At 34.7% G+C, this 103,342-nt stretch carries 103 protein-coding genes, 2 tRNA genes, 1 other RNA gene, 1 pseudogene and 2 riboswitches; of the genes and pseudogenes, 41 read left to right on the top strand and 66 right to left on the bottom strand.

Going from position 1 to position 103,342, the window contains the following annotated elements:
• The 7 genes and pseudogenes from AC0NBN_RS13340 to AC0NBN_RS13310 all read right to left on the bottom strand — a co-directional run.
• Nucleotides 1-1,436, bottom strand: a pseudogene (locus AC0NBN_RS13340) (hypothetical protein); the annotation flags it as partial.
• A gap of 15 nt (nucleotides 1,437-1,451) precedes the next feature.
• The gene (locus AC0NBN_RS13335) at nucleotides 1,452-2,390 is read right to left on the bottom strand and encodes a formyltransferase family protein (RefSeq protein WP_160814031.1); all 939 of its coding nucleotides are present in this window, start codon (nucleotides 2,388-2,390) and stop codon (nucleotides 1,452-1,454) included.
• Nucleotides 2,387-3,508, bottom strand: a complete 1,122-nt coding sequence (locus tag AC0NBN_RS13330; protein ID WP_160814030.1) for a type 1 periplasmic-binding domain-containing protein — start codon at nucleotides 3,506-3,508, stop codon at nucleotides 2,387-2,389. The genes AC0NBN_RS13335 and AC0NBN_RS13330 overlap by 4 nt, the downstream gene beginning before the upstream one ends.
• Before the next feature lie 55 nt (nucleotides 3,509-3,563).
• Nucleotides 3,564-4,106, bottom strand: a complete 543-nt coding sequence (locus AC0NBN_RS13325; RefSeq protein WP_160814029.1) for a phage tail protein — start codon at nucleotides 4,104-4,106, stop codon at nucleotides 3,564-3,566.
• Between the two features lie 34 nt (nucleotides 4,107-4,140).
• Nucleotides 4,141-4,680 carry a phage tail protein gene (locus tag AC0NBN_RS13320; protein ID WP_143885502.1) on the bottom strand — a complete coding sequence of 180 codons (540 nt, stop codon included), beginning with the start codon at nucleotides 4,678-4,680 and terminating at the stop codon, nucleotides 4,141-4,143.
• A 58-nt stretch (nucleotides 4,681-4,738) separates the two neighbouring features.
• Complete coding sequence (locus AC0NBN_RS13315; RefSeq protein WP_143885501.1) at nucleotides 4,739-5,278, bottom strand: phage tail protein; 540 nt, start codon at nucleotides 5,276-5,278, stop codon at nucleotides 4,739-4,741.
• A gap of 598 nt (nucleotides 5,279-5,876) precedes the next feature.
• Complete coding sequence (locus AC0NBN_RS13310) at nucleotides 5,877-7,745, bottom strand: endonuclease (RefSeq protein ID WP_160814028.1); 1,869 nt, start codon at nucleotides 7,743-7,745, stop codon at nucleotides 5,877-5,879.
• A 194-nt stretch (nucleotides 7,746-7,939) separates the two neighbouring features.
• Between AC0NBN_RS13310 and AC0NBN_RS13305 the strand changes: the two genes are divergently transcribed.
• From AC0NBN_RS13305 to AC0NBN_RS13290, 4 genes are all read left to right on the top strand, one after another.
• Nucleotides 7,940-9,079 (top strand): acyl-CoA dehydrogenase family protein, encoded by a 1,140-nt coding sequence (locus AC0NBN_RS13305; RefSeq protein ID WP_089744755.1) that lies wholly within the window; start codon nucleotides 7,940-7,942, stop codon nucleotides 9,077-9,079.
• Nucleotides 9,080-9,231: 152 nt separating this feature from the next.
• A complete protein-coding gene (locus AC0NBN_RS13300; protein ID WP_089744756.1) occupies nucleotides 9,232-9,864 on the top strand; it encodes a peroxiredoxin in 633 nt (210 codons plus the stop codon).
• 102 nt (nucleotides 9,865-9,966) lie between these two features.
• Complete coding sequence (locus AC0NBN_RS13295) at nucleotides 9,967-10,275, top strand: thioredoxin family protein (RefSeq protein WP_160814027.1); 309 nt, start codon at nucleotides 9,967-9,969, stop codon at nucleotides 10,273-10,275.
• Complete coding sequence (locus tag AC0NBN_RS13290) at nucleotides 10,275-10,523, top strand: DUF6952 family protein (protein WP_089744758.1); 249 nt, start codon at nucleotides 10,275-10,277, stop codon at nucleotides 10,521-10,523. Before AC0NBN_RS13295 ends, AC0NBN_RS13290 begins: the two co-directional genes overlap by 1 nt.
• A gap of 31 nt (nucleotides 10,524-10,554) precedes the next feature.
• Here AC0NBN_RS13290 and AC0NBN_RS13285 read toward each other — a convergent pair whose 3' ends face one another.
• Nucleotides 10,555-11,607, bottom strand: coding sequence for a threonine aldolase family protein (locus AC0NBN_RS13285; RefSeq protein WP_143885497.1), 1,053 nt, complete (start codon nucleotides 11,605-11,607; stop codon nucleotides 10,555-10,557).
• Between the two features lie 83 nt (nucleotides 11,608-11,690).
• Here AC0NBN_RS13285 and AC0NBN_RS13280 point away from each other — a divergent pair, with 83 nt between their 5' ends.
• Nucleotides 11,691-12,344: a metal-dependent transcriptional regulator gene (locus tag AC0NBN_RS13280; RefSeq protein WP_143885496.1), complete on the top strand. Its 654-nt coding sequence runs from the start codon at nucleotides 11,691-11,693 to the stop codon at nucleotides 12,342-12,344.
• A gap of 43 nt (nucleotides 12,345-12,387) precedes the next feature.
• On the opposite strand, the gene AC0NBN_RS13275 is transcribed toward AC0NBN_RS13280, so the two are convergent.
• The 8 genes from AC0NBN_RS13275 to AC0NBN_RS13240 form a co-directional block, all read right to left on the bottom strand.
• Nucleotides 12,388-12,966 carry a glutathione peroxidase gene (locus AC0NBN_RS13275; RefSeq protein ID WP_143885495.1) on the bottom strand — a complete coding sequence of 193 codons (579 nt, stop codon included), beginning with the start codon at nucleotides 12,964-12,966 and terminating at the stop codon, nucleotides 12,388-12,390.
• Between the two features lie 20 nt (nucleotides 12,967-12,986).
• Entirely contained in the window at nucleotides 12,987-13,649 is a 663-nt protein-coding gene (locus AC0NBN_RS13270; protein WP_160814026.1) for an outer membrane lipoprotein-sorting protein, read from the bottom strand.
• Between the two features lie 114 nt (nucleotides 13,650-13,763).
• Nucleotides 13,764-14,486, bottom strand: a complete 723-nt coding sequence (gene kdsB / locus AC0NBN_RS13265) for a 3-deoxy-manno-octulosonate cytidylyltransferase (RefSeq protein WP_160814025.1) — start codon at nucleotides 14,484-14,486, stop codon at nucleotides 13,764-13,766.
• Nucleotides 14,487-14,733: 247 nt separating this feature from the next.
• A complete protein-coding gene (locus AC0NBN_RS13260; RefSeq protein WP_160814024.1) occupies nucleotides 14,734-15,987 on the bottom strand; it encodes an aminotransferase class I/II-fold pyridoxal phosphate-dependent enzyme in 1,254 nt (417 codons plus the stop codon).
• A gap of 267 nt (nucleotides 15,988-16,254) precedes the next feature.
• Nucleotides 16,255-17,970: a phospho-sugar mutase gene (locus AC0NBN_RS13255; protein ID WP_160814023.1), complete on the bottom strand. Its 1,716-nt coding sequence runs from the start codon at nucleotides 17,968-17,970 to the stop codon at nucleotides 16,255-16,257.
• 72 nt (nucleotides 17,971-18,042) lie between these two features.
• Nucleotides 18,043-18,744 (bottom strand): GIN domain-containing protein, encoded by a 702-nt coding sequence (locus tag AC0NBN_RS13250; protein WP_160814022.1) that lies wholly within the window; start codon nucleotides 18,742-18,744, stop codon nucleotides 18,043-18,045.
• A 1-nt stretch (nucleotide 18,745) separates the two neighbouring features.
• Nucleotides 18,746-19,696, bottom strand: a complete 951-nt coding sequence (locus AC0NBN_RS13245; RefSeq protein WP_160814021.1) for a glycosyltransferase family 2 protein — start codon at nucleotides 19,694-19,696, stop codon at nucleotides 18,746-18,748.
• A 17-nt stretch (nucleotides 19,697-19,713) separates the two neighbouring features.
• Nucleotides 19,714-20,310, bottom strand: coding sequence for a DUF4199 domain-containing protein (locus AC0NBN_RS13240; protein ID WP_160814020.1), 597 nt, complete (start codon nucleotides 20,308-20,310; stop codon nucleotides 19,714-19,716).
• Between the two features lie 132 nt (nucleotides 20,311-20,442).
• Between AC0NBN_RS13240 and ffs the strand changes: the two genes are divergently transcribed.
• Nucleotides 20,443-20,540: signal recognition particle sRNA small type (gene ffs / locus AC0NBN_RS13235), an RNA gene on the top strand.
• 59 nt (nucleotides 20,541-20,599) lie between these two features.
• On the opposite strand, the gene AC0NBN_RS13230 is transcribed toward ffs, so the two are convergent.
• The 18 genes from AC0NBN_RS13230 to AC0NBN_RS13145 all read right to left on the bottom strand — a co-directional run bounded on the left by AC0NBN_RS13230 (nucleotide 20,600) and on the right by AC0NBN_RS13145 (nucleotide 36,760).
• Nucleotides 20,600-21,286 carry a metal-dependent hydrolase gene (locus AC0NBN_RS13230; RefSeq protein ID WP_160814019.1) on the bottom strand — a complete coding sequence of 229 codons (687 nt, stop codon included), beginning with the start codon at nucleotides 21,284-21,286 and terminating at the stop codon, nucleotides 20,600-20,602.
• Complete coding sequence (locus AC0NBN_RS13225; protein ID WP_160814018.1) at nucleotides 21,283-22,260, bottom strand: tetratricopeptide repeat protein; 978 nt, start codon at nucleotides 22,258-22,260, stop codon at nucleotides 21,283-21,285. Before AC0NBN_RS13225 ends, AC0NBN_RS13230 begins: the two co-directional genes overlap by 4 nt.
• A 12-nt stretch (nucleotides 22,261-22,272) precedes the next feature.
• Nucleotides 22,273-23,202: a 1,4-dihydroxy-2-naphthoate octaprenyltransferase gene (gene menA / locus AC0NBN_RS13220; RefSeq protein ID WP_143885482.1), complete on the bottom strand. Its 930-nt coding sequence runs from the start codon at nucleotides 23,200-23,202 to the stop codon at nucleotides 22,273-22,275.
• A gap of 8 nt (nucleotides 23,203-23,210) precedes the next feature.
• Entirely contained in the window at nucleotides 23,211-24,707 is a 1,497-nt protein-coding gene (locus AC0NBN_RS13215) for a PH domain-containing protein (protein ID WP_160814017.1), read from the bottom strand.
• A complete protein-coding gene (locus tag AC0NBN_RS13210) occupies nucleotides 24,691-25,236 on the bottom strand; it encodes a PH domain-containing protein (RefSeq protein ID WP_143885480.1) in 546 nt (181 codons plus the stop codon). Before AC0NBN_RS13210 ends, AC0NBN_RS13215 begins: the two co-directional genes overlap by 17 nt.
• A gap of 141 nt (nucleotides 25,237-25,377) precedes the next feature.
• Entirely contained in the window at nucleotides 25,378-26,214 is an 837-nt protein-coding gene (locus AC0NBN_RS13205) for a 1,4-dihydroxy-2-naphthoyl-CoA synthase (RefSeq protein ID WP_143885479.1), read from the bottom strand.
• A gap of 67 nt (nucleotides 26,215-26,281) precedes the next feature.
• Nucleotides 26,282-26,878 carry a bifunctional phosphoribosyl-AMP cyclohydrolase/phosphoribosyl-ATP diphosphatase HisIE gene (gene hisIE / locus AC0NBN_RS13200; RefSeq protein ID WP_160814016.1) on the bottom strand — a complete coding sequence of 199 codons (597 nt, stop codon included), beginning with the start codon at nucleotides 26,876-26,878 and terminating at the stop codon, nucleotides 26,282-26,284.
• Nucleotides 26,875-27,627 (bottom strand): imidazole glycerol phosphate synthase subunit HisF, encoded by a 753-nt coding sequence (gene hisF / locus AC0NBN_RS13195; protein ID WP_160814015.1) that lies wholly within the window; start codon nucleotides 27,625-27,627, stop codon nucleotides 26,875-26,877. The genes hisIE and hisF overlap by 4 nt, the downstream gene beginning before the upstream one ends.
• Nucleotides 27,620-28,342 carry a 1-(5-phosphoribosyl)-5-[(5-phosphoribosylamino)methylideneamino]imidazole-4-carboxamide isomerase gene (gene hisA / locus AC0NBN_RS13190; protein WP_143885476.1) on the bottom strand — a complete coding sequence of 241 codons (723 nt, stop codon included), beginning with the start codon at nucleotides 28,340-28,342 and terminating at the stop codon, nucleotides 27,620-27,622. Before hisA ends, hisF begins: the two co-directional genes overlap by 8 nt.
• 8 nt (nucleotides 28,343-28,350) lie before the next feature.
• The gene (gene hisH / locus AC0NBN_RS13185; protein WP_160814014.1) at nucleotides 28,351-28,929 is read right to left on the bottom strand and encodes an imidazole glycerol phosphate synthase subunit HisH; all 579 of its coding nucleotides are present in this window, start codon (nucleotides 28,927-28,929) and stop codon (nucleotides 28,351-28,353) included.
• Nucleotides 28,929-30,023: a bifunctional histidinol-phosphatase/imidazoleglycerol-phosphate dehydratase HisB gene (hisB, locus tag AC0NBN_RS13180; protein ID WP_160814013.1), complete on the bottom strand. Its 1,095-nt coding sequence runs from the start codon at nucleotides 30,021-30,023 to the stop codon at nucleotides 28,929-28,931. The genes hisH and hisB overlap by 1 nt, the downstream gene beginning before the upstream one ends.
• A 65-nt stretch (nucleotides 30,024-30,088) precedes the next feature.
• Nucleotides 30,089-31,114, bottom strand: a complete 1,026-nt coding sequence (gene hisC, locus AC0NBN_RS13175; RefSeq protein ID WP_160814012.1) for a histidinol-phosphate transaminase — start codon at nucleotides 31,112-31,114, stop codon at nucleotides 30,089-30,091.
• Between the two features lie 4 nt (nucleotides 31,115-31,118).
• Nucleotides 31,119-32,393, bottom strand: coding sequence for a histidinol dehydrogenase (hisD, locus tag AC0NBN_RS13170; protein WP_160814011.1), 1,275 nt, complete (start codon nucleotides 32,391-32,393; stop codon nucleotides 31,119-31,121).
• A gap of 1 nt (nucleotide 32,394) precedes the next feature.
• Nucleotides 32,395-33,252 (bottom strand): ATP phosphoribosyltransferase, encoded by an 858-nt coding sequence (gene hisG / locus AC0NBN_RS13165; RefSeq protein WP_160814010.1) that lies wholly within the window; start codon nucleotides 33,250-33,252, stop codon nucleotides 32,395-32,397.
• A gap of 244 nt (nucleotides 33,253-33,496) precedes the next feature.
• The gene (locus tag AC0NBN_RS13160; protein ID WP_160814009.1) at nucleotides 33,497-34,591 is read right to left on the bottom strand and encodes a glycosyltransferase family 4 protein; all 1,095 of its coding nucleotides are present in this window, start codon (nucleotides 34,589-34,591) and stop codon (nucleotides 33,497-33,499) included.
• Entirely contained in the window at nucleotides 34,575-35,249 is a 675-nt protein-coding gene (locus tag AC0NBN_RS13155; protein ID WP_160814008.1) for a glycosyltransferase, read from the bottom strand. The genes AC0NBN_RS13160 and AC0NBN_RS13155 overlap by 17 nt, the downstream gene beginning before the upstream one ends.
• A 10-nt stretch (nucleotides 35,250-35,259) precedes the next feature.
• Entirely contained in the window at nucleotides 35,260-36,072 is an 813-nt protein-coding gene (locus AC0NBN_RS13150; protein WP_143885468.1) for a 2,3,4,5-tetrahydropyridine-2,6-dicarboxylate N-succinyltransferase, read from the bottom strand.
• A 121-nt stretch (nucleotides 36,073-36,193) separates the two neighbouring features.
• Nucleotides 36,194-36,760, bottom strand: a complete 567-nt coding sequence (locus tag AC0NBN_RS13145; protein ID WP_160814007.1) for a C40 family peptidase — start codon at nucleotides 36,758-36,760, stop codon at nucleotides 36,194-36,196.
• 151 nt (nucleotides 36,761-36,911) lie between these two features.
• Between AC0NBN_RS13145 and AC0NBN_RS13140 the strand changes: the two genes are divergently transcribed.
• On the top strand, nucleotides 36,912-37,559 hold the full coding sequence (locus AC0NBN_RS13140; RefSeq protein ID WP_160814006.1) for a hypothetical protein: 648 nt from the start codon (nucleotides 36,912-36,914) through the stop codon (nucleotides 37,557-37,559).
• 51 nt (nucleotides 37,560-37,610) lie between these two features.
• On the opposite strand, the gene AC0NBN_RS13135 is transcribed toward AC0NBN_RS13140, so the two are convergent.
• The 10 genes from AC0NBN_RS13135 to amaB form a co-directional block, all read right to left on the bottom strand.
• Entirely contained in the window at nucleotides 37,611-37,985 is a 375-nt protein-coding gene (locus AC0NBN_RS13135) for a hypothetical protein (RefSeq protein WP_089744794.1), read from the bottom strand.
• A gap of 330 nt (nucleotides 37,986-38,315) precedes the next feature.
• Nucleotides 38,316-38,389: transfer RNA gene (locus AC0NBN_RS13130), tRNA-Ala, on the bottom strand.
• 216 nt (nucleotides 38,390-38,605) lie between these two features.
• Entirely contained in the window at nucleotides 38,606-40,021 is a 1,416-nt protein-coding gene (locus AC0NBN_RS13125; protein ID WP_160814005.1) for a TolC family protein, read from the bottom strand.
• Nucleotides 40,022-40,041: 20 nt separating this feature from the next.
• A complete protein-coding gene (locus tag AC0NBN_RS13120; protein WP_143885464.1) occupies nucleotides 40,042-43,188 on the bottom strand; it encodes an efflux RND transporter permease subunit in 3,147 nt (1,048 codons plus the stop codon).
• Between the two features lies 1 nt (nucleotide 43,189).
• Entirely contained in the window at nucleotides 43,190-44,374 is a 1,185-nt protein-coding gene (locus tag AC0NBN_RS13115; protein ID WP_143885463.1) for an efflux RND transporter periplasmic adaptor subunit, read from the bottom strand.
• A 1-nt stretch (nucleotide 44,375) separates the two neighbouring features.
• Complete coding sequence (locus AC0NBN_RS13110; protein WP_143885462.1) at nucleotides 44,376-44,831, bottom strand: P-loop NTPase family protein; 456 nt, start codon at nucleotides 44,829-44,831, stop codon at nucleotides 44,376-44,378.
• A 115-nt stretch (nucleotides 44,832-44,946) separates the two neighbouring features.
• The gene (locus tag AC0NBN_RS13105) at nucleotides 44,947-45,465 is read right to left on the bottom strand and encodes a GNAT family N-acetyltransferase (RefSeq protein ID WP_143885461.1); all 519 of its coding nucleotides are present in this window, start codon (nucleotides 45,463-45,465) and stop codon (nucleotides 44,947-44,949) included.
• A gap of 148 nt (nucleotides 45,466-45,613) precedes the next feature.
• Nucleotides 45,614-45,841, bottom strand: coding sequence for a DUF2007 domain-containing protein (locus AC0NBN_RS13100; RefSeq protein WP_089744800.1), 228 nt, complete (start codon nucleotides 45,839-45,841; stop codon nucleotides 45,614-45,616).
• 63 nt (nucleotides 45,842-45,904) lie between these two features.
• On the bottom strand, nucleotides 45,905-47,230 hold the full coding sequence (gene lat / locus AC0NBN_RS13095) for an L-lysine 6-transaminase (protein ID WP_160814004.1): 1,326 nt from the start codon (nucleotides 47,228-47,230) through the stop codon (nucleotides 45,905-45,907).
• 91 nt (nucleotides 47,231-47,321) lie between these two features.
• Nucleotides 47,322-48,872 carry an L-piperidine-6-carboxylate dehydrogenase gene (gene amaB, locus AC0NBN_RS13090; RefSeq protein ID WP_160814003.1) on the bottom strand — a complete coding sequence of 517 codons (1,551 nt, stop codon included), beginning with the start codon at nucleotides 48,870-48,872 and terminating at the stop codon, nucleotides 47,322-47,324.
• A gap of 129 nt (nucleotides 48,873-49,001) precedes the next feature.
• Here amaB and AC0NBN_RS13085 point away from each other — a divergent pair, with 129 nt between their 5' ends.
• Complete coding sequence (locus AC0NBN_RS13085; RefSeq protein ID WP_160814002.1) at nucleotides 49,002-49,151, top strand: FAM210 family protein; 150 nt, start codon at nucleotides 49,002-49,004, stop codon at nucleotides 49,149-49,151.
• A gap of 44 nt (nucleotides 49,152-49,195) precedes the next feature.
• Here the strand turns inward: AC0NBN_RS13085 and AC0NBN_RS13080 are convergent, their stop codons facing one another.
• The 3 genes from AC0NBN_RS13080 to AC0NBN_RS13070 all read right to left on the bottom strand — a co-directional run bounded on the left by AC0NBN_RS13080 (nucleotide 49,196) and on the right by AC0NBN_RS13070 (nucleotide 53,900).
• Nucleotides 49,196-49,384 (bottom strand): Arc family DNA binding domain-containing protein, encoded by a 189-nt coding sequence (locus AC0NBN_RS13080; protein WP_160814001.1) that lies wholly within the window; start codon nucleotides 49,382-49,384, stop codon nucleotides 49,196-49,198.
• A gap of 163 nt (nucleotides 49,385-49,547) precedes the next feature.
• On the bottom strand, nucleotides 49,548-50,426 hold the full coding sequence (locus AC0NBN_RS13075) for an SPFH domain-containing protein (protein WP_160814000.1): 879 nt from the start codon (nucleotides 50,424-50,426) through the stop codon (nucleotides 49,548-49,550).
• Between the two features lie 129 nt (nucleotides 50,427-50,555).
• A complete protein-coding gene (locus AC0NBN_RS13070; protein WP_160813999.1) occupies nucleotides 50,556-53,900 on the bottom strand; it encodes a cytochrome c biogenesis protein CcsA in 3,345 nt (1,114 codons plus the stop codon).
• 250 nt (nucleotides 53,901-54,150) lie between these two features.
• Here AC0NBN_RS13070 and AC0NBN_RS13065 point away from each other — a divergent pair, with 250 nt between their 5' ends.
• The 10 genes from AC0NBN_RS13065 to AC0NBN_RS13020 all read left to right on the top strand — a co-directional run bounded on the left by AC0NBN_RS13065 (nucleotide 54,151) and on the right by AC0NBN_RS13020 (nucleotide 63,784).
• Nucleotides 54,151-56,667, top strand: a complete 2,517-nt coding sequence (locus AC0NBN_RS13065) for an FtsK/SpoIIIE family DNA translocase (protein WP_143885455.1) — start codon at nucleotides 54,151-54,153, stop codon at nucleotides 56,665-56,667.
• 55 nt (nucleotides 56,668-56,722) lie between these two features.
• A complete protein-coding gene (gene lolA1 / locus AC0NBN_RS13060; protein WP_143885454.1) occupies nucleotides 56,723-57,370 on the top strand; it encodes an outer membrane lipoprotein periplasmic chaperone LolA1 in 648 nt (215 codons plus the stop codon).
• A 67-nt stretch (nucleotides 57,371-57,437) separates the two neighbouring features.
• On the top strand, nucleotides 57,438-58,892 hold the full coding sequence (locus tag AC0NBN_RS13055) for an LptF/LptG family permease (protein ID WP_160813998.1): 1,455 nt from the start codon (nucleotides 57,438-57,440) through the stop codon (nucleotides 58,890-58,892).
• Nucleotides 58,893-59,000: 108 nt separating this feature from the next.
• A complete protein-coding gene (locus AC0NBN_RS13050) occupies nucleotides 59,001-59,795 on the top strand; it encodes a hypothetical protein (RefSeq protein WP_160813997.1) in 795 nt (264 codons plus the stop codon).
• Nucleotides 59,796-59,894: 99 nt separating this feature from the next.
• Complete coding sequence (locus tag AC0NBN_RS13045) at nucleotides 59,895-60,533, top strand: hypothetical protein (protein WP_143885451.1); 639 nt, start codon at nucleotides 59,895-59,897, stop codon at nucleotides 60,531-60,533.
• Between the two features lie 104 nt (nucleotides 60,534-60,637).
• On the top strand, nucleotides 60,638-61,831 hold the full coding sequence (locus tag AC0NBN_RS13040; RefSeq protein ID WP_160813996.1) for a pyridoxal phosphate-dependent aminotransferase: 1,194 nt from the start codon (nucleotides 60,638-60,640) through the stop codon (nucleotides 61,829-61,831).
• Nucleotides 61,832-61,950: 119 nt separating this feature from the next.
• Entirely contained in the window at nucleotides 61,951-62,418 is a 468-nt protein-coding gene (locus AC0NBN_RS13035) for a pyrophosphohydrolase domain-containing protein (RefSeq protein WP_143885449.1), read from the top strand.
• A gap of 1 nt (nucleotide 62,419) precedes the next feature.
• The gene (locus AC0NBN_RS13030) at nucleotides 62,420-62,992 is read left to right on the top strand and encodes a TlpA family protein disulfide reductase (RefSeq protein WP_160813995.1); all 573 of its coding nucleotides are present in this window, start codon (nucleotides 62,420-62,422) and stop codon (nucleotides 62,990-62,992) included.
• A complete protein-coding gene (locus AC0NBN_RS13025) occupies nucleotides 62,989-63,594 on the top strand; it encodes a DUF4230 domain-containing protein (RefSeq protein WP_160813994.1) in 606 nt (201 codons plus the stop codon). Before AC0NBN_RS13030 ends, AC0NBN_RS13025 begins: the two co-directional genes overlap by 4 nt.
• Before the next feature lie 10 nt (nucleotides 63,595-63,604).
• On the top strand, nucleotides 63,605-63,784 hold the full coding sequence (locus AC0NBN_RS13020; RefSeq protein WP_089744814.1) for a hypothetical protein: 180 nt from the start codon (nucleotides 63,605-63,607) through the stop codon (nucleotides 63,782-63,784).
• Nucleotides 63,785-63,835: 51 nt separating this feature from the next.
• Here AC0NBN_RS13020 and AC0NBN_RS13015 read toward each other — a convergent pair whose 3' ends face one another.
• The gene (locus tag AC0NBN_RS13015; protein WP_160813993.1) at nucleotides 63,836-64,804 is read right to left on the bottom strand and encodes a membrane dipeptidase; all 969 of its coding nucleotides are present in this window, start codon (nucleotides 64,802-64,804) and stop codon (nucleotides 63,836-63,838) included.
• 121 nt (nucleotides 64,805-64,925) lie between these two features.
• Here AC0NBN_RS13015 and thrS point away from each other — a divergent pair, with 121 nt between their 5' ends.
• The 5 genes from thrS (at nucleotide 64,926) to AC0NBN_RS12990 (ending at nucleotide 69,854) form a co-directional block, all read left to right on the top strand.
• Nucleotides 64,926-66,863 carry a threonine--tRNA ligase gene (thrS, locus tag AC0NBN_RS13010; protein ID WP_160813992.1) on the top strand — a complete coding sequence of 646 codons (1,938 nt, stop codon included), beginning with the start codon at nucleotides 64,926-64,928 and terminating at the stop codon, nucleotides 66,861-66,863.
• Between the two features lie 150 nt (nucleotides 66,864-67,013).
• The gene (gene infC / locus AC0NBN_RS13005) at nucleotides 67,014-67,514 is read left to right on the top strand and encodes a translation initiation factor IF-3 (protein ID WP_130913502.1); all 501 of its coding nucleotides are present in this window, start codon (nucleotides 67,014-67,016) and stop codon (nucleotides 67,512-67,514) included.
• 359 nt (nucleotides 67,515-67,873) lie between these two features.
• On the top strand, nucleotides 67,874-68,071 hold the full coding sequence (rpmI, locus tag AC0NBN_RS13000; protein ID WP_034676300.1) for a 50S ribosomal protein L35: 198 nt from the start codon (nucleotides 67,874-67,876) through the stop codon (nucleotides 68,069-68,071).
• A gap of 173 nt (nucleotides 68,072-68,244) precedes the next feature.
• Nucleotides 68,245-68,589 carry a 50S ribosomal protein L20 gene (gene rplT, locus AC0NBN_RS12995; RefSeq protein ID WP_143885444.1) on the top strand — a complete coding sequence of 115 codons (345 nt, stop codon included), beginning with the start codon at nucleotides 68,245-68,247 and terminating at the stop codon, nucleotides 68,587-68,589.
• A gap of 95 nt (nucleotides 68,590-68,684) precedes the next feature.
• Nucleotides 68,685-69,854, top strand: coding sequence for a M28 family peptidase (locus tag AC0NBN_RS12990; protein ID WP_160813991.1), 1,170 nt, complete (start codon nucleotides 68,685-68,687; stop codon nucleotides 69,852-69,854).
• Between the two features lies 1 nt (nucleotide 69,855).
• On the opposite strand, the gene AC0NBN_RS12985 is transcribed toward AC0NBN_RS12990, so the two are convergent.
• The 8 genes from AC0NBN_RS12985 to AC0NBN_RS12950 all read right to left on the bottom strand — a co-directional run bounded on the left by AC0NBN_RS12985 (nucleotide 69,856) and on the right by AC0NBN_RS12950 (nucleotide 77,018).
• The gene (locus tag AC0NBN_RS12985; protein ID WP_143885442.1) at nucleotides 69,856-70,419 is read right to left on the bottom strand and encodes a hypothetical protein; all 564 of its coding nucleotides are present in this window, start codon (nucleotides 70,417-70,419) and stop codon (nucleotides 69,856-69,858) included.
• Between the two features lie 130 nt (nucleotides 70,420-70,549).
• Complete coding sequence (locus AC0NBN_RS12980; protein ID WP_160814034.1) at nucleotides 70,550-71,554, bottom strand: peptidylprolyl isomerase; 1,005 nt, start codon at nucleotides 71,552-71,554, stop codon at nucleotides 70,550-70,552.
• A 78-nt stretch (nucleotides 71,555-71,632) separates the two neighbouring features.
• Nucleotides 71,633-72,142 (bottom strand): FKBP-type peptidyl-prolyl cis-trans isomerase, encoded by a 510-nt coding sequence (locus tag AC0NBN_RS12975; protein ID WP_160813990.1) that lies wholly within the window; start codon nucleotides 72,140-72,142, stop codon nucleotides 71,633-71,635.
• 100 nt (nucleotides 72,143-72,242) lie between these two features.
• Entirely contained in the window at nucleotides 72,243-73,169 is a 927-nt protein-coding gene (rsgA, locus tag AC0NBN_RS12970; RefSeq protein WP_160813989.1) for a ribosome small subunit-dependent GTPase A, read from the bottom strand.
• A gap of 57 nt (nucleotides 73,170-73,226) precedes the next feature.
• Nucleotides 73,227-74,309: a chorismate mutase gene (locus tag AC0NBN_RS12965; RefSeq protein WP_143885439.1), complete on the bottom strand. Its 1,083-nt coding sequence runs from the start codon at nucleotides 74,307-74,309 to the stop codon at nucleotides 73,227-73,229.
• 283 nt (nucleotides 74,310-74,592) lie between these two features.
• Nucleotides 74,593-74,895: a hypothetical protein gene (locus AC0NBN_RS12960; RefSeq protein ID WP_228430162.1), complete on the bottom strand. Its 303-nt coding sequence runs from the start codon at nucleotides 74,893-74,895 to the stop codon at nucleotides 74,593-74,595.
• A 314-nt stretch (nucleotides 74,896-75,209) separates the two neighbouring features.
• A complete protein-coding gene (gene dnaX, locus AC0NBN_RS12955; RefSeq protein WP_143885437.1) occupies nucleotides 75,210-76,292 on the bottom strand; it encodes a DNA polymerase III subunit gamma/tau in 1,083 nt (360 codons plus the stop codon).
• 96 nt (nucleotides 76,293-76,388) lie between these two features.
• Complete coding sequence (locus tag AC0NBN_RS12950) at nucleotides 76,389-77,018, bottom strand: TetR/AcrR family transcriptional regulator (RefSeq protein ID WP_160813988.1); 630 nt, start codon at nucleotides 77,016-77,018, stop codon at nucleotides 76,389-76,391.
• Between the two features lie 232 nt (nucleotides 77,019-77,250).
• Nucleotides 77,251-77,316, top strand: a riboswitch (Fluoride riboswitch).
• A 28-nt stretch (nucleotides 77,317-77,344) separates the two neighbouring features.
• On the opposite strand from AC0NBN_RS12950, the gene AC0NBN_RS12945 reads away from it, so the two are divergent.
• Nucleotides 77,345-78,649 carry a voltage-gated chloride channel family protein gene (locus tag AC0NBN_RS12945; RefSeq protein WP_160813987.1) on the top strand — a complete coding sequence of 435 codons (1,305 nt, stop codon included), beginning with the start codon at nucleotides 77,345-77,347 and terminating at the stop codon, nucleotides 78,647-78,649.
• Between the two features lie 53 nt (nucleotides 78,650-78,702).
• Here the strand turns inward: AC0NBN_RS12945 and AC0NBN_RS12940 are convergent, their stop codons facing one another.
• Nucleotides 78,703-80,499, bottom strand: coding sequence for a hypothetical protein (locus tag AC0NBN_RS12940; RefSeq protein WP_160813986.1), 1,797 nt, complete (start codon nucleotides 80,497-80,499; stop codon nucleotides 78,703-78,705).
• 183 nt (nucleotides 80,500-80,682) lie between these two features.
• Between AC0NBN_RS12940 and AC0NBN_RS12935 the strand changes: the two genes are divergently transcribed.
• From AC0NBN_RS12935 to AC0NBN_RS12895, 9 genes are all read left to right on the top strand, one after another.
• Entirely contained in the window at nucleotides 80,683-81,351 is a 669-nt protein-coding gene (locus AC0NBN_RS12935; protein WP_143885434.1) for a MarR family winged helix-turn-helix transcriptional regulator, read from the top strand.
• A gap of 1 nt (nucleotide 81,352) precedes the next feature.
• Complete coding sequence (locus tag AC0NBN_RS12930) at nucleotides 81,353-82,819, top strand: phytoene desaturase family protein (protein ID WP_474468549.1); 1,467 nt, start codon at nucleotides 81,353-81,355, stop codon at nucleotides 82,817-82,819.
• An 11-nt stretch (nucleotides 82,820-82,830) separates the two neighbouring features.
• A complete protein-coding gene (locus AC0NBN_RS12925; RefSeq protein WP_160813985.1) occupies nucleotides 82,831-83,667 on the top strand; it encodes a phytoene/squalene synthase family protein in 837 nt (278 codons plus the stop codon).
• A gap of 98 nt (nucleotides 83,668-83,765) precedes the next feature.
• Nucleotides 83,766-84,215, top strand: a complete 450-nt coding sequence (locus tag AC0NBN_RS12920; RefSeq protein ID WP_160813984.1) for a hypothetical protein — start codon at nucleotides 83,766-83,768, stop codon at nucleotides 84,213-84,215.
• Nucleotides 84,216-84,217: 2 nt separating this feature from the next.
• Nucleotides 84,218-84,694 (top strand): SRPBCC family protein, encoded by a 477-nt coding sequence (locus tag AC0NBN_RS12915; RefSeq protein WP_160813983.1) that lies wholly within the window; start codon nucleotides 84,218-84,220, stop codon nucleotides 84,692-84,694.
• Entirely contained in the window at nucleotides 84,691-85,149 is a 459-nt protein-coding gene (locus AC0NBN_RS12910; RefSeq protein WP_143885430.1) for a sterol desaturase family protein, read from the top strand. The genes AC0NBN_RS12915 and AC0NBN_RS12910 overlap by 4 nt, the downstream gene beginning before the upstream one ends.
• Nucleotides 85,150-85,842 (top strand): lycopene cyclase domain-containing protein, encoded by a 693-nt coding sequence (locus AC0NBN_RS12905; protein ID WP_160813982.1) that lies wholly within the window; start codon nucleotides 85,150-85,152, stop codon nucleotides 85,840-85,842.
• Entirely contained in the window at nucleotides 85,829-87,118 is a 1,290-nt protein-coding gene (locus tag AC0NBN_RS12900; RefSeq protein ID WP_160813981.1) for a cryptochrome/photolyase family protein, read from the top strand. The genes AC0NBN_RS12905 and AC0NBN_RS12900 overlap by 14 nt, the downstream gene beginning before the upstream one ends.
• 145 nt (nucleotides 87,119-87,263) lie before the next feature.
• A complete protein-coding gene (locus tag AC0NBN_RS12895; RefSeq protein WP_143885427.1) occupies nucleotides 87,264-87,680 on the top strand; it encodes a hypothetical protein in 417 nt (138 codons plus the stop codon).
• Between the two features lie 150 nt (nucleotides 87,681-87,830).
• Here AC0NBN_RS12895 and AC0NBN_RS12890 read toward each other — a convergent pair whose 3' ends face one another.
• The 5 genes from AC0NBN_RS12890 to AC0NBN_RS12870 all read right to left on the bottom strand — a co-directional run bounded on the left by AC0NBN_RS12890 (nucleotide 87,831) and on the right by AC0NBN_RS12870 (nucleotide 91,027).
• Nucleotides 87,831-88,538 carry a DUF421 domain-containing protein gene (locus AC0NBN_RS12890; RefSeq protein ID WP_474468545.1) on the bottom strand — a complete coding sequence of 236 codons (708 nt, stop codon included), beginning with the start codon at nucleotides 88,536-88,538 and terminating at the stop codon, nucleotides 87,831-87,833.
• 180 nt (nucleotides 88,539-88,718) lie between these two features.
• Nucleotides 88,719-89,030 carry a hypothetical protein gene (locus tag AC0NBN_RS12885; RefSeq protein WP_160813980.1) on the bottom strand — a complete coding sequence of 104 codons (312 nt, stop codon included), beginning with the start codon at nucleotides 89,028-89,030 and terminating at the stop codon, nucleotides 88,719-88,721.
• Between the two features lie 274 nt (nucleotides 89,031-89,304).
• Nucleotides 89,305-89,577: a SemiSWEET transporter gene (locus AC0NBN_RS12880; RefSeq protein ID WP_143885126.1), complete on the bottom strand. Its 273-nt coding sequence runs from the start codon at nucleotides 89,575-89,577 to the stop codon at nucleotides 89,305-89,307.
• Nucleotides 89,578-89,586: 9 nt separating this feature from the next.
• Nucleotides 89,587-90,339 carry an SDR family oxidoreductase gene (locus AC0NBN_RS12875; protein WP_160813979.1) on the bottom strand — a complete coding sequence of 251 codons (753 nt, stop codon included), beginning with the start codon at nucleotides 90,337-90,339 and terminating at the stop codon, nucleotides 89,587-89,589.
• 85 nt (nucleotides 90,340-90,424) lie between these two features.
• Entirely contained in the window at nucleotides 90,425-91,027 is a 603-nt protein-coding gene (locus tag AC0NBN_RS12870; protein WP_160813978.1) for a hypothetical protein, read from the bottom strand.
• Nucleotides 91,028-91,483: 456 nt separating this feature from the next.
• Here AC0NBN_RS12870 and AC0NBN_RS12865 point away from each other — a divergent pair, with 456 nt between their 5' ends.
• Nucleotides 91,484-91,654, top strand: a complete 171-nt coding sequence (locus AC0NBN_RS12865) for a lmo0937 family membrane protein (protein ID WP_143885129.1) — start codon at nucleotides 91,484-91,486, stop codon at nucleotides 91,652-91,654.
• A gap of 254 nt (nucleotides 91,655-91,908) precedes the next feature.
• Here AC0NBN_RS12865 and AC0NBN_RS12860 read toward each other — a convergent pair whose 3' ends face one another.
• Together AC0NBN_RS12860 and ppk1 are read right to left on the bottom strand one after the other, a co-directional pair.
• Nucleotides 91,909-92,130: a hypothetical protein gene (locus AC0NBN_RS12860; protein ID WP_160813977.1), complete on the bottom strand. Its 222-nt coding sequence runs from the start codon at nucleotides 92,128-92,130 to the stop codon at nucleotides 91,909-91,911.
• A gap of 126 nt (nucleotides 92,131-92,256) precedes the next feature.
• Nucleotides 92,257-94,347, bottom strand: coding sequence for a polyphosphate kinase 1 (gene ppk1 / locus AC0NBN_RS12855; RefSeq protein WP_160813976.1), 2,091 nt, complete (start codon nucleotides 94,345-94,347; stop codon nucleotides 92,257-92,259).
• Between the two features lie 390 nt (nucleotides 94,348-94,737).
• Here ppk1 and AC0NBN_RS12850 point away from each other — a divergent pair, with 390 nt between their 5' ends.
• From AC0NBN_RS12850 to AC0NBN_RS12820, 7 genes are all read left to right on the top strand, one after another.
• The gene (locus AC0NBN_RS12850) at nucleotides 94,738-95,970 is read left to right on the top strand and encodes a zinc-dependent metalloprotease (protein ID WP_143885132.1); all 1,233 of its coding nucleotides are present in this window, start codon (nucleotides 94,738-94,740) and stop codon (nucleotides 95,968-95,970) included.
• Between the two features lie 940 nt (nucleotides 95,971-96,910).
• The gene (locus tag AC0NBN_RS12845) at nucleotides 96,911-98,236 is read left to right on the top strand and encodes a phage integrase SAM-like domain-containing protein (RefSeq protein ID WP_160813975.1); all 1,326 of its coding nucleotides are present in this window, start codon (nucleotides 96,911-96,913) and stop codon (nucleotides 98,234-98,236) included.
• 21 nt (nucleotides 98,237-98,257) lie between these two features.
• Nucleotides 98,258-98,533 carry a helix-turn-helix domain-containing protein gene (locus AC0NBN_RS12840; RefSeq protein ID WP_160813974.1) on the top strand — a complete coding sequence of 92 codons (276 nt, stop codon included), beginning with the start codon at nucleotides 98,258-98,260 and terminating at the stop codon, nucleotides 98,531-98,533.
• A gap of 2 nt (nucleotides 98,534-98,535) precedes the next feature.
• Nucleotides 98,536-98,654, top strand: a riboswitch (SAM-I-IV-variant riboswitch).
• 49 nt (nucleotides 98,655-98,703) lie between these two features.
• Complete coding sequence (locus AC0NBN_RS12835) at nucleotides 98,704-100,059, top strand: hypothetical protein (RefSeq protein WP_160813973.1); 1,356 nt, start codon at nucleotides 98,704-98,706, stop codon at nucleotides 100,057-100,059.
• 408 nt (nucleotides 100,060-100,467) lie between these two features.
• The gene (locus AC0NBN_RS12830) at nucleotides 100,468-100,878 is read left to right on the top strand and encodes a hypothetical protein (protein ID WP_160813972.1); all 411 of its coding nucleotides are present in this window, start codon (nucleotides 100,468-100,470) and stop codon (nucleotides 100,876-100,878) included.
• Between the two features lie 19 nt (nucleotides 100,879-100,897).
• Entirely contained in the window at nucleotides 100,898-101,473 is a 576-nt protein-coding gene (locus AC0NBN_RS12825; protein ID WP_160813971.1) for a hypothetical protein, read from the top strand.
• 144 nt (nucleotides 101,474-101,617) lie between these two features.
• On the top strand, nucleotides 101,618-102,376 hold the full coding sequence (locus AC0NBN_RS12820) for a hypothetical protein (RefSeq protein WP_160813970.1): 759 nt from the start codon (nucleotides 101,618-101,620) through the stop codon (nucleotides 102,374-102,376).
• A gap of 457 nt (nucleotides 102,377-102,833) precedes the next feature.
• On the opposite strand, the gene AC0NBN_RS12815 is transcribed toward AC0NBN_RS12820, so the two are convergent.
• A tRNA-Ser gene (locus tag AC0NBN_RS12815) sits at nucleotides 102,834-102,918 on the bottom strand.
• A 250-nt stretch (nucleotides 102,919-103,168) separates the two neighbouring features.
• Nucleotides 103,169-103,336 (bottom strand): T9SS type A sorting domain-containing protein, encoded by a 168-nt coding sequence (locus AC0NBN_RS12810; RefSeq protein WP_474467544.1) that lies wholly within the window; start codon nucleotides 103,334-103,336, stop codon nucleotides 103,169-103,171.
• Nucleotides 103,337-103,342 lie beyond the last annotated feature (6 nt).

Raw genomic sequence — 103,342 nt, 5'->3', positions numbered from 1 at the left:
CCTGTTCTGTCTTCTGTCGTGATTCCACCACCCCAATTGAACGTATATGGTGCAGTTCCACCTGTCGGAGTTAAATTAATTGCTCCTGTTGAAGCACCGTTACATGCTACATTCGTTACAACCGTACTTCCTGAAACTGCTGTTGCAGGCTGATTAATCGTAAATGTTCTTGTGGCCTGACATCCCAAATTATCTGTAACCGTTACAGTATAGGTGCCGGCAGACAGACCGGTAGCCGTTGCAGCCGTGCCACCGAAAGGTGCCCAGAAATAGGTATAAGGCGCAACACCACCTGATGGTACTACCGTAGCAACACCATTGGAGCCACCGTTACAGGATACATCAGTTTTGCTTCCTGTGGTACTTATGCTTACAACAGTTAATGTAGCAGCAGTAGAAGTAGCAGAGCCTGAACCAATTGCCACCGCACGGTACTGATAGCCGTTCATTGCTGAAGTAGCCCCTGTGATTGTTAAAGTATTGGTTGTAACTCCTGAATAAGGAGCGGTATTAGTCAAAGCAATAAATCCACTGCCAGAATTCTGATACCACTGATAAGAAGTGGCTCCCGAAGCAGCAACCGTAAAGGTAGTGGTGCCTCCTGCACATATAGTTCTGTTTGCCGGACTTGCCGTAATTACAGGATTACTCGCCAGAAATGTACATCCTGAATATTGACCAACAGAAGCTGTACTAAGTGACCAGTTCGCAAGAGTCATCACTGTTGTACGAACATTTGCCGCTGTTGTAGTAGGTGTTCCGGAACAATCGAATTTTCCTGACTGTGCAAGTGTATTTCCCGTAACAGATCCAGTATAAAACGCACTGGTTCCACCGGTAAGACCGGGAGGCATTAATGAAGAATTAGGTCCTGCCGATGCTCCGACGTTCCATCCTACAGAAGTTGAACCTGCAGTATAAAAATAGTTAATCCCTGCAATAGAGTACGCTCCAGATCCTGTTATACTGCCGTTTCCTCCCTGAAATGCTATAATCTGGTCTCCCACATTAGATAAAGAAAGTCCGTTTGTAGAAGTCCCTTCGGTAAGAGCAACAGTACCGTTAACCGTTGATGTAGATGAAGCAGGGTTGTAGGTAGAAGCTACAAGCCCAACAATAAACACCTCGGTTCCTACCGGCAACGCAGTGCCGCTCGTCCAGGTAATGGAAGATTCTGTACTCGCTGCAGCCTGCCATCCGGAACCGTTATAGCCCCGATCTGTGAAACTTATCTTTGTTCCGCTCGAAATATTGGTGAGCAAAACAAATGAAAAGCGATCTCCTGCACCTGCTAACGGAGTAGAATCGTACGCCGTGAAGGCGATATCTCCCGGCGCAAGAGTTGTCTGCGCATAAGCTCCGGAGGCAAATAATAACGAACCTACTAACATGATGAAGCTGGTTCGTTCTTTAATTTTTAGATAGAAATTTTTCATATTTAACATTTTCGATTACAAATTGATCAACTGACTGCCTTTTTTTAAGCCAAATGCACTTAATTTATGACCACTCATAAAACCTTCATCTGTATATATAATATCCAGGCGAAGCTGAGTTTCATTACTGCATTTTACGATTAAACCGCTTTCTTCACTGAGTGAAAGAATAGTTCCCGGAGGATTAGGCAGATCATTTATTTTCTCAACAACAGTAGCTTCAACTACTCTTATATTCCAACCATTCCATTGAGTATAAGCACCTTTATTCCAAGGATTACACGCTCTGGAAAGAGCTTCAATAGTTTGAGCATCAGACTTTTGCCATGATATGCATACATCTTCCGCTTGTGGTTTTTTATAATATTTTGCTTTTAAATTTTCCTGTTCAGTTCCCTGAAAACCATTTTTTAACAGAGGCAAAAGTTCAATAAGAAGATTAGCTCCTAACCATGATAAATTGGTACACAAAATACCATGGGTCATATTTGAGCTTATAGGTAAGGTCTTTTTAAGTATGACAGCGCCTCTGTCAATTTTTTCATTTATTACATGAACGGTGATGCCTGTTTCTTTAGCCTGACTTCTTAATGATTGAAATACAGGATCTGCACCACGCATTTCCGGTAAAAGACCATAATGGAAATTATAGAATGTAGCCGGGTATTTTTTCAATATTTCACCTGAAATCTTCCAGGGAAAAGTCATGGTAAAAATATATTCAGGATTTACCTTTCCTATTAATTCAATTATCTGAAGAGAAAATTTTTCTTTCTTCATGATGATTAACGGAATACCAGATTGCCTTGAAAGCATCATACAGAAATCAATAACGTCTGTATTTCCTTCCGGTACACCAATACCATAAAGCTGTCCTGATGAATGCAGAGACTGCAAAGCAGGAATTGCCATCCGATTATTACATAATACCGCTATTTTAGATTTTAAATTCATGATTCCAAACAAGCATAAGCATTAAGCCATGTATTTGCCTCAACATTCTGCATAGCTTCTATATTGATTTTCAGACTTTCTCGTTCTTCTTCTGTAACTGAAGCCATACGTACGTTTTCAAGAATACAGTTTCCTGTAACCTCATCCTTCGTTACGGTCGCATAGTAAACAGGAGCTTCTGTGAATCTGTTTTCCGGATTCATAAATACTTTTCCACGAGGCGAATCGATTGAGATATTGTCAAATTCAACATTTTCCATCCCAATAAAAAGTGCAGCTTCCCAACCCAACAATGAGAAGAGATTGGCTTTCCCTTCTTTATTTTTATTCAGTATTTCAACAAAAATCTCATTTTGAGGAATCTTCAGATTTTGTGACCACGGAACTGCCGAATTCCAGTCTCTTCCCGGATAAGCTATTTTTTTCAGCCATAGTTCTTCTGAGGTAAATGCTGCTCCGTAAATGGAATGATTTTCTTTGATTTCGTTACTACTGCTGAAAAAATCTTCTGCCATATCGCCACAAAAGGATATAAGCACAGCAGTTTCCTTTTCGTGCTGAAGATAATCTGTAAGTGGGGATAAAGTGAAATCTGCCCGGCGCAAAGAGGTAATATGATTAAATCCTATTGTACCTCCTTTTTCTTCAACTGCTTTTGAGTAGATATAAGAGGTACGATAGCCTGCATCATAAAACGAACATGTGAATGCAAAGTTTTTATACCCATGCTCAATTGCCTGCTGCACAATAACTCTTGTACATAAGCTTCCCTGCAAAGAAATAAAATATGTATGCGAAAGTTTTCCCTGAAAAGCAGGAAAATGATATCCGCTGTCTAAAACAAGCAATGTTTTATCAGAAGATTCGAAAAGCGGATGTACAAATTCTGCCGCCAGAGGATTGATATATCCAATAACGACGTCTGCACCTTCCAATAAAAACTGTTCGCAACGTTCATAAATTTCTTCATGTTTTGCGGCAACACCGATTCCCGAAGAGACAATTTCGTGGTAACCTTCTAAACCTAGTTTTTTTAACGACTGTTTGAACCCATCCATAATATCAAAAGAAATTGAAGGATAGATTACCGATCGTGGTAAGAGTAAAGCTATTTTCATTTTTTTTAAATAAAACCTCTAATAGATAAACTATCAGAGGTTTGTTGATTATCAATTATGATCTTGATGGGAAAATCCCGTATAGGCAAATAATATAATTCACTCCCAAGTATGGCTGTTGCACACTAATAGGCTGACTTCCCCCTGCAATACTTAAATTAAATGCAGTAGATATTGGTCTTAGTGTTGTATCTGCAGTCTGGTTTGAATATAAACCAGATAAGGATGCAAGTGTATTATCGGTAGGTGAACCGGTATCTCCGCCATCCGAAAAAGTTTTGATAGCAACAGTTTCGCTACCTGAATTGTGTGTGTGGGTCGGCATATTTGCCAATGTACATGTTACTTTTTCGCTTCCGGACATTTCTCCCAACTGATAACTTTCGATACCCACTGCATTTCCTGTTCCCATTGGTGCTCTACCTGCAAAATTGGGTAACATAAATGTAGTTACTCCGTTTCCACCGTAGGTAGTACCGAGTAATGCAAATAATGCCTGATTAGTATTTATATTTAAAATCTGTCCCTGACAAAATGCCCAGTTTTTTGGAGCAAAATCTCCTGCAAAAATTCGGATTTCTGACATTGTTCCGTCCATAATGATTAGTTTTTAATGTTAAAGATTTACTAAATTAACTTCTGCTTGGGAAAATTCCTTCAAGACAAATAATGTAATTGGTTGCCAGTACAGGCTGAATAATTCCAAAAGGCATATTACTTCCCACTACAGACAAAGAACCCGTAGTTGTGGCTGGAGCAATGTGAGTATCCGCAGGTTGTGTAGAATAAGCGCCTTGCAATCCTCCCAGTATAGTTCCTGAAGGAGATCCTGTATCTCCGCTGTCTGAATAAGCAGGAAAACCTATTGTTGAACTGGCAGGATGATTATGCGCAGGCATTTGAGCTGTAGTCATTACGGTAGATTCTGAACCTCCTGCCTGTCCTAAGCTGATGTTTGTAAGACCAGCTCCAGTACCCGTTCCTACAGCAATTCGGCTGCGAAGATCAGGAACTGCAAATGTGGTTTGCCCGTTTCCTCCGTAGGTTGTACCCAGAATGACAAAAGATGCCTCATACATTGATATACTATATTCTGTCCCATCACAAAATGCCCAACCTCTTGGCGCAAAATTTCCGGCAAACAGACGAATTTCTCCTATATATCCTTCCATAATTTAAGTGTTTGATTATTATAATTGTTTTTAAGTTTTTAAAAATTTGGTCTAAATATTAAGATCTTTGAGGAAAAACTCCGTACATACAGATAATATAATTCATTCCCAACGATGGCTGATTGATCGATAATGGAGCGTTTCCACCAACAGCACCTATCTGCAAAGGAAGAGGAATAGGCTTAGTTGTCGAATCGCTTCCCTGTGAGCTGTACATCCCTCCTTTTGCAGCCAAAACATTGTTAGATGGTGATCCCGAATCTCCTTCTTCAGAAAATGCAGGTATTACAACACTCCCTGTAGCAGCATGTGTATGTGCAGGCAGATTACTCATATTCAGTGTTACAGCATTGTTACCTGCGGTTGCACCAAGATTGTAATAAGATAATCCAGGTCCCTGTCCTGCACCAACTGCAGATCTTCCCATGAGGTTAGGCAATCCAAAAGTGGTTTTACCATCTCCGCCATAGGTTGTTCCCAGAATAGCAAACAAAGCTGTATTTGATCTGATTGCCAATAATGAGCCATCGCAATACCACCAGTCTTTAGGGGCAAAATTTGCGGCAAAAAGTCGGATTTCTCCAATTGTTCCTTCCATAATTATTTGTTTTTTTTAAGGATTAATATTTAAAATCATTGCATTTATAAAATATGCAACAACTTCATTTATTTTTTATAGTGATATTTTAGTAAATCATTTCCAACAATAAAGTATCATAAATCACCCACAAGATTGTAGATTGAATTTATATTGAAGCAAATATTGTAGATTAAAGTAATTTCACGTGTAGTGAATAATGCCTGAAGCAGGCGGAATTTTCAGCGTTTTTCATATAAATTTGGTTTGTTTGGTTATAGCTTAAAAATCAACTGGTGATATGTTACAAATATAATATTATTTTTAATATATCACATACCATAGATTCAAATTAATATAAATTTTACATAATATCAGTTTTTAGACTACAGTATTAATAATATTTTACTACCAATTTTCTCATACAAAAATAACCTTATTCAGTTAATTGACGCTCCGTATTTTTACGGTTTTTCAGCCTTTAATTCCCTTTTGAATTTATATTATATTAATTATAATCTTGTAGTTTGATACATTTCAAATAATAATCAAAACACTTAAAAAATAAAAACTGCCTCAGCGAGACAGTTTTAGTAATCAATTTTATCAAGATAAAAACCTATTTTTTTATCAACTGGTAAACTTTACCATCTAAGTTTAAAAGAAAAACTCCCTTTGAAAGATTTTTTACAGAAATATTGTTCTTGTTTTTAAAAGGATTTGTTTCGGAAACAATTATTCTGCCTGATAAATCTAAAATCTGTGCAAGAGCAATCTTTTCTACGTTTTTACCTTTTACGAAAATACCATCATCCACAGGATTTGGGTAAATTTTCCACTCATTAGACTGGGCGGAAAGTATTTCTCCTGTAGACAAAGTTCCTAGATTCTGACAGTAATTGCTTGGGTAAACATCCCATTCTGCAATACTAAACGAAGTTGTTGGCTGACCAACAGTCGACTTTCTATACAAAGAAACATTGCCTAAAACTGAAGAATTATTGGTTCCCGGAATGCCAATTGCATCTACTGTGCTTGATTTATACCTTAATTCAACATACTGACTTCCGCTGTAAGTCATCTGCGGAGCAGCAGTAACAAACTTTGCCTGATTGATGGTATAGCATGAAAAGTTTGCATCAGGATTCAACACCACAAAGCTTTCATTGTTCTGAACAATTCCTTCCAGTTCGTAAGGAGCGGGAAAATAATAATTGCTTCCGCTGGGAAACTGTATAGATAGTCTGTAATCGCTTAGATTTACCGGATGTCCTGTTTTATTGGTTATTTCGATTCCTTTGTTATTAGAAGTACCCTCAAGATATTTTGTAACCATTAAATCGCGTGCATATACATCGCTGGCTAAAGTTGTTGCCGAAACCATATTGCTGTCCGGAGATAATAGATACCCGTTATCATACGCTTTCACAGTATAAGTATAAGCTGTGGAAGGAGTAAGATGGTCTGCACTGAATGTAGTTCCTCTGGTAGATCCTATTAATGTTCCATTCTGATAAATATTATACCCGATAACATCAGAACTTGTACTTGGTGACCAGCTCAATGTAGTAAAATAAGCGCTGTTTTGAGTTACACTTACATTAGAAACAGCCTGCGGAGCTACTGTATCGGGAGTTTGTCCCCAAATTAAATTGACCCACGACGGATTATCTATAAATGGATTTCTGTTTTTTTGAATATTGTATACCTTATTATTTCTGTCGATTTCTCTTTGAGAAACAGGATCCTGCTGATGCCACTGTAAAAGCATCGCAACATAAGCCGGATCAAAAGACCTTTCTTCAGTTCCGTCTAAAGGATTGGTATCTGAAGCAGGATTTGTATTGTTATTAAAGTTAAAAGTCCCAAGCTTTCCTTCGTATCTTACTGCAAAATAAAGCAGACTTCTAGCTACATCCCCTTTAAATTCGTTAATAGGCTCATAAACCCTTCCTGTATAAGCAACTCCCGGAATGGCACAATTTCCTATTCTGGAAGAATTGGTAAAGGTATAAAATATAGTAGAACCTACCATTCCATAAGGATAATTGCTCCTTAGCTGATTAATTCTGGCGTCAGCAGGAATTACATAAAACAAATCCGAATACATGGGATAATTACTGTAAAAAGTACTCTGCGGCATCATATGCTCCCTGTTCCATCCCAGACCTTCTGCACCGGAAGATCCCGTAATATTAGCTGTTGTATATTCATACGCATCTGGTCCTGTAGGAATTTCAGAATAAATATCCATTAAAATGATTGTATTTGAAGCTGTATGATCATAATAAACATCCAGATCAGTCTGATTATAATAATTCGTAAGATCTCCGTAATGCCAGTTAATATTTTTTGATGAAATAATATCATGCAGTTTAGATTTCAGAGCATAGCCTGAAAGTCCTGTCGTTCCGTCATAGTAACCGGAGGGTATCTGTGCAGACACAACAGCAGATAAAAAAAGTACAGAAAATAAAGTTTTTCGCATATCAGTAAAAATTGGAGGGCTAAAATAGCTATTATATCTCTTAACTTTACAAAGTTACACATTAATATTATGTTAAAATAAAAATCCCGTTAATATTGATTTACAATTCTTTAAACAAAATACATCAATATGCAATATAAAATTCTTTATAATTTCGTCATTTTAAGTATCTTTGGAAAATAACTATATCTAATATGAATACAGAAACGATTAACAACATTAAAATGATAGCAGAAACAGCAAAAGATTTTGCTGAAAAAAATATCAGACCCAATATTATGGAATGGGACGAAAGCCAGACTTTCCCTAAAGAACTTTTCCATCAATTGGGCGATATGGGCTTCATGGGAATTGTTATTCCTGAAGAATATGGAGGTTCTGGTCTTGGTTATCACGAGTATGTTGCAATTCTTGATGAAATTTCTCAGGTCGACCCATCCATCGGTCTTTCTGTAGCAGCGCACAACTCGCTTTGTACTAATCATATATATGAGTTTGGTAATGAAGAGCAAAGAAATAAATGGCTTCCACAACTGGCAAGCGGAAAGGTAATCGGAGCATGGGGACTTACCGAGCACAATACTGGCTCAGATTCAGGAGGAATGTCTACAACAGCCGTTAAAGACGGCGATGAGTGGGTAATCAATGGTGCTAAGAACTTTATTACTCATGCCATCTCAGGAGATATTGCTGTTGTTATGACAAGAACAGGTGAAAAAGGTGCTAAAAATAATTCTACCGCATTTGTTCTAGAAAAAGGAATGGCTGGTTTCACTTCAGGAAAAAAAGAAAACAAATTAGGAATGAGAGCTTCAGAAACTGCTGAACTTATTTTTGATAATGTACGTGTTCCTGATACTCACAGATTAGGTGAAGTGGGCGAAGGTTTCAAACAGGCAATGAAAATCCTTGATGGCGGAAGAATATCTATTGCTGCCTTGAGTTTAGGTATAGCAAAAGGTGCTTATAAAGCAGCATTGAAATATGCAAAAGAGAGAAAACAGTTCGGAAAATCAATTGCTGATTTTCAGGCAGTTAATTTTATGTTAGCTGATATGGCTACTGAAATTGATGCTGCTGAACTACTGATCCAGAGAGCATCGACTTTAAAAAATGCTAAACAAAAAATGACCAAAGAAGGAGCTATGGCAAAATTATATGCTTCAGAAGCCTGCGTGAGAATTTCCAACAATGCCGTGCAAATCTTCGGAGGTTATGGTTATACAAAAGATTTCCCTGCAGAAAAGTATTACAGAGACTCCAAACTTTGTACCATCGGAGAGGGAACTTCAGAAATTCAAAGACTGGTTATCGGAAGAGATATTACAAAATAGATTCCTAATTAGATTTATACAGAGACTCAGCCTATGGTTGGGTCTTTTTCTTTAGCTTAAATAATTATAGATTTTATTTATCAATAATTGCTTTATGATAGACGAAAATATTTTATCTTTGCAACCGTAAAATAAATCAAAAAATAAAAATTATGTCTTTAGTTGGAAAAAAATTCCCAAATGTAGCAATTGATGCAATGAGTGAAATGGGTGATGATTTGAAAATCAATGTTTTTGAAGAAGCGGCTTCAAATCACCAAAAAGTACTTTTATTTTGGTATCCGAAAGATTTTACTTTCGTTTGCCCAACTGAGCTTCATGCTTTTCAGGAAGCTTTACCTGAATTTGAGAAAAGAAATACAAAAGTGATTGGTGCTTCTTGCGATACTAACGAAGTTCATTTTGCCTGGTTAAACGTATCAAAAGACAATGGAGGAATTGAAGGAGTTACTTATCCTTTATTAGCTGATACTCACAGACAATTGGCAAATATGCTGGGAATTGTAGACCAGGATTTTGAATACAATGAAGAAGGTGAAGAAGTTTTCACAGGTTCAAATGTTACGTACAGAGCAACTTACTTAATTGATGAAACTGGAAAAATCTTCCACGAATCAGTAAACGATATGCCTCTTGGAAGAAACGTAAAAGAATATTTAAGATTAATCGACGCTTATACTCACGTTCAGAAGCACGGTGAAGTTTGTCCTGCAAACTGGGAAGAAGGAAAAGAAGCAATGAAAGCTGACAGAACTTCTACTGCAGAGTATTTAGCTAAAAATTAATAAATTAATTTAATCTAACAATGTAGCAATGTAACAATAATGTAGCAGCAAAAGATATTGGTAAACTGTTATATTGTTAAATTTTACTCAAAAATTCAACTTATGTATACAGAATTGGCAGAAGATACGTTGCAGAATATTGTAAAAGACAACGAAAAAGTAGTCGTACAATACGGTGCAACATGGTGCGGAAACTGCAGAATTATGAAGCCTAAATTTAAAAAACTGGCTTCTGAAAATGAAAACATCCCTTTTTTATATGTGGATGCAGAAAAACTTCCTGAAAGCAGAAAATTGGCTAAAGTAGACAATTTACCAACCTTTGCCATCTTCAAAAACGGAGAGCTGGTTAATCAGGTGCAGTCTAATCAGGCAGAAAGTCTTATTAATTTATTTAATGAATTAGCATAATGAAGTTACCTATAATAAGACAGTTTTATCAGAATCAGACTCCGGAAAATCTGGAAAAAACATTAGAAGTTTTAGAAAGTTTTTCTGAGTTCAGAGGTACAACAGAAGAAGATCTTAATGTGGCAGGTGAGCTTATCACCAATATTTGCGGGGCTTTGGAAGTTCACGCCAATGTTCAGAACGGTATGAGCGAAAAAGATGCGCTTAATTCTTTCGCACAGAAAGTTTTGGGTTCTATTGACAAATAATATATTACCCAAATGAGGATAAAAATGCAGCTTATTGAGGCTGCATTTTTTTATTTAATTCGTTTTTCACTGCTTCAATAAACTGTTCTACTGCTTCATCAGACGTGTTCCAAGAAGTAATGAGACGAATGGCAGAATAGCTGTCATCTATCTTTTTCCATACATAGAATTCAAAATTTTCTGATAGTTTATTGATGAGCTGATGATTCAAAACAGGAAATATCTGATTGGTGTACGTTTCTGACAGGAACTCTACTTCACTGTCTTTCATGAAATTTTTGATTTTCATCGCCTGCTGATTGGCTTTTTCTGCTAAATCAAAATACAGATTTTCGGTCATCAGTTCCAAAAACTGAATTCCTAAAACTCTTCCTTTGGCGAGCAGCGCTCCTTTCTGTTTAATATTAAAAGCAAAATCCTGCTGCAATTCTGTGGAATTAATAATAATTGCTTCCCCAAATAAAGCCCCGTTTTTGGTTCCGCCCAGATAAAAAACATCAGTAAGTTCAGCAATATCTTTTAGCTCCAGATCGTTATTTTCGCAAGTAATTGCCTGTCCGAGACGCGCTCCATCCATAAAAAGTAAAAGATTTTTTTCTCTACAAAATACACACAGCTCCTGAAGTTCTTTTTTAGAATAAACAGTTCCTAATTCTGTAGAATTGGAAATATAAACCAACTTCGGCATCACCTGATGCGGAATATTTTGATGGGCTTCCAAAACAGGAATAATGTCTGATGGAGAAAGCTTCCCGTCTGCTTTTTCAACACCTAAAATTTTATGTCCGGTTGCTTCAATTGCTCCTGTTTCATTATTCAGAATATGTCCTGTTGCGGCAGAAATCACACACTGGTAAGGCTTTAGAAGAGACGAAATGACAATCAGATTTGCCTGAGTTCCGCCGGAAACAAAATAAATATCTGATAACGGACTTTGGATTTCTGTTCTTATTATTTCTTTTGCTTTTTTTGAATATTCATCTTCACCGTAACCCGGCTGCTGATCAAAATTGTATTTTGCCAAAGCTTCCAGAATTCTGGGATGACAGCCTTCGGAATAATCGTTTTTAAAGGAAAATTTCATTCTGCAAAATTATAAAATCAAAGCTAATCAAGACTAGGTTTAAAAAATATTTTGTTAGATTTGTAGTTACAAGTATCTAACATTTGAAAGCAACACTCACAGAAGAAAATTACCTGAAGGCATTATTTCATGTCGTAGACGATGAGGGAAAAGTAACCATCAACGAACTGAGCAAATTTCTCAACGTAAAAATGCCAAGCGTTAACAATATGATGAAGAAGTTTGCTGAAAAAAAATGGGTTATTTACGAAACATACAAACCTTTGAGAGTTACCGAGAAAGGAAGGCGCGAAGCCGCATTAGTAGTAAGAAAACATCGTCTTACTGAAATGTTTCTCGTTAAAAAAATGAATTTTGGGTGGGAAAATGTACACGAAATTGCAGAGCAGCTGGAACATGTGCATTCTAAAGTTTTTTTTGATAAAATGGATGAAATTCTAGATTTTCCCAAATTTGATCCTCACGGAGAACCTATTCCCGATAAAGACGGAAATATTATTTCTCAGGATTTACAGAAACTAAGCAGCTGCAAAGCAGGTGAAACTGTTATATTTACTTCTGTTACGTTATCTGATGACGCTTTTCTTAATTATTTAACCGAAAGAAAACTGCTGCTCAATACAAAAATAAAAATTGTAAAAATTGAAGATTTTGATCAATCGGTAACCGTTGAAATCGCAGGAAAAACTGAGATTTTAAGTAAAAAAGCAACCGAGAAGATTCTGGTAAAGCATTAAAGCAAAAAAGCGGATTAAAATCCGCTTTTTAATATAATAAGTATTAATTGAAATATTTAGTAATCGCCTCGTCAGTTGGTTTCACTTTACTTGGGAAACTTTCAATCAGTTTTCCGTTTTCGTCAACTAAAAATTTGGTGAAATTCCACTGAATATCAGTATCTTTTACTCCGTTTAAGTTTTTATCGGAAAGATATTTGAAAATCGGAGCCGTATCATCTCCCTTTACAGAAACTTTGGAAGCCAAAGGAAATGTCACTCCATAATTTTTCTGACAGAATGCACCAATCTCAACATTGGATCCCGGCTCCTGTCCGCCAAAATTATTGGCAGGAAAACCTACAACAACCAATTTTTCTGCGTAATCTTTAGAAATTTTTTCTAGATCAGCATATTGCGGTGTGTAACCACATTCTGATGCGGTATTAACGATCAGAATTTTTTTTCCTTTAAAATCAGCAAAATTAATGGTTTTGCCCTCTTCCAATGCATCTACTTTGTAATCATATATTGACTTTGACATAACTTGTTGGGTTTTTACTTTAGAAACATCGTTTTTTTTCTGTGCGCAGCTGTTACAAAACACTGCAAATGAAACCATTACTATGAAAATCTTTTTCATTATAGACTTTTTTAATTTAATTAAAACTTAAAACTATTTTCAGGGAATACCTTATTGATTTCCACTTTATTGAGAAGCATTACATAATCTCCGTCTTTTTTGGCACTTGAAGATTCTATTCGGAAAGGCATCATCAAATTTCCAACCTTTTTGTAATCGGAGTATGATAATGTTTCATCTTTTTTTACTTCCTTTAAAAGCATATACGACTTTGTATCAAAATAATAGTAGTTTTTATTCACATTTTTCGTCAGTTCCACCTTATGACAGTAGATCTCTCCTATTTTTTCTTTTCCTAAATATTTTGCTTCAAAACCTTTGTTTTCCCAGTCTATAAAATCATTATCAAAACTTTCAGCAGTATATTCTTTGTATTCCTGAAGTTTATTGGTTGCATAATTCATCGCATATCCTTTTGTACCGTCATAGCCTTCGATAGCCGTATCTTTTCCGCCGATGGTAATGACAGTTTTGGTTAAGTTGGGTCTTTGCTGATAAATCTTGATAGGATATTCGTCTTTAATGCCTAAAATCACTTTTCCCTGAAGGAAGACTGAGTTTAAGAGTTTCCAATTGGTCAAACCTCCGGATAATTCTATATTCTTGTCTATAATTTCTTTAGCAGTCTGAGCAAAAGAAAGTTGTGAGAATACAAGGACAAATACTACAAGTAATTTCTTCATTCAATCAAATTTTTTCAAATCAAATATAAGACTTTTTAATTTGAAAATTTAAATTGATACATTCGAAAATTGATGCATAACATCTGATTTTTAAATTATCCAATTCATATGTTTTCAAATTAATTTTCTCGCTTTTTCCAGATCTTCCGGTGTATCAATTCCTACTCCGACAAAATTGGTTTCAATCAGTTTGATTTTCATTCCGTATTCCAGATAACGGAGGCATTCTATTTTCTCAGAAATTTCCAGAGGTTTCATTTCCAGCTTTGAGAACTGTAATAAAGCGTGTTTTCTGAAAGCATACACTCCGATATGTTTAAAATAATCAACATCATAAGAAATTTCTCTGTGAAACGGAATAACAGAACGGCTGAAATACAGTGCAAAACCGTTATTATCGGTAATTACCTTTACGTTATTCGGATTTTCGATTTCTTCTTTTTCGTGAAGTTTTATTTTTAATGAAGCCAAAGAAATTTCCTGATTTTCATCCTGCTTAAAAACTTCAATCAGCTGTTTCAACGGTTCCAGTTTTAAAAACGGCTCGTCCCCCTGAACATTAATCACAATATCACAGTCGATATTTTGCACCGCTTCTGCAATACGGTCGCTTCCCGTTTCATGTTGACCGGTCATTACAGCTTTTCCATTATTATTCTCAATCTCATTAAAAATAATTTCAGAATCTGTAGCTACAAAAACTTCATCAAAAAGTCCGGTTTCCACAACATTTTGATAGGTTGTGGTAATCACTGTCTTTTCACCCAGAAACTGCATCAGTTTTCCGGGAAAACGGCTGGCTTCGTAACGTGCAGGAATAACGGCTATGATTTTCATTATAAAAATATCTTTTTTCTAAATTAATATCGGTTTTTTATCATCGAATCGCATGCAGCCCGACTTGAGCGGAGCTCTTTTTGCCGAAACGAAGTGCAGGCAAAAAAGCGGGAGTGGAAGGCGGATAAAGCTGCCCAAATAAATCCTTTTAAAAGCCTGAACAAAATAAAATTGCCGAAGTAAAAACCTTCGGCAATTTATGTGATTTTTCTTAAAACTCAAATTCTCCAATGAGAATTTGGTTGTATTATTTTAAGTTATTTAAAGCATTTTCTAATTTCGGCATCATTACTTCAATTTCATCAGTTGCCAAACCTCCGACTGAAGCTCTGAACCAAGGCTCAGATTTTGACTCACCGAAAGCTGAGAACGGAACTAAAGCAACTCCCGCTTCATTGATTAAATAAAATACAAGATCTGATGAAGTTTCAATTTTGTTTCCGTCAGGTTTCACTTTTCCGATATAATCCAGCTTTATTGTAAGATATAACGCACCCATCGGCTCAATACTTTCTACCGATAAACCTTTTGTCTTCAGATCCTGAATTCCGTTGTGAAGAACTTTTAAGCTCGTTTCAAGCTTATTTTTAAAGTCTGTAATAAAAGCATTTACTTTCTCTGGAGTCTGAAAATATTTTGCTGTTGCTTCCTGCTCAGGTTTTGGCGCCCAGGCTCCAACGTGAGTTAACAAAGCTTTCATTTTATCAATAACATGAGAAGGACCAAAACCCCATCCTACACGAACTCCTGTTGCTGCCAAACATTTTGAAATACCATCAATGTAAATGGTGAATTCTTTCATTTCCGGGAAAAGTGAAACAGGATCTACGTGTTTTTCACCAAAAGTAAGATTAGAATAAATCTGATCATACATTAAATATAAAGGCTTTTCGTCTGCTCCTCTTTTACTGTTCTCTTCAAGAATCATTTTACAGATTTCTCTTAGCTGAGCTTCTGTAAACATGGTTCCTGTAGGATTAAGCGGCGAACAAAGAGCCAGTAAAACAGCTCCGCTAAGGTGAGGTCTCAACTCTTCAGCAGTAGGTAAAAAATTGTTTTCCTGAGTAGTTTTTACTTCAATTGCATCGGCAGAAGTAAGGTATGCGTAATGATTGTTGTTCCATGATGGTGTAGGATAAATTACCTTATCGCCTTCGTCAACTATTACTTTATAAACAGCGTAAATCAACGGTCTTGAACCTGCTGTAATTAATATATCATTAGCTGAATAATCTAAATTCCATCTTGTTTTCAGATCTTTTGAAACTTCTGTACGTAAAGATAAAAGTCCGTTTGCAGGCGGATAATTGGTTAAATTATTCTGATACGCTTTCTGAATTTCCTCTTTCAATTCTACAGGAATCGGATAAATATTTGAGTTCAGATCTCCAATCGTAAGGTTCGCAATTTGCGCTCCCTTCGCTTTCAGATCATTTACTTCATTACCAATTTTTACAATTTCAGAACCAATGAGGTTCGCCGCTAATTTTGAAACTTTCACTTTTATTTACTTTTAATATATTATATTTTAGGTTGCAGAGATTAGATTTTAGCTAAATAATTATTAATCATTATAGTTGATTTTAACGCAAAGTTCGCAAAGCTTTTTTAACAGCTAATTGTTTTTAAGTTCGTAAAGGCGTTTGACTTCGTCGAATCTTCGATTTCACTCAGTAAAGAACACAAAAGTTTTCAGTAAATGACTAAAATTAATAATAATCAAAATCAGTAAAACTTTTATCTAAAACCTAATTCCTGCAACCTTATTTTAATTCAATTGAAGATCTTTTCTTACTTCTTCTATTTTTTGTTCTAAAGACTTTAATGTAGATTTGAAATCTTCTTTTGAATGTAAACTTTCTTTTACAGAAACATAAAACTTAATTTTTGGCTCTGTTCCTGAAGGTCGCACACAAACTTTTGTTCCGTCCTGTGTGTAATAAATCAATACGTTAGACTTTGGAATATCATCCATAACGTGTTTTTCATTTTCAGAAACTACAAAATTGGTCTGTTCTTTAAAATCTTTTACTTCTTCCACCAAAGAGCCAGCCAATGATTTTGGAGGATTTTCACGGAAATTCTTCATCATATTCAGAATTTCTTCTGCCCCGTCTCTTCCTTTTTTAACGATGTTAATCAAACCTTCGTAATACATTCCGGTTTCCTGATAAATTTCAATCAGATATTCGTACATCGTTTTTCCGTTGGCTTTACACCATGCTGCAATTTCGCAGGCTAAAATGATACTTCCACAAGAATCTTTGTCACGAACAAAATCTCCCGTCATAAAGCCGAAACTCTCTTCTCCACCACAAACAAATTTTTCCTGACCTTCAAAATCACGGATCATTTTTCCGATCCATTTGAATCCCGTTAATCCAACTTTACAGTCAACACCGAATTTTTCAGCAATATCAAAGAAAATATCTGAAGTTACAATCGTAGAACCAATGAATTCTTTACCTGTAATTCTACCCTGCTTTTTCCATTGATCTAAAATATAATATGTCAAAATGGTATTACACTGATTTCCGTTTAACAACTGAATTTCACCTTCCAGATTTCTTACAGCAATTCCTAATCTGTCGCCATCCGGATCGGTTCCGATAACGATATCCGCATTGGTAATTTTCGCTAAATCCATTGCCATTTCCAAAGCTGCAGGTTCTTCAGGATTCGGAGAATCTACCGTAGGGAAATTTCCGCTTGGAATCATCTGTTCTTTTACGAGATCAATTTTCTTAAAACCTGCTTTCTCCAAAGCTTTCGGAACTGTTGTATAGGTCGTTCCGTGAATGGATGTGAAAACGATATTCAAATTTTCTTTACCAACATTCTGATAAGAAGAATTTTCGATACAGGCATCAATATAAACATCATCCTGCTCCTCTCCGATCCATTCGATTAAATCATCATTTCCGTTAAATTTAATTTCTTCAAATTTCACAGAATATACTTCGTTGATAATGGCTTCATCATGTGGCGGAACAATCTGCGCTCCGTCATTCCAATATACTTTATAACCGTTGTATTCCGGTGGATTGTGAGATGCCGTCAAAACAATCCCTCCATGACAGTTTCTGTCACGAACGGTAAAAGATAATTCAGGAGTCGGTCTGTGATTTTTGAAAAGCAAAACTTTAATTCCGTTTGCCGTTAAAACATCTGCCACCAATTTTCCGAATTCTTTTGAATTGTTTCTTACATCATAAGCAATCGCAACTTTTATCTGCTCATCAGGAAACTGCTGCAACATATAATTGGCAAGTCCCTGAGTTGCCTGTCCTAATGTATATTTATTTAAACGATTGGTTCCTACACCCATAATTCCACGCATTCCGCCGGTTCCGAATTCTAATTCTCTGTAAAAAGAATCTTCCAAATCCGGAGAATTACCTTCAATTAATAATTGAACTGCATCTTTCGTTTCTTTATCGAATGTATCTGCAAGCCAAAGCTGGGCTTTTTCTAATGTTGTCATATTTGTATTTCGTTCTTTATAGTTTAATTTTATTCTTCAATATTGTCGTAGATTTTTAAATCACCAAAACAATTACTGAAGTTTTTTATTTTCAACTTTTGTCGTTTTCTCAACTTTAAAAGCTCTGATCGGATCATTATAATACACAAACTTCGCTGTGTTTTTCACATTTCCTTTAAGTGAATCTTTTACATTAACTTCGGCATAATTTCCGTTTTGAGAATCTAAATTCAGATTAATGATTTTCCAATACGGTGCAATCAAACTTGCGGTGTCAGAAATCTTAATTACTGCATTTTCAGTTCTGCCCAAAAAATTAGCTCTACTTTTGTTTTTCATGTCAATTTCAGCTCTTCTGGTGTTGATTGACCCCATAAAAGTAGCATAATTTTTTAAATTTAATCTGAAATTATCTGTCTTAATTTCGCTTGAAATATTCATTTCTACAGAATCTGAAATTGAAACTTTTTCTAAATTATATTTTGAATAAATGGTTACATTATAAAAATCGACTCCTTTTGTGTCTCTGCTTTCCTTAATTGAAAGGGTTTTATCATCAACATCAATATCCAGATTATCTGCAATATTGGGATATGTTTCTATTTCAACAAAATTTTTCGGTCCTCTTGCATAAAATACCCTGAATTTGCCATCTAAATCAAGATTAACAAATTCCTCAACATCCACTTCTTTTTTATCTAAATTTCCTTTCGGAGAAATTTCTCCGCAGGAAACGGCGGTAATCAAAATTATCGTAAAGAGCAGCTTTTTCATATTATATCACTTCATCAATATTATAATTCTTATGCTCTCTATTGGTTCTGATGATCATTTCCCCTAAAAATCCTGCGATAAAAAGCAAAGTTCCCATTAACATCATCGTTAAAGCAATAAAAAACCACGGATTATTGGTAATCAAATGACCGTAAATTCCTCTCGCAACGTCAATCAGTTTTGAAATTCCAAGCCAAAATGCTGAAAGAAAACCAACGATGAACATTAAAGTTCCTACTGCTCCGAAAAAATGCATGGGTCTTCCTCCGAAACGACTTACAAACCAAAGTGTTACCAGATCCAAAAAACCTCTGATAAACCTTTCTGTTCCGAATTTGGAAGTACCGTAGGGTCTTGCCTGATGCGGCACTTCTTTTTCGGTAATTCTTCTGAAGCCGGCATTGGCTGCCAAAACAGGAATATAACGATGCATATCACCGTACACATCAATGGATTTTACAACTTGTTTTTTATAGGCTTTTAAGCCGCAATTGAAATCATGAAGATACACTCCTGAAACCTTCCTTGCTGCCGCATTGAAAAGTTTTGATGGGATATTTTTGGTCATTACATTATCAAAACGCTTCTTTTTCCAGCCGGAAACAATATCATAATTTTCTTCAATTACCATTCTGTACAATTCTGGAATTTCTTCCGGAAAATCCTGAAGATCGGCATCCATTGTGATGATAACGTCACCGTTTGTCCTTGCAAAAGCAGCATGCAGAGCCTGAGATTTCCCGTAATTTCTGGAAAATTTTATCCCGTGAATCTGGGGATGCTGAATTTTCAAATTCTCAATAATACTCCAGGAAAGGTCTGTACTTCCGTCATCTACAAACCACACTTCATAAGATAACTGGTTGGTTTTACAAGTGTTATCAATTCTTGAAAACAATTCTTCAAGAGATGCTTCTTCGTTGAGCAACGGAATAACGATAGATAAATTCATTTAATTTTTATAACAATTTATTCTTGATTGGTATTTTCGGTGTAGACTTTTTTTGTTCTGAAAAAAGCTCCGAAAAACAACGACAAAACTACGTAAAATATAAGAATTGCCGCAAAATATCCTGAAAAATGACTGGCTGTAAGCATATCTTTTCCTTTGATAATCTCCGGACTGAATCTTTGAAGACTTTCTCTATATTTTTCTTCAAGTTCATCAATATCTTTTTGATGTTTCAGAATTTTTCTTGCAGAATTATATTCTTTATCCAGTTCAGATTTTTGTCTTGTAACATATTGATAGTTAAGCAGCTTCTTTGCATCGGTATCAATAAAATTAAGAAATACAAAAATGCTTAGAACAGATAGAAAACCACCTACAAACATAGGAACGAAAGCTCTTTTGAAAGCTTCTCTGAAGCCCATTCTTTGTTTGTTCCAACGGGATTTTACTGACCAGAATGCCGCTAAAGCATAAAAAACAGGAAGTACAAAAGCGTTGACTTTCAATGAAATATCAAAATAATTAATTCCCGAGAAGAAAAAATAGACTACAAAAAAGATCAACATTGTAGCTGCAAAAAGCAAAATTCCTAAGGTTACCGGACTCTTCGTCATAATTTCAGTTTTTAGAAAAAATCTTGAAAAATATTGCTCTAAATTTCAGCATTTTAGCTGTTTTAATGGCGTTTTTCGAAGATTTTTCTTTAATAATATTTTTAAGTTTATAATTAATTCCTATCTTTGCAACGGCAAGTCCTAAACAACCAGCTCCTGAGAATCCTCCAGGGTGGGAACGCAGCAAAGGTAATCGGTCGTAGCGGTGTGATTTAGGTAGCTTGCCATTTTTTATTTATTTAAGTGAAGAGATTAAGATGATTTATAAATTACTTAATCTCTTTATTTTTTATATTTCAAAAATTTCACCCAGTTTCGGTAAAACCAATTCAATATTTTTATCAGCAAAATGCTTTACAGCATTATCATGATTGATCTCAATAGGCGGAAAAGTATCAAAATGACATCCGATTACTTTTGGCGTTTTTAATAATTCTGCTGCTGCAAATGCTGCTTTTCTTGCACACATTGTATAGTGACCTCCGACAGGAAGAATAGAAAGGTCTAAATGACCGAAAAGTTTGGGAAAAAGTTCCATGTCTGCCATCACCCCTGTATCTCCTGCCAAGTACACGTTTTTACCTTCAGGAAGCCTGAAAATATATCCTACAGGAACACCGCCGTACGTTCCGTCCGGAAATGAGCTTGTATGATGCGCAGGAACCATAGAAATCTTCAGGTCTTCTATTTTTGCTGATCCGCCAAGATTAATATCAATTTTATTCTGTGCATTATCGAAATATCCGCATATTTCCGGAACAGCAATAACAGCTGCTTCAGGGTACTCTTTCAAAACCTCTCCTACATCAGCAATGTGATCTTCATGAGCATGAGTAAGCAGAATATAATCAATTTTCTGAGCAGTAATATCAAATCCTGACTGCTCCTTTTGATAGTTGTAAAAAGGATCACAAAGAATTGTTTTTTCTTTATACGTGAACAAAAAACAGTTTTGTCCTAAGAATTGTATTTTCATTTTTTAATTTTTATAACTAATAATATCATAATCAGAGCTAAAACAATCCCAATGATAGGAATTATTGGTAGCTTGTTTTCCGGTTCTTTAATATTTTCAATGTTTTTAAAATCCGAGGTTTTTGGGTTTGAATTTTTCGTAGTTATTGAATTTGTTTCCAAATCTTCATAATCATTATCTACCCGTTTACCTGAATCTTTATTGTCTTTTATAAGTTTAGTAAAATAATCAATTCTCTTTTGCAGTAAAGGATTTTTACAACCATACTTTTGGGAGATTTCATAAGCTTTTTTTGCTGACTCTAAATCATAAGAAAGTGATAAAACATTACCAAAATCAAAAAACAACTTCCCTACAATAATATCTTTAGGTTTTACAAATTGTGTTCTTTCTGAAAGCTGATAAGATAAATCAAAAAGAATATCATTGAGATTATCTTTGGAATAAGTAGATGTAGGAATAACTTTCTTTCCAAAATCTATCCCCAGAAAATTTTCAGACTTTATAAATCCTAATTTTTTAGCGAGAATTTTAACATGAATCCATTCTGAACCATGATGGGAGTCCTTATTAAGATCAAGAGCTTTTTTGATCCACTTTAAAGCATTAAAATTATCTCCTTTCAACTCATAGGCAGTGCCTAAATTAGATGCAATTTCATATTTATTTGGTTCTATCTTATCAATATAATTGAAAATATTAATTGCTTTATCATATTCTCCCAGATAAACTAAAGAAGTAGCATAATTAAGATACGAACCCATATTTTTTGTTATCTGATAGTTTCTTAAATCAGATTTTGCTCTCTCAATATAGTCAGTTTTATCAAAACTGTTAATTTCTACAGGAAAGTACCTTTCCCCTTCGGTATGGACTTTTTTCCCATGAACATCTGTCCCTACAATGTAATAATTGAGACATGCAGGAACATTTATAAAAGATAATAAGAATAAAAAAGCAACAATACTTTTCATTATTTAGATTACTTATGAAAAATAATTTAATCCAACAGCCGTTAAAACCGCCATCATTAAAGTCATGATTCCTACCTGCTTCAGGAAGGGATCAAGCTCTCTCGGTTCTTTTACTGCCATAATCTGACGACGGATCTTCATTAATGGCAGGAGTAAAATCATCACAATAAACACTTTATAATTACCGGATTCTATAAAGCCATTAATTCCCAAAAAAACAAGAATCAGAATCAATGGAAGCTGAAGCAACACGATTTCGTAAATCATTGCACTTCTGAATCCTATTCTTAAAGCCAGACTGTTTTTTCCGGAAAGTCTGTCACTTTCTATATCCCGCATATTATTTAGATTTAAAACAGCCATACTCATCATTCCGATTGCAGTTGCAGGCAGTAATATGTCCCACGAAAAAGTTTTGGTAAACAGAAAATAACTTCCCCCCACAGAAACCAATCCAAAAAATATAAAAACAAATAGATCTCCCAAACCCATGTAACCGTAAGGCTTCTTGCCGACAGTATAACCGATTGCCGCTAAAATACTTGCTACTCCCAATCCGATGAAGATATAAAACTCTTGGGTATGATCCGGAATAAATGCAGTATATAAAAGTGCAACGGTTGCAACAAAAGATAAAACAGAGAAAATAATCACCGCATTTCTCATTTGCTTTGCAGTAATTTTGCCGGATGCCACTGCTCTTGCTTCTGCTTCGCCAATCCTGTTTTTATCTGTTCCTTTGATGCCGTCACCATAATCATTTGCATAGTTTGAAAGAATCTGATATAGTAATGTCACCAGAATAGCCAGCGCAAAAATCTTCCAGTCCCAAGTTCCGCCCTGTTCCCAAAGCCTCCACTTTGCGATGAAAGATCCCATGATAATTCCGCTTAGAGAAAGCGGTAAGGTTCTCAGCCTTGCGGCTTTTATCCAGTCTGACATAAATATTTTTAACTGTTTTTAGAAGTTTCTATTTTATAAATGATATTATTGAAAAGCTTTTTGACTTCAGAAAAATCCAGAGCCGAAATCCCGAATTTTCCGGCAGAAGTGTAAAACGTTATACTTCCCAGATTACTTTTCTTTTGCCAAAAATACTGAGAAATTTTCACAGTCTGAATCTTGTCTATTTCGAAAGTTCTGTAATGAACATCCCAAAAACCGGAACGCAGCCTGATAAAGCTTTCATTATAAAACAATCTGAGATTCAGATAAGAAAAAACTATAATTATTTCTATGATCATAAAAATGATTACAACAGCTTCCCAGTAATTAATTATTATACTCTTATCAATAAAAAACACCATTAAAAAAGGAAATAAAACCCAAATTATATGATTGACAATCAACAATCTGTAATTAGGGTTAAGAAAACTATTAAACTGCGGTGTCGAAGTCCATATTGAGCCAATCAAATGCTCTTTTTCGTTATGGCTAATTCCCGGAACGGAAGAAACATTTTTTTCATTTTCATCTTTTCCTATCTGCAGGAATTTTACCAGAGATACATTCATTTTTTTCTGGATCCAATTCTGAATTTCGGTTACTACCTGAACTTTTGATTTGGTTACGATAGCATTTTTAGTGCTGAATAAACCATATTCAAAAGAATAATTTCTGTAATTTTCCTCTACTTTGAAATTAAAATAACGAATGATTGTCCGTACCGAATTTATCAGAACACCAAGAGCTAAAACCACTATCGTCATTCCAAGTAAGATGGGTAATGAATAGCTCAGTACATTTTTTTCAATTTGATCATAATCAATCTGAGCATCCAGTTCAGCCTTTTTGAGAATATCATTGAGCTGCGTAATTCCATAAATTACCAAACTTATCAATGCAAAAAAGCTTCGGACATAATTGGCAGTCAGTCCATACTTTAAGATACTTATATTAGAAATTCTGAACTGCTTTTTGGCTGAAATTCCCGTTACATCATCTGAACTGATATATTCATTTTGTATTTCAATATTTTTCTCTTCAAGCAGAAAAGCCTTTAGGTCATAAGCATTCTGTTTGGATAAGGCAGAGATAGAAACTTCTTTTTCGGAACTTCCCGGACTGTCTACTTCCAATTTAAAAATATTAAACAGTTTATGAATAAAAGGCTGGGAAATATTAACCTCCTGAATATTTCTGATCTTTATTTTGGTGGAAGATTTATTGATAATTCCTTTGTGAATAATAAACTCCTCGTTCTTAGCATCAATATAATATCTGAAATTGTAATATTGCATTACAGCAGATATGCTGAGAATTAAAAATACGGCAGATACGATTAAAAGAACAATCCAAAGGTCAAATTTTTTATCTCTGAAAAAAAATAAGAAAATAAAAATCCAAGAATTTTTAATCACTTCGCCCGTGTTGTATAGAAACAGCAAAGCAATCCCGATTTTGGACTGCCTTTGTGGAGTAAAAAAAGAATTATACTTCTCCTCCATCTTCATTATTTTCGGATGAAATTGTATTCATAATCAGATGGTTGATTCCTTCAGCTTTGTCTTCCGGCAAACCATGAATAGAAATATCGCCGCCATTCACGCCTGCTGTATAAACAGAAACTGATTTTAAGCTTAAAATCTTTGAAAACCACCCCTGTTCTACCTTTATATGCTGAATTCTTGTAAAAGGAATAATTATAATATTTCTTTTCAGCCAACCGTACTGATAAACAATATCGTGCTGACGAACTGCATATTTCCTGAATTTGAAACCGATAACTGAGCTTAAGAAAACATATACAATCAGGAAAAAAAACAGCAACGCCACAGCGATAATCTGCAATTTTGTAAAATTTCCACTAAAAAAATAATAAGAAACAAAAAATGCAGAGATAATAAATATTGAGAACAAAATATTATTAAACAAAATAATGTTGAGATATTTTGGTGAAACAGAAACCATCTCCAGACTTTCAAAATCTGGAATTTCTATGTCAAAAATCTGCGGGTTTTGAAAGTTTTGCTGCATATTACAGTAATTTTTCTGTTTTAATTGATTATATAAATTTTATAATATTCTGCAAGATTGTATAAACCAACCAGTTTGACTCCATTAACAAAATAACAGGCAATGACGTATCATTCATTACCTATTACTCTTGATGTATATTTACGAGATCCACTGATCTTTTCCGAAATTCGGTTTTCTTTTTTCAAGAAAAGCATTTCTGCCTTCTTTGGCTTCTTCGGTCATATAGGCTAAACGGGTTGCTTCTCCGGCAAAAACCTGCTGTCCTACCATTCCGTCGTCTGTAAGATTCATGGCAAACTTCAGCATTCTGATAGAAGTCGGAGATTTGGCTAAAATTTCCTGCGCCCATTCATAAGCTGTATCTTCCAGCTCATCATGAGGAATTACGGCATTCACCATTCCCATTTCAAAAGCTTCCTGTGCCGAATAATTTCTTCCTAAAAAGAAAATTTCACGGGCTTTTTTCTGTCCCACCATTTTTGCAAGATAAGCAGAACCGTAACCGCCGTCAAAACTTGTTACATCAGCATCGGTTTGTTTAAAAATTGCGTGTTCTTTACTGGCAAGCGTTAAGTCGCAAACTACGTGAAGAGAATGACCGCCTCCTACAGCCCAACCCGGAACTACCGCAATTACTGCTTTTGGCATAAAACGGATGAGACGCTGCACTTCCAGAATATTCAGTCGGTGTCTTCCGTCTTCTCCTACATATCCCTGATTTCCTCTTGCTTTCTGATCGCCTCCGCTGCAAAAAGCCCAGCCTCCGTCTTTCTGACTTGGTCCTTCACCTGAAAGCAAAACTACACCTATCGAAGGATCTTCTGATGCATCATAAAATGCATCATACAATTCTGAAGTAGTTTTTGGTCTGAATGCATTTCGTACTTCCGGTCTGTTGAATGCAATTCTTGCAACACCATTACACTTTTTATAAGTAATATCTTCGTATTCTTTTGCGGTTTTCCACTCAATCATTTTGTTAAAATTTTCCTCAAAGATAAGGAATTGATGAGAGATTTTGGTATTTACAAAAGAGCAAAATTTACGAAGACAGATTATTTCTTTTCAGCAGAATTTCTTCAATATCTTCTAAAGTAAAATTCTTGGCTTTCAGTAAAATTAAAAGGTGATACAGCAGATCTGCCGCTTCATTTTTAAACAGGTCATCATTGCTGTCTTTAGCTTCGATCACCACTTCTACAGCTTCCTCTCCCACTTTCTGAGCCATTTTATTAATTCCTCTCTGAAATAATGAATATGTGTAGGAACCTTCGGTTTTTCCATCAATCCTCCGGCTTATTTTATCTTCAAGCTCATACAGAAAACCTTTAGAATCTTTATCGCCAAAACAAGTGAAACTTCCGGTGTGGCAAACAACGTTAGTAGGAATTGCTTTAATTAAAATTGTATCCTGATCGCAGTCTATGGCAATATTTTTAACCTTTAAAAAATTTCCGGACTCCTCTCCTTTTGTCCAGAGTCGGTTTTTGGAACGGCTGAAAAAGGTTACAACTCTTTCTTTTTTGGTTTTTTCAAAAGCTTCTTCGTTCATGTAACCCAACATTAAAACCTGCAACGTTCTGTCGTCCTGGATAATCACCGGAACCAAGCCTTCACTTTTATTAAAATCGATATTCATCGTACTGCAATTTTTTTAAATTTTAAATTATTTTTCAGATCCTGAATCTGTACTTCTCCAAAATGGAAAATACTTGCCGCCAAAGCTCCTGTTGCTTTTGTCTGATTAAAAACTTCCTCGAAATCTTCCTTTTTTCCTGCACCTCCGGAAGCGATCACGGGAATATTTACACTTTCGGAAATTAACTTCGTTATTCTGAGATCAAATCCGCTTTTGGTTCCGTCGCCATCCATCGAAGTGAGAAGAATTTCTCCCGCTCCCAGTTCTTCTGCTTTATTTACCCAGTCTAATGTCTTCAGATCCGTTATTTCCCTTCCTCCTTTCACATGAACCCAGTCTGATCCGTTTACCAATCTTGTATCAATTGCAACCACAACACACTGACTTCCAAACTCTTTTGACAGTTCCGAAATTAATGCAGGATTTTTAACTGCCGAAGAATTGATACTGATCTTGTCTGCTCCGGCTTCCAAGAGTCTTCTTACATCTTCCACCGTTGAAATTCCGCCGCCGACAGTAAAAGGAATACTCAGTTCTGCTGCAATTTTCTGTACCAGTCCGGCAAAAGTTTTCCGTTCTTCTATCGTTGCGGTTATATCCAGAAAAACCAGTTCATCTGCGCCTTCTTTTTCATATCTTTTGGCAAGTTCTACAGGATCTCCCGCATTTCTTAATCCTTCAAAATTAATTCCTTTTACCGTAGTTCCGTCTTTGATATCCAGACACGGAATGATTCTTTTTTTAAGCATTTTCAATAAAATTTTGGAGTTGCTGCAAACTGATTCTGCCTTCATAAATTGCCTTTCCTATAATCGTTCCGGAACAGCCGATGTTTTTCATCTGTTCCACATCCTCAATACACGAAATTCCACCGCTTGCAATGAGCTGAACCGCTGTTTTTTCTACAATTTCTCTGTACAGTTCATCCGATGCGCCCTGAAGCATTCCGTCTTTTGAAATATCCGTACAGATAACGTTTTTAATTCCCTTATTTTTATATTTGAGAATAAAATCAATGACATCCAGTTGGCTTTCTTCCAGCCAGCCCGAAGTTTTTATCTTTCGGTTTTCACAATCGGCTCCGAGAATGATTTTATCGGAACCATATTTTTCAATCAGATCAAAACAGAAATCAGGATCCTGAACAGCAATACTTCCGATCGTAATCTGCTTTGCTCCCGAATTGAAGGCTATTTCAATGTCTTCCAGAGTTTTCAGTCCGCCCCCGAAATCAATTTCCAGAGATGTTTCTTTCGCAATGGTTTCTAAAACCTTTTGATTAATAGTATGCTTTGATTTTGCACCGTCAAGATCCACCAAATGAAGATATTGCATACCGAAATTTTCAAATTCTTTAGCGACTTCAAGCGGATTTTCATTGTATATTTTTTTGGTATCGTAATCTCCTTTCGACAAACGAACGCATTTTCCGTCGATGATGTCTATAGCGGGAATAATTTTCATATTCAGTTTTATTGTTTTAAAAAGTTTTCCAGTAAACGGCTTCCTATATCTCCTGATTTTTCAGGGTGAAACTGCATCGCGTAAAAATTATCCTTTTGCAGAGAAGCACTGAACGGCAGAATATAATCGCAGACCGATGTCGTATTTTCCGACAATTCGCAGTAGAAACTGTGAACGAAATACACATCACTGTTTTCTTCAATCCCTGAAAATATTCCGGATTTAAAGTCTGAAATCGTATTCCATCCCATGTGCGGAACAATATTCTTTGCAGGGAACTTTTTTACATCAATATCAAAAATTCCCATCCCGACTGTATTTCCTTCTTCATTGTTTTTACACATCAGCTGCATTCCCAGACAAACGCCTAAAACCGGCTGTTTTAAAGTCGGAATTAACTTATCCAGACCTTTTTCCTTTAGTAATTTCATGGTGGAAGACGCTTCACCCACTCCCGGAAAAATCACTTTGTCGGCTTTTCTTATCACGTCAAAATCATCGGTTACCACAGATTCTACATTTAATCTGTTCAATGAATTCTGTACGGAACTAACGTTTCCGCCGTTGTATTTGATGATGGCAATCATTATAAACTTCCTTTGGTTGATGGTAAATTAAAATTCATATCCGTCTGTTTCACTGCCATTTTTACCGCTTTGGCAAATGCTTTAAACACAGATTCGATCTTGTGGTGTTCGTTATCTCCTTCCACTTTAATGTTGAGATTACACTTTGAAGAATCGGTGAAAGATTTGAAGAAATGATAAAACATTTCAGTCGGAACATCGCCAATCTTTTCTCGTTTGAAATCCGCTTCCCACATTAACCACGGTCTTCCTCCGAAATCAATCGCAACCTGCGCCAAACAATCATCCATCGGAAGCAGGAAACCGTAACGTTCAATTCCTTTTTTCTTTCCCAAAGCTTTTAAAACAGCTTCCCCAAGAACAATTCCGATATCTTCAATCGTGTGGTGTTCATCAACCTGCAAATCGCCTTTCACATTAATTTTCAGATCTAAATTTCCGTGTTTGGAAATCTGTTCGAGCATGTGATCAAAAAAGTGTAATCCGGTTGAAATTTCAGAGGCTCCGCTTCCATCAAGATTGACTTCAACTTCAATTTCTGTTTCATTGGTTTTTCTTGAAACTTTGGCTTTTCGCGGAATATTCGTTAAAAACTGTGCAATTTCACTCCAGCTTTCTGTTGTTAGATCGGCTTCTTCATTCTGAACTTTACTGATTAATATAGATTTTGATCCTAAATTTTTTGCCAACTGAATATCTGTAAGCCGGTCTCCGATCACAAATGAATTTTCAAGATCGTAGTCTCCGTAAATATATTTTCCCAGCATCCCGATTCCCGGTTTTCTTGTCGGGAGGTTTTCACTTTCAAAACTTCTGTCGATCAGAATATCACTGAAAACAATTCCTTCATTTTCAAAAGCTTTTAACATTTTTTCCTGTGGTTTAATGAAAGTTTCATACGGAAAACTTTCGGTTCCCAAACCATCCTGATTGGTTACCATCACGAGTTCAAAATCAAGTTCTCTGGCAATTCGGGAAAGATTCTGGAAAACTCCGGGATAAAATTCTAACTTTTCAAGAGAATCAACCTGAAAATCAATGGGCGGTTCTAAGATTAAAGTTCCGTCACGGTCTATAAACAATACTTTTTTCATTTTACTTTTCTTTTACTTTTTCTACAAATCAAAGGTTTTAAAAATCTGTGAGGTTTCAGATTTAATTAAATACTTTTTAAGACGTTAATCAGCTTATTGTTTTCTTCCCTTTTACCCACATTAATTCTAATGCAATCCGGAATCTGCGGACTTCTCTTGCTCGTCAGAATTTCATTTTCCAGCAATTTCTGGTACACCTTATCTACGTTTTCAAACTGAATCAGGAAGAAATTGGTGTCGCTTGGAAATATTTTTCTGATGCAGTTTATTGTCTCTAATTCATTTCTCAACCAGGAAATTTCATTTAAAGTATTTTCTATATTATATTTTATAAATTCTTTATTAGTAATGATTTCCGATATTTTATTTAAACTTAAAGAATTAACATTATACGGAGATTTCACCGTATTGATCAGTTGAATAATCTCTTCTGAAGCATATGCAATTCCAACTCTTGCTCCCGCCATTCCCCAAGCTTTGGAAAACGTCTGAAGAACGATAAGATTGGGAAATTTTTCCAACAGTTCAATACATGATTTCTTTCCTGAAAATTCAATATAAGCTTCATCCACCACGACAATACCTTCAAAATTCTGAATGTAAAATTCAATGTCTTCAATTGAATTTCCGGTAGGATTATTGGGCGAACATAAAAAGAAAACTTTTGGTTTGTCTTCGTTTGAGATTTTTAAAAATTTTTCCTTATCAATTCCAAAATTTTCATTCAGATTCAGTTTAGCCACTTTATTTTCATTCACCGAAGCATAAAATCCGTACATCGCAAAAGAAGGATTCATCATCAGAATAGCATCGTTTTTCGGTTCACAAAAAACTTTCACGATAAGATCAATCAGTTCATCACTTCCGTTTCCCACTGCAATCTGTTTAGCCGAAACATCTTTTAAAACTGCCAATTTTTCTTTCAGTTCTTTTTGAGTAGAATCCGGATAGCGGTTCAGTTCTCCGAACGCGCTTTCATTCGCATCCAGAAAAACAGGATTTTTAAATGTATTATTGTCCCTGAAACTCACATAAGGCTGCAGTTCAAGAATATTTTTTCTTACTAAATCTTTGATATTAAATTCTTTCATTCTGTTATTTTAATCTGATACTTACGGCATTTTTGTGTGCGAATAGTCCTTCTGCTTCCGCCATCACTTCAATGGTTTTTCCTAAATTTTTCAATCCCTTTTCCGTCAGATTCTGGAAAGTGATTTTCTTCACGAAACTGTCAAGAGAAATACCACTGTAATTTTTTGCAAAACCGTTCGTCGGAAGTGTGTGATTGGTTCCGCTCGCGTAATCTCCTGCACTCTCGCATGAATAATTTCCTAAGAACACAGAACCAGCATTCTGAATTTTCGGGATATACTTTTCATAATCATTAACGGCTAAAATCAAGTGTTCCGGAGCATACAAATTACTGAATTCCAAAGCTTCATCTATTGAATTCAGTAAAATAAAGTGGCTGTTTTTTAAAGATTCTGCTGCCATTTCATTTCTTGGAAGTGCTTCAAGCTGTTTTTGGGTTTCCAGAAGGGTTTCATTAAGAATTTTCTTGTCTGTGGAAAGGAAAATCACCTGACTGTCGCTTCCGTGTTCTGCCTGAGAAAGCAAATCAGCTGCACAGAATTCAGGAACCGCCTTTTCATCAGCAATCACAAGAACTTCACTCGGTCCGGCAGGCATATCGATCGCAATATTATAGTTTTGCGCATATTCTTTAGCGGCAACAACATACTGATTTCCTGGACCGAAAATCTTGTAGACATTCGGAATACTTTCGGTTCCGAAAGTCATTGCTGCAATCGCCTGAGCGCCTCCCGTCTTGAAAATCTGCGTTACTCCGCACAATTTTGCCGTATATAAAATGGCAGGATTTACATTGCCGTTTTTATCAGGCGGCGTACAGAGAATAATTTCTTTGCAACCCGCTAACTGAGCCGGAATGGCAAGCATTAAAACCGTAGAAAACAACGGAGCTGTTCCTCCCGGAATATAAATTCCTACTTTTTCAATCGCTCGGTTTTCTCTCCAGCAAACCACTCCTTTTGTCGTTTCTGTTTTTTCGACAGTCGGAATTTGTGAGCCGTGAAACTTGGTAATATTAGATTTTGCTTCCTGAATGGCTGTTTTCAGTTCTTCACTGATCAGATTTTCAGCGGTTTCAATTTCTTCTTCAGAAACTTTAATATTGTTTATTTCTGCGGAATCAAATTTTTTAGCAAAATCAATCAACGCCTGATCTCCGCTGTTCTTTACTTCATCGAAAATTCCGGCAACGATTTCTGTTAATCGTTCTCTTTTTATAACGGGTCTTTTTGTTAATTCAGACCATTTTTCCCTTTCAGGATATCTTTCTATCTGCATATTATATCACCATTTTATCGATTGGAATTATTAAAATATCCTGCGCTCCTTTGTCTTTCAGTTCATCAATCACTTCCCAGAAACGCGCTTCGTCTATTACGGAATGAATGCTGCTCCATCCTTCTTCCGCCAAAGGAATCACCGTAGGACTTTTCAGCACAGGAAGTGCTTTTGAAACTTCTCCGATCTTGTCGTTCGGAACGTTCATGAGAATATATTTTGAATTTTTTGCTTTAAGAACGGCTTTAATTCTGAAGAGAAATTTTTCAAGAATTTTGGTTTTTTCTTCATCCAGTCTGAATGTTTTTGCCAAAACGGCTTCAGAAGTAAGAATAGTAACGGTTTCTCTTAATCCGTTTTTGAAGAGGGTACTTCCTGAGCTTACAATATCGCAGATTCCGTCGGCAAGTCCAATGTTCGGTGCGATTTCCACAGAGCCTGAAATAATGTGAATGTCTGCTGAAATATTGTTGTTATCCAAAAAGTTTTTCAGGGTATTCGGATAAGAGGTGGCTATTTTTTTTCCCTGAAAATAGGCGATGTCATCGGTTTCAATTTCTTTCGGAACAGCCAGAGAAACTCTGCATTTTGAAAATCCTAAAGGCTGAACGATTTCAATTTTTTTCTGTTTTTCTACCAGAAGATTTTCTCCTACAATGGCAACATCCACCACTCCGTCTTCCAGATACTGAGGAATATCCGAATTTCTGAGATACATGATTTCCATCGGGAAATTTTCTACGGAAACTTTTAGCTGGTCTTTTCCGTTGTTAACGAAAATACCGCAGTCTTTTAAGAGCTGAAGAGATTCTTCGTAAAGACGACCGCTTTTCTGTATGGCTATTTTTAATTTACTCATTTCACTTTTTTGTTGTGCCTGAGTAAAAAGATGGTTTGGAAATAAATTGCCCGGGATGAATTTAGAAACAAAAAACCGCCTGTTTACTCAGACGGTTTTAATTATTTTGATTTTTAACATACGTACATATCAATCAATCCCGTCTTAGCAGAGATGATGATAATGATGTACTGTTAAAAAATTCGGTTTCATTGTTGAAAATTGTGGTACAAATGTAGAACTTATTTTTAAACTGCCAAAAAATTTAAGAAATAATTTTTTGGTAAAGATTCATCAGATTATTTGCAATCGGTTCGTCATTAAACTTCTGAACAAACTCAAAACCCTTATCAGCACGACGTTTACGTTCGGATTCATTTTCCCATAAAAATTTAATTTTAGACTGAATATCAAGATGATTTTTCGGATCTACATAAACGGAATCGGGTCCGCCCGCTTCGGGAAGACAGCTTGTATTGCTTGTAATAACTACTGTTTTCGAAAATAGTGCTTCTATGACAGGAATTCCGAAACCTTCGAAAAAGCTTGGATAAACGAAAATATTGGCAAGTTTGTAGATTGTAGCGAGTTCATCCATGGAAACTCCTTCGAGAAACTGCACTCTGATTTTATGCTGCTGAACAAACTGTTCTACTTTCCTGAAGTATTTTGTTTTTTTGCCGACAACCACCAATGGAATATTTGTGTCTTTTAATGCTTTTACCACATTGAGAAGATTTTTACGTTCTTCTATAGTTCCGACATTGAGAATGAATCTTTCCGGAAGACTGTATTTTTCTCTGGTTTTCTGAATGAATTCTTCGGACTGCTGTTCTTTAAAAGCGTTGTGGCATCCCTGATAAATGACTTCAATCTTCGATTCGGGAACTTTTAAGAAATGAATAATATCTCGCTTGGTCTGTTCTGAAATGGCAATGATTTTGTCGGCAGAATTTGCAGCTTGCCTGAATTTCCAGAAGTGAATTTTACGGTCGAAAAAGGAATAATATTGCGGATATCTCTTAAAAATAAGGTCGTGAATGGTGACAATTTTTTTGATGGGTTTTTTATCCCATTTTAAAGGCAATTCGCCAGATAACCCATGAAAAATATCGGCGTTCTGTTTTTGGGTGTCCTTCCCCATTTTAAACTGTCGGGACATTGTTCCCTTTGAAGTTTCCACAAAATGAACGTTGGGATTTTCTAAAATATCAGATCCTCTTTCCGACTTTTTTTTATTAAGCAGAATGTATTCGTTTTCAGGAAAATATTTTACTAGAATTCTTACCAGATCACGGGAATAGTTTCCTAAACCTGAGGTATTGTGAAAAAATCTTTTGGCATCAAATGCTATCTTCATCCTCTGGTTTTATAATATTTTGTGTAAGTTGCTTTCTTTTCCAGTGTTCAGATTTTTTACTGTACAAAAAAAACTTCCCGAGTTTGTATTTAAACACCATTTTATTTTCATAGTGAGGTGCTAAAAAACGGTGCGGAATATCCGGATTTTCAGAAAGACACTGTTTGATAGATTCTGTATAAACTGTTGGTCCTGTAGTTTTGTGGACATTATGAGGATAAGGATTATTCCTGATGTTATCAAGAATATTTTCTAAAGTTTTCTGTAAAAACGGGTGTCCGGCTTCATACACCAGACCCCATTGTACATAATATGTAGGCGGAATTTCATCGGTGACCAGAGCCACATCATCCTCCCGAATCAGATTTCGCAGAGGAATATTGATTCCGCTGTCTATATCTAAATAAACTCCTCCTTTTTTGTAAAGAATGGCATATCTGAAAAAATCCGCTTTGGCAGCTCCAATCGTGAGTCTGTTGTAAGATTTCAGATATTCAGGCGGAAACTCATCTTTAAAGAATGCCTGAATTCTGTTATCATCATAAAAATGATAAGCATACTCAGGGTTTTTTCTGAGCATTCTTTTAATATGAAATTTTGTAAGCCAGGGAAGCTTATCTGTTTTAAATGTCTGAAATATCTGTTTCGGAATTGCCATCTGCAAAAATTTAAACCGCTACATTATTTTCTCTCAATGCATCATTCAGAGAAGTTTTTTTATCGGTTGACTCTTTTCTTTTTCCTATAATTAATGCACACGGAACCTGATATTCTCCGGCAGGAAATTTTTTGGTATAACTTCCCGGGATTACTACCGAACGGGCAGGAACCCTTCCTTTGATTTCAACCGGAGTTTCGCCTGTAACATCAATAATTTTCGTAGATGCCGTTAAAACAACATTAGCTCCTAAAACAGCCTCTTTCTCCACATGAACTCCTTCTACAACGATACATCTTGACCCTACAAAGCAATCATCTTCAATGATAACGGGTGCAGCCTGAAGCGGCTCCAGAACGCCACCAATACCAACACCACCACTTAAATGAACATTTTTACCGATTTGTGCACAGCTTCCTACCGTTGCCCAAGTATCAACCATAGTTCCAGAATCTACATAAGCACCAATATTTACATAAGACGGCATCATAATCACACCCGGCGCAATATAAGCTCCCTCTCTCGCAACTGCATGCGGAACTACTCTTACTCCTTTTTCGGCATATCCTCTCTTCAAAGGCATTTTATCATGAAATTCAAACGGTCCCACTTCAATAGTTTCCATTTTCTGTATCGGAAAATACATCACAACAGCTTTCTTTACCCATTCGTTTACCTGCCATCCGTTTTCTGTAGGCTCTGCTGTACGAAGATCACCTTTATCTACCAAAGAAATCACTTCTCTGATCGCTTTCTGGCTGTCTTCGTTCTGCAATAGTTCTCTGTTATCCCAAATATTTTCAATAGTTTGCTGTAATGACATAATGATGTTTAAATTTTGTTAAAATAAATGCCCTCAAAGATACAAAAGTTTAGCTTAAAGAGAGAGTTTGCTCACAATATAAAATGGAAATAAGAAAGATGTCTTGAAATAAAAAAAGAGTCTATAAAACTCTCTGTGCATGCAAATATGCTTTGTTCCAGTAATTTTCGCTGAGAGAAGAAATAATGACCCCTTTTGAAGTGGAAGCATGTATAAATTTTATCTCTCCATCTTTTTCAATGGTATGAACGATTCCTACATGCGAAACACGGGTTCCACCTGATGTAGCAAAGAAAAGCAAATCACCAGGTTTTACCGTTTCTATTTTGATAGATTTTCCTGCCAAAGCCTGATCTGCAGATCTTCTGGGAAGCTGAAAATTATTTTCCTGAAAAACTTTTACGGCAAAACCCGAGCAATCAAATCCTTCAGATGTATTTCCGCCAAATTTATAGGGCGCTCCCAGATATTTCTCAGCATCTTTCAAAAGCTCTTTTACAGATCCAGAAATTTTCCCTTCAAATTCTGAAAGCAACATTCTGGTATTTTCTTTTTTTACAGAACTTGTTTTGGAGCTTTTCGAAGATGTCGCGCTTTTAGAACTTCCACAAGAAATTAAAAAAACCGAAAAAATTAACACCAATGATAAAAATTTAAATAAATCTTTTTTAGAAATAAACTGTCGCATAGTGATTTGAAAATCAGTTACCTATTTAATGAAAGCAAATATAGTTTAAAATTTTAAACTATACAATAACTATACTACAACTATATATAAACTATATTATAATATTTATTATAAACTAAATTATTCTTAAATTCGCAGAATTATATTCATCATGGCTACATACGAAAGCTTCATTAAACTTAACGGAACAATAGGAGATCTTGTTTTCTATAATCTTAACGGCAAGAATATTGTCCGCAGAAAAAGCGGCTTCAACAAGACGGCTTATAAAAAAAGTCCCAGCTACGAAAAAGTAAGGCAAAACAGTTCTGAATTCGGACATTGCTCCAAAGTAGGAAAAGCGATACGCATCTGTCTTGCTGAATATATTGCAGAAGCACAAGATGCTCTCCTCTATCAGAGGTTTGCAAAAACGATGACCGGCATCAAAGACAGCGATATAGCTTCAGAGAAAGGAAACCGAACGGTGAAGGCAGGTTTAAAAACTAATTCAGGAAAAAGTTTATTACAGCAATTTCAGTTTGGAAATATCCCTGCAGCACCTCAGAATACACAAATTTATCTTGGTTTATGGGATAAAAACCTCAGCTTTGGCAAAGAAACAGATGCGGATGAGATGGATATTGTAACCATAAAAATAGATTACAATAATTATACTTCAGAATCTTTTAAGGAAAATATTAAATTACAAGAAAATCAGTACGAAGTTAATTTTGAAAATCATTTTAATGATGAAGAGGTTCTGCATTTTGTGTGTTTCAGAAAACACGGTAAAATCACAAAAATGGGTTTTGTGTAAAAAAAATCGCCTGCAATAAATTGTCAGGCGATCAGATATATAATCAGTTTTCTATTTTTTATCTTTTGTTCCTTTCCAGGTTCCAGATCTTGCGGGAGTTGGAGATTCATTTACCCAAGTTCCTGTGGCAGTTTTGTCCAGAGTTAATGTTCCTGAAAACTGTCCGTCAGCTGGTAAAACCAATTCTGCTGTCAGCTGTCCCGAATTATTTAAGAAACCGGAAATATTGTAATTCTCATTTGTACTTTCAGAATACATGGTTCCTGTTACTTTTCCATCGCTGGCTACTACGAAGTTCCAAAGTCCTTTCTGGGTTCCTTCGTATGTTCCTGACCAGGTTCCGATATAATCATAAATTGTTTCGTCGTTTGTACTACAGCCAATCAGTAAAAAAGTAGTCAAAAAAAGGAGAAAAAGTTTCTTCATAGTTTGCAATAGTTTATGAAATATGTTTAATTATTCAATTTATTTTCAAAAACACCTTTAAAATTTTAAATATCATTTTCAAAATTCTGTCTATCTGTGCGCATTTTTGAATTGGACAAATATATCAATTTAATTTTATAGTTTTTCATTTTACTGTCAGATTTTAAAAAAATATGGTGAAGCACTATTATGATGTATTTTTTACTGTAATTTGTGTTAGAATACGGTAAACAAAATTCATTTAAGATATAGAAGATATACAGTTTTAATTCCAAATATTGAAATAAATGAAAAGCCTTCCAAAACGGAAGGCTTGAATATTGATTTAAGTGGAGAATACGGGGATCGAACCCGTCACCTTTAGACTGCCAGTCTAACGCTCTAGCCAGATGAGCTAATTCCCCGACTATTTCTTAATAACTTTGCAAATGTAAGTATTTATCGCAGATTTGCAAATTTTTTTTAATTTTTTGCAATAAGAACTTTTGCTCAATAGTATTGTTTTTTTCTTAATAATTATCAAATCAATTTAGCTAATTTAAGATTTCAAAACAAAAACGTGCATCGAATACACGATACACGTCTTAACAAGATTGAATATATCAATAACTAACTATTTTTTATTTCCATCCGCCTCCTAAAGCCTGATACAAATCTACCGCAGCTTTCATTTTACTGTACTCTGCATTCGAAATATTAAGTTCAGCATTCAAAGAATTTACACTTGCATTCAATACCTCAAGATAATTTGCCATTCCGTAATTGACAAGTTCCTGAGAAAAATCAACGGATTTTCTGTAGGAATCCAGTTCTTTTTTCTTTAAATCAATGAAAGAATCCTGTACAGAAAAAACTTTAATGGCATCAGAAACCTCTTTTCCGGCATTTAAAATTGCTTTTCTGAAATTGAGATAAGCCGTTTCTTTGTTTGCCTGACTTACTTCATAATTGGTTTTTATCTGCCTTCTGTTCAGAATGGGCTGTGCCAATCCTCCTACCACATTTGCGAAAAGAGAGTTTACACTGAAGAGATGATCAATATCAACTGACTGCACTCCTCCGCTTCCGGTAAGTCTTAAGGCAGGATAAAACTGTGCTCTTGCTGCATTGGTCAGCTCGAACGCATTAATGAGATTGAATTCTGCCTGCATCACATCCGGACGGTTTGATAATAAATTAGCAGGAAAACCGATCTCCAAACTATTGGGAATTTTCTGTGCTGCTAATGAAGATCTTTCAATGGTCTGAGAAGGTATTCCCATCAAAAGACTCACTGTATTTTCCAACAGTGCAATCTGTGTATCTATATCAATAAGCAAAGATTTTGCATTGTAAACCAGTGCCTGACTTTGCTGTACTGCAACTTCCGTAAGAACACCCGCTTCTTTTAAAGCCTTAGTAGTTTCTAAATTATTTTCTCTTATTGTTATAGTTTCCTGAATAATTCTTTTCTGATCATCAAAAGTCAAAAGCTGAAAATATGCCGATGCCACTGATGCTACCAAATCACTTTTTACCGCTTTATGAGCCGCCAAAGTTCCCAAATAAGTAGCAAGCTGTGCTTTTTGCTGAGATTTTAACCTTTCCCATATATCTGCTTCCCAACCAATTGTTGCTGTAATATCAAACTGATTGATGTATCTACGCTCACCAATAATCTGCCCAAACTGCGTATTGATTGACTGGGTCTGAAATGTATAATTGGGACCTACGGATAAGGTTGGTTCATAAGCTGCTTTAGCCTGTTTCAGGTATGCTTCTGCTGATACGATATTCTGTACTGCAATTCTTACATCAAGATTATTCTCTAAAGCGGTGTCAATATGTTTCTGAAGAATAGGATCTGTAAAAATTTCTTTCCATGAAACAGTGGCGATACTCATACTGTCCTGCGGAAGCATATCTGTGCGGAAAAGTTTTTCGTCAACTGCAGACTGAGGTCTTTCGTATTCTTTTCTTACCATACAGGAAGACAAAACAGCTACTGTAAAAACCGAGAAAGCAGTTCCTTTTATTATTATAGATAAATTTTTCATTAATTAAATCTTAAAGATTTTTACTCTGCTAAATTGATGTCCTCTTGTTTTATAGGCTTAATTTTTTCCTGCAGTGTCTGGAAAACCACGTACAAAACAGGAATTACAAATACTCCCAAAAGAGTTCCTATCAATAAACCTATAGCTGCACCGGTTGCGATGGATCTGTTTCCGACTGCACCAATTCCGCTTGCTAAAACTAAAGGCAACAGACCAAAAATAAACGCTAAAGAAGTCATCAAAATAGGTCTTAATCTCGCTTTAGCAGCGTTAATTGCAGAGTTGACAATACTTTCGCCGTGATGCCTTCTCTGTACAGCAAACTCTACAATCAAAATAGCATTTTTAGCAAGTAATCCTACAAGCATAATTAAGGCAATCTGAAAATAAATGTTGTTTTCCAGTCCCATAATTTTCTGACCAAAATATGCTCCCATAACCCCTAAAGGAAGGGAAATTACCACCGCTAAAGGAAGAATGTAGCTTTCATATTGTGCAGCTAAAATAAAGTAAACAAAAACCAGACTTAAAGCAAAAATAAGAGCAGTCTGTGAGCCGGAGGAGAGTTCTTCTCTTGATAATCCCGTAAATTCTACAGAATAATTCTGATCCAGAGTTTCTTCAGCAACCTGCTGTACGGCAGCAATAGCATCTCCAGAACTGTAACCGGGCGCATTGGCTCCTGTAATCTTTACTGAAGTAAACAAATTGTAACGTCCTACTGACTGAGGTCCGTACGTTCTAGTGAGACTTACAAACTGCGAAATCGGAGCCATCTCTCCCTGTGCTGTTTTAATATATAGCTGATTGAGACTTTCTGCATTTTCTCTGTTTTCGGGCAGAGCCTGAACCATTACCCTAAATTGTTTTCCGTACTTTGTGAAATCTGCACTGTAAACTCCTCCTATATATCCCTGCATAGTTTCCAAAATAGAATTAATAGAAACTCCTTTCTGTTTAGCTAAAGGAACATTGATTTCCATTTGGTACTGAGGATATTTTGTATTAAATGAAGTCTGTGCAAATTCAATTTCAGGTCTCTTCATCAAATTCCCAATCAATTCGCTGGTCTTATTGTCCAACTCCGCAAATTCTCCTCCTGCCCTATCCAGCAAAACCATCTCAAAACCTGCACTGTTACCAAAGCCCGGCACACTTGCAGGCTGGAAGAAAACTACTTTTGCATCCGGAACCTTTCCTGTAAGTCCGAAAAGTTTTTTTGTAATTTCTTCAGAGGAAAGTCCGTCACCTTTTCTTTCGTCAAAAGGCTTAAGCTTTACAAAGGCAAGACCGTTATTACTTCCGTTTCCTGAAAGCAATCCTCTTCCGGTAGAAATAGTTACATTTTGTATTCCCGGAATCTTAAGCGCATTAGCTTGTAAGGTTTTCAGTACAGTATAAGTTCTCTCCATAGATGCTCCCGGAGGAAGTTGTACATCAGTAAAAATAATACCCCTGTCTTCTGTAGGTACAAAACCCTTTTTCATCGTGGCACTCGTCCAGTAAATGATTCCGGCTGTTATTCCGAAAATAACCAAAGTTACCCATTTGTGCTTAATAAGAAACGTAAATCCTCTTGCATAACGCTCTGTAGCTGATTTGAAGGCAATATTAAATTTATAAAAGAACTTCTGAATAAAGTTTTTCTTTTTATAGTCTTCATGATGTGCATCATGAGGTTTTAAAAATAGCGAACATAGAACCGGGCTTAAAGTCAGTGCATTAATCGCTGAAATCATGATGGCGATAATAAGCGTAATACCAAACTGCTGATAAAAAACTCCGGTAGGACCTGTAATAAATGTTACCGGGATAAATACCGCCGCCATTACCAGTGTAATAGATATAATTGCACCTGTAATTTCGTCCATCGCTTCAATGGTTGCTTTTTTAGAATTGGAAATTCCGTTTTCCATTTTGGCGTGAACGGCTTCAACGACGACAATAGCATCATCCACCACAATACCAATTGCCAGTACCAAAGCAAAAAGCGTAAGAAGATTTAATGAATATCCGAAAAGATTCAGGAAGAAAAATGTTCCCACAATAGAAACAGGAACTGCTATAGCCGGAATTAATGTAGATCTGAAATCCTGTAAGAAGATATACACTACAATAAAAACCAATATAAATGCTTCAATTAAAGTATGAATTACTTTTTCTATAGATGCATCCAAAAATTCATTGGTATCAAAGTTAAAAGTATATTTTACCCCTTCCGGATAACTGCTTTCATTTGCTTTCAGCTGAGCTTTGATATTTTCGATAATTTCCTGAGCATTGGATCCCGGAGTCTGAAAAATACCCATACTGATTGAAGGATTATTTCCGTTTTCACCAACTCCTGTATAAGAAAGACCGCCCAATTCTACTTTGGCTACATCTCCCAGCATTAAATTCTGACCATCGGGAAGTGCCTTAATGATGATATTATCATACTGCTCTTTATCATTGAATTTACCAACATATTTTATAATATATTCAAAAGAGCTGCCACTGTTTTGTCCTAAAGAACCTGCCGCTGCTTCACGACTCTGCTCATTGATTGCTGTTGTCACATCAGACGGAGTAATACCGTAAGCTGCTAATTTTGCAGGATCAAGCCAAACTCTCATGGAATAATTTTTTCCACCAAAAACATTGGCTTCACCAACTCCGTTAATTCTTTGTAAATTCGGAATTACATTGATATTCAAAAAGTTTTGCAGATAAACATCATCAATATTTTTGTTTTCCGAATAAAAAGAAAGATACATCAATGCACTGGTCTGCTGCTTCTGAGTCACAACTCCGGCACGGGTAACCTCGCTAGGAAGCAACGGGCTTGCTCTTGAAACACGATTCTGAACATTCACCGCAGCAATATCAGGGTCTATTCCCTGTTTAAAAAACACCTGAATCTGTGCTGACCCATCGTTTCCTGCCGTTGAGGTAATATAATCCATTCCTTCCACACCATTGATCTGCTCTTCTAAAGGAACCACCACGCTTTTCATAACCGTTTCCGCATTGGCACCCGTATAGTTTGCACGGACACTTACTGTGGGGGGAGCAATATCAGGATATTGTGTAACAGGCAGAGCGGTGAGTCCCAAAACTCCGAGAATGACAATCATAATGGAGATTACTGTGGATAAAACCGGTCTGTTAATAAAGTTCTTTATCATTTTAGAATTTCGGTTTTATAGATTTTACGACTTCATCGGTTGTGGTCGGCTGAGGTTTCACCGGAGTTCCATTTTTGAGACTTCCCGTACCTTGTGCCACTACTTTATCACCTGGTTTTACTCCATCTTTGATGAGTGCCAAATTATCAATCCTGTCAATCACATTCACCACAACATTTTTAGCAGTATCTTTATCTACTTTATAAACATAAACAATACCCTGCTGTTCGTAGGTAGCACTTTCCGGAACAACCAAAACATTGTCAAAGTTTTTAGGGAATCTGATGGTTCCGCTGTTTCCGTTGCTTAAAAGCTTTTGCGCATTTTTGAATACAACCCTAAACTGAATGGTTCCGGTAGTTTCATCAATAGAGCCTGTTATAGCTTCAATTTTTCCTTTTTCAGGATAAATGCTTCCGTTGGCAAGCTGAAGTTCTACCATCGGCAGATTTTTAATTTTTTCAGGGAGATTTGCGCCAACAGATTTTTCCAGAAAATCAAAATAAGATTTTTCATTCATAGAAAAATAAGCGAAAATTTCGGATGTATCTGAAATAGTTGTAAGCGGAGTCTGATCTGTTGGACCTACTAAGCTTCCCACTTTTAAAGGTAATTTACCAATCACTCCTGAAATTGGCGCACGTATCACAGAATAATCAATATTGGCTTCTACACCCTTATAGTTAGCAACCGCCTGTTTTCTTGCTGCGACTGCCTGCTGTAATCCTGCCTGTGCCTGTGCAAGATTTGCCTGAGCGGTCTGAAGCTGCACATTGCTGATAATATTTTTCTGTACTAAAGGTTTTAGTTTATTTACTTCTACTTCTGCAGCACTTACCTGAGCCCTGGCTGCTGCAATGCTGGATTCTGCAGCGGCAATACCTGCTTTGGAGGCTGCTGCATTTTCGGTCAGAATATTGGTTTCAAGCCGGAACAATGGCTGTCCTTTAGTCACATACTGCCCTTCATCTACTAAAACCTGAGTAATATAGCCTTGAATTTTAGCTCTTACATCATTATTTATTCTTCCCTGAATAGTCGCCGGGAACGTATCATAGCCCACTATATTTTTATTTTCTACAGAAACTACAGGATAGGGTTTAGGACCATCCTGTTTTGGAGCTTCTTCTTTGCAGGCAGTAAGCAATAATGCTCCCGCAGAAAATAGTATAAGCTTATTTGTCATATCATAGTTTATTAAGAGATTCCTGAATTGTAATTATACTTTTATTTAAAAGTGCTTTATAAGCTTCATTTCTTTCTTCTGCATCTTTATTTTCATTTCCTCTGAAGTTTTTCAAATCATCCATCAGTTTAAGTTCATCTTTCATTTTCTGAACAATTTTTTCGAACCTTATTCTTTTGTAATCATCATTAGCGAAAAAATATCTTTTACGCTCGTCCATCTTATTGATGTCAACTATCAGCTGAAGGTTGAGAAGAAGGCTTACGCTCGTAGATACAGAACTTTTACTTGCCGAAAAAACCTCTACAAATTCATCAAAAGTAATTCCCACCTTATCAAAATCGAAAATGAGGTAGGAATATATTTTGGACGCTAATGGCGGCAGATTGAGGACAGTTCCGTAAAATTTTACGGCATCCTGAAAAATTTTCTTATCTACCTTTAATGTTTGATTCATCAATCATATTTTTTTCAAAATTATCAATTAGTTCGGAACAAAACGAACAAACCTGATAGAGTTTATAAATAATTCGCTTCTATAAGAATCAATGAAATGTAATTTAACTTTTGCTTTAAAAAATAATCTTCTCGAAAGCTTTGCGAACACCTCCTGATAAAAATACCTCTCCGCAATAGGTATAGCCTTTAGATTCTAAAATTTTGAGCATTGCAGCATTATCAAAATTGGTATCGACTTTCACACTCTGAATTCCGCAAGATGCTGTGAAATCTTCAATTTTATCAAATAAAACTTTTACCAATCCTTTTCCTGAAAAATCATTATGAACTGCAACTCTATGTATAACAACAAATTCTCCGTCACTCAACCATTTACCGTCAATATTGCTGTATGCAGGTTCGTCATTCTTAATAATTGCAGTATAAACAGCAATTCTGCCATCAACGGTTAATACGTAGCCAAAATTTTTAGAAATATCACTTTCAATAGTACCAAGATTAGGATAGCCATTCTGCCATTGGGAGCTTCCATCTTTTTTTCTTCTGTCTATAGCCTGTTGGATAATTTCCCAGATACTGTCTCTGTCTTCAGAGTTTGCTTCTCTGAAATGAATTTCATTATTATCAGTCATAAAGATTTTTTATTAAAGTCTTTAAAATTCAAAATATCATAATCAATGCCAAAATCTTCATTAATTTTTATTCATAAAAAACCGAAAGCTAAAAAATTAACTTTCGGTTTCTGAAGTAGTAAAATTTAAAATTATGAAATTGTTTTAATTAATTTTCGTTTTGCTGAAGATAAGCATCAATAATTTCAAATGCTTTTTTTTCGTCCTGTAAATCAACCATCACTTTAAGAGTAGTTGCAGTAGGAGTAGTTGTAAATGTCAAATAATTGTTTTCCACATCATTGGCAATCTGGGCATCATCCAATTTAGATTTAATCAACTGTATTTCAGCGGGTTTATCACTTTCAAAAACTGATACTCTAGTATTTCTGTCCATATTCTTTACATTTTGAGTATCTAAATATAGAAATTTTAATTTAAAATTCCAAATTACAGAGTTTTAAATTTTATTAATATTATTTTCAATTTTATCTAAAGCGATCTGAATTTCTTCTTTTGTCACGTTAAGATGTGGTCTGAAACGTATTGACTGGTCTCCACACGCAAGAATAATCAGGTGATCATTGTATAAAATATTTCTCAGATGATCTCTCTGCGCTCCTGAAGGCAAATCTACAGCACACATCAAACCTTTTCCTCTAGGATTAGACAATTTCTCCGGATATTTCTGAGCTAAATTCTGCAGACCTTCCAAAAGGTACTCTCCTACAGTTTCAGCATTTTCTAGAAGATTTTCTTTTTCAATAACTTCCATTACAAGTTGAAAACGAAGCATATCAATAAAGTTTCCTCCGAATGTAGAATTGATTCTGGAACTTTCTCTGAATACATTGTTTGAAATTTCGTCGAATTTTTCCTTATTAGCCAAAACTCCACAAACCTGCGTTTTTTTACCAAAAGAAATAATATCCGGTCTCACGCTGAAATGTTCAAATGCCCACATTTTCCCGGTAATTCCTATTCCTGTCTGTACTTCGTCAAAAATCAGCAAAACTTCGTGCTCATCACAAATATTTCTTAACCCCTGAAAGAACTCGTCTCTGAAGTGGTTGTCTCCACCTTCCGCCTGTATAGGCTCAATGATAATGCAGGCAACCTGATTAGGATTGGCAAGAATAGCTTCTGTGATCTGTATCAAAGCTAAATTTTCATTTTTAATAGTTTCCTGTAAATTTTCTTCTGTAATCGGAAAATGCAATTTAGGATTTAGGATTCTTGGCCATTCAAACATTGGGAAATACTGATACTTTCTAGGATCAGAAGTATTGGTTAAGCTTAAAGTATAACCGCTTCTTCCGTGAAAAGCCTGTCTGAAATGAATGCAGATTCCGGCTTCTATATCAAGATCTTTTTCAAAGTTTTTTCTTGTTTTCCAGTCAAAGCATGCTTTCATAGCGTTTTCTACTGCCAAAGCTCCGCCTTCAATAAAAAAAGCATACTGAAGTTCTTTGGGCATTACTACCCTTTCGAAAACCTCAATAAACTGAGCATATTCTTTGGGATAAACATCTGCCAAAGTGGGTTTGTTCACTGCCATTTTTCCCAGCCATTCTGCCTTTTCAAGCAGATATGGATGATTGTAACCGATAGAACCGGAGCCAAACATAGAGAACATATCCAGGAAATTTTTTCCTGAAAGTGAATCATGAATCCATGATCCGTGAGAATTTTCAATATCCATTACAAAGTCAAACCCGTCTGCTAACACGTGTCTTCCTACCGTTTCTTTTACTTTATTTGTTTGAATTTCAAGTGTATTGTCCATATAACTGTGATTGAAAGATTAAAAAAATTCAAAGATTTAAACTAATAAAACACCAATTAAATCCCTGAAAAACTCAAGTTTAAATTGAAAATTATAAATCAAACTTAATTCCCTGTGCTAAAGGAAGATTGGTTGTATAATTGATGGTATTGGTCTGTCTTCTCATGTAATATTTCCATACATCAGAACCTGATTCTCTACCTCCACCTGTTTCTTTTTCACCACCAAAAGCACCACCAATCTCAGCACCGGAAGTTCCTATATTCACATTGGCAATTCCGCAATCTGATCCGGCATGTGAAAGAAAAAGCTCTGCTTCTCTCAGATTCTGAGTCATGATTGCTGATGACAAACCTTGTGGCACATCATTCTGAATGGCAATCGCTTCATCAAGACCTGAATATTTGATTAAATATAAAATTGGTGCAAAAGTTTCGTGCTGAACAATTTCGTAAGAATTTTCAACCTCAGCAATGCAAGGCTTTACGTAACAGCCTGATTCGTAATTTTTTCCGGATAAAACACCGCCTTCCACAATGAAATTTCCGCCCTCAGATTTGCATTTTTCTATGGCTTGTTCATATTGTTTTACTGCATCAGTATCAATCAGCGGACCTACATGGTTACTTTCATCCAGAGGATTTCCTATTTTCAGTTGTCCATAAGCTTTCACCAAACGGTTTTTAACCTCATCATAAACGCTTTCGTGGATAATCAGCCTTCTTGTAGAAGTACATCTTTGTCCTGCAGTTCCCACAGCTCCGAATACTGCTCCAATAATTGACATATCCAAATCTGCATCTTTAGAAATAATGATTGCATTGTTTCCGCCCAATTCCAAAATCGATTTTCCAAATCTTTCAGCTACCTTAGCAGAAACCATTCTTCCCACTCTTGTTGAACCCGTAAATGAGATCAACGCAACTCTCTTGTCATCTACCAGTTTTTGTCCGATTTCGTGATCTGCAACCAAAACACTCGAAATTCCTTCAGAAAGATCATTATCCTTTAGAACTTCATTCATTATGTTTTGACAGGCAATAGCACAAAGCGGAGTTTTTTCCGAAGGCTTCCAGATGGTGACGTTTCCACAAATCCAGGCTAAAGCGGTATTCCACGCCCAAACTGCCACCGGAAAGTTGAATGCAGTGATAATTCCCACAATTCCGAGAGGATGATACTGCTCATACATTCTGTGTCCCGGTCTTTCCGAGTGCATTGTATAACCGTGAAGCTGTCTGGAAAGACCGACTGCAAAATCGCAGATATCTATCATTTCCTGTACTTCTCCCAAACCTTCCTGTAAAGATTTTCCCATTTCATAGGAAACCAGTTTACCGAGGTCGTCTTTATATTCTCTAAGTTTTAATCCTAATTGTCTTACAATTTCTCCTCTTTTCGGAGCCGGAATCATTCTGAACTCTACAAATGCTTTCTGTGCAGATTCTATTACTTTGTCATAATCTTTTTCTCCCGACAGCTTTACTTTAGCAATAAGCTTTCCGTCTGCCGGAGAATAACTTTCGATAGATTTTCCTGATGCAAAAAACTTTCCTCCGGTAGAAGTTCCTTTATTTTCATCTTTGATTCCTAAATTTTTTAATGATTTTTCAATTCCGAAATCTTTGGCTTTTTTAGACATACAATTTTAACTTTTCGTTTCGCCTAAGATAAAAAAATATTATCCAACAGAAAAATTTTAATTTTCAGGCTTATTTTATTTGGACTAATTATAAACATGGTTATCTTTGTAAGAGTAAAAAATTTAAAAATGGAAAATTCACAGGAAAAAGAATCCAAATTTAAGAAGTGGTTTAAACGTGTCGGATGGGCAGGATTGGCATTTTTCACCATAAAAGGTTTGGTTTGGCTGGTAATTTTTTATTTTGGAGCCGATAGTCTCAAAAGCTGTCTGGATTAAAAAAAGCAGAGAAAAATCTCTGCTGTACTAATATTTAATTCTATTTATTCTTTTTTCTTTCTTCCTGAATTGATCAGATTCTGATTTAGTAGAAATTCAATCTGACCGTTTACACTCCTGAATTCGTCATTCGCCCATTTTTCCAGAAGCTTATAGGTAGATTCGTCAATTCTTATCACAAAGGATTTTTTTGTTTTATTTTCTGACGAATTTTGGGCTTTTTCTGATTTCATTTATTGCTTGGTTTTTCTTATTGCTTTTTGTTTTTAACCCAAAGGCGCAAAGATTTTTTATAATCTGTCTGTTTTTAAGTTTGAAAAGGCGTTTGATTACATCGAATCTTCGATTTCACTCAAAGACCTATGCTTGTTATTAATTCTTAGCCTCAAAATTACCTTAATTATATAATGTTCCAGCGTTTAAAATTGGGGTTGCTGCTTTTTCACCGCATAGAACTACCATAAGATTGCTTACCATTGCTGCTTTTCTTTCATCATCCAGTTCTACAATATTTTCTTCCGAGAGTTTCTTTAAAGCTAAATCTACCATTCCTACAGCTCCTTCTACAATTTTAGTTCTGGCTGAAACAATTGCTGTTGCCTGCTGTCTCTGAAGCATTGCTCCTGCAATTTCGGATGCATAAGCCAAATGTGAAATTCTGGCTTCCTGGATGATGATACCCGCTTTGGATAATCTGTCGGTAAGTTCCTGCTCAAGAATCGAATTGATTTTATCGCCACCTTCCCTTAAAGTTATCGGCGCATGATCGTCTTCCAAATTGTCATAAGGAAAACTCATTGCCAAATGACGAACTGCTGCTTCGCTCTGCATTTTTACAAAATCTGTATACCTTTCAACATCAAAAGCAGCTTTGTAAGTGTCTCCAACTTTCCAGACCATAACAACAGCAATTTCGATAGGATTTCCCATTTTATCGTTCACCTTAAGCGTCTGTCCCTGCAAATTTTCAGAACGGAGAGACATTTTTTGTGAAGAGTATAGCGGGTTGATGAAAAACAAACCATTTTCTTTCACTGTTCCTACATATTTTCCGAAAAAATTCAATACTCTTGAATGATTAGGCTGAATAATCATCAACCCTTTCATGAAAAAAAATGTAACAGCAAAACACGCAAACGAAATAATAAGATAAGTAACATTATTGTCTACCCTATCATCTACCCCGAGAACGAACAGATAAATACAAAAAGCCAGCAAAAGCAGACTGATAATAAGTACCAAATAGCCAGACATAGGTTTTAAAACTTTTTCCATAGTGTTAATTTTAAATTGATATTATTTTGATATCATAAAGATATATAAAAAACAAATATAAATTTATTTTTTTGAAATAAAAAATCCCGAAAAATTACTTTCGGGATTCTATTTATACTATAACTAAATTTATTTTTTCTTTAAAGAAACAAATTTAACGTAAGAGACAATAGATAATGTAAGCATTATTGCCAAACCAATATAAACCCAAACAGGAATCGGAACAGGATCTCCTGCTGCGTAAGAATGGAGTCCGCTTAAGTAATAATTCACCCCAAAATACGTCATTACCATTGAGCAGAATGCAAACATTGTCGCTACGTGAAATGCCCATCTGCTTCTTAATCCAGGAACCAATCTCATGTGTAAAACAAATGCATACACCATGATCGAGATAAATGCCCATGTTTCTTTCGGATCCCAGCTCCAATATCTTCCCCAGGATTCGTTTGCCCAGATTCCGCCTAAAAAGTTTCCGACAGTTAATGCAAACAGACCAATTGTTAAAGACATTTCAGAAACAATTGCCAATTCTTTCAGAGTAGAATCATTGTGCAGTTTGAATTGCTTTTTATCTGTAATGATATAGAATATCAATGAAATCACAGCTATAATCATCGACAGCGCAAAGAAACCATAACTTGATACAATAATGGCAACGTGTACAATTAGCCAATACGATTTAAGAACCGGAACCAATGGGGTAATTTGCGGATCAAGAGCAGAACCTCCATGAGCAAATCCCATCATAATAACAGCCACCATAAAACCGGCTGCAGGAATTAATGCATTGGAAGTATTTGTAGCTCCAAATAATCTAGCTGTTAAATGCATTGTATTGTTTTCTAATTGCCAAGGACTGTATCTTCCGAATCCAAAATAGAATATCAGTCCGGCAGAAATACCAACCCAGGAAATAAATATGATAGCTTCGTAACCATTACTCCAAGGAGCATGACCTGAAATATACCATCTTCCTACTAATCCGAAGAAATGACAGATATAGCCTACAACTCCAATATAAATAATCGCCTTGATAATTCTGTTTAAAATTTTATTAGGCTTGAATAATTCTACAAAACCTAAAATAAAAAGCAAACCGCCAATGATCGTATAAAAAATTAAAAGCTTAAAGTTGATGTCAGCTTTATTCATAAAAACTTCCAGATCAACTTTCGACTGAGACGGTACAACTGCTTTTCCCCATTTTTGCTGAAAATCAGAAAGGTTTTTTAGTTCAATATCAGCTTTTGCCCAATTTCCTGTATTCTGTGCCTGAAGTGCCTCTGCAAAATAAGGTCCCATCACTTTCTGGGATTCCATATCAGGTTCCATTTTTTGATCAAGCCACGAATGCCAAGTATGGTTTGGATCATTTTTCACAGGAACAATTCTTAAAAACTGACCACTGAAAAATTCATTAAAAATTTGTACTCTTTCGTTGAGTTTGATCACCTGTTTGTCATATTCTGACTGCTCTGCAGGTTTTTTGCGAAACGCTGTATTGTAGTCTTCATCCAAAATATAGGTAAGATTTCCGTTGGCATCTGCAGGAAAAAGACTCATTAAAGTAGTGTAACCATCTTCATTGGCTTTTGTTTTTCTCAAAAGTTCCTTACCTCCTTTTGCATCTACTTTAATTAAAGGAACCATCGTCCAGCTCGGAGTATCTGTATTGATTGACAGAAACCATTGTTCAGCTGTCAAATAATTTCCGTCACTTCCTTTAAACTTATCTTTTTTATATAATTTTCTTAAAACATCTAAAGCCTGTGTGTTAATAGGAACTATTCTGCCTTCATAATTCTGCACTAAAAGATAACCGAATTTATCCGCATGTTCTCTGCTGATTTTATTTTTCGATATAATCTCGTCCGGCGAAATAATTCTCATTTTTGAAAGCGGAGCGGCTACAGAATTTTGTTGCGGTCTGCTTTCCGATGTAACTTTTTCAGGAGCAGGAGCATGATCATGACCATCCCCTTCTGTATGAATATGTTCTCTGCTTCCGTCGGATGTTCCGTGTGTTTCAATTTTTTGTGCATTGAAATTCAGACTTAATAAAAGCAGAAGAACCATCGCTGTTCTTTTCTTGTTAATGTCTTTCAGCATTTTATTAAGCTTCCAGAAATGTGTTCCTTTCCAGAAAAACATTACAAACATTCCTCCGAATAAAAATGCATATCCAATATAAGAAATCAAAGTTCCCCAATAATCATGATTCACTGAAAGTAAAGTTCCCATTCTGTCCGGCGTATAACTTGCCTGAAAGAAACGGTAACCTTTATAATTCAAAACATTATTCATATAAATTTTATATGGAATCTGCTTTCCTTCGTCAATAATTTTCACATGGCTTTCATAGGCACTCGGAGAAGAACTTCCGGGATAAGTTTCCATTACGAAATCGTCCAGCTTCAACGTAAAAGGAGTGTTGTAAATTTTAGGACCAAAACCTACCATAATATTCAACCCATCCATTGCAATCTGCTTGTATGCATTCGGGTTTCCTCTTTCTACAAAAAGCTCAACAGTTTGTTTGGTTTTCGGACCTTCAATTTCTATCGTCATTGCATCAGGAACATTCTGATCTTTCTTTTTATCACCTTCAAAAGCCATCAGTTTTCCTTTTCTTAAACCTTCAGGAACTACAAGCTTTAATTCGTTAATTGTGTATAAACTTCTCAAAACCAAAGGCTGATACTGATCTTTGGCAGTATTTCCGGTTGCCTGCGTTGCCATGGTCATATAAGCAGCATCTACAGGAGTTTTAATTAAAATCTGTCCGTTTTCCTGTTTAAATTCTACTGCACCGTCAATAGCTCTGTTGAAAGTAACCAAAGTCCCATTGATTGATTTTGTCTCTCCTGATTTAATGTAAATATTCTGCCTTCCTGTTTCTGCAGTAGATACTAAATGAAGATATTCTGCACCATTAGGATCTGCAACCAGACTGTCTTTTTTTCTCTGAACGTAATCAAGCGTTACTACTTTGATTTTTTTTCCTTTAAAATCATACGTTGCCTTAAAATCTTTATGCAGCGGAGACATCAGATATGGTACATCCTGATAATCAAGAGTCTCACCGTTTTCTTCAATTTTAATTTTAAAAAAATGCTTATCCGTTACAATTTCGTTGGAAGTCTGCCCTTCTCTGATGCTCATTTGTCCTTCAAAGCTGATATATCTTGTAATAGCTCCCCCGATAAAAATAAAAATGAAAGAAAGGTGAAAAACCAAGACAGGCCATTTTTCTCTTCTCCAAAGTCTGTATCTTCCTATATTTCCTACGAAATTGAGGATAAGCAGAAGCATAATCAGCTCAAACCATTTGGCTTCATAGATTAATGCCTTTGCGGTAGGTGTACCATAATCGTTTTCTAAAAAAGTTGCATAAGCCATGGCAAATGCATAAACGAGCAGTAGAACAGCCATTGTTCTGGTGGAAATAAGTATATCCTGCAGCTTCTTCATGATTTTATATTACTTGACATGCAAAAATAAGGATGATAAACCGAAAGGACGGCAAAAAAAGCTGTTTTTTATCATTCCAGAAAGGTTTTTGCTTATTTTGAATCATTCAAAATAACAAATTTAAAAATATTTTAATCTTAATTATCAGTCAGGTTTTCAGCTATAAAATACGAATACAAAAAACAAAGCTCTTTTCTTCTAAAAGATTACTAAAATCTAAAAAAAACATTAAATTTGCCAAACTTAAATTATGGAAAAGAAATTACCCAAACAACCATCTCAGACACCTGAAGCAGGTAAAATTTTATCAAAACCCCGCATATTTTTCGGCTTAATGTTTATCGTTTTTGCCGGTGTTCTTACATTGTCATTTATCTCTTATCTGATGAACTGGAAAGCAGATCAGAGTCAGGCAGGAACTATGCTGGACAAGAGTATACAGTCATCAAACATTTTCGGAAAACTGGGTGACTGGCTGGGTAACCTTTTTATTTTTGAAAGTATTGGGGTGGCTTCATTTATTGTCGCATTTCTCTTTGTGGTTTTCGGAACCATGATCCTGAAAAAGAAAATTTTTAAACCATGGATGACTTTTGGTCATTCCCTGTTTTTCATCTGCTGGCTTCCCATTCTTTTTGGAGCCATTACCAAAGGACAGGGAGTTCTAAGCGGAGTTTACGGTTATCAGATTATGGATTCTCTTTCTGCAATCATCGGTACTGTAGGTCTTTGGGTAGTTTTAGTCGTAAGTATTGCACTTTATTTTATTCTTGAATTTAATCTTCGTCCCAGCTCAGTAAAGGCAAAGCTTAATACCATCAACGAAAATACTATCGGAAGGGTAAAATCTATGATGCCCAATTCTGATGAAAGCTTTGAAGCAGATCAGGAACTGGAAGAAGAAATCAACAATACCGATTCTCCCAATATTACAGTAACTGACGAATCTGAAATTAAGGTTCAAAAACCTAAAAAGGAGTCTCCATTTAAGGAATCTAAGCCGGTATCAAATGCTGAAACTATTGTAACTCCCAATCAGACATCGTTTGATGAAGAAAAAATAACTGAAACTTCTCTAAACCTGAGTGTTGAAACAAAAAACCTTATTCCTGCCGTAAAGCCTGAAGATGCTTTTGATATTTCATCCAATTTTTCTGAGCCGGTTGAAGATATAAAATTTAATGTGGAAGTAGCGCCAATAGTTGATATCATTGAGGATTCTGACAGGCAGTCTCAAGAATTGGTACAAAAACACGGTTTATATGATCACAGATTGGATCTTGCCAAATTCCAGATGCCGACTTTAGATCTTTTGAAAGATTATGGAAATGAAGAAATTTCAATCAATAAAGAAGAATTAGAAGAAAACAAAAATAAAATTGTAGGTCTTCTTAAAAACTTTAATGTAGGTATCGCCGAAATAAAAGCAACGATAGGACCTACTGTCACTTTATACGAAATTGTTCCGGAAGCAGGAATCAGAGTAGCATCCATCAAAAAGCTTCAGGATGATATTGCATTAAATCTTTCTGCTCTGGGAATCAGAATTATCGCACCAATGCCCGGAAAAGGAACGATTGGTATCGAGGTTCCGAGAAAAAATCCGACAATGGTTTCTATGAGATCAGTAATTGCTTCTCAAAAATTTCAAAATACGGATATGGATTTGCCCGTAGTGTTCGGGAAAACTATTTCTAATGAAGTTTTTATGGCAGATTTGTCAAAAATGCCTCACCTTTTGATGGCAGGAGCAACCGGACAGGGAAAATCGGTAGGGATCAATGCTATTTTGACCTCACTTCTTTATAAAAAACATCCGAGCGAACTGAAATTTGTGATGGTAGATCCTAAAAAAGTGGAACTTTCTTTATATTCAAAAATTGAAAGACATTATTTAGCAAAACTTCCGGATGCTGAAGAAGCGATTATTACCGATACCAATAAGGTTATTAATACCCTCAATTCGCTTTGTATTGAGATGGATCAGCGTTATGACCTTCTTAAAAATGCTTTCTGTAAAAACTTAAAAGAATACAATAAAAAGTTTAGCGAAAGAAAATTGAATCCTGAAAACGGACACCGCTATTTACCGTATATCGTCTTGGTGGTGGACGAGTTTGCAGACTTAATTATGACCGCAGGAAAAGAAGTAGAACTCCCGATTGCAAGATTAGCTCAGCTGGCAAGAGCGGTAGGAATCCACTTGATTGTTGCTACACAAAGACCATCGGTGAACGTTATCACGGGTATGATTAAAGCCAATTTCCCGGCAAGAGCTGCATTTCGTGTAATTTCGAGTGTAGATTCCAGAACGATTTTAGATTCTCCGGGAGCTGATCAGCTGATTGGTAAAGGAGATATGCTTTATTTCAATGGAAATGAAATTTTGAGATTGCAATGTGCTTTTGTAGATACTCCGGAAGTTGAAAGACTGGCAGAATTTATTGGTGAACAAAAAGGTTATGCTTCTGCATTTTTGCTGCCTGAATATGTTTCTGAAGATGCTACAAGCTCGGTTGGTGCTTTTGATCCTAACGAAAAAGACGCTTTGTTTGAAGATGCTGCGAGAATTATTGTTTCAACTCAGCAAGGTTCAACTTCTATGCTTCAAAGACAGCTGAAACTGGGATACAACAGAGCCGGAAGAATTATGGATCAGCTGGAAGCAAGTGGTATTGTAGGCGGATTCAACGGAGCTAAAGCAAGAGAAGTTCTCATTAGCGATCTTCATTCTTTGGAACAGTTTTTGGAAGATTTGCGAAGCTAAAATTTAACTTATTGCTTTTGTGAAAGTCTAAAAAATAGAAATATAGAAAAATAAAATGAAAAAAATAATTTCAAAGATAGTTTTAGGAGCATTAATAGTAGGAAGTACAGGATTTGCACAGGCACAAAAAATTGACGCTAAAGCAAAAAAAATATTAGACGATATTACGGCAAACTACAATTCCAAGAAAAATTCTTATTTTAAATTTGCATTCGGAAGCGGAGCCAATGGTACGATTTCTAAAACTGAACCGGGAATCTATTATTCAGCAGGTAACAAATACAAACTGAAAATCATGGAAACCGAGCAGATCTTTGACGGCAGCAAGATTTATAACATCAATGAGGAAGATAAAGAAGTAACGGTTGCGAGACCGAATGAGAACAGTGCTATGTTTTCCCCTATCAATTATTTGACTTCCTACAGAAAAGATTACAACGTAATCTACAGCGGAAAGAAAACTGTTGACGGCGTAAATGCAGATTTGATTAAACTTACCCCTGTAAAAGCAAACGGACTTAAACATATTTACCTTTATGTAGATGCTGCGAAAAAACAGATGCTGAAGCTGGAACAGTTCGGAACCAACAAAGATATTTCTGTTATTTCCATCAAAGAATACAAAGAAAATCAGCAATTAGACCCAAATATGTTTGTGTTTGATAAAAATAAATTCAAAAATTATCTCGTTACAGAATTATAGTTCTAAATAAATATTAAAATTTAAAGTCACAAAGAAAACTTTGTGGCTTTTTCATTAATTTTGGCGAATGTTAAAAATATTAGACCGATACATCATCAAGACCTTTTTTGGTCCGTTTTTTTTCATATTCAGTGTACTGTTTTTCATCTTTATTGTGAATATTGTTTGGATTCAGCTGGGGCAGTTTATGGGAAAAGGTCTTACTACATTTCAGATCATGAAGCTCCTTTTTTATCTCGGAGTAAATGTTGTAAGTATGGTGTTACCGCTTACCATTCTTCTGGCAAGCATCATGTCCTTTGGCGAACTGGGAGAAAGATATGAGCTTGCCGCCATGAAAGCTGCCGGAATTTCACTTACCAGAGTCATGATGCCTCTCTTCGGAGTAACCATTGTTCTTGCTATTCTTCTTTATATTTTTTCTAATAATATTATACCTGATTTTCAGAGAAAGGCAAAAAACATGCTCTATAATATTGCACAGACAAAGCCTGCTCTCAATTTTACTCCGGGACAGTTCATTGATCAGCTTCCTGGTTATATGGTGAAATTTGATAAAATAAAAGGCGACGAAGGCAGGGATCTGGAAGGTGTTTTTATCCATAAAAAAGCAGGCAATTTCGAAAATCAGCAGACTATCGTTGCAGAAAAAGGCAAATTTGCCAATGCCAAAAACAGAAAATACATGCAGCTGATTTTGTACAACGGATATGTAACCGAAGATTCTCATGCAGGCAAATCTGAAAATGTACGATTAAAACAACCAGATCAGGGAACAAAATTTGACACTCTTATTACACATTTTGATATCAGTGAACTGATTGATAAAGCCATTGAAAAAGAGCAAATCACTGATGATTATCGTTTTCAAACCTTCAACGAACTGTTTGCTACCATTGATAAAACCAAAAAGGAAAATGCAAGAATCAATGAAAACATCAGTAATGAGATGATGAATCAGGTGAATTCTGTTGTCACCTATATGGATAAAAACAAAACAAAAGCCCCTGTTAAACAGCAGTATAAAATTGATACCATAAAATCTGATAAAAAAACTCAGGCAATCGGCAATGCATATTCCAGGCTGGAAACATTAAAATCTAATTTGGATTCAAAAGATAAAGAGATAGATCCCAGCAAAAAATACTTCAGTAAGGTAATTCTTTATCAACAAAGAATGCTCACCTACTCTTTCACCTGCATCATATTTTTTATGATTGGTGCAAGCCTTGGTTCTATCATCAGAAAAGGAGGAATGGGAGTTCCTGTAATTATTGCGATCATTATATTCATTGTATTTTACATTATTAATGTGGGTTTTGAAAACGTAGCATGGTCAGGAAAAATGGATCCTTATCTTGCCGCATGGCTTCCCAATATTATTTTGTTTCCATTTGGTATACTGATGACTTACAAAGCACTTACCGATTCTCAGTTATTCGATTCAGAAAAATATAAAGCTTTCTTTAAGCCTGTAATAAAACTTTTTGTGAAAAATAAAGAACATAAAAGATATCAGTAATCGAAAAATAAAAGACCGGAACATTGATTAGTTTCGGTTTTTTTATGAATTATATTTGACATTCAAAAAAAATCCTCATATTTACAGCCTTAATTAATTCAAAAAAACATGAAAAAAATTTTATTATTAAGTGTATTAAGTCTTATGAGTGCATCTCTATACGGACAGGACGAAACAACAGATTATGAGCTTAAAAGCAACGAAAAATTTGGTTTTATTGTCGATAAAAGCGGCAAAAAGACAGAAGGTATTGTAAGAATGGTTGGTGATGCCCGTAATCCTTGGGATAACCAGAAAAAAGTAAAATTTGTTGCTGTTTCGGATATTGATAAATCAAAGAAAAAGCAGAAATTTAAAACAATGGACTCTGATGACCTCAAAGAATATGTTGCTTACGATGAAAACAATAACGAAAGACATTTTGAGGTAATAAAATACACCAACGTAAAAGAAGGTTTAAACACTGCAACAAGCGGATTAAGCGGAAACATCAAAGCATTTAATAATCTTACCAAAACCAATCAGTTTGCAGAAGTTGTAACAGATGGTAAAATCAAAATTTACAGATTGTACGGTTTTCCGACAAGCTTTGCTGCAGGAGACAATCAAATCAAGGAAGCAGAGAGAGAAACAGAAAGAATGCGTAATAATCCTTCCTATATTTATACAAAAAAGGGAAGCAAATTAAAGGAATTTAATCTGAAAGAAGCAAAGATCATCACTGCAGACTGTCCCGTAATAAAAAGTAAAGTTGCCGGAGGAGAATATGCTTCGATGAAAAACGACACAAAAAAGAGAACAGGATTGGGAAAATTTATAAAAAATCAGGTTGATGATGTAATGTCTGATGTTCCTCAAATCATTGATGAAGTTATTCTGGATTATAACGAAAACTGTAAATAAAATTTTATCGTTAAAAAACAGCCGCTTCTGCGGTTGTTTTTATTTTACAGCTAATGATTTGCATATTTTTTGGTTGATGTGAATACAATCCCGATTAATATGAAAAACATACCAATATTGCTGTGTCTGATTTTAATTTTTTCATGTGAAAAACAGTCTCCAATAAAAAACAATTCAGATTCCAAAAATGAATCAAATAAAACATCTAAAATCTCAGATACTGCAAAGATTTCATTACAAAATACAGATGAGATAAAAGCAGAATATACCAAAATCAATCAGCAGATAAATGCAAAAAAACTGGACTCAACAAGCTTTAATTACGAATGTAATGAGCGTTCAGGGATAGTTGTATACTATTCACAAAACGGAAAAATCAGATCCATCAAGCATTCTTTTTCAGAGTACAGTCATTATTCAGCTATAGAAAATTATTTTGTAAATAATGATCAGGCTTTCTTTATTTTTAAGCAGGAAACCGTCTGGAATTTTGACGGCGGAACTGCAGAAAAACCGGAAACCAAAGATGAAATAACCGAAAAAAGATTATACTATATCAACAACAAGCTGGAAAAATGTCTTGAGAAAAAATACACTGTTCGTTCTGCCGAAAAAAGCAGACTCAGTCCTGATAATATTAAAAATTATGAAAGCAAAACCTGCCCTGATAAAGAGTTGATGAAAACATTCAGCAATTTAATGAGTCACAAAAATAAAAAAACGGATTGCTTGCAGTAAATCAAGATTAGCTACTATGGCTTTAATAAGAAGTAAAAGGCATTACAAAATTCTACTCAGATTCAAACTAAGTTTTTATATATTTGTTCAAAAGACAAAACTATATGGATAAACTTTCAGACAGAGTAAAAAGATTAGGATATTCTCAGACTTTTGTAATGTCTAATAAGGCAAGAGAAATGAAAGCCAGCGGAATAGATGTAATCAGTTTAACATTGGGCGAACCGGACTTCGATGTTCCCGATAACATTAAACAGGCTGCTTTTGATGCCATCAATGAAAATTACAGCCACTACTCTCCTGTTCCCGGCTTTTTGGAGCTTCGACAGGCAATTTCTGAAAAATTAAAAAGAGACAACAGTTTAGATTACAAACCTACACAGATCTGCGTTTCCAACGGTGCAAAACAGGCTATCATCAATGTTTTGGCTTCTATTATAAATGATGGTGACGAAGTTATTCTTCCTACTCCTTTCTGGGTAAGCTATGATGAAATGGTAAAAATGATGGGTGGTACATCTGTAATGCTTTCTACATCGTATGTTACTGATTTTAAAATCACTGCAGAACAGCTTGATGAAGCTATTAATGAAAAAACAAAGGCTGTTCTTTTCAGTTCACCCTGCAATCCGTCAGGCGGATATTACACCTATGATGAACTCAAATCTTTAGCGAGAGTTATTGCGAAATATCCTCACGTAACGGTAATATCAGACGAAATTTACGAATACATCAATTACGAAACAAAGACCACATCCATTGCGCAGTTTCCTGAGGTGTATGAGCAGACAGCCGTTATCAACGGAATGTCCAAAGCTTTTGCAATGACAGGCTGGAGAATTGGTTATTCTGCCTGCCCGGAATGGCTCGCGAAAGCTTGTGAAAAAATTCAGGGACAAATGACCAGCGGAGCCAATACAATGGCACAGCGAGCTTCTATCACTGCACTCAAAACCGATCCTAAAGAATACCGCTACATGATTGATGCCTTTAAAAGCAGAAGGGATCTGATGTACGATTTAATGAAAGAAATCCCTGGTTTTAAGGTAGTTTTACCAAAAGCAGCATTTTATTTCTTTCCTGATATTTCATTTTATATAGGTAAAACCCTGAACGGAACTGAGATCAAAAATGCTGATGATTTTGCTATGTTTTTGCTGGAGAATGCTCATGTCGGTTGTGTAGGCGGCGTATCTTTCGGAAGTCCGGAATGCATCCGTTTTTCTTATGCTGCTTCCGAAGAAGATTTAAGAGAAGCCATGAAAAGAATAAAAGAATTGCTTTTGCAGTTCAATTAGATAATCATGAAGCTGTCAAAATAAGACAGCTTTTTTTAATGATATTTTCAGCCTAATTGATAACAGCAGATGTAATTCTATCATCATTTTTTTATATTTGCTTAAAATTAAAATATTTCATGGATAAAATTGACAGCCTGAACCAAGTAGCAGAATTCCACACCACTTTTAAAGCACCTATTTTAGATACCCCTCAGATTCCTTCCAAAGAAAGATGTAACCTAAGAGTAGAACTTTTACAGGAAGAGCTGAACGAGTTAAAACAAGCTATTGAAGATCACAATATTGTTGAAATTGCAGATGCATTGTGCGACTTACAGTATGTTTTGAGCGGAGCTGTCTTAGAATTTGGTCTTGGCAGTAAATTTGTAGAACTGTTCAACGAAGTGCAGCGTTCCAATATGTCTAAAGCGTGCGATAATGAAGAACAGGCACAGGAAACCGTTGAATTTTATAAAGAAAAAGAAGTAGAATCTTTCTACGAAAAATCAGGAGAAAAATTTAATGTATACAGAAAATCTGATCATAAGGTTTTGAAAAACAAATACTATTCTCCTGCTGATTTAAAATCAATAATTGACAATTAGAATGAAAAAAATTATTACCCGAATTGTAGCAGTTTCAGTTTTGGCAATTGCTTCACAGCAGCTAGCCGCTCAGAAAGTGGTTGTGAATCGTGAAGTAGAAACCACCAACGACGGAAAAATGCTTCTGGGACACCAATTGAAAGATCAGTTTACCAAAGAGCCTTATGCGGACTGGTATGTAAAAGAGTTCAACGAGTATGCTTTAGATCAGAAAGCCATTACTGAACTTAAAAAAAGCAAACTTAATTCTTATAATATTATTGTCTTTCTGGGAACATGGTGCGAAGATTCTCACAGAGATTTCCCAAGATTGATGAAGATTCTGGATGAATTGAAATATCCCGATACCAGACTCACCATCATTGCTGTAAACAGAAAAAAAGAATCTCCTACCGGTGACGAGGTAAAATATAATGTGCACAAAGTTCCTACCATCATTGTAGAAAAATATGGCAAGGAAATTGGAAGAATTATTGAAATGCCGACTACAGGATATATTGAAAGAGATCTGGTAGAAATTCTTGGAAAAGATGACCGGTCGGTAATCAAAGAAATATTTAAGAAAGAGAATTGAGAAATTTAAAAATTATCATACCGTTTTTTGCAGGAGTTCTATTAATGTTGCTCCTGTTTTTTGGTTTTAAATCCTGCTTTAACGCAGCTGAAAAGAAAGAAAAATCAGATTACTACATCCTGACCAATCAGATTTCGAAAATGAATAAAATGGTCGTTCTGGAACAGAATTTTTCAGCCATGCAAAAAACCAAAATGAGCTATGAGTTTTTTGGAAAGGAAATGACAAGCAACAGTATCATTACCTACACCAAAACCAACGCACAGGTTTCCTATGATCTCAACAAGATGAAAATAGAAGTAGATTCTATTAATAAAAGACTGGTTATTACAGAACTTCCGGATGCGCAGATACGAATTACGCCGAGTGTAGAAATTCAGTCACTGGATGATTCTTTCTTCAACAGAATTTCAGAAAAAGACATCAAAAATGTTACTCAAAAGGCAAAACAAACTGCCATAAATTCCGTAGATCAAAATAAGCTGAGAAACGAAGGTCGTACACAATTAATGGAAAATCTGAACAATATTTTTGTTTTGGCAAAGGCTTTGAATTACACGATAGAAGATAAGACCGGAAAAATCGGTATTCTCGGACTCTAAATTCAATACTATGGATTCAAAAGAAAAAAATAAAAAAGAATCTGCCAATACCGCAGAAACAAAGAAACAAAACGAAGATTTCCGCGACATTCCTGCTTCTTCGGAAAAACAAAACCCTTCGGATGTAGACAAAGAAGACGTGCAAAAATCTTCAAAAGACAAGACAGGTAAAACAGATAATACTGAGTGAAAGCTCAGTATTTTTTTTAATATGGTCAAAATCACCTTAAAGACAGAATGTTTAATAGCCTAAATTTCTCAAAAAATTTTCTGCATTCTGATGACTTATTTTCTCCATTATTTCAACTGAAAAATATTCCGAAAGTCTTTTATTAATAGAATTATAGGCTGTTGAGTTGCAGTATTCTTCAAAGAAAAACGGATAACGTGACTTGTCGGGATGGTTTTTATCATAAAAGAAATCTCCGCCGTATGCAAGATAATCTTCTGCTCCATTTTCGACGCCGTACCGGATGTGTCTGTAAAGATTTTCGGGGTTGTCATTTCCCACAAAATCTTTTACGAAATTAATTCCGATAAGACCTTTTCTGCTGATAATTTCTTTTACCAGTTCATCAGGAAGATTTCTCTTATGATTGCAGATTTTTCTAAAATTAGAATGACTGGTAAAAACAGGAATCTTGTAATTTCTCTGATCAATATAGTTCAGGATACCGAAAGCCAAAGCATCGCTTGTATGAGCAAGATCAACAACAATATTTTTATCTGAAAGATAATCCAGCAAAATTTTCCCATCCTGTTTAAGTCCGGCTTCAGAAAAATTACCACCACCGAAGCGGTTCTCGGTGTGATGGGTCATTCCGATATACAGCAGCTTTTGAGTGTTTTCAATAATTTTTTCTAAATTCCTGAAACCCTGTTCAAGTTTTTCATCCTCCTCACAGAATCCAGATGCATTTTCAATAGCAGCAATAATGCCTGTTTCTGAATGATTTTCTAAATCTTCTAACGTATTAAATAAATAGAAATTTTCTGTTTGTATAAGATCAGAGAAAATCTGGCTTTGTTGCTTTCCAAATTGTGTACTTCCCTTTAAAGTCGGACTGAAAATCGCCATCACCTGAAGCTTTACATTTCCTTCTTTCAAAAACGGAAGCGAACAGCCGATTTCTCCGTCATCAATCTTAGAATCAGGATTCATCAGATATACCAATAAGTCACAGTGAAGGTCAATATTTCTTTTTGTCATGGTAAAAATATAGGTTTTTTAGCAGGAAAGTATGTGTTTTCGTATTCAAATATAGTGTAAATATAATATTGAATTATAAAAAAAAGCGTATTTTTGCATCTTAAAATTTCTTAGTAAAACAATGATAAAAATTACACTTCCAGACCAAAGCGTCCGAGAATTTGAAGGAGAAGTTACTCCTTTAGATGTGGCAAAATCTATTAGCGAGGGATTGGCTAGAAATACCATTTCCGCAGTTGTAAACGGTACACAAGTAGAGACAACCACACCTATAACCACAGATTCTACGTTGCAGCTTCTGACATGGAATGATGATCTTGGAAAGAAGGCCTTTTGGCATTCTTCAGCCCACCTTTTGGCGCAGGCTATCCTTGAGTTTTATCCAAATGCTAAGTTAACGATCGGTCCTGCCATCGAAAACGGATTTTACTATGATGTAGATTTTGGCGACGAAAGCTTATCTGAAAAAGATTTCGAGAAAATCGAAAAGAAAGTTTTAGAAAATGCTAAAAAAGGATCAACATTCTCTTTATATCCGGTTTCTAAAGAAGAAGCTTTAAAAACGTATGCCGATAATCCGTATAAAGTTGAATTGATCTCTAATCTTAATGATGGAGAAATCACTTTTGTAACCCACGATAACTTCACAGATCTTTGCCGTGGAGGTCATATTCCGAATACAGGAATTGTAAAGGCTTTCAAAGTTCTCAACGCAGCAGGAGCATACTGGAGAGGAAATGAGAACAATCCTCAGCTTACAAGAGTGTACGGTATTTCTTTTCCGAAACAAAAAGATCTTACAGAATATCTTGAAAGACTTGAAGAAGCAAAAAGAAGAGATCACAGAAAATTAGGTAAGGAATTAGGGATTTTTGCCTTCTCTGAAAAAGTGGGACAAGGTTTGCCATTGTGGCTGCCTAAAGGAACTGCTTTAAGAAAAAAATTAGAAAATTTCCTTTCAGTAGCTCAGAAAAAAGCAGGATACGAATTTGTAATGTCTCCCCACATCGGAGCAAAACAATTATATGTTACTTCAGGACACTGGGATAAATATGGTGCAGACAGCTTCCAGCCAATTAAAACTCCGAATGAAGGTGAAGAGTTTATGCTGAAGCCTATGAACTGTCCGCATCACTGTGAAATTTATAAAACTTCACAATGGAGTTATAAAGATCTGCCAAAACGATATGCAGAATTTGGTACGGTTTACAGATACGAGCAAAGTGGCGAGCTTCACGGCTTAACCAGAGTTCGTGGTTTTACTCAGGATGATGCGCATTTATTCTGTACTCCAGATCAGTTAATGGATGAATTTAAGAAAACTATTGATTTGGTTCTTTATGTTTTCGGTTCATTAGGTTTTGCAGATTTTACGGCTCAGATTTCATTGAGAGATCCCGAAAATAAACAAAAATATATCGGATCAGATGAAAACTGGGAAAAAGCAGAGAATGCAATCGTAACTGCTGCAACAGAAAAAGGTTTAAATACCATTACCGAATATGGTGAAGCTGCATTCTACGGCCCAAAACTGGATTTTATGGTGAAAGATGCTTTGGGAAGAAAATGGCAGTTAGGAACAATTCAGGTAGATTACAATTTACCGGAAAGATTTGATCTTACGTATATCGGAAATGATAATGAGAAACACAGACCGGTAATGATTCATAGGGCACCATTTGGCTCTATGGAACGCTTCATTGCGATTTTACTGGAAAATACAGCCGGAGATTTCCCATTGTGGCTGGCTCCGGATCAGTTTATCATCCTTCCAATCAGTGAAAAATATGTAGATTATTCAAAAAAAGTTTCACAACTTTTAGAAAATCACGATATTAGCGGATTAATTGACGAAAGAAACGAAAAAACGGGTAAAAAGATCCGTGATGCAGAGTTGAAAAAGATTCCTTTTATGCTTGTAGTAGGCGAAAATGAAGAAAAGGATGGCACAATTTCTGTACGAAGACGTGGCGAAGGTGATTTGGGAGTAATGAGCATTAATGATTTTGTAAATTACTTTAAAGAAGCTTCACAAACAGGATTTGAATTTGCCGGATAATTGAAGATAACAATTCCCGGAAATCAATAAGATCAGCTAAAATATCAGCTGGTCGCAATAAGTAAAGATTAACCAATAAAATTTAATACAATAGCACAAAGATTTAACAACAGAGGCCCACAAAGACGTCCACAACAGGAGGACGCTCACATGATTAACGATAAGATCCGTGTAAGAGAACTTCGTTTGGTGGGAGACAACGTAGAACCGGGTGTATATCCTATTGATAAGGCAAGACAGATTGCCAAAGATCAGGAGCTGGATCTGGTTGTCATTTCAGATAAGGCAGAGCCTTTTATTGCAAGAGTACTTGACTATAAAAAGTTTTTGTACGAGCAAAAGAAAAAACAAAAAGAGCTAAAGGCTAAACAAGTAAAAGTGGTAGTAAAAGAGATCCGTTTCGGACCTCAGACAGACGATCACGATTATGAGTTTAAGAAAAAGCACGCCGAAAAATTTTTAGAGGAAGGTTCCAAATTGAAAACCTATGTATTTTTCAAAGGACGTTCTATCATCTTTAAAGATCAGGGAGAAATTTTACTCCTGAAGCTTGCTCAGGAACTGGAGCATGTAGGAAAAGTAGATCAGCTTCCTAAACTTGAAGGAAAGAGAATGATCATGATGATGAGCCCTAAGAAACCGGCTAAATAAATTTACAGTAATCATCTGCTATATTCAGATGCCGATGATTTATCATACTAAAAAGAGATTTTCTATGAAAGTCTCTTTTCGTATTATTATTTTTCGTAATTTTGCAGACGCAATTATTGCGTGAGGGATAGTAATGGAAAGCACACAGCAAGCGGTGGAAATGCCGCAGAGCGAGGACTTGTAATGGATAGCCCGACCCGAATGAGCGAATGCAGCGCAGCGGAATGAGCGAGTAAGGGACACGCCCAAAATCAATGTAGCAATTTAACAATGTATCAATGTAACAATATTGGTGAACTGGTAAATTGATTCTTTGATACATTAAAATATATTGATAACAAAACATAAAAAAGCAAACAATGCCAAAATTAAAAACGAAATCAGGTGCTAAGAAACGTTTTGCTCTTACCGGAACTGGTAAAATCAAAAGAAAAAACGCTTACAAAAGCCACATTTTAACTAAAAAAGAAACAAAGCAGAAGAGAAATCTTACTACTACTTCTTATGTAGCTAAAGTGGATGAGAAAAGTGTTCAACGTCAATTAGCCATTAAGTAGTTTTTATAAATCATTATCCGGTTTATAAGAATTAAAAAAATTCAACATTTAACCCTGAAACGGTGCATCTAAGAGAATAAAGTCTGGAGTATGTGAATTGTAGAGAAATCTCATATCAATGATCATTCATCATTTACTTTAGTTCCGCCTTTTTCAAAAAAACAATTTAAATTATGCCAAGATCAGTAAATGCCGTAGCTTCTAGAGCTCGCAGAAAAAAAATAATGAAACAAGCTAAAGGTTTTTTCGGTAGAAGAAAGAACGTTTGGACTGTTGCTAAAAACGCGGTACAAAAAGCAATGCAATATGCTTACCGTGGAAGAAAAGAGAAAAAGAGAAACTTCAGAGCACTTTGGATCATGCGTATCAACGCAGGTGCAAGAGAGCACGGAATGTCTTACTCTCAGTTTATGGGAGCTCTTAAAAAGAACAACATTGAGCTTAACAGAAAAGTTTTAGCTGATTTAGCAATGAATCACCCTGAAGCTTTCAAAGCAGTTGTAGATCAAGTAAAATAATGTAAAATTTTTTGTTATCAATATAAATCCCGAGTTTTTTGCTTGGGATTTTTTTATTATTTACATTTGTGTAATATTAAAGATTATCATACAAAGTGAAAAAAATAACCGGTTTTCTGTTTCTTTCGATAGCGGCTTGCAGCCTTAATGCACAAAGTTTTATACAGGCTTACCAGACAAGAGCCAACCAGGTTACCCAAACCAACGTAACAACTCTTCTTCAGGAGTTTGCCAATCTGGGAATAAAAACTACGGGTTCTGTCGCCAATACTAATACTCTGAACTGGCTTAAGGCAAAATATCAATCTTACGGATATAGCGCAATCCAGATTACAGAAGATACCTTTACCTTCGGAAGCACAACTTCTAAAAACCTGGTGGTTACTAAAACAGGAACTGTTTATCCCAACATCTACGTTATTATCTGCGGACATTATGATACCATTACGGGTCCCGGTGTGAGTGATAATGGAAGCGGAACTTCAATTCTTCTGGAAGCGGCAAGAATTCTGAAAGATGTACCAACGGAATATTCGGTAAAATTTATTCACTTTTCCGGAGAGGAACAGGGCTTAATCGGAAGCACGCATTATGTAAATAATGTTGTTTTCCAAAATAATGTAAGACAGCTTAATCTTAAAGTTGTTTTTAATATTGATCAGGTAGGAGGAAAAATCGGAAATAACAACAATACTATTACCTGCGAAAGCGACCAAAGCGGACAAACAGCCAACAACGCGCCTTCTCTAGCCATGACTCAGCAACTCGCTGCATGTACAGCATTGTATTCTCCGCTGCAGACAATATTATCTAATGCTTTTGCTTCGGATTATATTCCTTTTGAAAATAAAGGGGATATCATTACCGGTTTTTATGAAACGGTAAGAAGCAATAATGAGCATACCGTAAATGATACTTTTGCCAACGTAGATCCTGTATATGTATTCAATGTTGGGAAAGCTGCTGTTGGTGCTTTACAGCATTTTGCAGTAGCATCTTCTATTCTGTCAACCAATGAAGCTTCGGAAAATAAGCTTGAATCAATTAAAATCTATCCTAATCCTGCCAAAGATATTCTTCACGTAGAAATTCCTGAAGAACTCGGAAATTTCAGCATTGAAATCAATGATATGACAGGAAAGCTTATTTCGTCCCACGAAAACGAAAAAAACATTAACGTTTCAAAATTAGTTAACGGAGCTTATCTTTGTACAGTAAATTCGGAAGATGGAAAGGTGGTAAGAAAATTTCTTATCGAAAAATAGTTTAAATCTTATCAAGAATTTTTTTAGGCAAAACTTTTGTCAGCTGAGATTTGAATTCTTTTTCGGCTAATACAACTTTCCAGTTTTTTCTGTCTTTAGAAACAGCATAAACGGACATAGGTGCATTGATGATATATGCACCTTCCTTTGCTATATACTGTATATTATCTTTGCCATACTTCGATGAAAGCATCTGATTGATATTTTTTTTCATGTCATCATTCATGGAACTTACGTCTGCTCTCAATTTTAAAAAATAGCTTACCAAAGAAAAATATTCTCCGTCCACCAACTCAGGTTTTCCTACTGAAGCAAACTTCATATCTTTTACATCAACTTTTACAAAAGGATTGTTGTAAGTCATATTGAGAAGCTGAGTCATCTGTTCTTTGGGAACTACAGTAAAATATTTGGGATAAATACAGTCTATTGTTTTATCTAGCTGTTTATATTTAATCGTATTGGCAAAATAAACTACAGATTTTCGTATTGCCTGATCATCATTCTGTCCGAAAGAAAATGCAAATATCAGGACTAAAACGAATGTGAATATTTTATTTTTCATTTTTTAAATTTAAAGTTGCTTCAAATGTACATAAAAAAGGTGTCATTCTGATATTGGTCGAAAGAACAATTTCAGTAAAAAAAAGCCGTCTCAAACGAAACGGCTTCTGAATTTATTTTTATAATCGTGATTAAGGAACTTTCACCAATTCCACATCAAAAATCAACCATGCATTTGGCGGGATTACTCCTCCTGCTCCTCTTTCACCATAAGCCATTGCCGGCGGAATCAGTAAAGTAGCAGTTTCACCTTCTTTTAATAATAGAATCCCTTCGTCCCATCCTTTGATCACTCTTCCCATTCCTACAGGAAATTCCAATGGTTCGTTTCTTTTAAATGAAGAATCAAATTCAGTCCCGTTTGTCAGTTTTCCTGCATAATGTACCTGAACATTATCTCCGGCTTTAGCCGCTTTACCTTCAGTTTTTTTGGTAATTTTATAATAAAGACCAGATTCAGTTACCTGCATTCCTGCTTTAAGATCCTCTAATGCTTTCTTAGCCTCAGCTTCAGCTTTTTCTTCCATAGCTTTATTATTAGCTGCTATTTTTTCCTTTCCTTCATTGAAAATTTTTGCAGCATCATAATTTTTATATTCGTCACCTTTTCCAAAAACAGAAACTTTTTCAAGCACTATATCAGTTTTAGGCTTATCCTGTGCACCTTTTTCCACATTGGCAATTGCATCAATCACCTCCTCTCCTTTTACTATTTTACCAAAAATTGTATGTCTGCCGTCTAACCAAGGTGTTGCCACTTCAGTAATAAAAAACTGAGACCCATTGGTATTCGGTCCCGAGTTTGCCATTGAAAGAATTCCTTTTCCTGTATGCTTCAGATCGTTTTTTTCGTCGTCAAATCTGTAACCAGGATCTCCCATACCCGTTCCTTTAGGATCACCTCCCTGAATCATAAAATCCTTGATTACTCTGTGGAAAATCGTTCCGTCATAAAAAGGAACTCCTTTAGCTTTTGCTTTATTATCTATTTTACCTTCTGCAAGACCAATAAAATTGGCTACAGTTACCGGTGATTTTTTATCCTCAAACTTTACGATCATATTACCTTTCGTTGTCTGAAGATTAGCGTATAGTCCGTCATTAAGACCAGCGTAAGTTTCTTTGTCTACGTTCATTTTTTTATAAATTGGAGTACAGCTCAGAAGCGAAATGCCTGCCGCTGCAAAGATTATATTTTTGTTTGAAAATTTCATTTAAAGAACTTTTAATTTTATAATTAAAGGAATGTCGTTATCAATTTTATTTTCATCACCATAAGTTCCATACGCAAGTGAAGACGGAACCAAAAGCGTAACTTCTTCTCCGTCTTTCATGTATCTTAGCGCATTTTCCACAGCTTTAAGTTCATCAAAATGACCAAATCTTGCATTATTTCTGCTGATTGGCTTATCATAAATTTTGGTCTGATCAAAATCATACAGATCATAAGAATAAGAAATCAAAGTTTCATCCTGTCTTCTTTCTCTTTTATCAAAACCCGGAACATCAGTCCAGTAATTAAGCTGTGTGGGAAAATAATCAGTTTTTTGATCTTTAATCCAATCATTAATCTGTTCTCTCTCTATTGTATTAAGATTTTTGGAACGGTTTTTTGATACATCAAGATCTTTCTGACTCAAAACTCCGCCAACAGGTGGATGTACCGGATTATTTCTTTTGCAGCTAATGAAACTCAAAAGCGATATGAATATTATTTTTCTCATAAAACTGTTGCGAAAATACATAATTCAGTAATGATTAGCAAAAATTGATTACATTATTAATTAAACTAATAATTGTTTTCCGGATTAATAAAATTAAATACTATTTATAAGGAAGATCTTCCGCTTCTTCCATTAATTTTAGATAGGTAGAATATCTTGAGTGCTGAATTTCTCCGCTCTCCAGGCTTTCTATTACCGCACATTTGGGTTCATTAATGTGAAGACAGTTGTGATATTTGCATTCTTCTCTTTTTCTGAAAATTTCCGGAAAATAATGCTGCACCTCTTCTTTTTCAATATCAATCATAGCAAATTCGCGCACTCCGGGAGTATCAATTACATTTCCGCCGAAATCCCAAAAATGCATTTGTGCAAAAGTAGTTGTATGCTTTCCTTTTAGATGCGTATCTGAAATTTCAGAAGTTTTAAGATTAAGCCCCGGTTGCAAAGCATTCACCAAGGTAGATTTTCCACATCCGGAATGACCGAAAAATACCGATGTCTTATCTTTTAAAATTTCTGTCAGATCATCAAGATTCAGTTGGGAATAAGATGAAATTTCCAATGTTTCATATCCTATTTCCTGATACAGAAATTCAATATCTTTTACCAGTTCCTGCTCATCATCATTTAAAACATCCATTTTATTGAATAAAATAAGCGGAGTAATATTGTAAGCCTCACAACATGCTAGAAATCTGTCTAAAAAGCCCAGCGATGTTTCAGGAAATTTTAATGTAAATATAAAACACGCCAAATCTATATTAGAAGCAATAATATGAGCTTCTTTAGAGAGATTGACTGATTTTCTGATCAGATAATTTCTACGGGGTTCTATTTTGGTAATCCAAGCAATATCGTCCTGTTCCAGCTGAAACTCAACAAAATCACCTACAGCCAGAGGATTGGTAAGCCTGGTTTTAATCAGTTTAAATTTTCCACGAATTCTTGCTTCAAAAATTTTACCTGATTCTGTTTCCAAAACCTGATACCAGCTTCCCGTAGATTTTATGACTTTACCTTTCATATATTATAACTACAAATATAGACAATTCGGGAAAATAACCTATTGATGAGATTGTCCTTATTTTCTGTCTATCATAATATTATTCTGCACATCAATAGACTCTTCGTGGATGGCTTTGAATATTTTTTCAATAAATTCTTTAGACAAACCCGTCTCGGAAGCTTTCTGAACAGCATATTCATTGATAATCTTCCATCTGTCCGGCTGAAATATCGCAATATCATTTTCTTTTTTGAGTTTTCCAATCTTTTCAGAAATTTTCATTCTTTGAGAAATCAGCTCAATAACCTGAAAATCCAGATCAGAAATTAAGGTTCTGTGTCTGTCCATTTCTTCTTCAAAACCAGTCAGATCCGGATTTCTGAGTTTCAAGTCAGAAATCATTCCGCCTAAAACTTCAGGAGTAATCTGCTGAGCTGCATCACTCCATGCTTCGTCCGGATTGCAGTGACTTTCGATCATCGCACCCTGATACCCCATATTAAATGCTTCCTGAGTAATTCCAGCCAATCCGGTGCGGTTTCCACAAATATGTGAAGGGTCGACAATCAATGGAATATTGGGGAACTGACTTTTAAAATCCAAAGCAATCTGCCAGTTGGGATTATTTCTGTACTTTGTTTTCTGATAAGTAGAAAATCCACGGTGAATGGCTCCAAGATTCATGATATTTTGTCCTAAAAGTCTTTCTAATGCACCAATCCATAATGCCAAATCAGGATTCACAGGATTTTTGACCAAAACAATCTTTTCTGTTCCTTTCAAAGCTTCAGCAATTTCTTGTACAGTAAAAGGATTTACTGTTGATCTCGCTCCAATCCAGAGTATATCAACATCAGCTTTAATGGCTGCATCTACGTGATGTGCATTGGCAACTTCTGTTGCCGTAAGAAATCCGAATTCTTCTTTTACTTTTTTTAGCCAATTGAGCCCAATTACTCCTACCCCTTCAAATCCGTTTGGTTTTGTTCTGGGTTTCCATATTCCGGCTCTAAAAATCGGAACATTGGTATTATTTTCTTTTATTCTTTTTGCTGTTTCCAGCATTTGCTGCTCACTTTCGGCACTGCAGGGTCCTGCAATGATGAGTGGCTGCTGAAACTGCTCTATCCAACTGTTTTTTAACTCTCCTAAGTTCATTCAATTAGTATTTATTTAAAACTGTAAGCGTATCAATAGTAGATACGTATGTTATTAATGTAAAAAAATCAAGATTAATGTGTAAAAAGATATTTCTATATCTTTCAGGAAAAATGTTTATTGATAACAATAACCATTACTATTTTTGCGGCAATATGTGTCTGCAAAAAAGAGATTACCATCCCGCCAATAAGCAGAATGATCTGAATAATAATAAAAAACTCTAGTAAGTTTCAACTGAATGGTATCTAAAATTTGATAAATCTTATACAAATATATCAATTTATGACAAATCAAACTTCATTAAATCATCAAGATCTTTCAGAAGCGGATTCATTTCCACAAATTTTTCAAAAATTTTCTTTTTGGTAACTACTTCAATCTTTAAATTTTCATGGTCTTTTTTAAACTGAAAATCAATAGAATGGTTATTAACCTTATGCTTAAAATGGTTAAAAAATTCAATACTTATTTTATCAAACTCATTTTTAGCAGAATCAGAAGGATAAGAAATCAGAATAACTTTTTCCTCTATTTTAGTTAGCTTAAAAGCTTTAATAGCATTAAAAACTACAGGATCTTTCAACCTTAAATTCTTCAGAAGCGTCGTCCATTCATTCTGAAGATCTGTTTCAGTAAAATGATTTTCCGGAAGCTTTTCTGAAACTGTATGATCTGTAACTTCTGTGCTTTCGGTTTTCTCTTCTTTATTAAGAAATGAATTGATACTAAAACCTGATGAAATAGTGGTTTTTGATAAGGGTTTCGATACCTTTTTAATTTCTGCAACCTTTTTTTCGTCAGGATGATCAATAGGAGCTTTTTCTTCTTTTTTAATTTCCTGTATTGCTGCAGGTTTTAGAACAACTTCCTGTTTTTCGTCAAGAAACGGCGATAATATTATAAACTTTTTTTTTTTGCATCTAATCCCGCAGAAATTGATGACAGCTGCATCAAGGCAATTTCTACTGTCAATCTCGGATTTTTAGAATTTTTATAATTAATATCAGCGTGATTACAGATCTCGATTCCGTCAATAAGATTTTGAGGACTCCAGTTTTTTGCCTGTTCTACAAACTTAAGTTTAGTCTGCTCTCCTACTTCGATTAAATCTATCGTAGAAGCATTTTGTGCCATCATCAAATCACGGAAATGATTTCCAAGACCGGCAATAAATAAGTGTGGATCAAAACCTCTCTTTACAATTTCATTAAAGGCAGCCAAAACTTCAGGAATCTTGCCTTCTTTTGCCAGATCAGCAATATTAAGATACTGATCATAATCCAAAATATTAAGTACTTCCGCAGCTTTTGCCAAAGTAATATTTTTTTGGGAAAAAGTAGAAAGTCTGTCAAAAATTGACAGTGCATCACGAAGTGCACCATCTGCTTTCTGCGCAATAAGATACAAAGCATCATCTTCGTACTTAATGTTTTCTTTTTCCGCAATTTTCCTTAGGTGATCCTGAATATCAAGAATGGTAATTCTTTTAAAATCATAAATCTGACATCTGGATAATATGGTCGGAATAATCTTATGCTTCTCTGTAGTTGCTAAAATAAAAATAGCATGCGCAGGAGGCTCTTCCAGCGTTTTTAAAAAGGCATTGAATGCAGCAGAAGACAGCATATGAACCTCATCAATAATATACACTTTATATTGCCCAACCTGCGGTGCAAAACGCACCTGATCAATAAGTTCACGAATATCATCTACAGAGTTATTGGATGCGGCATCCAGCTCATAGATATTGTAAGCAAAACCGTCCTCAGAAACAGAACCGTCTTTTTCGTTAATCTTTCTTGCTAAAATCCTTGCACAGGTTGTTTTTCCGACACCTCTCGGTCCGCAGAAAAGCAGAGCCTGTGCGAGTTGATTTTCTTCAATAGCATGCTCTAACGTATCTGTAATATGAGATTGCCCAACTACGGTATCAAACTGTTGCGGACGGTACTTTCTTGCAGATACGATAAAATTTTCCATTGGTCAAAAGTAAGAAATATAGTTTTAATCTGAAAGTATAAAAATTTCAAATTTTATATTAATACTCAAAAATAAATGTAAGTCTATAGCAATAAATTATTTTCTCTGATATGCGAAATCTATAATATCTGTAATGGCTTTTTGAATTTTACTTCTGCCTTCTTCAGACTTCAGATCCAATCCGCAAAATGTAGTTCCGTTATAAGCACTGTACAAATTGAGATGGTAAATGCCACCAACCAAAAGTGCAGCAATTGCGCGGAAATCTTCTGCACCATCCCCAAAATGCGGATCGGTAATATTTTTAAACATTTCCTCTCCTACCTCTTCTCTCTTTTCAAAGATTTTTCTCAGAGCAGGTCTGCTTTCAGATAATTCCCACACGATAATCTTCTGAAGTTCTTTGTTCTTTTTCAAACCTTCAAACTGGTTGATCAATGCCATTTTAGACATTTCCTTACCTCCGTCTGAAAAATCAACATCCATTTCTTTTTGATCTAGTCGGCTCCAGTAATCCTGAGATTTGATATACTCATCAATTAACTTGTCTGTGCTGCCAAAATACTCATAAATAAGTTTTTTGTCAAAACCTGCAACAGCAGCAATTTTACTAACCATCAACCCTGAATAACCTTTTGTTTTCAGAATTTTACCAACCGCATTCAGCAGTTTCTGCTTTGTTTTTTCTTTGTCCCTGATAGGACCTTGTACAACTTTTCTAGGCATCGTTTTCAATTTGGGTTCTAAATTAACTAATTTTTTTAACATAACAAACGTACATCTCAAATATGAGAATTGATTTTGTTTATCACTTATATACGAATTCTTTATAAAAATGGTTTTAACATAATATTAGAGAGGAATTCTATCTGAAATAATTCACAACAGCCGACGAGAAAAATATTTAATCCGATCAAAAATATATTTTTGTTCTTCTAAAAATTTATGTTAATTTTGTTGATTATAAGGAAATGGTGTCTTCCTTGCCCAACCGCTTTTTGAAGCTGATGGCGCCTGATTAATTGAATGTTTAACATTTAATCAGGAATTATATGACTAAAAATAACAAGACACTTTTCAGAATTTTAAAAATTCATTTTCATATTTTTTTCAGAAAATATCCCTCGTCGATTTTTATATTAAAATGGCTGTTTATAAGTCTTGTAACAGGTATTTTAATCGGCAGCGCTTCCGCATTCTTCTTAAAATCATTAGAATGGGCAACAAATTTTCGTGAAAACAATCAATGGATTATTTTCCTTTTACCTTTAGGCGGTTTTTTAGTGGGTTTACTGTATCATTATTACGGAAAAGATGTTGAAAAAGGAAATAATCTGCTGATTGACAATCTTCATCATTCTGGTAAAACCATTCCTTTTAAAATGGCTCCATTCGTTTATATCGGAACCATAATAACTCATCTTTTCGGAGGCTCTGCAGGTCGTGAAGGAACTGCTCTTCAAATGGCAGCCGCTATTGCTGATCAGTTTTCAAAACCTTTCAGATTGACAAAAGATGAAAGAAAAATTTTGATTATAGCCTCCATCTCAGCAGGATTTGGCTCGGTATTCGGAACGCCATTAGCGGGAGCAATTTTCGGACTTGAAGTTTTCCTCATCGGAAGAATAAAATACAACTCTCTGTTTCCTGCCATCGCAGCATCGGTGATTGCAGATCTGGTAACGAAGCTCTGGAAAGCCCATCATACTCATTACCACATTAATTTTGCTCCGGAAATAAATTTTCTCAATATTCTTTATGCAGTTTTAGCAGGTATTTTGTTTGGAATCTGCGCAGCTATTTTCAGTAAAAGCCTTCACAGAACAAGCCTATTTTTTAAATCTAAGATACCATATGCACCTTTAAGACCTTTTGTCGGGGGAATTACTGTAGCTTCGGCAGTTTTTCTGACAGGTACAACAAAATATATCGGATTAGGAATTCCAACCATTGTGCAATCTTTTGATCAACAGCTTCAGGCGTATGATTTTGCAGTCAAAATGATCTTTACCATCATTACTTTAGCTGCAGGATTTAAAGGTGGCGAAGTTACTCCCCTATTTTTTATAGGTGCTGCTCTGGGAAATGCTTTAGCCTTTATGATTCCTTTACCTTTAGCACTTTTAGCAGGAATGGGATTTGTAGCGGTGTTTTCGGGAGCAACCAATACCCCAATTGCATGCACAATCATGGCGATAGAATTGTTTGGAATAGAGTGCGGAGTATATGCTGCTATTGCCTGTACTGTATCTTATCTTTTTTCAGGGAAAAACAGCATTTACCAAAGTCAGATAATAGGCGAACCCAAAAACAGCAGATTTACTGGTGATATTGGGAAAAAATTGAGCGATTTGTAATTTCTTATAAAAATAAAGCTGCATTTATAAATACAGCTTTTGTTTGTTATACATTATAAGTTTGAAGTTAGGACCAGAAATTCATTTTCAAAAATATTCAGCTGGCTCATTATTTTATTACGATCATTTAAAAAGAATGATGTCTTCTGAAAAAGTATTTTATAATAGGTGATTCCTTCCAGAATATTTGTTTTAAATGTTTTCCATTTCTTTTTTTGTGAGACAGTAGGTTCCGGAAATTCAGCCATTTCTTTTTCCAGATGTCTGATATACATTTTGAGCTCATTGATGAAAACATTCGGGCGGTTTTTATATGAAATCACATTCTCGGCTCCATAAATATGCTGTACCATTTCAGAAAGCTTAATCTCTCTGTCAAAATAAGCCAAATTGGGTCCCGGGCAAATGACCACACCCTGTTTTTCCCCTTTTATTTCTATATCATTATCTATATAAGCAGAATTCACAAGTCCTACGCAAAGGCAGGCTTTTTCTGTAATTTCCATTTTTTTGTTTGAAAACTGTTGATTGCTTAAAGTTTCTTTCTGAGATTCAAGTTCGCTGATCTTGATATCCTGATATTTTTTTGACGCAGTACAAATCCCTTGCGGAGAATATTCTTTGCTTAAAGCAAGTAACTTTTTAGGACAAGAACTGCCAAATTTATTTTTAGCTTCTTTCCGTCTTCTTATCAGCTCATTTGAAGTGCCTTTTACCGTATTAAAAGGAACTCCTAAAGGAGAAATATTGCTAAGATAATAATCTTCTTCTTTAGATTCTGCCAAAAGATTTCTGGTTTCCTGATCTACACAGGTTGCTTCAGGCACAAGTAAAAACGGAGAACCCCATCCTACACTGCTGACTTCATAATTATCCAATAAAAACTGATGTTCTTCAGCCGTTCCTACACCGCCTTGTACAGTTATCTGTAAATCAAGCGGTTCGGAAGGTACATATCTGCCTTTCTGTTCTAGCGCTTTTATCATCAGAGAATGAGCAGAAGAAACCAATTCTAATTTCTTGGTTTTAAATTCTTCCAGAATTGGTCCCAAAAGTAAACCATCTGTTGCAAAAGCGTGACCTCCACAATTAAGACCGGACTCTATTCTGTATTCTGAAACCCATAATCCCTTTTTTGCCAGAAAATTACCCTGAATCATTGCTGAGCGGAAATCACTCACTTTAATAATAATTTTCTTTTTAATGAAATTATTTCTGTCAGGATAAAAATCATCAAACTCTTCTATGTAACTGTACAATCTTGGATTCATACCTGCTGAAAGCACAAGGGATGATGACAGCCTGCTTTTTGCAAAACCCCGCAGCGAAGCGTGGGCATCATTAAAAATCACAGGGAGCTGTTCGTTATTTTTATAATTGTCTTTATCAACTTTCGTCATAATATTCACATCAATATTTCCGGGAGAAAAATTTTCTTCAAGGAAATTTTTAATATGTGAACTCAGAAAATCTCCCTGATTCAGAAATTCTGCCAATCCTTTTTTCAAATCTGAATATTGCGGAATTAAAGACATAAACTGTTGTAAAGACTCTTTGCTTTTAGAAACATCATCTTTTAATGTTTCAAATTTTCTGCTGATTATCTCATCCATCAGATTCAGGTAATCTGTTATTCTTCTGGCTCGGTAATCCTCTGTTTTAGAAGATATTTCCGGGTAAGACAAATTAAATTTTCTGTTGTAGAAATTTTTCATTTTCTCAACAATTTCATCATCAATGATTGAAACAACAGAAGATATACCGTATTGGGCAACGCGAATAGGACTGTCTATAGTGTAAGCCAATCCCATAACAGGAATATGAAAAGTGTGTAATGGTTTTTTGATCATTATTAAATAATTAATATTGAGCTTCATTTATTATGAAGCTGATTTGATCTGAAAAACCTATAACTCGCAGCAAAACTACAACGATTATATAAATTATGCAACAAATAAAAAATGAAAAAAATAAAGTATATAAATATACTTTATATACTAATTTTAGTATATTTGTATACTTTTATACTACAAATGAATTACGATTTGACTAAAGATATTATCCATTTGTTGGAAGAGTTTGATTCCGAAAATAAAAACCATCACTATACTAATGACATTGATGGCTTTAAAAATTGGATTTTTGATAATCATCAGAAAAAAACAACTCATCAATCTGTAGCATGGGTAGGAAAAGAAAACGGGAGAAGCTCAGAAAGTGTGATCAGCACCTTACTTGTGCACCTCAACAGATATGCTAAAACTTATTCAAAGTCAGCTATCGCTGATTCAGATTTTTCAACACAGGAAGAATTTATTTATCTCATCAATCTCAGATCATTCGGTGAAATGTCTAAAACGGAGCTGATCAGAAGAAACATTCACGAAAAACCAGTTGGTATCCTTACGATCAACAGACTTATTAAACAGCAATGGGTTGAGCAGAAAAATTCACCTGATGACAAACGTTCCAAATTAATCAGTATTACTCCAAAAGGTATTGCTGCACTGGAAAAACAAATGGATAAAATCCGCAAGGCTACAAAAATTGTGAGCGGAAATCTTACTGAAGCTGAAAAATTTGAACTTATAAAGCTTCTAAATAAGCTTGATCATTATCATAATGAAATTTTTGGCAGAAATATTGACACAAAAAATCTATTAGATACCATATTCTCAGAATATTCATTCAATAATAATTAATATGATTAAAAAAACAGCAATTATCGGTTCAGGATTTTCAGGACTTTCAGCAGCGGCTTATGCAGCTAAAAACGGTCATGAAGTTCATGTTTTTGAGAAAAACAGCAGTCTCGGAGGAAGAGCCAGGCAATTTTCTACCGACAATGGCTATGTTTTTGACATGGGACCAAGCTGGTACTGGATGCCCGATATTATCGAAAACTTCTTCAAAGATTTTGACAGAAAAACATCAGATTACTATGAGTTGGTATCTTTGGATCCGCAGTTTGAAATGGTTTTTGAGGACGGAAATATGTCATTGCCTCAATCTTATTCGGAAATGAGAAATCTTTTTGAAGATACAGAACAAGGTGCAGGTAAAAAACTTGATGAGTTTATGAATGATGCACAGTATAAATATGAAGTAGGCATGAAAGATTTTGTTACAAAACCTTGTCACTCGTGGATGGAATTTGTATCTCCGAAAATTGCCAAAAGTGCTTTAAAACTTGATCTGCTTTCTAACTTCCACCGTTTTGTTAGAAAATATTTTAAGCATCCTAAATTGATCATGCTCATGGAATTTCCGGTAATTTTTCTGGGTGCCGCTCCTAAAGATATTCCCGCACTCTACAGCCTGATGAATTATGGAGGCTACAAACTCGGAACATGGTATCCGATGGGCGGATTTTATAAAGTAATAGAAGCAATGTCTGAAGTATGCATTGAACAGGGCGTGCATATTCATCTTAATTCAAACGTAGAAAAAATCAACGTAAGCAATTCTAAAGCTCAGTCTGTAACGATCAATGGAAAAGAAATCAGTTTTGATACAGTAATTGCATCATCAGATTATCATCATACAGAAGAAAATTTAATTCCGAAAGAATATAAAAATTACACCGAAAGTTATTGGAAGAATAAAACATTTGCACCTTCCTGCCTTATATACTATCTTGGTTTTAAAGAAAAAATACCCAACCTTAAGCATCATACATTGTTTTTTGAAAATGATCTGGATCTGCATACGACAGAAATTTATACAGATAAAAAATGGCCTACAAAACCTCTTTTTTATGCGTGCTGTCCTTCTAAGACCGATAAAAGCGTAGCACCTGAAAACGGTGAGAATGTTTTCCTATTGATGCCGATTGCAACAGGAATTAATGATAGTGAGGAAATAAGAGAAAGATATTTTAAAGAAATGATTGAAAGACTTGAAAAACATACGAAAACTTCAGGTCTTCTTGATAAGATTGATTACAAAAAGAGCTATTCCATTAAAAATTTTATGGAAGATTACAACGCATATGAAGGAAACGCCTACGGTTTGGCAAATACGTTGAATCAAACCGCAGTACTAAAACCTTCATTAAGAAACAAAAAAATAAAAAATCTCTTTTACACAGGTCAGCTTACTGTTCCGGGACCAGGCGTACCGCCATCCATTATTTCAGGAAAAATTGCCGCAACAGAAGCTTCCAAATAAACTATAGAATTATGAAAAAACTTTTCGACGAACTTTCTTACAAGATCAGCAAGCAGACCACACAACAGTACAGTACAAGTTTTTCACTTGGAATTTTAGCGCTGTCTCCTCAAATCAGAAATTCCATTTATGCTATCTACGGTTACGTAAGACTGGCTGATGAAATTGTTGACAGTTTTCACGACTATGACCGCGCTACTCTTCTCGCCAGATTCCGTGAGCAGACCAATCAGGCTCTGGAAGAAAAAATTTCTCTCAATCCTATTTTACAGTGCTTTCAGGAGACTATTCACCGATATGATATTGACAGGCAGCTTATCAATCAATTTCTGAAAAGTATGGAAATGGATCTCCAGAAAATTGATTATGATTCAGATCTTTATAAAGAATATATTCTGGGATCTGCTGAAGTAGTCGGATTAATGTGTCTTCATATTTTCGTGAACGGTGATAAAGAACTTTTTGCAATGCTCAAACCTTCTGCAATGAAGCTTGGTTCTGCTTTTCAGAAAGTGAATTTTCTTCGGGATATGAAGGATGACTATCAGGTTTTGGGAAGATGCTATTTCCCGAATGTTGATATTTCTTATTTTGACAATATCGTGAAAGCTCAGATTGAGCAGGAAATTTATGCTGAATTTAAAGACGCATTGGAAGGAATCAAAAAGCTTCCGCCTTCATCAAGATTTGGAGTTTATCTTGCGTACCGCTATTACATTTCATTATTCAGAAAAATTAAAAGAACTTCTGCCCATAAAATTATTAACCAAAGAATAAGAATTTCCAACGGACGAAAGTTTTCTTTGATGATGAGCAGCTATGTGCAATATAAAATGTCTTTGTTTTAAACAAATAAATGAAAAAACAAAACAAGTAAGAAAACAATTAGACATACTGAGCCATTATGTTAGGTTGTATATAACTTAAAATAACAAAAGATCTACGTATGAAAAAATTTATATCTGCAGTTGTTTTTTCTCTGACTACTTTTGCTTCTGCCCAAAATCTTGATCTGATCAGAAAAAACTATCAGAAAGCGGTTGAGGATAAAAAAGTTTGTAAAGAAATGATCTTTCAGTTTGAGAAAAAAAATAATACGGGAATTGAACTTGCTTATTTCGGTGCATTTCAGGCAGTATGGGCAAAACATACGAGCAACCCTTTTGAAAAACTGAATTCTTTTAATAAAGCTAAAAAAAACATAGAAAAAGCATTACAACAGGAACCTGATCATCTGGAAACCATTTTCATAAGATATTCGGTTCAGAAAAAAAGCCCTGCATTTCTGGGATATAAAAACAATCTTAAGGATGATAAAAATCTGCTTTCGAGGAATATAGATAATATAAGCAATCCTTTTCTGAAAGACATGATCATCCAAATTTTAAAAAGTTAAAAATGATTCATCAACTCTACCGCGAACAGCAACTTAACTGTACAATAGATGAAGCATGGCGTTTTTTCTCGTCTGCTAACAATCTTTCTAAAATCACTCCGAAAGAAATGAACTTTATTGTACGTACCCAACTTTCTGATGATAATATCTACAAAGGAATGATCATTGATTATTTCGTATCACCAATGCTAAACATAAAAATGTCTTGGCAGACTGAAATCACCGAAGTAGATTTTCAGAAAAGCTTTACTGATTTTCAGAAGAAAGGTCCTTACAAACTCTGGAATCACCGCCATGATTTTATTGAGAATGAAAATGGCGTTTTGATGAAAGATACTGTAGATTATGAATTACCTTTGGGATTTTTAGGAGAGATTGCTCACGGTATTTTTGTGAAAAAGAAACTTGAGAATATTTTTGATTACCGCACCAAAGTCTTAGAGGAAATGTTTAACCAAAAACAGAATAATAAAGCATGAATTTCCTGATTGTTATTACCACTTTTTTTGTCATGGAAGGAATTACGTGGCTGGTTCATAAATACGTGATGCATGGTTTTCTGTGGTCACTTCACCGCGATCATCATGATCACAGCAATGAAGGAAAAATGGAAAGAAACGACTATTTTTTCGTGATTTTTGCAGTACCAACTATTGCCATGATGTATTACGGAACGATCAACAATTTCAACGCCCTTTTCTATATCGCTATAGGAATTACCCTTTACGGAATGGCTTATTTTTTTGTACATGACATCTTTATTCATCAGCGTTTCAAGATTCTTAAAAATACAAAAAATCCTTACCTCCTCGCTATAAGAAGAGGACATAAACAGCACCATAAGCATACCGGAAAAGAACATGGAGAGTGCTTCGGATTTCTATGGGTTCCGGTAAAATATTTTAAAATGTTTTTCAATAAAAGCAAAGCTTAAATGTGGCAGTACACCTACTTAGCAATTAATTTTTTTACCATTATTATCTGTTTCATTTTTTCTTTTCATCCAAAGATAAAATTTAACAGACATTTTAAGGTATTTATAATGGCTTCAGTTCTTGTTGCTTCGGTTTTCATAGCATGGGATGTCTGGTTTACAGCCAATGGAGTATGGTGGTTTAATGACCGGTATCTCATCGGCATAAGACTTTTCGGATTACCGCTGGAAGAACTGCTGTTTTTTATCTGTATTCCTTTTTCATGTGTATTTACGTATCATTGTCTGGATAAATTTTTTAAACTTGACTGGAACGTAAGTATTGAGAAAATATTTGTCATTGTTTCGGCAGTTGTATGTTTTATCATTGCTTATTTATTTAAAGACAGGATTTATACACTCGTTACGTTTACTACAACAACAGCAAGCTTATTGATTCTTTATTTTGTTTTGAAAGCCAGATGGATTGGCAAAGCATCTTTCGTTTACCTTATTCTGATGCCCGGTTTTTTTGCAGTCAACGGAATACTTACCGGAACCGGACTAGAGTCTCCTATCGTAAATTATAATCCTGATGATTTTATAGGATTCAGAATGCTTACCATTCCTGTTGAAGATACAGTGTACGGATATGAAATGATTTTATGGAATTTGTTTTTCTTTTATAAGTTTAAAAAAAATGAGCAGGATTAATATATTTTGGTTCAGGAGAGATCTTCGTCTTGATGACAATACGGGATTAAATGAAGCATTAAACGCCAACCGGAAAGTAGTTCCGGTTTTTATTTTTGATACAGAAATTTTGGATAAACTAACCAACAGAGAAGACAGAAGGCTTGATTACATTCACCAGTCTCTGGATCTCATTAATAAACAGCTGAAAGAACATGACAGTTCTGTAAAAGTTTATTATGGAAAACCTTTGGAAATTTTCAAAAAAATTATCAGCGAATTTGATGTCGAAACCGTTTTCTGCAACCGTGATTATGAACCTTATGCCAGAAAAAGAGATCACGAAGTTTCGCAATATTTAAAGGAAAATGAAATTGATTTCAAAGATTATAAAGATCAGGTAATCTTTGAGAAAGATGAGGTAGTAAAAGATGATGGTCTACCCTATACAGTTTATACTCCATATTCAAAAAAATGGAAAATTCTTCTGAAAAAAAACGAAATAAAAATATCTTCTGCCAATTTTAAAAACTTCCAGACTCAGGAATTTAAAGAAGTACCGGATTTAGAAGATATTGGATTTAAAAAAACAGATTACAAATTTGTAAAGCCTCTATTAGATAAGAAAAAAATAGAATCTTACGATAAAAACAGAGATTTTCCGGCATTAGATGATACAACAAGACTGGGACTTGCACTTCGTTTCGGAACAATTTCGGTGAGAGAATGCGTAAATTATGCTACTAAACATAATGAAATATGGCTGAATGAATTAATCTGGAGAGAATTTTTCATGCAGATTCTTTATCATTTTCCTAAAGTCACTAAAAAATGCTTTAAAGAAAAATATGAAAATATTGAATGGAGAAATGATGAAAACGAATTTAAACTCTGGTGCGAAGGCAAAACAGGATACCCGATTGTAGATGCGGGAATGAGGCAGCTCAATGAAACAGGATTTATGCATAACCGTGTCCGGATGATTACCGCAAGTTTTCTTACCAAGCACCTTCTTATCGACTGGCGATGGGGTGAAGCCTATTTTGCAGAAAAACTTTTAGACTACGAGCTTTCTTCCAACAACGGAAACTGGCAATGGGCAGCAGGCTGCGGATGCGATGCAGCTCCTTATTTCAGAATTTTTAATCCGTACGAACAAACAAAAAAGTTTGATAAAGATCAAAAATACATTAAAACCTGGCTGTCGGAAAAAGATATAAACACCTCTCCTATCGTTGACCATAAAACAGCAAGAGAACGCACTTTAGAAACATATAAAAAAGCCATTTCGAATTAATATTAAGAAAAATTTTCGCTTAATTTCCAACTAATTAGAAAAATATTAAAAAAAATATGACTTAGAATGCATAAATTCTGATGTCGGGCATAGTATTTGTAAATACTGTTGAAGTATGAATATTAACGCCACACACCAAAATATTATGAAAGTTACAGATTTAAAAATTAAAAATCTGGTTGAGTACAATAACGAGATTTTTACTATTGCAGAAATTTTTCAGAATAATAATGATTATTTTGTTAGAATTGAGAACGAAAATCATACAGTTTCACTTCCTGCCGAGCAGATCAATCCAATCAGAATTACAGAAGACTGGCTGGAAAAATTTGGCTTTGCCAAAACTTATGCATCTACTCATCAGATTCGTTATGAAAGACCTGAAGCATTCATTAAATATGACATTGACCTGAGTTCAAAGAAGATTGTAGAAGGGCTGAAAATTTATGGTAACAATATCAGATGTAAATATATTCATGAATTTCAGAATATATTCTCGTGCCTTTTTGGTAAAGATACCAATCAAATTTTCAAGAACTCTTATCATAAAGCAGCAGTATAGAACCTGCTGATTTCAAAGACCAATCAAATTATATATATTTTAACTTTCTCCGGCAGTTTTTTGTCGGGGATTTTTATTTATATAATATTGCTGATAAATAACTTTATCTAGAATTACAGGTAGCAATCTTATATTTTAAATTACTTCAAATTATGCCAATCTTTTTTTATTGCTTGCTTTTACCCAGTTTTTACGGCTGCAGTGTAGACATTTACCCGCTTCACCCGTATGTTTTTCTTCTGTAAAGCCGCAAAATGTACAGGAATAGTAACCTGATTCATGTATATGAGTGACAGGATTTTTTAAAGAATCCAGCATAATGGGAAGACCATATTTTACATTTTCATCCGTCTGAAAGAATATACTTATTTCTCCCGAAACTTCTTCTATGGCAAATTCAATCTGTCCCAGATGTGATACACTCCTCAACCTGAGCTCAGCAAAAAATTCATCACTGCCTAAATTTTCTTTTTTAAAATTTTCTATGGTAAAAACTCCGTTTTCTATGAGGCAAATAGGTTTTCCTTCAAGAAGGTTTTCAAATTTTTTAGAATTTCCGATCAATTTTGTTATTGCAGAATATAAAAAAATGATCACCACAAAAACCACTACTGAAGAAATAATTCCCACTTCTTTGTAAAACATAGGATCTCCTGCCGCAGAACCTAAACCGATAATTACCACCAGCTCAAATATAGAAAGCTGTTTTACACCTCTTTTTCCCAATAATCTCAAACCTATAATAATGGTAAGAAACATGATTACTGTTCGTAAAACAATTTCAGGTATAAAAGACCAATCTTCGCTTCCCAAAAGCAAAGATTTCCATTCGATATTTAATAAGGTTAATAAGAACACAATTTAATTTTAGAATGATGTTCCAAAAAATAAGCCATACCCTATCAATGTTTAGATTCTAACTGACAGGGAATTGAAATCACATTTGATGTTGTTTAGGTAAATATGGATCTTTTAATTGTTAAAAAAAAGCAGAAATGAAATTTAATGGATTCCGTTTCTGCTTTAATTGATGGGAAATTAATGATGTCTGTTACCTTTGTGATGATAGGAGACATTATTGGGAGCATCCTGTAACTGATGAATACTTTGGTTATGGAGATTGGAATCAACCCGCTGTTCTGACTGGTAAGGATTTCCAGGTGTCTTAGGATTTATTTTCTTTCCGTTTCTGTAGAGTTCACCGTTTGATGTGCGGTAAGTTTCGTTCATTTTGTAATGGTTTCCGTCAGGAGCAGTAAATTGCTCAGACCTGTTTCTCCATTTTTTTTGCAGAAATACTAAAATTCCTGTTGCTGCTACGCCTAATGCGATTTTTACTGAATTTTTCATATATAAATTTTTGTTGTTTGGTTAAATTTAACAGATCATTTCCTGGAACGCCTCCCGTAAGATCTTATCTATTATTCTATCTTATGTTTAAAACAAATCTACTGCCATAGAACAAAAACTTACATAATTATAATAAAAAAACTGTCCGATAAATCAGACAGTTCTAAAACTTGAGTTAAAAACATAGATATGACAAATGTGGATCAGTGATAATCTATATATTCAAAGCTAAAACTTCTCCACATAATTATTTATGACTGAAATCATGATGCTATTATTTCTCTTTTTTATTTTTATCTCTGAATAAAAGATAGCACGTTAAAAGACTCACGTTTACCAATACAGCAAATGCATTTGATAATATGATGGGAAACTCATTCTGTAATATTCCGTACCAAACCCAAAGAGAAAGTCCTGTAATTAAAATTACAAGCATGAGCCATGAAAGGTCTTCCACATTTCTGGTCTTAATTACTTTTATAAGTTGGGGCATAGATGCAATTGATGTAAGACCACCTGCAATTAAACCTAAAATGTCTACATTCATATGTTGCAATTATCCGTTAACTATGATACCGCCATTAGGATGCATAACCTGACCTGTAATCTGTACAGCAGCATTTGTTGCCAAAAATAAATAGGTTGGTGCTATTTCTTCTGTGGTTGCGTTTCTTTCAAAAGGCGGTTTGCTTTCATCGGCTTCCTCTTCACCAAAAGTTTTTTTGGTTAAAGGCGTTGCAACAGGTCCCGGAGCAACAGCATTGACTCTGATATTTTTTTCTTTGGATTGCAGTGCAAGTGACCGCGTAAAAGAAACGATAGCTCCTTTTGTTGCGGAATAATCTAATAATTCTTCATGTCCCTGATACGCGACTGCTGAAGTTGTATTAATTACGCAGCCACCATTTTTCAGATAAGGAAAAACGGCTTTTGTAAGAAGAATCATTCCTATAATATTGGTATCGAAGGTTTTTCTTACATTTTCCTCTTTTAGTTTAGATATATCATCACACGGAAACTGCGTTCCGGCATTATTAATAAGAATATCTACACCTCCAAATTTATCGGAAACGTCCTTTGAAACTTTTTCGCAAAAATCATTATCGTTAATATCTCCTTTTATTATAATGCATTGTCTGCCTAAAGAAAGTATTTCATTTTTAGTTTCTTCTGCATCTTCATCACCGCTGTAGTAGATTATAGCAATATTAGCTCCTTCCTGAGCAAAAAGTAATGCAGTGGCTTTTCCTATTCCGCTGTTTGCACCAGTAATTAACGCTGTTTTTCCATAAAGCTGCAACTTATTCATATTTTAATTGGTTTGGTTTATTTTCAAAATATGAATAAGCAAATCTTGTGCTTAAATCCTTCGATGAAATAAAATGTGGTATCTTTTATTTATTATTTAAAAGCATTTCAGTAAAAGTTTTCCATTGAATTTTTTGACTCCCGAATCTTGCACCCAATGCTGTTAATCTATTTTTGATTCCAGATAATAAATCAGTATTCGTATTTGCTTTTTCATTACGTCCATAAACTGCCGCTTTTACATAATTGTTTCCTTTGGAAACTATAAAAGTTAAGGTAGAACCTGAAGAATAAAAATGCATAATATTTCCTCCAAATTGATTTCCTGGTAATGTTGATGGTCTCATCTGCATCATTAAAGAATTAGGATTGCTGTGATCTATCATATCAATCCGTACCCAGATGTAGTCTTTCTTTTGCGGATTGGGTTTAGCCTTTAAAAGAATTTTTACGTAATCTCCTATTTGCGGATCTCTTTCTACTACAATGCCCTCCTGATCACATAATACAAATTCCGCTATAACATCAGATGTATAATTTGACCAGTTATTAATATCAAAAAGCTTCTTTTTAGCTGTATTAAAGCTTTTCTCTAAATCTTCAGAGTTTGGGTATGTAACCTTATTTTCTGTATCATGATAACCTCCTTTAATCTGATTGGGAACGCCGGGAACTTTTTTGTGTTTCATTAAAAATTTGTGTTTTAAAATTATTACAAAATCCACTAAATGTTATATCACTCATAAAAGATAAAAATTTGATCATTCATTTTTTATATAATACAAGAAATTATTCCTTTATAAGCCTGTAACACCTATCATAAATCTTGCCAAACTTATATGATAACTAAATTTTATCACTTTTATTTGATTTTAAATCTGTCAAATAATAATAAAGGTAAAAAAAAATAATATTTATTGATAAAAATATTGCTAGTCACAAAAAAAGATAGTATTTTTGACTCGAAAATTTTTTTTTCATCATTTGTGTTTTTATTAAACCCTGCCAACACTGGCGGGGTTTAATTTTTATATATATTCATATACGATAAAATGCAGCCTGAAATCTTGTAAAAAAGTATTATAATTAAAAAAGGCACAAAATATGCTAACAAAATAATAAATCAACCTTAAAAAAATATTATTATGAAAAGTGTATTATGGCTTGTTGCAGTGATCTGCATAGTTGTATGGTTATTAGGAATGTTAGATATCATTCCGGGAATCAGTACAAATTATTTGATTCATGTATTATTAGTTATTGCAGTTATTGTAGTTCTCTACAATATTATATCAGGAAGAAGACCTTTGGAATAATCATTTATTTTTAAAAGTAAGCCGGGTATCCGGCAAATGATCGGAAGATTTTCTTCCGATTTTTTTTATAATAAATGAATAAAAGTGTACTGCATTTGCCATTGGAGTTTTATGTGTTATAAAAATAATCATCTCAATTATACAATATTTAAACATGTTGTTATAAATTATTACAGACACTTAATCTATTTAATTCAAAAAAAAAGAGAGTCGAAACTCTCTTTAAATTATAAATATAACAGCTTACTGCACTTCTAGAAATTTGCGTAAACTGCCTGATTGGGATAAACATTCAATCCCTCCATTTTATCTTTTGCAGTATTGTATATGATTTCTACTGTAAAATGAGATAACTCATATAAAACATATTTCAGGGAATCCAACATCCTTTCGTTCATTACTCTACCTTCAGTTATAGCAATATCCCACTGAGTCTGGTTGGGAAGGTTTTTAAAATCGTAAAAAGAAATATTCATAGCTGTTAATTTTTGTTAATTAATATTATTAGCTATACAATTTCTTTACCAAATTGTTATGAAATATTAATCTGTATAAAATTTAACAATCACACAAATGAAGGATAATCTTATTAAGATAAAAAATCACGAATTACGGATTTTGATATTTTCTGATGCTTTAGACTTCAAATAGTTATAAGTTTCTATTTGTGAACGGCATTCTTTATTATCATCCTCTATATACTCATTTCTCAGTTTTTTATCAAGAATTCTTGCTTTCACATTATCTTTAAGTTGAATATCCAGAATATCTTTTAATTCTTTTTTTAGATTCTTATCTGTGATTTTTGCTGCAGCCTCAATTCTGTAATCAAGATTTCTTGTCATCCAATCCGCAGACGAAATGTAGATATCTTCGGCTCCTTTATTGTAAAAATACATCACACGTGCATGCTCCAGATATTCATCTACGATGCTGATAGCTTTTATTTTTTCTTTAAAATCTTTTTGATTAACTGCGCAATAAATACCCCTTACAATCATCTTAATCACTACTCCTGCCTTTGCAGCCTCATAAAGTTTACTGATTAATGCACGATCACTTACCGAATTGGCTTTCACGATCATTTCGGCTTTTCTGCCTGCTTTAGCTTCTTCAATTTCTTTATTAATGTGATGTTCTATTTTTTCCCGCATAAATTCCGGACACACCAACAGGCTTTTACAAGTCTTGAGAACAGGCAGATAATCTTCTTTTGGCTTCTTCAGAACATTGAAAACTTTATTAATATCAGCCATTATTCCTCTGTCTGAAGTCATCAGCAAATGATCACCATAAATCCTTGCCGTTTTTTCGTTAAAATTTCCGGTGCTTATAAACCCGTACTGAAGCGTTTTATTGTTAGCTCTTTTCTTTATAACACAAAGTTTAGCGTGTACTTTTTTATTTGGAATTCCGATGAGAACATTAATTCCTTCCGGCTCAAACATTTCTTTCCATTTCAGATTAGATTCTTCATCAAATCTTGCCTGAAGCTCAAGCATTACCGTTACTTCTTTCCCATTTCTGGCAGCATAAATTAAAGCGTTGCTTATTTTAGAATTATCTGCCAAACGATACGCTGTAATCTGGATAGATTTCACATCGGGATCCATCGCAGCTTCACGCAGCAGATCAATTACCGGAGTATAGGTATGGTATGGAAAAGTGAGAAGAACATCTTTTTTCAGAATAACATCAGTAATCCTTTCGCCTTGTTCAAAATCAGGATGTGTAAATGAAGTTCTCTCAACAGGTTTTGCATATTTTTCAAACACATCAGGAAAATCCATAAAATGTTTAAAATTATGAATCTTTCCACCAGGAATAATGCTGTCTTTTTTGCTCAAATTCAGCTTTCTGATCAGCAATTCCAGCAAAGCTTTATCCATATCTTTGTCAAATACAAATCGTGTAGGCTTTCCTTTTCTTCTGTTTTTGAGACCTTTTTCAATTTTTTCAGCAAAATTTGTTCTGATATCATTATCAAGATCCATTTCTGCATCCTTTGTTACCTTAAATGCATTTGCAGCGAACTCATCATATCCAAAATACGAGAAAATATGCGGAAGATTGAAAGTAATGACATCTTCTAAAAGCATAACATTTTTCTCTTCGGAATTTTCTGTTGGCAATAAGACAAATCTTCCTACAAAACGGGATGGAATTTCTATGATAGCATAATTACTTTGATAATTCCAGTCTTTTTTTCTCATGGCAACACCCAAGTAAAGACTTTTATCTCTCATATACGGCATAGGAGTGTTTTCATGCATTAGGATAGGAATCACATTAGATTCTACCATTTCATCAAAATACTTTCTTACAAACTCTTTTTGTTTTGCTGAAAGATTTTTTGAAGTTTTGATGTGTATATGCTGTTCAGCCATTTCTGCCTGAATTTTTTTCCAGGTTTTATCAAACTGCTGTTGTTGTGTGATGACAATGTCATTTATTTTTTGCAGAATTTTTGAAGGCGGCTGATAAAATGATTCTGAAATTATTTTTTCTTTAAAATCCATTGCACGTTTAAGCCCGGCAACTCTCACCCGGAAAAACTCATCAAGATTATTAGAAAAAATACCCAAAAAACGGATCCTAAGATGAAGAGGCACATTTTCATCCATCGCTTCCTGTAAAACTCTTTCATTAAAAGCAAGCCATGTGATATCTCTCGGATTAAAGTGTAATGACATAAAGTAGAAATAATATTTACCAAAAATAAATAAAAAACATTTTGTTTAACAAAAAAAATAATTTTAAAAACTATAACTGATATATTAAAAAACTCCGATAAATATATTAAGTTTTTTGATTTTAAGTACGTTAAATTTCATTAACGATTAGGGATCTGTTTAAAAATTTAGCTACTGATAATTTTAGTCTATTTTTAATTTCTGTGAAAATTATTCTTGTAGGTGGCGGACACAGAAGAAAATAGTATAATGTTTAAAACAGTCTGGACATTCACTCAAAATTGAGAAAATAGATTTAGTACTGCAATTTCAAATCTTTAAAATCAGTATTTAATTTTAATTTGGTAAAAACATAAAAAACATAGTAATTTAGCAAAATAATTAATTTTAATGAAAAAATATATTTTAACACTTGCAGTATGTATTGTTGCAAATCTAAGTGCACAAAGAGTTTGTGGAACAGACCAAAAAATGAATGATTTTTTTGCAAAAAATCCTGATGCACTTGCTAAAAAACAAGATCTTAGAAATTATTTGACCTCAAAAAACAATACAGCTAAACTTCCCCAGACTGTGGTTACAATTCCTGTTGTTGTACACGTTTTGCATAAGGCAAATGATCCTAGCCAAAATATTTCTGACGCACAAATCGCTTCGCAAATTGCGGTTTTAAACGCCGATTTCAGGAAATTAAATGCTGATTTTAATACCGTTGTTCCTACAGCTTTTCAACCTTTTGCAGCAGATATGGAAATGGTTTTCTGTTTAGCAACTAAAAAAAGTGATGGTTCCCCTACAAATGGTATTGAGAGAAAACAAGTACCTTCGAATTTTAACTTTGCTAACAATTACTATCAGTCATCAGGTCTTCTAGCATGGGATCCTACAAAATATTTAAATATTTGGGTTGGAGATATGCCAAGCCCATATTTAGGTTGGGCTTATTTGCCAGACGCAGCGGGTTTTCCTATGGATGGTTTAGCAATTGGACATAATTATTTTGGAACAACAGGTACAGCCACTTATCCTTACAACGGTGGAAGAACTGCAACACACGAAATAGGACATTATTTTGGATTTCTTCATCCGTGGGGAGAAGACGGTAGTTTATGCGGCACATTAGATAATGATGATGGATGTGCAGATACACCTGCAATTGACGATGCTCATGGCGGAGGAAATGTTTTTCCGGATAACACAAACACTTGCGTATGGTCCGCAAACGGAGCAATGTTTATGAACTTTATGGACTATGTTACCGATAGCGAAATGGCATTATTTACTAATGACCAAAAAATAATTAAAACAAATACTTTAGCAGGTCCAAGAGCCAGCTTACTCAATTCAAACGCTTGTACATTTTTGTCTGTAAATGAAGTTGAAAAAGCAAACTCTATTAATATTTTTCCAAATCCTACAACACAATACATATCAATAGCCTCACCTTTAGTTAACATTAATGAAATTGAAATATTTAATGCGGAAGGAAGAATGGTAAAAAAAGTTACCATAAAAAATGAAACTGACAAAATTGATGTAAGAGATTTCATCCCTGGAGTGTATTATGTCAGAACTTATAAAGATAAAGATTTTATCAAATCCATGAAATTTATTAAGAAATAAAACTTAAACAGATCCCTTGCTTTTATCAAGGGATTTTTTTATAAATCAATCATTAAAAAAAAGAAATAGATATTGAAAAATTAAAGTAGAAACCAAGCTCTGATAGATAAAACTTTAACATTAATAAGAATTTATCAAATTAAACACATTTAACATTGTCTTATTTTACTAAAGATCCAAAAACAAATATCAGCAAATACAGCGTTTTGAATCCAAAAGATTATATATAGTTTCAGATATAAGACGATGTTAGATGTAAGTTTGCATAAAGAGAAATTAGGTATTTCCATCTTAATTTTCCTTTGATACAAGCACAAAACAAAAAACGCTGTAAACATTGATGTTTACAGCGTTTTAACTTATTTTGGTTTCTAACCTGGCGGAGAGTGAGGTTCTAATACGATGACTTTTATAAGTTAATTATTACCTTTTATGCCCTGTTAATCAACATTATGATAGATTTTATTAGGTTATGAGTATTTATATAAATGTATATCTAATCACAAATGTGGGGAAACAGTGGGTAAAGATACCTTTTCTCTTCTTAATAACAATGAGTATTAAATATTTGTTTTTTTTATTAGATTATCTAATCTGGCTATAATATAATAGATTAATTAAATTGACAAAATGTTTTAAGTTAAACTTTGTTAAAAATTTGTACAATTCAATGAATTTTCGTATATTTGCATCCGTAATTTAGATACAGAATATGTTCTTTCATTGAATCTATAGAGTTAACATAAGTATTCATTTATGTTATGCCAACCTACCAGACCAAACTGGAAAAGGTGGAACAATGATTCGGCTAACAAGCAAGGTTCTAACGAATCACCAAAGGTGCAGATTTTTACTCTGTGAACTTTTAAATAAAGTTTAAAGAATTCTTCACCCTCTATGTTAAAGAATATATAGGAAAACAATTTTTTAAATAATATTTATGTTAAGAGTAAGATTTTTAATTAAAAACCCTAAAGAAGGGTTAAACGCAATCTATGTTCGTGTAAGAGCTGGGAGAAGGCTCGATTTAATCTCAACTACTAAAGAAACAACAAGTCTTTCGGATTGGAATTCGGAAGAAGGTTATCTATTGGAAAGTTTCAAAGAAATTAGAAATGGCAAAATGATTACCACAAGGGGTGCTGACATAAAAAGCAGGATTCTGGAAAATACAAAAGTCAACTACAGATTAGCAGAATTAAAGAAGGAAATTGAGGATAGCTACAAAACCTCAGAGCAATTTGATGCACAAACTTTGAAAGGGTTGATATTTCCAGTTGTTACAGAAACAGAAGATTTAAGCAAACAAAACTTTGTAGACTACTGTGATATTTTTGTCAAATCTAAAGGTTCCAGTATAAGTGAAGACTATGTGATTAAGGTAGAAAGCATAAAAACCATCATTGAGCATTATATCAAATGTAAAAAATTGAAGAGTTTATTACTAACTGATATAGATGTTAATTTTAAGAATGATTTTGAGAAGCATTGTTTGAGCGAGGAATATGGAATCAACTACTTTGAAAGAAACTTTAAATTCATTAAAACGATTCTGTATCATGCTCAATCCAACGGTTATCCCATTTATCACGGCTTAAACAAAATCAAATGTATGACCGAAAAAACAATGTTTGTCATACTTACTCAGCAGGAGCTTGAACTTATTGAGAAAAGTAAGTTCTCGGATGAACATCTGGAAACAGCAAAAGACTGGCTTTTGATTTCATGCTATTCAGGGCAGAGGATTTCTGATTTTATGAGGTTTAACACCAGTATGATAACCAGGAAACTTATTAAAGGAGAAAAGAGAGACTTTATTGAATTCACTCAAGAAAAGACTAAAAAACAGATTCTATTGCCACTGCATGAAAAGATTATTAAAATCTTAAAGAAAAGAGATTGGAGTTTTCCCAGAAAGATGTCTGAGCCACGATACAACGAGCATATAAAAAAAGTTTGTGAGTACGTGGGTATTGATGAAGAAGTTGAAGGCAGTTTATCAATTGATTTATCTAAAGAAGATTCTCCAAAGATTAAAACTTCTATCTCCACGAAAAACAAAAGAAGAAAAGTAAAAGGAATTTATCCAAAGTACAAGTTAATTAGCAGTCATACAGGGAGAAGAAGTTTTGCTTCTAATAATTTTGGAACAATACCCACTCCTTTGCTAATGAGAGCTACAGGGCATTCATCCGAAGCTATGCTATTAAAGTACATAGGTAAAATAGAAGAACAACAATCCTTAGCGCTAGCAGAATATTTATAAACATTAAAAACAAAATTTATTATGAGTGAAATTATCGTAACAAACACCAAAAACATTCAAGAAATCATTAGAGAGGAAGTGAAAAATGCACTTGTAGAGTTCTCTCATTGGCTCGAAGCAAAAATAGTTAATGAAGATAGAATTTATACAAGGGAAGAGGCAGTTAAATATTTGGGAGTAAGTGCAAGTACTTTGTACAGATGGACAAAGGAAGGAAGAATAAAATCCTTTGGGGTTGGAGACAGGGTATATTACAAGCACCCTGATATACAAAAGGCTCTTATACCTATAAACTAAAAAAAATGAATCTATAGAAGCCTTTAGAGGCTAGCAACCTAGAGACCTTACTCAAAGGTGCTTCAAAGAGAGTATTCTCAATGATTCGGATTAAGTTTTAAAATCAAAATAAAAGGTCTTGAATTTCTTTCAAGAGGTTCAGACCTTCTTTTTAAATAAAGAAGTCAAAAATGAACAATACTAAGACAAAGCAAGGTGTTGAAAAAAGACCTGCAAAAATCACAAAGTTTATATCTCTACCAAAATTTATCATCAGTAAATTAGAGAACTCAATTTCAAACAACAAACCGTCATTCAGGTTTAACAATTCTTTAGCATATTTTTTTCTTCATCTAATTGCCATTAGGAGATTTTCAGACCCTGATTGTGATGAGTGTTTCAGGGGATTTGTTTCTCTGGATTCCAAATTACTGGAACACTACTCCTATAATTATAGAAAGTATTTTAGATATTTCACAGATAATGGAATACTAGAAAAGAGAATTTACTCTAAAGACAAGAACAGAGCAAATTCTTTCAGGTTCATCTACGATTTAGAAATTGATTGTAAGGAATTTGTAAAAATGGATATAAGCAGCCTTCAAAAGTTAAAAAACTTTAAACTTATTGAAAAGTTCACTGGCAAAGATGAAAAATGTTCCCATCTAGTTAAATGGTTTTATGAAGGTCTGGAAATTGATTCCCAACAAGCTATTTTGGAAGCTCAAAAAGAGCCTAACTTTTTAAAGAGACAATCTTATCTATTTGGAGTCGAAAAACTTAAAAATAAAGAGTTTTGGTTTACTCGAAATAAAGTTTCTGATAATAGACTACATACTCCTTTGACAAATTTGTCAAAAAAATTAAGAAATTACCTCAGATTTAAGGGAGATAAACTGGTTAATTTTGATGTTAGATGTAGTCAACCTTACTTTCTGATAGTATTAATAGAGAGTATATATAATACAGTAGGTACCCTAATGTTCGAGAATCTTAAATATCTCTTATATTCATCGGGGTTTCGGAAGGAATACAGCAAAATTAAATACTGGATTCTAAACAGTGACTTTTATACTGAAATGTCCAAGATTTTGTTTGAGGGAAGGGAAATGTCTTTAACAAGGAATGAGTGGGTTGGAAAAGGGAGAAATAAGGAAAAGAAGACAGTTACTTATGAAAACGAAAGAGAACTAACCAAGAAACTCATTCTAAGACTTTTCTATATTGATACTAACGGTTACTTATATAGAAATGATTCCGATTTTAAGGTATTTGATAAGAAATTTCCTTGTTTTTCTGATTTCCTGAAAGAATTGAAAAAGAATAATTACAAGTATCTAAGTAAATTAATGCAAAACAAAGAAGCTCATTGTATTTTAGATGTAATAACCAAAAGACTGAACCAGTTATACCCTAAAATGCCTTTGTTTACAATACATGACAGCATTATGACAACTGAATATTGGGCTGAAAGAACTAGTTTGAAGAAACTTATTCAATCAATGATGTTAGAAGAAAACAGAGTTAAACCTCAAATAAATAATTAAAGCATTTATTATGATGTTTCTGTTGCTGGATTCCAGTATTAGGAACTCCCATGAAAAGGGTTTTATCATTGTTAAACAACACAAAAGTTATTTTACAAGAAATAGATTTGAAAAACTTAATTCAAAGTAATATATTTGTCATTGACATCAACGATAATTAAATAAGTGTTAGACTTATTTGCTTTGTTAAATAAAATTTGGCGATTTTAAACATAACAAACCGAGCAAATCAAGTGGCACTCACGCTCTGCGTGGGCTGTTCCGCTGTGCTTTGGTTTGTTAGGTTACGCCAAATACCTTTTTAACGAAGCTTGGAATCAGTTCCACGCTTTTTTTATGCAGTTATGGTAAACCGTAATTTTTAAACATTATTTAAAATTAATTTTACAAACAATAAACTTATTTGATATGAGAAGCTTATTTCTTGCAGCTATAATGACTGTATCTTTCTTCAGCTGTTCTAATAATGATGATGACTCTTCATTACAACAAAACAATCCTGTAACAACTCAATATTTTCATCCTCCTGCATGGATTCAGGGTAGTTGGAAAATCTCAGGCAGTGCAAATCCTTATTTCAAATTCACTTCAGATGACTTTATTTTGGTAACTCCATATACTAGCTGGAAAAGTGTATTGCAACAAACAGCCAGTACAGGACAAACATCAAAGGTGAACGAGGATATTTCAGACTTATACTATGAATTCGCAATCATAGCTGGAAATTCGGGGGGAATGTATAAATTCAAAAAAATAAGTCCTACCCAAATTCAATGGATAAACAATACTACTACCCAAATCTTTTTAGACAAAGAATAATAATTTAAAATCACTGAATATGAAAAAGTTATTATTATCATTACTGTTGTTTGTAGGTCTTACCAATGCACAAACCCAGCAAGACTATTACAATCAGTCACCTTCTGGAATTGACCCTGTAATTGGGATTAAGGACACCAAAAGTGAGAGTGTGAGAGAAGTTGATGAGATTTTGAAAAACAATAAACCGAGTAAAATCGGTCAAAAGTTAGAAAAGTCTCAGGAAATGGTTGAAAATCTGGAAGTAGTAAAGTTTGAAGATGTCTACCAACCTGCAACACCTTCTGAAAACAGAAACTATAATCAATCTGTAAATGAGCAAAGTAATACTCAAAATAGTGATGTTGACCCATTCAGCTCACAAGATGATAATAGTCCTTCTTTTCAAGGTGAAAGAATTGATGTAGACCAGTATTACAACCAACAACCAGATGGAAGCTACGTTAAAAAAGATACTGGTTACCAAAAACCCAGCAATAATGGTGGTGATAACACCATTTTAATTGTAGTTATCTTAATTGTAGGAGCTGGAATTATAGGAGCTTTAATAACAAATCAGGGCAAGACTGGAAATAATCAAGACAATGCTGAGTAGAATTTATACGAAAATCCACACTTGGTTATTTCCTATTGATGAATTTGAGAGGGATATAGTAACATTTCCTCCATACGATTACTCTCAATCATTTGATGAAGATGGGGTAAATTACTTTGACTATTTACAATAAGATTTGTTTTGATGGTAATTCAGAAACAGTATGATATTCAATCATTATTCCCTATAAACCACCCTCCACTTGTTAGGGTGGTATTATATTATCTAAAACAACATGGAATTACTGAATTTGGAGGTGTAAGCTATTTTTCACAGATATATTACGAAGACATTGAAAAATCTTTGCACGAGGCTGGATTTAAAGAAAAAGGCTACATAGATAAATTAATTATTGAAGAGTGGAATAAAGCTGACAAAACATATTTTCTATTTACCTTAACGAGGTTTGCTTATAATTTTAAAACAAATTATAGAAATTGGAATATTGAAAAATACACATCGATAGAGGTTCAAAATAGGAATCAAAAGTTAAGGGACAAATATTATGAGCTTGTGACTGTAATAGACCGTTTACAAGGTTATTTAGACTCTTCTGAACTACGATTACGAATAGATAGCAACTATATAGACAGAGAAACAATTTACCAGTGTTTAACACCTTTTTGCACAATATCAGTAAAGTGTGATGAACTTGGTAATTTCAGTATAAAGTATGCTTTAGCTCCCGATTTAAGAAGTATGATAACAGACCTTTTAGTCAGTATTTTGGAAAAGAGGATTTCAGATACTCAAATGACTGACTTAAAAGATTACATTAAGCCAACAATCTTTGAAAGTGATTTCAAAGATAGGTTTACTACCAGACTGAAAGAAAATTCAATTCACTATAAAGGATTTAAAAAGGATTTTCCAATATTTGTATTAAGAAACAAGTATAGGTAATTATCTATTTTTTTACATAATATGAAATCTCTCATTATCACATGAGGGATTTTTTTAAATGTATGTAATGTGGTAACATAACTGACATGTTATATGCTTTAATTAATTGATTTTCATATTACTATATTAAAAATATAGCAGATTATAATTATTATGTATAAAACAACTACCTATATGAAAAACAAGCCCCCTCCCTTTATGTAGATTTTGATACTGCCCCCTATATTTGAAATCGGGCTTATCTCTATTTATTTGAAAAAAGATAAAATATTTTTAGTTTGGGAATTTTTCGAGAGACACAACAGTCAATTTCAACCCTAAAAATTTGCTAAATGAGGTGCTATAATAAGAAATCATTATCTTTGTTATCCAAGAAATGTAGGGAAAATGTGGGGAAGAAAACTTTAACAAAAAAACAAAACCCACTGATTATCAGTAGGTTTACATTTAATACTAGCGGAGAGTGAGGGATTCGAACCCCCGGACCTGTTACAGTCAACAGTTTTCAAGACTGCCGCAATCGACCACTCTGCCAACTCTCCCTAAACTTCGATTATATCGTTGTTTTCAGTGGTGCAAATATAAAATGTTTTTAGATATATCCAAAATATTTAGTATTGAAATTTTACAATAATTAAATAATAAACTATAAACCAGTTTAATAATTTACCTAAAACAGGCTCAATCGTATATGAAAATTTTCAAATCATCAAAGAAATTTCATAATCTGCTATCAAAAAAAAGCTGCCCATTTCTGGACAGCCTTTCTTTAATATATTCAATTAATTTTGATTATTCCTTAATGAATTTTTTCTGAGCAGTACCTTTTACGTCATCAATGTCTATTACATAAAGTCCGTTGATTAGTCTGCTTACGTCGATCTTATTGTTTAAGATGATTCCGCTTGAGATTAACTGACCCGAAGCACTGTAAATCTTGTAATTTGCTTTCTTACTGATGTTTTT

Source organism: Chryseobacterium sp. L12 (assembly GCF_056133985.1).
Note: the sequence above shows the minus strand (reverse complement) of the source record. Positions and strands in the feature narration are given on the sequence as shown.

Bases quoted from the DNA above. Each gene is read 5' to 3' on its own strand.
- AC0NBN_RS13335 (WP_160814031.1), bottom strand. From the start codon at position 2,390: ATGAATTTAAAATCTAAAATAGCGGTATTATGTAATAATCGGATGGCA.
- AC0NBN_RS13330 (WP_160814030.1), bottom strand. From the start codon at position 3,508: ATGAAAATAGCTTTACTCTTACCACGATCGGTAATCTATCCTTCAATT.
- AC0NBN_RS13325 (WP_160814029.1), bottom strand. From the start codon at position 4,106: ATGGACGGAACAATGTCAGAAATCCGAATTTTTGCAGGAGATTTTGCT.
- AC0NBN_RS13320 (WP_143885502.1), bottom strand. From the start codon at position 4,680: ATGGAAGGATATATAGGAGAAATTCGTCTGTTTGCCGGAAATTTTGCG.
- AC0NBN_RS13315 (WP_143885501.1), bottom strand. From the start codon at position 5,278: ATGGAAGGAACAATTGGAGAAATCCGACTTTTTGCCGCAAATTTTGCC.
- AC0NBN_RS13310 (WP_160814028.1), bottom strand. From the start codon at position 7,745: ATGCGAAAAACTTTATTTTCTGTACTTTTTTTATCTGCTGTTGTGTCT.
- AC0NBN_RS13305 (WP_089744755.1), top strand. From the start codon at position 7,940: ATGAATACAGAAACGATTAACAACATTAAAATGATAGCAGAAACAGCA.
- AC0NBN_RS13300 (WP_089744756.1), top strand. From the start codon at position 9,232: ATGTCTTTAGTTGGAAAAAAATTCCCAAATGTAGCAATTGATGCAATG.
- AC0NBN_RS13295 (WP_160814027.1), top strand. From the start codon at position 9,967: ATGTATACAGAATTGGCAGAAGATACGTTGCAGAATATTGTAAAAGAC.
- AC0NBN_RS13290 (WP_089744758.1), top strand. From the start codon at position 10,275: ATGAAGTTACCTATAATAAGACAGTTTTATCAGAATCAGACTCCGGAA.
- AC0NBN_RS13285 (WP_143885497.1), bottom strand. From the start codon at position 11,607: ATGAAATTTTCCTTTAAAAACGATTATTCCGAAGGCTGTCATCCCAGA.
- AC0NBN_RS13275 (WP_143885495.1), bottom strand. From the start codon at position 12,966: ATGAAAAAGATTTTCATAGTAATGGTTTCATTTGCAGTGTTTTGTAAC.
- AC0NBN_RS13270 (WP_160814026.1), bottom strand. From the start codon at position 13,649: ATGAAGAAATTACTTGTAGTATTTGTCCTTGTATTCTCACAACTTTCT.
- kdsB (WP_160814025.1), bottom strand. From the start codon at position 14,486: ATGAAAATCATAGCCGTTATTCCTGCACGTTACGAAGCCAGCCGTTTT.
- AC0NBN_RS13255 (WP_160814023.1), bottom strand. From the start codon at position 17,970: ATGACAACATTAGAAAAAGCCCAGCTTTGGCTTGCAGATACATTCGAT.
- AC0NBN_RS13250 (WP_160814022.1), bottom strand. From the start codon at position 18,744: ATGAAAAAGCTGCTCTTTACGATAATTTTGATTACCGCCGTTTCCTGC.
- AC0NBN_RS13245 (WP_160814021.1), bottom strand. From the start codon at position 19,696: ATGAATTTATCTATCGTTATTCCGTTGCTCAACGAAGAAGCATCTCTT.
- AC0NBN_RS13240 (WP_160814020.1), bottom strand. From the start codon at position 20,310: ATGACGAAGAGTCCGGTAACCTTAGGAATTTTGCTTTTTGCAGCTACA.
- AC0NBN_RS13230 (WP_160814019.1), bottom strand. From the start codon at position 21,286: ATGAAAATACAATTCTTAGGACAAAACTGTTTTTTGTTCACGTATAAA.
- AC0NBN_RS13225 (WP_160814018.1), bottom strand. From the start codon at position 22,260: ATGAAAAGTATTGTTGCTTTTTTATTCTTATTATCTTTTATAAATGTT.
- menA (WP_143885482.1), bottom strand. From the start codon at position 23,202: ATGTCAGACTGGATAAAAGCCGCAAGGCTGAGAACCTTACCGCTTTCT.
- AC0NBN_RS13215 (WP_160814017.1), bottom strand. From the start codon at position 24,707: ATGGAGGAGAAGTATAATTCTTTTTTTACTCCACAAAGGCAGTCCAAA.
- AC0NBN_RS13210 (WP_143885480.1), bottom strand. From the start codon at position 25,236: ATGCAGCAAAACTTTCAAAACCCGCAGATTTTTGACATAGAAATTCCA.
- AC0NBN_RS13205 (WP_143885479.1), bottom strand. From the start codon at position 26,214: ATGATTGAGTGGAAAACCGCAAAAGAATACGAAGATATTACTTATAAA.
- hisIE (WP_160814016.1), bottom strand. From the start codon at position 26,878: ATGAATATCGATTTTAATAAAAGTGAAGGCTTGGTTCCGGTGATTATC.
- hisF (WP_160814015.1), bottom strand. From the start codon at position 27,627: ATGCTTAAAAAAAGAATCATTCCGTGTCTGGATATCAAAGACGGAACT.
- hisA (WP_143885476.1), bottom strand. From the start codon at position 28,342: ATGAAAATTATTCCCGCTATAGACATCATCGACGGAAAATGCGTTCGT.
- hisH (WP_160814014.1), bottom strand. From the start codon at position 28,929: ATGATTGCCATCATCAAATACAACGGCGGAAACGTTAGTTCCGTACAG.
- hisB (WP_160814013.1), bottom strand. From the start codon at position 30,023: ATGAAAAAAGTATTGTTTATAGACCGTGACGGAACTTTAATCTTAGAA.
- hisC (WP_160814012.1), bottom strand. From the start codon at position 31,114: ATGAAAGAATTTAATATCAAAGATTTAGTAAGAAAAAATATTCTTGAA.
- hisD (WP_160814011.1), bottom strand. From the start codon at position 32,393: ATGCAGATAGAAAGATATCCTGAAAGGGAAAAATGGTCTGAATTAACA.
- hisG (WP_160814010.1), bottom strand. From the start codon at position 33,252: ATGAGTAAATTAAAAATAGCCATACAGAAAAGCGGTCGTCTTTACGAA.
- AC0NBN_RS13160 (WP_160814009.1), bottom strand. From the start codon at position 34,591: ATGAAGATAGCATTTGATGCCAAAAGATTTTTTCACAATACCTCAGGT.
- AC0NBN_RS13155 (WP_160814008.1), bottom strand. From the start codon at position 35,249: ATGGCAATTCCGAAACAGATATTTCAGACATTTAAAACAGATAAGCTT.
- AC0NBN_RS13150 (WP_143885468.1), bottom strand. From the start codon at position 36,072: ATGTCATTACAGCAAACTATTGAAAATATTTGGGATAACAGAGAACTA.
- AC0NBN_RS13145 (WP_160814007.1), bottom strand. From the start codon at position 36,760: ATGCGACAGTTTATTTCTAAAAAAGATTTATTTAAATTTTTATCATTG.
- AC0NBN_RS13140 (WP_160814006.1), top strand. From the start codon at position 36,912: ATGGCTACATACGAAAGCTTCATTAAACTTAACGGAACAATAGGAGAT.
- AC0NBN_RS13135 (WP_089744794.1), bottom strand. From the start codon at position 37,985: ATGAAGAAACTTTTTCTCCTTTTTTTGACTACTTTTTTACTGATTGGC.
- AC0NBN_RS13125 (WP_160814005.1), bottom strand. From the start codon at position 40,021: ATGAAAAATTTATCTATAATAATAAAAGGAACTGCTTTCTCGGTTTTT.
- AC0NBN_RS13120 (WP_143885464.1), bottom strand. From the start codon at position 43,188: ATGATAAAGAACTTTATTAACAGACCGGTTTTATCCACAGTAATCTCC.
- AC0NBN_RS13115 (WP_143885463.1), bottom strand. From the start codon at position 44,374: ATGACAAATAAGCTTATACTATTTTCTGCGGGAGCATTATTGCTTACT.
- AC0NBN_RS13110 (WP_143885462.1), bottom strand. From the start codon at position 44,831: ATGAATCAAACATTAAAGGTAGATAAGAAAATTTTTCAGGATGCCGTA.
- AC0NBN_RS13105 (WP_143885461.1), bottom strand. From the start codon at position 45,465: ATGACTGATAATAATGAAATTCATTTCAGAGAAGCAAACTCTGAAGAC.
- AC0NBN_RS13100 (WP_089744800.1), bottom strand. From the start codon at position 45,841: ATGGACAGAAATACTAGAGTATCAGTTTTTGAAAGTGATAAACCCGCT.
- lat (WP_160814004.1), bottom strand. From the start codon at position 47,230: ATGGACAATACACTTGAAATTCAAACAAATAAAGTAAAAGAAACGGTA.
- amaB (WP_160814003.1), bottom strand. From the start codon at position 48,872: ATGTCTAAAAAAGCCAAAGATTTCGGAATTGAAAAATCATTAAAAAAT.
- AC0NBN_RS13085 (WP_160814002.1), top strand. From the start codon at position 49,002: ATGGAAAATTCACAGGAAAAAGAATCCAAATTTAAGAAGTGGTTTAAA.
- AC0NBN_RS13080 (WP_160814001.1), bottom strand. From the start codon at position 49,384: ATGAAATCAGAAAAAGCCCAAAATTCGTCAGAAAATAAAACAAAAAAA.
- AC0NBN_RS13075 (WP_160814000.1), bottom strand. From the start codon at position 50,426: ATGGAAAAAGTTTTAAAACCTATGTCTGGCTATTTGGTACTTATTATC.
- AC0NBN_RS13070 (WP_160813999.1), bottom strand. From the start codon at position 53,900: ATGAAGAAGCTGCAGGATATACTTATTTCCACCAGAACAATGGCTGTT.
- AC0NBN_RS13065 (WP_143885455.1), top strand. From the start codon at position 54,151: ATGGAAAAGAAATTACCCAAACAACCATCTCAGACACCTGAAGCAGGT.
- lolA1 (WP_143885454.1), top strand. From the start codon at position 56,723: ATGAAAAAAATAATTTCAAAGATAGTTTTAGGAGCATTAATAGTAGGA.
- AC0NBN_RS13055 (WP_160813998.1), top strand. From the start codon at position 57,438: ATGTTAAAAATATTAGACCGATACATCATCAAGACCTTTTTTGGTCCG.
- AC0NBN_RS13050 (WP_160813997.1), top strand. From the start codon at position 59,001: ATGAAAAAAATTTTATTATTAAGTGTATTAAGTCTTATGAGTGCATCT.
- AC0NBN_RS13045 (WP_143885451.1), top strand. From the start codon at position 59,895: ATGAAAAACATACCAATATTGCTGTGTCTGATTTTAATTTTTTCATGT.
- AC0NBN_RS13040 (WP_160813996.1), top strand. From the start codon at position 60,638: ATGGATAAACTTTCAGACAGAGTAAAAAGATTAGGATATTCTCAGACT.
- AC0NBN_RS13035 (WP_143885449.1), top strand. From the start codon at position 61,951: ATGGATAAAATTGACAGCCTGAACCAAGTAGCAGAATTCCACACCACT.
- AC0NBN_RS13030 (WP_160813995.1), top strand. From the start codon at position 62,420: ATGAAAAAAATTATTACCCGAATTGTAGCAGTTTCAGTTTTGGCAATT.
- AC0NBN_RS13020 (WP_089744814.1), top strand. From the start codon at position 63,605: ATGGATTCAAAAGAAAAAAATAAAAAAGAATCTGCCAATACCGCAGAA.
- AC0NBN_RS13015 (WP_160813993.1), bottom strand. From the start codon at position 64,804: ATGACAAAAAGAAATATTGACCTTCACTGTGACTTATTGGTATATCTG.
- thrS (WP_160813992.1), top strand. From the start codon at position 64,926: ATGATAAAAATTACACTTCCAGACCAAAGCGTCCGAGAATTTGAAGGA.
- infC (WP_130913502.1), top strand. From the start codon at position 67,014: ATGATTAACGATAAGATCCGTGTAAGAGAACTTCGTTTGGTGGGAGAC.
- rpmI (WP_034676300.1), top strand. From the start codon at position 67,874: ATGCCAAAATTAAAAACGAAATCAGGTGCTAAGAAACGTTTTGCTCTT.
- rplT (WP_143885444.1), top strand. From the start codon at position 68,245: ATGCCAAGATCAGTAAATGCCGTAGCTTCTAGAGCTCGCAGAAAAAAA.
- AC0NBN_RS12985 (WP_143885442.1), bottom strand. From the start codon at position 70,419: ATGAAAAATAAAATATTCACATTCGTTTTAGTCCTGATATTTGCATTT.
- AC0NBN_RS12980 (WP_160814034.1), bottom strand. From the start codon at position 71,554: ATGAACGTAGACAAAGAAACTTACGCTGGTCTTAATGACGGACTATAC.
- AC0NBN_RS12975 (WP_160813990.1), bottom strand. From the start codon at position 72,142: ATGAGAAAAATAATATTCATATCGCTTTTGAGTTTCATTAGCTGCAAA.
- rsgA (WP_160813989.1), bottom strand. From the start codon at position 73,169: ATGAAAGGTAAAGTCATAAAATCTACGGGAAGCTGGTATCAGGTTTTG.
- AC0NBN_RS12965 (WP_143885439.1), bottom strand. From the start codon at position 74,309: ATGAACTTAGGAGAGTTAAAAAACAGTTGGATAGAGCAGTTTCAGCAG.
- dnaX (WP_143885437.1), bottom strand. From the start codon at position 76,292: ATGGAAAATTTTATCGTATCTGCAAGAAAGTACCGTCCGCAACAGTTT.
- AC0NBN_RS12950 (WP_160813988.1), bottom strand. From the start codon at position 77,018: ATGCCTAGAAAAGTTGTACAAGGTCCTATCAGGGACAAAGAAAAAACA.
- AC0NBN_RS12945 (WP_160813987.1), top strand. From the start codon at position 77,345: ATGACTAAAAATAACAAGACACTTTTCAGAATTTTAAAAATTCATTTT.
- AC0NBN_RS12940 (WP_160813986.1), bottom strand. From the start codon at position 80,499: ATGATCAAAAAACCATTACACACTTTTCATATTCCTGTTATGGGATTG.
- AC0NBN_RS12935 (WP_143885434.1), top strand. From the start codon at position 80,683: ATGAATTACGATTTGACTAAAGATATTATCCATTTGTTGGAAGAGTTT.
- AC0NBN_RS12930 (WP_474468549.1), top strand. From the start codon at position 81,353: ATGATTAAAAAAACAGCAATTATCGGTTCAGGATTTTCAGGACTTTCA.
- AC0NBN_RS12925 (WP_160813985.1), top strand. From the start codon at position 82,831: ATGAAAAAACTTTTCGACGAACTTTCTTACAAGATCAGCAAGCAGACC.
- AC0NBN_RS12920 (WP_160813984.1), top strand. From the start codon at position 83,766: ATGAAAAAATTTATATCTGCAGTTGTTTTTTCTCTGACTACTTTTGCT.
- AC0NBN_RS12915 (WP_160813983.1), top strand. From the start codon at position 84,218: ATGATTCATCAACTCTACCGCGAACAGCAACTTAACTGTACAATAGAT.
- AC0NBN_RS12910 (WP_143885430.1), top strand. From the start codon at position 84,691: ATGAATTTCCTGATTGTTATTACCACTTTTTTTGTCATGGAAGGAATT.
- AC0NBN_RS12905 (WP_160813982.1), top strand. From the start codon at position 85,150: ATGTGGCAGTACACCTACTTAGCAATTAATTTTTTTACCATTATTATC.
- AC0NBN_RS12900 (WP_160813981.1), top strand. From the start codon at position 85,829: ATGAGCAGGATTAATATATTTTGGTTCAGGAGAGATCTTCGTCTTGAT.
- AC0NBN_RS12895 (WP_143885427.1), top strand. From the start codon at position 87,264: ATGAAAGTTACAGATTTAAAAATTAAAAATCTGGTTGAGTACAATAAC.
- AC0NBN_RS12885 (WP_160813980.1), bottom strand. From the start codon at position 89,030: ATGAAAAATTCAGTAAAAATCGCATTAGGCGTAGCAGCAACAGGAATT.
- AC0NBN_RS12880 (WP_143885126.1), bottom strand. From the start codon at position 89,577: ATGAATGTAGACATTTTAGGTTTAATTGCAGGTGGTCTTACATCAATT.
- AC0NBN_RS12875 (WP_160813979.1), bottom strand. From the start codon at position 90,339: ATGAATAAGTTGCAGCTTTATGGAAAAACAGCGTTAATTACTGGTGCA.
- AC0NBN_RS12870 (WP_160813978.1), bottom strand. From the start codon at position 91,027: ATGAAACACAAAAAAGTTCCCGGCGTTCCCAATCAGATTAAAGGAGGT.
- AC0NBN_RS12865 (WP_143885129.1), top strand. From the start codon at position 91,484: ATGAAAAGTGTATTATGGCTTGTTGCAGTGATCTGCATAGTTGTATGG.
- AC0NBN_RS12860 (WP_160813977.1), bottom strand. From the start codon at position 92,130: ATGAATATTTCTTTTTACGATTTTAAAAACCTTCCCAACCAGACTCAG.
- ppk1 (WP_160813976.1), bottom strand. From the start codon at position 94,347: ATGTCATTACACTTTAATCCGAGAGATATCACATGGCTTGCTTTTAAT.
- AC0NBN_RS12850 (WP_143885132.1), top strand. From the start codon at position 94,738: ATGAAAAAATATATTTTAACACTTGCAGTATGTATTGTTGCAAATCTA.
- AC0NBN_RS12845 (WP_160813975.1), top strand. From the start codon at position 96,911: ATGTTAAGAGTAAGATTTTTAATTAAAAACCCTAAAGAAGGGTTAAAC.
- AC0NBN_RS12840 (WP_160813974.1), top strand. From the start codon at position 98,258: ATGAGTGAAATTATCGTAACAAACACCAAAAACATTCAAGAAATCATT.
- AC0NBN_RS12835 (WP_160813973.1), top strand. From the start codon at position 98,704: ATGAACAATACTAAGACAAAGCAAGGTGTTGAAAAAAGACCTGCAAAA.
- AC0NBN_RS12830 (WP_160813972.1), top strand. From the start codon at position 100,468: ATGAGAAGCTTATTTCTTGCAGCTATAATGACTGTATCTTTCTTCAGC.
- AC0NBN_RS12825 (WP_160813971.1), top strand. From the start codon at position 100,898: ATGAAAAAGTTATTATTATCATTACTGTTGTTTGTAGGTCTTACCAAT.
- AC0NBN_RS12820 (WP_160813970.1), top strand. From the start codon at position 101,618: ATGGTAATTCAGAAACAGTATGATATTCAATCATTATTCCCTATAAAC.